General features: G+C 61.4%; 113 protein-coding genes, 1 tRNA gene, 2 pseudogenes and 1 riboswitch (2 of these 117 only partly in view). Of the genes and pseudogenes, 65 read left to right on the top strand and 51 right to left on the bottom strand.

The genetic code is table 11. From position 1 onward, the window contains the following. The 3 genes in view from HX811_RS14025 to HX811_RS14015 are tightly spaced (at most 12 nt apart) and all read right to left on the bottom strand, a layout consistent with a single transcriptional unit that may run on beyond the window. A protein-coding gene (locus HX811_RS14025; protein WP_003212032.1) for an ABC transporter ATP-binding protein crosses the window boundary here: on the bottom strand, positions 1-276 show its 5' end (the start). 489 nt of this gene lie to the left of the window's left edge; 276 of the gene's 765 nt are visible here — the first part of the coding sequence; its start codon is at positions 274-276; its stop codon lies beyond the left edge, outside the window. Beyond that, on the bottom strand, positions 273-1,088 hold the full coding sequence (locus HX811_RS14020) for an ABC transporter permease (protein WP_003212030.1): 816 nt from the start codon (positions 1,086-1,088) through the stop codon (positions 273-275). Before HX811_RS14020 ends, HX811_RS14025 begins: the two co-directional genes overlap by 4 nt. 12 nt (positions 1,089-1,100) lie before the next feature. Further along, positions 1,101-2,168, bottom strand: a complete 1,068-nt coding sequence (locus HX811_RS14015; RefSeq protein ID WP_008437831.1) for a putative urea ABC transporter substrate-binding protein — start codon at positions 2,166-2,168, stop codon at positions 1,101-1,103. Between the two features lie 61 nt (positions 2,169-2,229). After that, positions 2,230-2,330: riboswitch (guanidine-I (ykkC/yxkD leader) on the bottom strand. A 302-nt stretch (positions 2,331-2,632) separates the two neighbouring features. Between HX811_RS14015 and HX811_RS14010 the strand changes: the two genes are divergently transcribed. Together HX811_RS14010 and HX811_RS14005 are read left to right on the top strand one after the other, a co-directional pair. Continuing rightward, positions 2,633-3,001: a hypothetical protein gene (locus HX811_RS14010; protein ID WP_177035871.1), complete on the top strand. Its 369-nt coding sequence runs from the start codon at positions 2,633-2,635 to the stop codon at positions 2,999-3,001. Positions 3,002-3,161: 160 nt separating this feature from the next. After that, complete coding sequence (locus tag HX811_RS14005) at positions 3,162-3,611, top strand: DUF3757 domain-containing protein (protein ID WP_177046262.1); 450 nt, start codon at positions 3,162-3,164, stop codon at positions 3,609-3,611. Here HX811_RS14005 and HX811_RS14000 read toward each other — a convergent pair. Next, on the bottom strand, positions 3,605-4,717 hold the full coding sequence (locus HX811_RS14000) for an enoyl-CoA hydratase/isomerase family protein (protein ID WP_177028564.1): 1,113 nt from the start codon (positions 4,715-4,717) through the stop codon (positions 3,605-3,607). The two genes, HX811_RS14005 and HX811_RS14000, sit on opposite strands and share 7 nt — an antisense overlap. 135 nt (positions 4,718-4,852) lie before the next feature. On the opposite strand from HX811_RS14000, the gene ung reads away from it, so the two are divergent. Then, positions 4,853-5,545, top strand: coding sequence for a uracil-DNA glycosylase (gene ung / locus HX811_RS13995; protein ID WP_003212020.1), 693 nt, complete (start codon positions 4,853-4,855; stop codon positions 5,543-5,545). A gap of 68 nt (positions 5,546-5,613) precedes the next feature. Here the strand turns inward: ung and HX811_RS13990 are convergent, their stop codons facing one another. The 5 genes from HX811_RS13990 to HX811_RS13970 all read right to left on the bottom strand — a co-directional run bounded on the left by HX811_RS13990 (position 5,614) and on the right by HX811_RS13970 (position 11,044). Continuing rightward, positions 5,614-6,651 (bottom strand): AbrB family transcriptional regulator, encoded by a 1,038-nt coding sequence (locus tag HX811_RS13990; protein ID WP_003212018.1) that lies wholly within the window; start codon positions 6,649-6,651, stop codon positions 5,614-5,616. Further along, on the bottom strand, positions 6,644-8,158 hold the full coding sequence (locus tag HX811_RS13985) for a tripartite tricarboxylate transporter permease (RefSeq protein ID WP_003212016.1): 1,515 nt from the start codon (positions 8,156-8,158) through the stop codon (positions 6,644-6,646). The genes HX811_RS13990 and HX811_RS13985 overlap by 8 nt, the downstream gene beginning before the upstream one ends. A 1-nt stretch (position 8,159) precedes the next feature. After that, positions 8,160-8,618 (bottom strand): tripartite tricarboxylate transporter TctB family protein, encoded by a 459-nt coding sequence (locus tag HX811_RS13980; protein WP_008437838.1) that lies wholly within the window; start codon positions 8,616-8,618, stop codon positions 8,160-8,162. A gap of 130 nt (positions 8,619-8,748) precedes the next feature. Beyond that, the gene (locus tag HX811_RS13975; RefSeq protein ID WP_166742143.1) at positions 8,749-9,735 is read right to left on the bottom strand and encodes a tripartite tricarboxylate transporter substrate binding protein; all 987 of its coding nucleotides are present in this window, start codon (positions 9,733-9,735) and stop codon (positions 8,749-8,751) included. A gap of 28 nt (positions 9,736-9,763) precedes the next feature. After that, the gene (locus HX811_RS13970; RefSeq protein ID WP_177046260.1) at positions 9,764-11,044 is read right to left on the bottom strand and encodes an OprD family porin; all 1,281 of its coding nucleotides are present in this window, start codon (positions 11,042-11,044) and stop codon (positions 9,764-9,766) included. A gap of 236 nt (positions 11,045-11,280) precedes the next feature. Between HX811_RS13970 and HX811_RS13965 the strand changes: the two genes are divergently transcribed. Continuing rightward, entirely contained in the window at positions 11,281-11,952 is a 672-nt protein-coding gene (locus HX811_RS13965; protein WP_003212008.1) for a response regulator, read from the top strand. Next, positions 11,945-13,330, top strand: coding sequence for a sensor histidine kinase (locus HX811_RS13960; protein ID WP_003212006.1), 1,386 nt, complete (start codon positions 11,945-11,947; stop codon positions 13,328-13,330). Before HX811_RS13965 ends, HX811_RS13960 begins: the two co-directional genes overlap by 8 nt. Here the strand turns inward: HX811_RS13960 and HX811_RS13955 are convergent, their stop codons facing one another. Then, positions 13,331-14,152: an HDOD domain-containing protein gene (locus HX811_RS13955; protein ID WP_177046258.1), complete on the bottom strand. Its 822-nt coding sequence runs from the start codon at positions 14,150-14,152 to the stop codon at positions 13,331-13,333. 36 nt (positions 14,153-14,188) lie between these two features. After that, positions 14,189-15,130: a folate-binding protein YgfZ gene (locus HX811_RS13950; protein WP_177046256.1), complete on the bottom strand. Its 942-nt coding sequence runs from the start codon at positions 15,128-15,130 to the stop codon at positions 14,189-14,191. 139 nt (positions 15,131-15,269) lie between these two features. Here HX811_RS13950 and HX811_RS13945 point away from each other — a divergent pair, with 139 nt between their 5' ends. Further along, on the top strand, positions 15,270-15,524 hold the full coding sequence (locus HX811_RS13945; protein WP_003212000.1) for a succinate dehydrogenase assembly factor 2: 255 nt from the start codon (positions 15,270-15,272) through the stop codon (positions 15,522-15,524). Further along, complete coding sequence (locus HX811_RS13940; RefSeq protein WP_177046254.1) at positions 15,508-15,960, top strand: protein YgfX; 453 nt, start codon at positions 15,508-15,510, stop codon at positions 15,958-15,960. The genes HX811_RS13945 and HX811_RS13940 overlap by 17 nt, the downstream gene beginning before the upstream one ends. On the opposite strand, the gene nadB is transcribed toward HX811_RS13940, so the two are convergent. Next, entirely contained in the window at positions 15,929-17,545 is a 1,617-nt protein-coding gene (nadB, locus tag HX811_RS13935) for an L-aspartate oxidase (RefSeq protein ID WP_003211997.1), read from the bottom strand. The genes HX811_RS13940 and nadB overlap by 32 nt on opposite strands. Positions 17,546-18,013: 468 nt before the next feature. Here nadB and rpoE point away from each other — a divergent pair, with 468 nt between their 5' ends. From rpoE to HX811_RS13915, 4 genes are all read left to right on the top strand, one after another. After that, entirely contained in the window at positions 18,014-18,595 is a 582-nt protein-coding gene (gene rpoE, locus HX811_RS13930; protein WP_003172477.1) for an RNA polymerase sigma factor RpoE, read from the top strand. A gap of 31 nt (positions 18,596-18,626) precedes the next feature. Continuing rightward, positions 18,627-19,214: a sigma-E factor negative regulatory protein gene (locus HX811_RS13925; RefSeq protein ID WP_003172479.1), complete on the top strand. Its 588-nt coding sequence runs from the start codon at positions 18,627-18,629 to the stop codon at positions 19,212-19,214. 16 nt (positions 19,215-19,230) lie between these two features. After that, a complete protein-coding gene (locus HX811_RS13920; RefSeq protein ID WP_003211995.1) occupies positions 19,231-20,187 on the top strand; it encodes a MucB/RseB C-terminal domain-containing protein in 957 nt (318 codons plus the stop codon). A gap of 244 nt (positions 20,188-20,431) precedes the next feature. Further along, complete coding sequence (locus tag HX811_RS13915) at positions 20,432-21,871, top strand: DegQ family serine endoprotease (protein WP_003211993.1); 1,440 nt, start codon at positions 20,432-20,434, stop codon at positions 21,869-21,871. 67 nt (positions 21,872-21,938) lie between these two features. On the opposite strand, the gene HX811_RS13910 is transcribed toward HX811_RS13915, so the two are convergent. Beyond that, positions 21,939-23,372: a M48 family metalloprotease gene (locus tag HX811_RS13910; RefSeq protein WP_087692605.1), complete on the bottom strand. Its 1,434-nt coding sequence runs from the start codon at positions 23,370-23,372 to the stop codon at positions 21,939-21,941. 95 nt (positions 23,373-23,467) lie between these two features. Here HX811_RS13910 and HX811_RS13905 point away from each other — a divergent pair, with 95 nt between their 5' ends. Together HX811_RS13905 and HX811_RS13900 are read left to right on the top strand one after the other, a co-directional pair. Next, on the top strand, positions 23,468-23,707 hold the full coding sequence (locus HX811_RS13905) for a sulfurtransferase TusA family protein (RefSeq protein ID WP_003211989.1): 240 nt from the start codon (positions 23,468-23,470) through the stop codon (positions 23,705-23,707). Between the two features lie 40 nt (positions 23,708-23,747). After that, on the top strand, positions 23,748-24,818 hold the full coding sequence (locus HX811_RS13900) for an AI-2E family transporter (protein WP_003211986.1): 1,071 nt from the start codon (positions 23,748-23,750) through the stop codon (positions 24,816-24,818). 132 nt (positions 24,819-24,950) lie between these two features. Here HX811_RS13900 and HX811_RS13895 read toward each other — a convergent pair whose 3' ends face one another. Then, positions 24,951-25,424, bottom strand: a complete 474-nt coding sequence (locus tag HX811_RS13895) for a peroxiredoxin (protein WP_003211984.1) — start codon at positions 25,422-25,424, stop codon at positions 24,951-24,953. Positions 25,425-25,434: 10 nt separating this feature from the next. Continuing rightward, the gene (locus HX811_RS13890) at positions 25,435-25,995 is read right to left on the bottom strand and encodes a glycine cleavage system protein R (protein ID WP_003172487.1); all 561 of its coding nucleotides are present in this window, start codon (positions 25,993-25,995) and stop codon (positions 25,435-25,437) included. Between the two features lie 261 nt (positions 25,996-26,256). Between HX811_RS13890 and dapA the strand changes: the two genes are divergently transcribed. The 5 genes from dapA to HX811_RS13865 all read left to right on the top strand — a co-directional run bounded on the left by dapA (position 26,257) and on the right by HX811_RS13865 (position 29,946). Continuing rightward, positions 26,257-27,135 (top strand): 4-hydroxy-tetrahydrodipicolinate synthase, encoded by an 879-nt coding sequence (gene dapA / locus HX811_RS13885; RefSeq protein ID WP_177046252.1) that lies wholly within the window; start codon positions 26,257-26,259, stop codon positions 27,133-27,135. Between the two features lie 17 nt (positions 27,136-27,152). Beyond that, on the top strand, positions 27,153-28,268 hold the full coding sequence (bamC, locus tag HX811_RS13880; protein ID WP_134325890.1) for an outer membrane protein assembly factor BamC: 1,116 nt from the start codon (positions 27,153-27,155) through the stop codon (positions 28,266-28,268). 4 nt (positions 28,269-28,272) lie between these two features. Beyond that, the gene (locus HX811_RS13875) at positions 28,273-29,031 is read left to right on the top strand and encodes an MBL fold metallo-hydrolase (protein ID WP_003211977.1); all 759 of its coding nucleotides are present in this window, start codon (positions 28,273-28,275) and stop codon (positions 29,029-29,031) included. Between the two features lie 28 nt (positions 29,032-29,059). Next, positions 29,060-29,773 carry a phosphoribosylaminoimidazolesuccinocarboxamide synthase gene (gene purC, locus HX811_RS13870; RefSeq protein WP_003211975.1) on the top strand — a complete coding sequence of 238 codons (714 nt, stop codon included), beginning with the start codon at positions 29,060-29,062 and terminating at the stop codon, positions 29,771-29,773. Positions 29,774-29,856: 83 nt separating this feature from the next. Beyond that, a tRNA-Ser gene (locus tag HX811_RS13865) sits at positions 29,857-29,946 on the top strand. A gap of 56 nt (positions 29,947-30,002) precedes the next feature. Here the strand turns inward: HX811_RS13865 and HX811_RS13860 are convergent. Then, positions 30,003-30,374 carry a type II toxin-antitoxin system HigA family antitoxin gene (locus HX811_RS13860; protein ID WP_063032619.1) on the bottom strand — a complete coding sequence of 124 codons (372 nt, stop codon included), beginning with the start codon at positions 30,372-30,374 and terminating at the stop codon, positions 30,003-30,005. A 3-nt stretch (positions 30,375-30,377) separates the two neighbouring features. After that, entirely contained in the window at positions 30,378-30,680 is a 303-nt protein-coding gene (locus HX811_RS13855; protein ID WP_177046250.1) for a type II toxin-antitoxin system HigB family toxin, read from the bottom strand. 229 nt (positions 30,681-30,909) lie between these two features. Here HX811_RS13855 and HX811_RS13850 point away from each other — a divergent pair, with 229 nt between their 5' ends. The 4 genes from HX811_RS13850 to HX811_RS13835 are packed head-to-tail and all read left to right on the top strand — an operon-like array spanning position 30,910 to position 33,383. Next, positions 30,910-31,467: a cytochrome b gene (locus HX811_RS13850; protein ID WP_177046248.1), complete on the top strand. Its 558-nt coding sequence runs from the start codon at positions 30,910-30,912 to the stop codon at positions 31,465-31,467. 43 nt (positions 31,468-31,510) lie between these two features. Next, the gene (locus HX811_RS13845) at positions 31,511-32,062 is read left to right on the top strand and encodes a tetratricopeptide repeat protein (RefSeq protein WP_003211945.1); all 552 of its coding nucleotides are present in this window, start codon (positions 31,511-31,513) and stop codon (positions 32,060-32,062) included. 59 nt (positions 32,063-32,121) lie between these two features. Continuing rightward, a complete protein-coding gene (locus tag HX811_RS13840; protein WP_003211943.1) occupies positions 32,122-32,619 on the top strand; it encodes an RNA polymerase sigma factor in 498 nt (165 codons plus the stop codon). Then, a complete protein-coding gene (locus tag HX811_RS13835; protein WP_177046246.1) occupies positions 32,616-33,383 on the top strand; it encodes an anti-sigma factor in 768 nt (255 codons plus the stop codon). The genes HX811_RS13840 and HX811_RS13835 overlap by 4 nt, the downstream gene beginning before the upstream one ends. Positions 33,384-33,385: 2 nt before the next feature. On the opposite strand, the gene HX811_RS13830 is transcribed toward HX811_RS13835, so the two are convergent. From HX811_RS13830 to HX811_RS13820, 3 genes are all read right to left on the bottom strand, one after another. Beyond that, positions 33,386-34,414, bottom strand: a complete 1,029-nt coding sequence (locus HX811_RS13830; RefSeq protein ID WP_177046244.1) for an AraC family transcriptional regulator — start codon at positions 34,412-34,414, stop codon at positions 33,386-33,388. Between the two features lie 26 nt (positions 34,415-34,440). After that, on the bottom strand, positions 34,441-35,262 hold the full coding sequence (locus HX811_RS13825) for an SDR family NAD(P)-dependent oxidoreductase (RefSeq protein ID WP_177046242.1): 822 nt from the start codon (positions 35,260-35,262) through the stop codon (positions 34,441-34,443). 112 nt (positions 35,263-35,374) lie between these two features. Next, entirely contained in the window at positions 35,375-36,316 is a 942-nt protein-coding gene (locus HX811_RS13820) for a LysR family transcriptional regulator (RefSeq protein ID WP_003211934.1), read from the bottom strand. 159 nt (positions 36,317-36,475) lie between these two features. Between HX811_RS13820 and HX811_RS13815 the strand changes: the two genes are divergently transcribed. From HX811_RS13815 to HX811_RS32230, 5 genes and pseudogenes are all read left to right on the top strand, one after another. After that, on the top strand, positions 36,476-37,786 hold the full coding sequence (locus HX811_RS13815) for an MFS transporter (RefSeq protein WP_177008917.1): 1,311 nt from the start codon (positions 36,476-36,478) through the stop codon (positions 37,784-37,786). Positions 37,787-37,808: 22 nt separating this feature from the next. Beyond that, on the top strand, positions 37,809-39,038 hold the full coding sequence (locus HX811_RS13810; protein WP_177046240.1) for a Zn-dependent hydrolase: 1,230 nt from the start codon (positions 37,809-37,811) through the stop codon (positions 39,036-39,038). A gap of 168 nt (positions 39,039-39,206) precedes the next feature. Next, positions 39,207-40,232, top strand: a complete 1,026-nt coding sequence (locus HX811_RS13805; RefSeq protein ID WP_177046238.1) for a histone deacetylase family protein — start codon at positions 39,207-39,209, stop codon at positions 40,230-40,232. 155 nt (positions 40,233-40,387) lie between these two features. Then, positions 40,388-41,179, top strand: a pseudogene (locus HX811_RS32235) (MCP four helix bundle domain-containing protein); the annotation flags it as partial. After that, on the top strand, positions 41,174-42,037 hold the full coding sequence (locus tag HX811_RS32230) for a methyl-accepting chemotaxis protein (protein ID WP_371132429.1): 864 nt from the start codon (positions 41,174-41,176) through the stop codon (positions 42,035-42,037). The pseudogene HX811_RS32235 and the gene HX811_RS32230, both read left to right, overlap by 6 nt. Here the strand turns inward: HX811_RS32230 and HX811_RS13795 are convergent. The 3 genes from HX811_RS13795 to HX811_RS13785 all read right to left on the bottom strand — a co-directional run bounded on the left by HX811_RS13795 (position 42,006) and on the right by HX811_RS13785 (position 43,583). Beyond that, the gene (locus tag HX811_RS13795) at positions 42,006-42,839 is read right to left on the bottom strand and encodes a hypothetical protein (protein ID WP_256344432.1); all 834 of its coding nucleotides are present in this window, start codon (positions 42,837-42,839) and stop codon (positions 42,006-42,008) included. The genes HX811_RS32230 and HX811_RS13795 overlap by 32 nt on opposite strands. Before the next feature lie 145 nt (positions 42,840-42,984). After that, positions 42,985-43,305 (bottom strand): type II toxin-antitoxin system RelE/ParE family toxin, encoded by a 321-nt coding sequence (locus HX811_RS13790; RefSeq protein WP_177046236.1) that lies wholly within the window; start codon positions 43,303-43,305, stop codon positions 42,985-42,987. Next, complete coding sequence (locus HX811_RS13785; protein ID WP_177046234.1) at positions 43,302-43,583, bottom strand: type II toxin-antitoxin system ParD family antitoxin; 282 nt, start codon at positions 43,581-43,583, stop codon at positions 43,302-43,304. Before HX811_RS13785 ends, HX811_RS13790 begins: the two co-directional genes overlap by 4 nt. Before the next feature lie 383 nt (positions 43,584-43,966). Here HX811_RS13785 and HX811_RS13780 point away from each other — a divergent pair, with 383 nt between their 5' ends. Next, complete coding sequence (locus HX811_RS13780; protein ID WP_177046233.1) at positions 43,967-44,869, top strand: LysR family transcriptional regulator; 903 nt, start codon at positions 43,967-43,969, stop codon at positions 44,867-44,869. Here the strand turns inward: HX811_RS13780 and HX811_RS13775 are convergent. Both HX811_RS13775 and HX811_RS13770 read right to left on the bottom strand, forming a co-directional pair. After that, entirely contained in the window at positions 44,861-45,619 is a 759-nt protein-coding gene (locus HX811_RS13775; RefSeq protein ID WP_177046232.1) for a substrate-binding domain-containing protein, read from the bottom strand. The genes HX811_RS13780 and HX811_RS13775 overlap by 9 nt on opposite strands. Before the next feature lie 12 nt (positions 45,620-45,631). Continuing rightward, the gene (locus HX811_RS13770; RefSeq protein ID WP_003211917.1) at positions 45,632-46,924 is read right to left on the bottom strand and encodes an MFS transporter; all 1,293 of its coding nucleotides are present in this window, start codon (positions 46,922-46,924) and stop codon (positions 45,632-45,634) included. 198 nt (positions 46,925-47,122) lie between these two features. Between HX811_RS13770 and HX811_RS13765 the strand changes: the two genes are divergently transcribed. Then, positions 47,123-47,269, top strand: coding sequence for a hypothetical protein (locus tag HX811_RS13765; protein ID WP_177046231.1), 147 nt, complete (start codon positions 47,123-47,125; stop codon positions 47,267-47,269). Between the two features lie 150 nt (positions 47,270-47,419). Here the strand turns inward: HX811_RS13765 and HX811_RS32005 are convergent. Beyond that, positions 47,420-47,615: pseudogene (locus HX811_RS32005) on the bottom strand (VOC family protein); the annotation flags it as partial. An 81-nt stretch (positions 47,616-47,696) separates the two neighbouring features. Here HX811_RS32005 and HX811_RS13760 point away from each other — a divergent pair. The 6 genes from HX811_RS13760 to HX811_RS13735 all read left to right on the top strand — a co-directional run bounded on the left by HX811_RS13760 (position 47,697) and on the right by HX811_RS13735 (position 53,956). After that, complete coding sequence (locus HX811_RS13760) at positions 47,697-48,419, top strand: GntR family transcriptional regulator (protein WP_003211913.1); 723 nt, start codon at positions 47,697-47,699, stop codon at positions 48,417-48,419. Then, on the top strand, positions 48,416-49,204 hold the full coding sequence (locus tag HX811_RS13755) for an SDR family oxidoreductase (protein WP_087692590.1): 789 nt from the start codon (positions 48,416-48,418) through the stop codon (positions 49,202-49,204). Before HX811_RS13760 ends, HX811_RS13755 begins: the two co-directional genes overlap by 4 nt. A gap of 82 nt (positions 49,205-49,286) precedes the next feature. Further along, entirely contained in the window at positions 49,287-50,219 is a 933-nt protein-coding gene (locus HX811_RS13750) for a 3-keto-5-aminohexanoate cleavage protein (RefSeq protein WP_087692589.1), read from the top strand. A gap of 69 nt (positions 50,220-50,288) precedes the next feature. Continuing rightward, on the top strand, positions 50,289-51,167 hold the full coding sequence (locus HX811_RS13745) for an SMP-30/gluconolactonase/LRE family protein (RefSeq protein ID WP_177046230.1): 879 nt from the start codon (positions 50,289-50,291) through the stop codon (positions 51,165-51,167). 75 nt (positions 51,168-51,242) lie between these two features. Continuing rightward, positions 51,243-52,565, top strand: a complete 1,323-nt coding sequence (locus tag HX811_RS13740; protein ID WP_003211904.1) for an MFS transporter — start codon at positions 51,243-51,245, stop codon at positions 52,563-52,565. A gap of 59 nt (positions 52,566-52,624) precedes the next feature. Continuing rightward, positions 52,625-53,956 (top strand): MFS transporter, encoded by a 1,332-nt coding sequence (locus HX811_RS13735; RefSeq protein WP_087692587.1) that lies wholly within the window; start codon positions 52,625-52,627, stop codon positions 53,954-53,956. Here HX811_RS13735 and HX811_RS13730 read toward each other — a convergent pair. Beyond that, entirely contained in the window at positions 53,911-54,087 is a 177-nt protein-coding gene (locus HX811_RS13730; protein ID WP_162835185.1) for a hypothetical protein, read from the bottom strand. The genes HX811_RS13735 and HX811_RS13730 overlap by 46 nt on opposite strands. A gap of 130 nt (positions 54,088-54,217) precedes the next feature. Between HX811_RS13730 and HX811_RS13725 the strand changes: the two genes are divergently transcribed. The 3 genes from HX811_RS13725 (at position 54,218) to HX811_RS13715 (ending at position 56,800) form a co-directional block, all read left to right on the top strand. After that, positions 54,218-55,153, top strand: coding sequence for a LysR substrate-binding domain-containing protein (locus HX811_RS13725; RefSeq protein WP_003211897.1), 936 nt, complete (start codon positions 54,218-54,220; stop codon positions 55,151-55,153). A 26-nt stretch (positions 55,154-55,179) separates the two neighbouring features. Continuing rightward, entirely contained in the window at positions 55,180-56,367 is a 1,188-nt protein-coding gene (locus tag HX811_RS13720; RefSeq protein WP_177046229.1) for a low temperature requirement protein A, read from the top strand. Positions 56,368-56,437: 70 nt separating this feature from the next. After that, positions 56,438-56,800: a 5-carboxymethyl-2-hydroxymuconate Delta-isomerase gene (locus tag HX811_RS13715; protein WP_102368307.1), complete on the top strand. Its 363-nt coding sequence runs from the start codon at positions 56,438-56,440 to the stop codon at positions 56,798-56,800. A gap of 128 nt (positions 56,801-56,928) precedes the next feature. Here the strand turns inward: HX811_RS13715 and HX811_RS13710 are convergent, their stop codons facing one another. From HX811_RS13710 to HX811_RS13695, 4 genes are all read right to left on the bottom strand, one after another. Continuing rightward, positions 56,929-57,864 carry a LysR family transcriptional regulator gene (locus HX811_RS13710; RefSeq protein WP_177046228.1) on the bottom strand — a complete coding sequence of 312 codons (936 nt, stop codon included), beginning with the start codon at positions 57,862-57,864 and terminating at the stop codon, positions 56,929-56,931. Between the two features lie 137 nt (positions 57,865-58,001). Next, positions 58,002-59,189, bottom strand: a complete 1,188-nt coding sequence (locus HX811_RS13705) for a cyanate transporter (protein ID WP_177046226.1) — start codon at positions 59,187-59,189, stop codon at positions 58,002-58,004. Positions 59,190-59,420: 231 nt separating this feature from the next. Next, entirely contained in the window at positions 59,421-60,863 is a 1,443-nt protein-coding gene (locus HX811_RS13700; RefSeq protein ID WP_177046224.1) for an aldehyde dehydrogenase family protein, read from the bottom strand. Next, entirely contained in the window at positions 60,860-62,485 is a 1,626-nt protein-coding gene (locus tag HX811_RS13695) for a 5-guanidino-2-oxopentanoate decarboxylase (RefSeq protein ID WP_102604248.1), read from the bottom strand. Before HX811_RS13695 ends, HX811_RS13700 begins: the two co-directional genes overlap by 4 nt. A gap of 111 nt (positions 62,486-62,596) precedes the next feature. Between HX811_RS13695 and HX811_RS13690 the strand changes: the two genes are divergently transcribed. Continuing rightward, a complete protein-coding gene (locus tag HX811_RS13690) occupies positions 62,597-63,475 on the top strand; it encodes a LysR substrate-binding domain-containing protein (protein WP_177046222.1) in 879 nt (292 codons plus the stop codon). 118 nt (positions 63,476-63,593) lie between these two features. Here the strand turns inward: HX811_RS13690 and HX811_RS13685 are convergent, their stop codons facing one another. After that, on the bottom strand, positions 63,594-64,208 hold the full coding sequence (locus HX811_RS13685) for an NAD(P)-dependent oxidoreductase (RefSeq protein WP_177046220.1): 615 nt from the start codon (positions 64,206-64,208) through the stop codon (positions 63,594-63,596). A 34-nt stretch (positions 64,209-64,242) separates the two neighbouring features. Continuing rightward, positions 64,243-65,115 (bottom strand): MBL fold metallo-hydrolase, encoded by an 873-nt coding sequence (locus HX811_RS13680; RefSeq protein ID WP_177046218.1) that lies wholly within the window; start codon positions 65,113-65,115, stop codon positions 64,243-64,245. Positions 65,116-65,219: 104 nt separating this feature from the next. On the opposite strand from HX811_RS13680, the gene HX811_RS13675 reads away from it, so the two are divergent. After that, positions 65,220-66,125: a LysR family transcriptional regulator gene (locus tag HX811_RS13675; RefSeq protein WP_003210653.1), complete on the top strand. Its 906-nt coding sequence runs from the start codon at positions 65,220-65,222 to the stop codon at positions 66,123-66,125. A gap of 100 nt (positions 66,126-66,225) precedes the next feature. Continuing rightward, positions 66,226-66,402, top strand: a complete 177-nt coding sequence (locus HX811_RS13670; protein ID WP_162835184.1) for a hypothetical protein — start codon at positions 66,226-66,228, stop codon at positions 66,400-66,402. On the opposite strand, the gene HX811_RS13665 is transcribed toward HX811_RS13670, so the two are convergent. Continuing rightward, positions 66,386-67,282, bottom strand: a complete 897-nt coding sequence (locus HX811_RS13665) for a helix-turn-helix domain-containing protein (RefSeq protein ID WP_003210655.1) — start codon at positions 67,280-67,282, stop codon at positions 66,386-66,388. The genes HX811_RS13670 and HX811_RS13665 overlap by 17 nt on opposite strands. 189 nt (positions 67,283-67,471) lie before the next feature. On the opposite strand from HX811_RS13665, the gene pobA reads away from it, so the two are divergent. Beyond that, complete coding sequence (gene pobA, locus HX811_RS13660) at positions 67,472-68,656, top strand: 4-hydroxybenzoate 3-monooxygenase (protein WP_177046293.1); 1,185 nt, start codon at positions 67,472-67,474, stop codon at positions 68,654-68,656. Between the two features lie 74 nt (positions 68,657-68,730). Next, the gene (locus HX811_RS13655; protein WP_177046216.1) at positions 68,731-70,242 is read left to right on the top strand and encodes an MDR family MFS transporter; all 1,512 of its coding nucleotides are present in this window, start codon (positions 68,731-68,733) and stop codon (positions 70,240-70,242) included. 144 nt (positions 70,243-70,386) lie between these two features. On the opposite strand, the gene HX811_RS13650 is transcribed toward HX811_RS13655, so the two are convergent. Genes HX811_RS13650 through HX811_RS13640 form a run of 3 tightly spaced genes read right to left on the bottom strand, consistent with a single transcriptional unit; the run spans position 70,387 to position 72,423 of the window. Next, complete coding sequence (locus HX811_RS13650) at positions 70,387-71,226, bottom strand: cache domain-containing protein (protein WP_032899696.1); 840 nt, start codon at positions 71,224-71,226, stop codon at positions 70,387-70,389. Between the two features lie 55 nt (positions 71,227-71,281). Beyond that, positions 71,282-71,752, bottom strand: a complete 471-nt coding sequence (gene cynS / locus HX811_RS13645) for a cyanase (protein WP_003210659.1) — start codon at positions 71,750-71,752, stop codon at positions 71,282-71,284. 29 nt (positions 71,753-71,781) lie between these two features. Next, complete coding sequence (locus HX811_RS13640; RefSeq protein WP_177046214.1) at positions 71,782-72,423, bottom strand: carbonic anhydrase; 642 nt, start codon at positions 72,421-72,423, stop codon at positions 71,782-71,784. A gap of 112 nt (positions 72,424-72,535) precedes the next feature. On the opposite strand from HX811_RS13640, the gene cynR reads away from it, so the two are divergent. Further along, on the top strand, positions 72,536-73,402 hold the full coding sequence (cynR, locus tag HX811_RS13635; protein ID WP_177046212.1) for a transcriptional regulator CynR: 867 nt from the start codon (positions 72,536-72,538) through the stop codon (positions 73,400-73,402). Here cynR and HX811_RS13630 read toward each other — a convergent pair. Further along, positions 73,377-74,153, bottom strand: a complete 777-nt coding sequence (locus tag HX811_RS13630; RefSeq protein ID WP_008437921.1) for a transporter substrate-binding domain-containing protein — start codon at positions 74,151-74,153, stop codon at positions 73,377-73,379. The genes cynR and HX811_RS13630 overlap by 26 nt on opposite strands. Positions 74,154-74,540: 387 nt before the next feature. On the opposite strand from HX811_RS13630, the gene HX811_RS13625 reads away from it, so the two are divergent. The 6 genes from HX811_RS13625 (at position 74,541) to HX811_RS13600 (ending at position 82,901) form a co-directional block, all read left to right on the top strand. Further along, positions 74,541-75,914 carry a glutamine synthetase family protein gene (locus HX811_RS13625; RefSeq protein WP_177046210.1) on the top strand — a complete coding sequence of 458 codons (1,374 nt, stop codon included), beginning with the start codon at positions 74,541-74,543 and terminating at the stop codon, positions 75,912-75,914. 145 nt (positions 75,915-76,059) lie between these two features. Continuing rightward, positions 76,060-76,710, top strand: a complete 651-nt coding sequence (locus HX811_RS13620; protein WP_003210665.1) for a class I SAM-dependent methyltransferase — start codon at positions 76,060-76,062, stop codon at positions 76,708-76,710. A 122-nt stretch (positions 76,711-76,832) separates the two neighbouring features. Then, positions 76,833-77,966, top strand: coding sequence for a ribonuclease D (gene rnd / locus HX811_RS13615; protein WP_003210666.1), 1,134 nt, complete (start codon positions 76,833-76,835; stop codon positions 77,964-77,966). Beyond that, complete coding sequence (locus HX811_RS13610) at positions 77,963-78,256, top strand: YcgL domain-containing protein (protein ID WP_003210667.1); 294 nt, start codon at positions 77,963-77,965, stop codon at positions 78,254-78,256. Before rnd ends, HX811_RS13610 begins: the two co-directional genes overlap by 4 nt. 116 nt (positions 78,257-78,372) lie before the next feature. Continuing rightward, positions 78,373-79,305 carry a D-2-hydroxyacid dehydrogenase gene (locus HX811_RS13605; RefSeq protein WP_177046208.1) on the top strand — a complete coding sequence of 311 codons (933 nt, stop codon included), beginning with the start codon at positions 78,373-78,375 and terminating at the stop codon, positions 79,303-79,305. Positions 79,306-79,514: 209 nt separating this feature from the next. Next, a complete protein-coding gene (locus HX811_RS13600; RefSeq protein ID WP_256344427.1) occupies positions 79,515-82,901 on the top strand; it encodes a hypothetical protein in 3,387 nt (1,128 codons plus the stop codon). Positions 82,902-82,981: 80 nt separating this feature from the next. Here HX811_RS13600 and HX811_RS13595 read toward each other — a convergent pair whose 3' ends face one another. Further along, positions 82,982-83,581 carry a nitroreductase family protein gene (locus tag HX811_RS13595; protein WP_008437924.1) on the bottom strand — a complete coding sequence of 200 codons (600 nt, stop codon included), beginning with the start codon at positions 83,579-83,581 and terminating at the stop codon, positions 82,982-82,984. A gap of 153 nt (positions 83,582-83,734) precedes the next feature. On the opposite strand from HX811_RS13595, the gene HX811_RS13590 reads away from it, so the two are divergent. Beyond that, positions 83,735-84,184, top strand: a complete 450-nt coding sequence (locus HX811_RS13590) for a YcgN family cysteine cluster protein (protein WP_003210671.1) — start codon at positions 83,735-83,737, stop codon at positions 84,182-84,184. A 12-nt stretch (positions 84,185-84,196) separates the two neighbouring features. Next, entirely contained in the window at positions 84,197-85,435 is a 1,239-nt protein-coding gene (locus HX811_RS13585) for a hypothetical protein (RefSeq protein WP_087692570.1), read from the top strand. A gap of 106 nt (positions 85,436-85,541) precedes the next feature. Here the strand turns inward: HX811_RS13585 and HX811_RS13580 are convergent, their stop codons facing one another. The 3 genes from HX811_RS13580 to HX811_RS13570 form a co-directional block, all read right to left on the bottom strand. Further along, entirely contained in the window at positions 85,542-85,892 is a 351-nt protein-coding gene (locus tag HX811_RS13580; protein WP_003210673.1) for a DUF2892 domain-containing protein, read from the bottom strand. Between the two features lie 69 nt (positions 85,893-85,961). Next, entirely contained in the window at positions 85,962-86,429 is a 468-nt protein-coding gene (locus tag HX811_RS13575; RefSeq protein ID WP_003210674.1) for an RNA methyltransferase, read from the bottom strand. A gap of 163 nt (positions 86,430-86,592) precedes the next feature. Beyond that, positions 86,593-86,967, bottom strand: coding sequence for a YajD family HNH nuclease (locus tag HX811_RS13570; protein WP_003210675.1), 375 nt, complete (start codon positions 86,965-86,967; stop codon positions 86,593-86,595). Between the two features lie 148 nt (positions 86,968-87,115). On the opposite strand from HX811_RS13570, the gene HX811_RS13565 reads away from it, so the two are divergent. Continuing rightward, positions 87,116-88,030, top strand: coding sequence for a ParB/Srx family N-terminal domain-containing protein (locus tag HX811_RS13565; RefSeq protein WP_177046204.1), 915 nt, complete (start codon positions 87,116-87,118; stop codon positions 88,028-88,030). A 50-nt stretch (positions 88,031-88,080) separates the two neighbouring features. Here HX811_RS13565 and HX811_RS13560 read toward each other — a convergent pair whose 3' ends face one another. After that, positions 88,081-88,767: a spermidine synthase gene (locus HX811_RS13560; protein WP_003210678.1), complete on the bottom strand. Its 687-nt coding sequence runs from the start codon at positions 88,765-88,767 to the stop codon at positions 88,081-88,083. 78 nt (positions 88,768-88,845) lie between these two features. Between HX811_RS13560 and HX811_RS13555 the strand changes: the two genes are divergently transcribed. After that, positions 88,846-89,133 carry a hypothetical protein gene (locus HX811_RS13555; protein WP_003210679.1) on the top strand — a complete coding sequence of 96 codons (288 nt, stop codon included), beginning with the start codon at positions 88,846-88,848 and terminating at the stop codon, positions 89,131-89,133. On the opposite strand, the gene HX811_RS13550 is transcribed toward HX811_RS13555, so the two are convergent. Both HX811_RS13550 and HX811_RS13545 read right to left on the bottom strand, forming a co-directional pair. Continuing rightward, positions 89,130-89,603 carry a cyclic nucleotide-binding domain-containing protein gene (locus HX811_RS13550; protein ID WP_003210680.1) on the bottom strand — a complete coding sequence of 158 codons (474 nt, stop codon included), beginning with the start codon at positions 89,601-89,603 and terminating at the stop codon, positions 89,130-89,132. The genes HX811_RS13555 and HX811_RS13550 overlap by 4 nt on opposite strands. Before the next feature lie 82 nt (positions 89,604-89,685). Then, positions 89,686-91,740: a S9 family peptidase gene (locus tag HX811_RS13545; RefSeq protein WP_177046203.1), complete on the bottom strand. Its 2,055-nt coding sequence runs from the start codon at positions 91,738-91,740 to the stop codon at positions 89,686-89,688. A 21-nt stretch (positions 91,741-91,761) separates the two neighbouring features. On the opposite strand from HX811_RS13545, the gene HX811_RS13540 reads away from it, so the two are divergent. From HX811_RS13540 to HX811_RS13530, 3 genes are read left to right on the top strand one after another with little or no spacing between them, the layout of a single operon-like run. Then, positions 91,762-92,310, top strand: coding sequence for a hypothetical protein (locus HX811_RS13540; RefSeq protein WP_003210682.1), 549 nt, complete (start codon positions 91,762-91,764; stop codon positions 92,308-92,310). Between the two features lie 30 nt (positions 92,311-92,340). Beyond that, positions 92,341-93,117, top strand: a complete 777-nt coding sequence (locus HX811_RS13535) for a class II glutamine amidotransferase (protein WP_003210683.1) — start codon at positions 92,341-92,343, stop codon at positions 93,115-93,117. 11 nt (positions 93,118-93,128) lie between these two features. After that, positions 93,129-93,671 carry a DUF2937 family protein gene (locus HX811_RS13530; RefSeq protein WP_003210684.1) on the top strand — a complete coding sequence of 181 codons (543 nt, stop codon included), beginning with the start codon at positions 93,129-93,131 and terminating at the stop codon, positions 93,669-93,671. 49 nt (positions 93,672-93,720) lie between these two features. Here the strand turns inward: HX811_RS13530 and HX811_RS13525 are convergent, their stop codons facing one another. Then, a complete protein-coding gene (locus HX811_RS13525; RefSeq protein WP_008437943.1) occupies positions 93,721-94,659 on the bottom strand; it encodes a LysR family transcriptional regulator in 939 nt (312 codons plus the stop codon). A gap of 176 nt (positions 94,660-94,835) precedes the next feature. On the opposite strand from HX811_RS13525, the gene HX811_RS13520 reads away from it, so the two are divergent. Genes HX811_RS13520 through HX811_RS13510 form a run of 3 tightly spaced genes read left to right on the top strand, consistent with a single transcriptional unit; the run spans position 94,836 to position 97,200 of the window. Beyond that, positions 94,836-95,579: a 5-oxoprolinase subunit PxpA gene (locus HX811_RS13520; RefSeq protein WP_087692567.1), complete on the top strand. Its 744-nt coding sequence runs from the start codon at positions 94,836-94,838 to the stop codon at positions 95,577-95,579. Further along, positions 95,576-96,280, top strand: a complete 705-nt coding sequence (pxpB, locus tag HX811_RS13515; protein ID WP_177046202.1) for a 5-oxoprolinase subunit PxpB — start codon at positions 95,576-95,578, stop codon at positions 96,278-96,280. Before HX811_RS13520 ends, pxpB begins: the two co-directional genes overlap by 4 nt. Further along, positions 96,277-97,200, top strand: coding sequence for a biotin-dependent carboxyltransferase family protein (locus HX811_RS13510; protein WP_177046201.1), 924 nt, complete (start codon positions 96,277-96,279; stop codon positions 97,198-97,200). Before pxpB ends, HX811_RS13510 begins: the two co-directional genes overlap by 4 nt. Positions 97,201-97,336: 136 nt before the next feature. Here the strand turns inward: HX811_RS13510 and HX811_RS13505 are convergent, their stop codons facing one another. From HX811_RS13505 to HX811_RS13495, 3 genes are all read right to left on the bottom strand, one after another. Next, the gene (locus tag HX811_RS13505) at positions 97,337-98,515 is read right to left on the bottom strand and encodes a VWA domain-containing protein (RefSeq protein WP_003210689.1); all 1,179 of its coding nucleotides are present in this window, start codon (positions 98,513-98,515) and stop codon (positions 97,337-97,339) included. Between the two features lie 11 nt (positions 98,516-98,526). Continuing rightward, positions 98,527-99,372: a MoxR family ATPase gene (locus HX811_RS13500; RefSeq protein ID WP_177046200.1), complete on the bottom strand. Its 846-nt coding sequence runs from the start codon at positions 99,370-99,372 to the stop codon at positions 98,527-98,529. 142 nt (positions 99,373-99,514) lie between these two features. After that, positions 99,515-100,591 carry a DUF748 domain-containing protein gene (locus tag HX811_RS13495; protein ID WP_008437961.1) on the bottom strand — a complete coding sequence of 359 codons (1,077 nt, stop codon included), beginning with the start codon at positions 100,589-100,591 and terminating at the stop codon, positions 99,515-99,517. A 123-nt stretch (positions 100,592-100,714) separates the two neighbouring features. Here HX811_RS13495 and cysK point away from each other — a divergent pair, with 123 nt between their 5' ends. From cysK to HX811_RS13480, 3 genes are all read left to right on the top strand, one after another. Beyond that, complete coding sequence (gene cysK, locus HX811_RS13490) at positions 100,715-101,689, top strand: cysteine synthase A (RefSeq protein ID WP_008437962.1); 975 nt, start codon at positions 100,715-100,717, stop codon at positions 101,687-101,689. A 186-nt stretch (positions 101,690-101,875) separates the two neighbouring features. Further along, positions 101,876-102,814 carry an aspartyl/asparaginyl beta-hydroxylase domain-containing protein gene (locus HX811_RS13485; RefSeq protein ID WP_177046199.1) on the top strand — a complete coding sequence of 313 codons (939 nt, stop codon included), beginning with the start codon at positions 101,876-101,878 and terminating at the stop codon, positions 102,812-102,814. Positions 102,815-103,230: 416 nt separating this feature from the next. Then, entirely contained in the window at positions 103,231-104,091 is an 861-nt protein-coding gene (locus tag HX811_RS13480) for a DMT family transporter (RefSeq protein ID WP_177046198.1), read from the top strand. Between the two features lie 31 nt (positions 104,092-104,122). On the opposite strand, the gene HX811_RS13475 is transcribed toward HX811_RS13480, so the two are convergent. Further along, on the bottom strand, positions 104,123-105,019 hold the full coding sequence (locus HX811_RS13475) for a DMT family transporter (RefSeq protein WP_003210695.1): 897 nt from the start codon (positions 105,017-105,019) through the stop codon (positions 104,123-104,125). Between the two features lie 72 nt (positions 105,020-105,091). After that, complete coding sequence (locus tag HX811_RS13470) at positions 105,092-106,702, bottom strand: methyl-accepting chemotaxis protein (protein ID WP_371132428.1); 1,611 nt, start codon at positions 106,700-106,702, stop codon at positions 105,092-105,094. Between the two features lie 426 nt (positions 106,703-107,128). Here HX811_RS13470 and aceK point away from each other — a divergent pair, with 426 nt between their 5' ends. Next, positions 107,129-108,850: a bifunctional isocitrate dehydrogenase kinase/phosphatase gene (aceK, locus tag HX811_RS13465; protein WP_008437985.1), complete on the top strand. Its 1,722-nt coding sequence runs from the start codon at positions 107,129-107,131 to the stop codon at positions 108,848-108,850. 70 nt (positions 108,851-108,920) lie between these two features. Further along, positions 108,921-112,565: the 5' portion of an ATP-dependent RNA helicase HrpA gene (hrpA, locus tag HX811_RS13460; RefSeq protein WP_177046195.1), read on the top strand. 267 nt of this gene lie beyond the right edge of the window; the window shows 3,645 of its 3,912 coding nt (coding positions 1-3,645); the start codon lies at positions 108,921-108,923; its stop codon lies beyond the right edge, outside the window.

Below are 112,565 nucleotides of genomic sequence, written 5' to 3'. Positions count from 1 at the left end.
GTCCAGCACCGTCAGATGCGGGAACACCGAGTAGCGCTGGAACACCACGCCACGGCTGGCATCGGGTTCGGCGGCGAGCGGTTTACCGTCCAGCAGGATCTCGCCATGGCTGGCGGTTTCCTGCCCCAGCAGCAGGCGCAGGAAGGTCGATTTGCCGCAACCGGAGGTGCCGACCAGGGTGCAGAATTCGCCTTCGGCCACGTGCAGGTTCAGGCGCTCCAATACCACCTGGTCGCCATAGCGCTGCCACACATTGTTGACGCTGATAAAACTCATGCCCGCGCTCCTTCGTACCAGGGGAACGCGCGCCGCGTCAGGGCCTTGAGGCCCCAGTCCATCAGCCAGGCCAGCAGGGTGATCCACACCACGTAGGGCAGGATCACGTCCATCGCCAGGTAGCGGCGCACCAGGAAGATCCGGTAACCCAAACCGTCGGTGGAGGCGATGGCTTCGGCTGCAATCAGGAACAGCCACGCCGAGCCGAGCATCAGGCGCAGGGAGATCAGCAAGCGTGGCAGCAATTGCGGCAGCACCACCCGCAGCATCAGGGTCCAGGTGGAGGCGCCGAGGGTCTGTGCCTTCACCAGCAACTCCACGGGAATTTCCCGTGCCCGCTGTTCCAGGTCCCGCGCCAGGGCCGGGGTGATACCGATCACGATCAGCATCACTTTCGACAATTCCCCCAGCCCGAACACGATGAACAGGATCGGCAGGATCGCCAGCGGCGGCACCATCGACAGCACCGTCAGCAAGGGGGACAACGGTGCGCCAAACAGCGGCAAGGTGCCGGCTGCAATGCCCAGGCACAGGCCGGCGAGGGCGCTGATGCCCAGGCCGATCGCCAGGCGGCGCAGGCTTGAGGCGCTGTCTTGCCACAGCACGTATTCACCGGTGCGAGTGTCGGCGCTGAAGGCCAGGCGTTTCACTGCGTCGCCCATTTGTGCGGCGCTGGGCAGCAGCTTGTCGTTGGGGTTGTCTGCCAGGCGCTCGGCCGAGCCCACGAAGTAGGCGAACAGCAGCAGGGCGAAGGGCAGCAGCACCAACAGCAGGCGACTGGAGCGTTCCGGGTGACGGTTGATCAGGCGCATGGCCGCGTCCTCTTACAGCGTGCCGTCGGCGGCCATCTGTACGTAGCTGGGGTCGAAATGCAGCTTGAGGTTGGCGGTGTCACCGCGGGTCACGCCATTGGCGAAGCTCATGCCCACGGCGTTGGTGTCCTTGGCACCTTCACCCAGCAGGCCGTGTTTAAACGAGAACTCGGCGACTTTGTCCATGGTGGCGGGCAACTGCGCGCTGGTGGCAAAGGCCAGGGCTTCCTTGGGCGTGGCGAACAGCTTGGTGGTGTCCAGTTGCGACTGGAAGCCCTTGAGGTCGGTGCCGGAGGCCTTGGCCATGTGTTCCAGGGCGTCGGTGCTGGCGGCGTTTTTCGCGTTCATCAGCGCCACCACTTCAAACCAGGCGCCGGTCAACGCTTTGCCCAGCTTGGGGTTGTCCTTGAGGGTCTGGGTGTTGACCACCATCATGTCCATGATTTCGCCGGGCACTTTGCTGGAGTCGAACACTTCGGTGACACCGGGCTTGGCCTTGATCTCCGAGAGCATCGGGTTCCAGGTGGTGACGGCCTTGACCTGGTCGGTGTTGAAGGCGGCGGCGATGTCGGCGTCGGAGGTGTTGACCACTTTCAGGTCTTTTTCGCTGAGGTTGGCCGACTCCAGGGCGCGGGCCAGCAGGTAGTGGGACACGGAGAGTTCCACCAGGTTGACGTTCATGCCCTTGAGGTCGGCGACGGTCTTGCCTTCACCTTTGATGACCACGCCATCGTTGCCATTGGAGAAGTCGCTGACCACCAGCGCGGTGCTGTCCACGCCGCCGGCGGCGGGAATGGTCAGGGCGTCCATGTTGGTCATGGTGCAGCCGTCGAACTGGCCGGCGGTGTACTGGTTGATGGATTCGACGTAGTCATTGAGCTGCACCATGTCGATTTTGATGCCGTACTTCTTGGCCCACTTGTCGAGGATGCCTTGGCTGCCGGCGTATTCCCACGGCATCCAGCCGGCATAGATCGTCCAGCACACGCTGAAATGGTCTTTGGGGGCGGCTTGGGCGGAAAAACTCACCACGGCGGCGAAGGCGGCGGCGAGCAGGGCGGGTAAACGTATCGAGGGCATGGATGCTTCTCCAGTTGATCAAGGGCGAGCAGGAGCAACGCGGCACCGTGAACGGTGGCTTGTCTCCCGGGCTTTTATCCCGCCGTGTAACCTCAACTGGAGGTCGCCGACTCTCGGACCAGCCACTCGCCTTAGCGAGCCGGAACCCTAGTCAGCCATTGCAAATTGTGGTGCCGCGAACCTGTGATGACTCCTGCACGGGAGAGGTAAAGCGAGAGTCGTGCCAAGTGGCACGGGTGCAGTAATGGCGCGGGTTGGCGCGAGGAGGAGGGCGAAACGTGCGGTGAATATGCGTCGTGGTGGTGCGGGGTTGCACTGCAATGAGGCGACCGGCAGATGTATCAATCTATGTCTAAATCGCACCAGATTCCGTTTTTGATGTCAGATATTTCGTCAGGCAGTGAAAGCTGTTTGCCGCCCCCCAGCGTCGCTGGGTGTGCTCTTCCGCGGTCCAGGAGGCCGCCATGTATCGTCGACTGCTTCTCATCGCTTTGCTCGGCTTGACCCTTTCTGCGTGCGCGCCTTATTACGGTGGCGGCCAGGCCTACTACGGTTCCGAGGTCTACACGGCGCCCGCGCCGGCGTATTACTACGGCGGCGGCCCGTATTACCATTACCGCCAGGGTTACTACCCGCCACCGCAGCGTTATTACCCGTCGCCGCGTTATTACCAGCCGGCGCCGCGCTATTATCCTGCGGGGCCGCGCGCGGGTTATCGGCCTTACCCAAACCAGGGTTGGGGCAACAGTCACTGGGGTAATGGTGGCGGACATGGCCAGGGTGGTGGTCAGGGTGGTGGTCAGGGTGGAGGCCGTGGCGGCGGTCATCGCTGATAGGAATAATTGGAAAAACGGCGCTCAGGCGCCGTTTTTGTTTACCGTTGGTCGGCACTGTCATATTTGACAGCTATCCTGTGGGTTACGCCTGTAGTTAATTGGGAGCAGTCGCCTGTTTGGCGTATCGCTTTCAGCATCGACTGATGGAACCCATGACATGAACGTCAGCCAGCTCTACCTGTTATTTTTTGCTTTTCTTGGCGTCAGTACGTTGGCAGCAGCGCAATCCTGTCCTTACCCGAGCGCTGTACGCTACGTTGACGGTCACTTTCAGGGAACTGACAGCGACTCGCCATGGGTAAGCCAGGCAATGAGCGGCGGGGAATTCGTGGAAACCTTTGTCGGCGCGCTTTTTACTCCTAGCGAGCAGGACGAGCGCAAGCATGGCTATCTGGAAAAGTGCATTTATAAAACCCTGAGGGGTAAGACAGTCACCCTGAGGTACGGCACGGCTCAAGCCGGGGGGGCGATGTCGCTGGCAGATACCACGCATTGGGTACCGGGCACCGATGCTTTCGGGCAACAGATTTTCCAGTGCGACGACCACCAACCCGATAATTGTGCCTTCACGTTCGAGGGCAAAAAAGCGCCGACGGGCGCTCAATAGTCAGACAGGTCCGCCAGCGGATGCCGCCCTTCCCAGACCTTGTGGAAGTGCGCCTGCACCACGGCCTCGGGGATCAAGTTGATGTCCGGCCAGTGCCAGTGTGGCTGCTGGTCCTTGTCGATCAACCGCGCCCGCACACCTTCGCTGAATTCCGGGTGACGGCAGCAGTTCAGGCTCAAGGTGTATTCCATCTGGAACACCTGGGCCAGGGACAGGTGCCGCGCTCGCTGGATCTGTTCCCACACCAGGTGCGCGGTCAGCGGGCAGCCTTCGTTCAGGGTCTTGCCTGCGCGGCGGAGCAGCGGGTCGGTGTGATCGCGTAACTGGCTCAAGGCTCGCCACGCACAGCGCACATCCCCCACGTCCAGCCACTCGTCGATCTGCCCACGGCGCGGCAGCCATTGGGCTTCGGGCAACTGGCCGGTGGCTTCCTGGGCCAGGGCCTTGAGCAGGCTGTTGAGCTGCATGTCGGTCTGTTCCTGCCAGTTCAGTTGCAGCAGGCCTTCAAGCAGTTCGTCTTGTTGTTCATCCAGCAGGAAACGGTCAGCCAGGCCCAGGTCCAGGGCGTCGCGGCCATTCATATGGGCGCCGGTCAGGCCGAGGAACAACCCCAACTTGCCGGGCAGGCGAGACAGGAACCAACTGGCGCCCACGTCCGGGTACAGGCCGATGCTGATTTCCGGCATGGCCAGGCGGCTGCTCGGAGTGACGATGCGCACGGCGGCGCTTTGCAGCAAGCCCATGCCACCGCCCAGCACATAGCCGTGGCCCCAGCAGATCAGCGGTTTGGGATAGGTGTGCAGGCGGTAGTCGAGGCGGTACTCCGCGGCGAAAAATTGCGCGGCCAGCGCCGGTACTTCGCCGGGATGTTCACGGCAGGCCTGGGCCAGGCTGCGGACTTCGCCACCGGCGCAAAAAGCCTTGGGGCCATTGCCGCGCAGCAGCACGCAGACGATTTGCGGGTCTTTGGCCCAAGCGTCCAGGCGTTCGCTCAGGGCCAGGATCATCGGCAACGACAAGGCATTGAGGGATTTTTCCGCGTCCAGGCTGGCGATGCCAACGCGGGCGCCGCCGGTGCCAATCAGCTCTTCGAAGTGCAGGTTCATCATGACCTCAATCGATAAAGTGAAGGTTCAGTATGATCGCTTCGCAGGAAAGTGCGGTATCTGCGTCAGATCAATTGACAAGCAAGGTCGGCTTTCCTAGGGTTCGCCTCATTCTTTTGACTAGACAGCGTAACCATGACCACCGACGACCGTATCAAACTCGAACCCAGCTGGAAACACGCCCTGCGTGACGAGTTCGACCAGCCGTACATGGCCCAGTTGCGGGAATTCCTGCGCCAGGAGCACGCGGCAGGCAAGGAGATCTACCCACCCGGCCCGATGATCTTCAACGCACTCAACTCAACGCCCCTGGACAAGGTCAAGGTGGTGATCCTCGGCCAGGACCCGTATCACGGCCCGGGCCAGGCCCACGGCTTGTGCTTCTCGGTGCAACCGGGCGTGCCGGCACCGCCGTCGCTGGTCAATATCTACAAAGAACTCAAGCGTGACCTGAACATCGACATTCCCAACCACGGCTACCTGCAAAGCTGGGCCGACCAGGGCGTGCTGATGATCAACACCACCATGACCGTGGAGCGCGCGAATGCCAACGCCCATGCGGGCAAGGGCTGGCAGTTCTTTACCGATCGGATTATTGAAGTGGTGAGCGAGCATCAGCCGCACCTGGTGTTCTTGCTGTGGGGCGCCCATGCGCAGGGCAAGCAGAAGCTGATCGACGCCACCAAGCACCTGGTGCTGACGTCGGTGCATCCGTCGCCGTTGTCGGCCTATAGAGGGTTTATTGGCTGCGGGCATTTCAGCCGCACCAACAAGTTTCTTGAGCAGAATGGCGAGACGCCGATCGAGTGGCGATTGCCGCCGGTTTGACATAGCTCCAATGTAGGAGCTGTCTCGCTAAAGCTCGACAGCTCCCACAATTGAACGTCTCTTGGGCTTCAGATTTTGTCTGGCTGCCGGTTCCAGTGCCGAAACAATGGCTCCGCCAGAAACAGCACAAACAACAAACGCATCACCTGCATCGCCGTCACCAACGGCACCGACAGTTGCAGGGTTTCCGCCGTCAGGCTCATTTCCGCAATTCCGCCTGGCATCATGCCCAGTGTCAGCGAACGCAGGTCCAGATGTGTGAGTGCGCTCAAGCCCACAGCCGCCAGCGTCGCAATCAACATGGTCAACGCCGTTCCGATCAACGTACGTCCCATGAACAACGGCGCGCGCCGGAAGAACTGCCGGTTGAAGTGGCAACCCAGGCCGCTGCCGATCAGCCACTGGCCGATCTGGCTGCCGCCGTCGGGCAGCCCGATGTGCAAGTCCCAGGTAATGCTGGCGGCGGCACTGACCAGCAGCGGCCCGAACAGCCAGGGGTTTGGCTGACGCAAGCGTTGCCAGCCCCAGGCCACCAGGGCGCCGACGGGAAACAGCAGCGCCAGCCAGGTCCAATCCACCGTCGCCGGATGAAACTGCGGGGCACCTTCCCCCAGCAAATACTTGAACGCCGCCGGCACACAGAGCACCACCACCAATACCCGCAAACTCTGGCCCGCCGCGACGCGGCTGAGCACTGCGCCGTTGCGTGCGCCGAGGTTGACCATCTCCCCCGACCCACCCGGCATGCTCGAGAAAAACGCTGTGGCACGGTCTTCACCGCTGCGGCGCATCAACCACACACCCACGATGCTGGAGAGGCTGGTGACCAGCGCGCCGAAGAAGATCAGGCCGAAGTGGCTCATCACCTGCTCGATCACCACCGGGGTGAAGTGCAGGCCGATGCCGATGCCCACCACCCATTGGCCGCATTTGCGGCCGCCGGGAATTTCCGCGAGCTGCCAGGGTGTCAGGCAGCGCACCAGGATGATCGCCAGCAACGAGCCGACCATGTACGGCAGTGGCCAGCCGATCTGGCTGGCGAGATACCCGCCCAGCAGACCGACCAGCGGTGTTGCCCACCAGTTTCTGAACGTGGCCTCAGACATCGGCCACGGCACGACGCTGCAGGGAACGCTTGCGCCAGATGCGCAGGAGCGGGAACAACAGCATCAAGGCCGTCAGTACCCACACGCCGAAGGTGATCGGGCTCGACCAGAGGATCTGCAATTCGCCGTTGGAAATCGACAGCGCACGACGCAGGTTCTGCTCCATCAACCCGCCGAGGATAAAGCCCAGCAGCACCGGCGAGAGCGGGAAATCCAGCTTGCGCAGGATGTAGCCGAAGATGCCGATGCCGACCATCAGGAACAGGTCGAAGGTGGTGGCGTGAACCGCGTACACACCGATCGCAGTGATGATGGCGATCACCGGCACCAGTGCCCAGTTCGGCACGGCAAGGATGCGGGTGAAGATGCGGATCATCGGGATGTTGAGGATCACCAGCATGATGTTGGCGATAAACAACGAGGCGATCAGGCCCCAGACGATGTCCGGTTGCTGTTGGAACAGCAGCGGGCCGGGGGTGATGTTGTACAGCGACAGGGCGCCGATCATCACCGCCGTGGTGCCCGAGCCGGGTACGCCGAGGGTCAGCATCGGCACCAGGGCGCCGCAGGCGGAAGCGCCGATCGCGGTTTCCGGAGCCGCCAGGCCGCGCATGTCGCCCTGGCCGAATTTACCGCTGGCACCGGCCAGGCGTTTTTCGGTCATGTAGGCCACGGCCGAGGCCAGTGTGGCACCCGCGCCCGGCAAGACACCCATGATGAAACCCAGCAGGCCGCAGCGAATATTCACGACGAATACCGCAGAAGCTTCCTTCAGGTTGAACATCATGCGTCCGGTGGCTTTCACGGCTTCCTGGCCACGGTGGGTTTTTTCCAGCAGCAACAGGATCTCGCTGATGGAGAACAGGCCCAATACAAGCACCACGAACTGGATGCCGTCGGTCAGGTGGATGTTATCGCCGGTGAATCGGTAAACGCCGCTGTTGGCATCGATACCCACTGCTGACAGAAACAGGCCGATCAAGGCCGCGACAAAGGTCTTCAGCGGCTTGTCACCGGCCATGCCGCCCAAGCAGACGATGGCAAACACCATCAGTACGAAATATTCCGCCGGGCCGAAGGCAATCGCCCATTTGGCCAGCAGCGGGGCGAACAGCACCATGCCGCAGGTGGCGATAAACGCACCGATGAACGAACTCCACGCCGACAGCGACAACGCCACGCCCGCCAGGCCTTTGCGAGCCATCGGGTAGCCGTCGAGGGTGGTCATCACGGTGGAAGCTTCACCCGGGATGTTCAACAGGATCGAGCTGATGCGCCCGCCGTATTCGCAGCCCAGGTACACGGCCGCCAACAGGATCAAGGCCGACTCAGGCGGCAGCCCCAGGGCAAATGCGATGGGGATCAACAGCGCTACGCCGTTGATCGGCCCAAGGCCCGGCAACAGGCCGACCACGGTGCCGATCAAGGTGCCGCACAGTGCGGTGATCAGGTTGTAAGGGGTCAGTGCAACGCCGAAGCCCTGGCCCAAATAGCTGAACGTATCCATATCAGTTCTCCAGAACTTCAAGCAGGCCGAGCGGCAGCGGTACATCCATGGCCTTGTCGAACAGCAGGTAAAGACCGATGCTCATCAAGGTCACGATCACCACGCTGGGCATCCAGCGGCCGCCATACAGGCGCGCCATCGGAATGCCGATCAGCATGCTGCTGAGGATGAAACCCAAGGGTTCGAAGGTGCCGGCAAACACCAGCAGCAACCCGACGCAGATGCCGATCTTGATCAGGGTCTGGCGGTCCAGCGCGGGCTCTTCTTCTGTGTGCTTGGTGGGCTGTGGACGAAACAGCATGTAGATCAGGCCCAGGCCCATCAGCCCGAGCATCAGCAGCGGGTAGGCCCGAGGCCCTACCGGCTCGTAGGAAAACGACGCCTGATATGGCCAGGCCATCAGTGCGAGGCCGGCACAGACCAGCAACATCACTGAGGCGAAAATGCGTTGTAAGAGCATGGGAAACTCCTTGGAGACTCTTGTAGGCGCGAGCTTGCTCACGAAGAACGCCAGGACGTCGCGTTTATACAGGCAGCACGCGTCATCGTTGAAGTTTTTCGCGAGCAAGCCCGCTCCCACAGAGGGGCGATTACTGGATCAGGCCGAACTCTTTGGCCAGCACTTTGTAGTCAGCCACCTGTTTCTTCACGTAGGTGTCCAGCTCCGGGCCGGTCATGGCGAACGGGAACAGCTCGCGCTGGTCACGCAGCTTGGCGAACTCTTCGGAAGCCAGCAGTTTGTCGAAGGCGTCTTTCCACCAGGCATAGTCTTCGTCGCTGACTTTTGGCCCGAGGTAGAAGCCACGCACCACCGGCCAGACGATGTCGTAGCCTTGTTCCTTGGCGGTCGGGATGTTCTTCATTTCCGGCTCGTCCAGGCGTTCGTCGGAGAACACCGCCAGCAGGCGCATGTCACCACTGAGGATGTGCGGCATGGAGTCGGAGATGTCGGTACTGCCTACCTGGATATGGCCGCCTAGCAGGGCGGTGGCGATCTCGCCGCCGCCTTCCAGTGCCACGTAGCGCAGGTCACGCGGGTTGATGCCGGCGGCCTTGGCGATCAGGGCGGTTTGCATCCAGTCCTGGCTGCCGACGGTGCCGCCGGAACCGATGACCACGCTGCCCGGATCTTTCTTCAGGGCCTTGACCAGATCGTCGAGGTTTTTGTAGGGCGAATCGTTTTTCACCGCGATGGCACCGTAGCTGGTGCCGACGGCCGCGAGCCAGCGCACGGCGCTTTCATCGAAGCGGCCAAATTTGCCCTGGGCCAGGTTCAACAGCGAGCCGCTGGACCACGCCACCAGCGTGCCGGCGTCGGCCGGACGCTGCGCCACGACGGCGTTGTAGGCCACCGCGCCCACGCCGCCGGGCATGTAGGTCACGCGCATCGGCTTGCTCAACAGTTTCTCGTTGACCAGCGCGCTCTGCGCCAGTTTGCAGGTCAGGTCGAAACCACCGCCAGGGGACGCCGGGGCGATGCACTCCGGGCGCTTGGGCTCGGCGGCCAGCAGTTGGCTGGCGAACAGCATGCAGCTGGCCGTCAGGGCAAATTTACGCAGTGAAAGGGTCATGTTCATCTCCATCATTGTTGTTATGAGGTTGCTGTTACCAGAGTGCGACGCTGTAGCTCACCAGCAGGCGCACTTCATCCGCATCACGGGCCGAATAGTTGGAACGGTAGGTGGCATTGCGCAGACGCACGGCCACGTCCTTGAACGTGCCGCTTTGCACCACGTAGCGGATCTCACTGTTGCGTTCCCACTCCTTGCCGGTCTCGCCGTTCTTGAGCTTGATGTTGTCACCCGACAGGTAACGGCTCATGAAACTCAGGCCGGGAATCCCCAGCTTGGCGAAGTCGTAGTCGTAGCGAGCCTGCCAGGAGCGTTCTTCGGCGCCGGCAAAGTCGTTGATCTGCACGAAGTTGACAAGGTAAGGATCGCTACCGTCCACGTAGGGAAAGGCGCTGTCGCCGGACATGTGCTGGTAACCGGCGCTGAGCTTATGGCCATTGAGGGCATAGCTGAAGAGGCCGTTGAGGGAGGTGTTGTCGATCTTGCCGCCGCGCGCCGCGCCGGTGTCGTCACTGACGGCCAGGCGCAGGTCGGCGCCGAAGGTGCCGGGGCCCATCGGGCGCGAGGCCACGAGGCCGAGGAAATGCTGGCGGTACACGTCGTCGAGTTGGGCGAAGTGGTAGCTGCCGGTGATCTTGTCGGCGAACTTGTAGTCCACGCCGCCGAAGTCGAAATGCTTGCCGGTGGCGCCGCTGAGGAAGCGGCTGTTCTTGTTGTTGAGGCCGATGTCTTCGTAGTTGGTGTCGTCGCGGTCCTTGGCCTTGTTCAGGCGGCCGCCGGTGAACACCAGGTTCTTGAATTCCCTGGAACTGAGCAGGCCGCCGTCAAACGTCTGCGGCAGGATGCGCCCGTCGTTGGGCTTGAGGATCGGCAATTCGGGGATCAGCGCGCCGATCTTCAGCTCGGTGGCGGAGATCTTCACTTTGCCGGTCAGGCCGAGTTTGGAATATTCGTTGGCGGCGCGGCCGTCGTCGTGGGTCGGCAACAGCCCGGTGCCGGTGCGGTCGGGGCTGGAGTCGAGCTTGACCCCGAGCATGCCCAGCGCATCCACGCCGAAGCCGACGGTACCGTCGGTATAGCCCGACTGCAGGTTGAGCATGAAGCCCTGGGCCCACTCGTCGCGCTTGGATTGTTGTGCGCTGGTGCCGTCGCGAAAGTCGCGGTTGAAGTACATGTTGCGGGTTTCGAGGGTGGCGGTGCTGTCCTCGAAAAAGGCGGCCTGGCCTGCGGGCGAAAAGCCGGCGAGGGCGGCGGCACTGGCAAGGGCGGTCTGGGTGATACGAGAAGAACGAGCAGGCGGCTGTGTGCGCAGCATCGTGGGTGTACTCCGTTATTGTTCTTATTTTGGCGAAAACGCTTCGAGGCGTTTTTCGGGCGCTATGGGTGAAATAGCTCGGCAGGCGAAACCCACCGTGGCTGGATGCTAAAGGGCGAAGCTTTCACTAACCTTTCAGTCGCCTTTCAATGTTTTCGGGCTTCACAGCGCAGGCCGCGCCTGTAAACTCCCCGGCAAAGCGTGGCGCCGACCACCCCCGAACGAGGTAAAAACCCATGCGTGTCCTTCTGGTCGAAGACCATTTGCAGCTAGCCGAAAGTGTCGCCCAGGCGCTCAAGAGCACGGGTTTGACCGTCGACGTGTTGCACGACGGAGTGGCGGCGGACCTGGCCTTGAGCAGCGAGGAATACGCGGTGGCGATTCTCGATGTGGGCCTGCCGCGCATGGACGGTTTTGAAGTATTGGCGCGCCTGCGGGCCCGTGGGAAAAATCTGCCGGTGTTGATGTTGACCGCACGCAGCGATGTGAAGGACCGCGTGCATGGCCTCAACCTGGGCGCGGATGACTACCTGGCCAAGCCGTTCGAACTGACGGAGCTGGAAGCCCGGGTCAAGGCGCTGCTGCGCCGTAGCGTGCTGGGCGGTGAGCGGCAACAGGCGTGTGGTGTGCTGATTTACGACCTGGACACGCGGCGCTTCACCCTGGGCGGCGAATTGCTGACGTTGACCTCCCGCGAGCAGGCGGTGCTTGAGGCGCTGATCGCGCGTCCTGGCCGGGTGATGAGCAAGGAGCAACTGGCCTCCCAGGTGTTTGGCCTGGATGAAGAGGCCAGCCCCGATGCCATCGAAATCTACGTGCACCGCCTGCGCAAGAAACTCGATGGCCAGCCTGTAGCCATCGTCACCTTCCGTGGCCTGGGGTACCTGCTGGAAGCCCGCGATGCATAAGCCCAGCAGCCTGCGCTGGCGCCTGCTGTGGAACCTGGCGCTGTTGCTGGTGGTGTTGATGATTGCCAGCGGCTTGAGCGCTTACTGGAATGGGCGCGAGGCGGCGGACACGGCTTACGACCGAACGCTGTTGGCCTCGGCGCGGACCATTGCGGCCGGCCTGTCCCACCGCGACGGTACCTTGAGTGCCGATGTGCCCTACGTCGCCCTGGATACGTTCGCCTACGACAGCGCCGGGCGGATCTACTACCAGGTCAACGATATTCACCAGAAGTTGATTTCCGGCTACGAAAACCTGCCGGGCCCGCCGCCGGGCACTCCACGCACCGATGACTATCCGGCGCTGGCGCGCTTTTATAACGCCAGGTATCAGGGCCAGAACGTGAGAGTGGTCAGCCTGCTCAAGGCAGTCTCCGAGCCGAACATGAACGGCATGGCGGAAATCCGCGTGGCCGAAACCGACGAGGCGCGGGTGGCGATGGCGCGCAGCCTGATGGCCGATACCTTGCTGCGCCTGGGGATGCTGGCCATCGGTGCATTGTTGTTGGTGTTCTTTGCCGTGAGTGCGGCGCTGCGGCCGTTGGAGCGCTTGCGCACGGCCGTGGAAGAGCGTCAGCCCGATGACCTGCGGCCATTGCCGCTGGTGGAGGTGCAGCATGAATTGGGCCCGCTGGTACATGCGCTCAACCATTTCACCGAACGCCTGCGCGGGCAGTTCGAGCGCCAGGCACAGTTTATTGCCGATGCCGCCCATGAGCTGCGCACTCCGTTGGCAGCGCTCAAGGCACGCTTGGAGCTTGGCCTGCGTGCCGAAGATCCGGCTACCTGGCGCACCACCCTGGAAACCGCAGCCCAGGGCACTGATCGCCTGACTCACCTGGCCAATCAATTGCTCTCGCTGGCGCGCATCGAAAACGGCGCCCGGGCGATTGCCGAAGGCGGGGCCCAGTTGCTGGACCTGAGCCAGTTGGCTCGCGAGCTGGGCATGGCCATGGCGCCGCTGGCCCATGCGCGTGGCGTGGCCCTGGCGCTGGAGGCGGATGAACCGGTGTGGCTGCGGGGCGAGCCCACCTTGTTGAACGAGTTGTTGAGCAACCTGGTGGACAACGCCCTGGCCCACACGCCCCCGGGCGGCAACGTGATCTTGCGGGTCACGGCGCCGGCGGTACTTGAGGTGGAAGATGACGGCCCGGGCATCCCGCTGGATGAGCGGGACCGAGTGTTCGAGCGCTTCTATCGGCGCAGCCAGCAGGGCTTGGGGGCGGGCTTGGGTTTGGCGATTGTTGGCGAGATCTGCCGGGCACATCTGGCGCAGATCAGCTTGCATGACGGAGAGTTGGCGGGTTTGAAAGTGCGGGTCAGTTTTATCGCGGGGTAATCAGTAGAACATCGACCGTGCTTCATCCAGCTCGGCGCGCAAGGTGTCGCTGTAGGGGTCGAGTCGCAGTTTCTTGATCGCAGGTACCGTCGATATCGGCACACTGGCCAGCGGGTGGTCAGTGCCGCGGTGGCAATACAACACGGCGACCTGCACCAGGTCGATATAGTCCAGGCGCTCGGAGTCGCGCTCAAGGTTCATGTACTGCGCCGGCAGGTTCACCAGCATTTCCGGGAAGTCCCAGCGCCGCAGCAGCTTGTCCCCCAACAACGGGTGGATGCTTTCAATCACGTGATTGAGGCTGACCGGATCGGACAGCAGTTCATAGTGATCTTCGGCGTAGGTCAGGATCGGTAGCACGCCAATCTGGTGCACCAGACCACCCAGCGCCGCCTGGTCAGGCTTCAACTGGCTGTGGTTGCGGCACAGCGCATAGCTCACGCCGGCCACTTCCAGACTGCGCCGCCAGACATCGCGCATCTTCTGTTCGACCACTTCGGAACGGGCGTGGAAGATCTGTTCCATCACCAGGCCGATCGCCAGGTTGCTGCTGTAATTGGTGCCCAGGCGGGTGATGGCGGTGTGCAGGTCGGTGACTTCCTGGGTCGCGCGCAACAGCGGGCTGTTGACCACTTTGATCAGCCGCGCCGACAAGGCGGTGTCGCGGCCGATCACTTTGCTCAGATGGCTGATGCTGATGTCCGGGTCTTCGGCGGCCTGACGAATGTTCAGGGCCACTTCCGGCAGCGTTGGCAGAACCAGGTCATCGTTATCGATGGCCACAACCAACGCCTGTTGGACTTTTTCCGCCAGCTTGTTCATTCAAGATCTCTAGGGTGTAGCAAAAAGGTACGACGATCAGCGCTGGATCTCGCGATCACGGTCCAGCTGGTAGGGCAGGTCGAGCAACTGAAGGCCCGGGCCTTCCAGCGTGCCTACATGCACATCGCCACTCTCTGCTGCTTCGGCTTGCAGCACCGCTAGAAGTTCAATCGCCTGATCGGCACGGGCGGCAAGCACCACCTCGCCGATGGCGCTGTTGTGATTCGGGGAAAACAGTGGGGTGCCGGGCTCAGGCAGCTCGCCGGCGTTCAGGCGCAGGCGATACAGGCGACGCTTGAGTTTGCCCAAATACTGCATGCGCGCGACGATTTCCTGGCCGGTGTAGCAGCCTTTCTTGAAGCTGACGCCGCCGACGGCTTGCAGGTTGAGCATCTGCGGGATGAACAGTTCGCGGGTCTGGGGCATGACCTGGCCGATACCGGCACGGATCTGGCCCAGCAGCCATTGGTTCAGTTCACCTTCGTTCAATTGTGCGGCGAGTTGGCTGTGCAGGGTTTGAGCTTGGGCGGCGGGGGCCCAGAGTTCGGCGCGGCCCGGCGATACGCGGATGGCGATCAAGTCGTCGCTGCGCACCACGCTGTCGGTCTCGGCGGGTAGTTGGAGGCCGAGGCCGGCCAGTACCTGATCGGCATCCGACACACCGAAACGCGCCCAGGCAGCGCTTTCGTCGGTGAGTTTGGATTTGGAGAACACGGCGTACTTTTTCAGGTCCGCCAGTTGTGGCTCCAGCAGTTCGGTGGCCATGGCCAGCAACACGCCATCGCCTTGCAGCAGGATGCGGAAGCTCGACTGCATGCGCCCTTTCTGGGTGCAGCGCGCGCCCAGGCTGGCCTGGGTGTCACTCAGGTAGTTGAGGTTGCAGGTCAGTTGTCCCTGGAGGAACTTGGCAGCGTCGGAACCGCGGACGGCGAGAACGCCTTCGTGGGACAGGGGGCAGAAAAAAGCAGAGTCAGCCATGGGTCATCGCAGGTTAAAAAGTCATGAGTGCATCATAGAGGGGCGCCCGGCAAATGGATAGTTTCCGTATGGCCGACCAAAGCCGACTGTTCCAGGCAGCTTCGGCCTGTATACTTGCGCTCTATTTGAGGAGCGCTCCATGGTCGAAGATGTAGAACTCAATCGCCTCTACTGGCACAGCCGCCGCGGCATGCTTGAACTGGACGTGTTGCTGGTACCGTTCGTCAGGGAGGTCTATCCGCACCTCAACGACGTCGACCGCGACTGCTACCGCAAGCTGCTGGAATGCGAGGATCAGGACATGTTCGGCTGGTTCATGGAACGCGCCGAATCGGAAGACCCGGAGCTGCAGCGCATGGTTCGGATGATTCTGGATCGTGTCCAGCCCAAGTAATACGTTCGAATGCCGCTGGCACGCCTCCGGGCAGTTGCTGGCGGCTTATCTTTTCGCCCAGGCGTTCGCACTGGGTGCGCTGTGGTTTCTCGATGTGTCCCGGTGGTTCGGAGCCTTTGGCGCCTTGTTGTGCCTGGCCCATGCCGGTTGGGTATTGCCGCGTCATATCCTGCTGACTCGCCGTTCGTCGATCCGTGGCCTGCGTCGCGACGAGGATGGCTGGCAGTTGTGGAGCGCCGCGCGTGGCTGGCACAGCGTGCAACTGCGCCCCGACAGCCTGGCGTTGCCGTTGATCGTGGTGCTGCGCTTTCGGGTGCAGGGTGACTGGCGGGTGCGTTCGATCTGCGTGCCACGGGATTCGCAGGCTACCGATGTGCATCGGCGCCTGCGGGTGCGCTTGAAGTTCAGCCGCCGTAGGTGGTTGGCACCAGAATAGTGTCGCGCGCTTCGGGCAGCATTTGCGGGTAGTCGAGGGTGTAATGCAATCCCCGGCTTTCCTTGCGCTCCATGGCCGAGCGGATCATCAGTTCCGCCACCTGGGCCAGGTTGCGCAGCTCGATCAGGTCGCGGCTGACTTTATAGTTGCTGTAGAACTCGTCGATCTCATCCAGCAACAGTCGAACCCGGTGCTGCGCCCGCGCCAGGCGCTTGTTGGTGCGCACGATGCCCACGTAGTCCCACATGAAGCGCCGCAGCTCGTCCCAGTTGTGGGCGATGATCACGTCTTCGTCCGAATCGGTCACCTGGCTGGCGTCCCAGCGGGGCAGGGCGGCCGGCACCGGGATGCGCGGCAGCTGTTCAAGGATGTCGGCGGCGGCGGAGCGGGCGTACACGAAACACTCCAGCAACGAATTGCTGGCCATGCGGTTGGCGCCGTGCAGGCCGGTGAAGCTGGTTTCGCCGATGGCGTACAGGCCGGGCACGTCGGTGCGGCCGTTCTGGTCGACCATCACGCCGCCGCAGGTGTAGTGCGCCGCCGGGACGACCGGGATCGGGCCCTTGGTGATGTCGATGTTGAACGCCAGGCAGCGCTCGTAGACCGTCGGGAAATGGGTCTTGATGAAGGCTTCGGGCTTGTGGCTGATGTCCAGGTAGACGCAGTCGATGCCCAGGCGCTTCATTTCATGGTCGATGGCCCGGGCGACGATATCCCGCGGGGCCAGTTCTGCTCGTGGGTCGAAGCGCTGCATGAAACGTTCGCCGTTGGGCAGCTTCAGGTGTGCGCCTTCGCCGCGCAGGGCTTCGGTGATCAGGAAGCTCTTGGCCTGCGGGTGATACAGGCAAGTGGGGTGGAACTGGTTGAATTCCAGGTTCGCCACTCGGCAGCCCGAACGCCAGGCCATGGCAATGCCGTCACCGCAGGCGCCGTCGGGGTTGCTGGTATAGAGGTAGACCTTCGCTGCGCCGCCCGAGGCGAGAATGGTGAAGCGCGCGCCGTAGGTGTCGACTTCGCCGCTGGCCCGGTTGAGCACGTAGGCGCCGAGGCAGCGTTCGCCCGGCAGGCCAAGGCGCTTTTCGGTGATCAGGTCGACGGCGACCCGCTGTTCCAGCAGTTCGATGTTGGGGCGTTGCCGGGCCTGGGCGAGCAGGGTCTTGAAGATCGCGGCGCCGGTGGCGTCGGCGGCATGGATGATGCGCCGATGGCTGTGGCCGCCTTCGCGGGTCAGGTGGAACTCGAAGCCGCCGTCGTCGGTGCCGGAATGTTCGTCGCGGGTGAAGGGCACGCCCTGGTCGATCAGCCACTGGATGGCTTCGCGGCTATGCTCGACGGTGAAGCGCACCGCCTCTTCATTGCACAGGCCGCCGCCGGCATTCAGGGTGTCTTCGACGTGGGATTGCACCGTGTCGGTGTCATCGAGCACCGCGGCGACACCGCCCTGGGCCCAGAACGTCGAGCCATTGGCGAGGTCGCCCTTGCTCAGTACGGCTATGCGCAGGTGGCCCGGCAGGGTCAGTGCAAGGCTCAAGCCCGCGGCGCCGCTGCCAATCACCAGGACATCGTGTTGAAACTGTTGGCTCATTTGAAGGATTCCGCAAAAAGCGATCCGTAGGGGGGCGCAAACAGGACGCCTGGATCGGCGAATCAAAGGGTGACACGGCCCACTAGTATATAGAGGGGGGGAGCGGCACAATAGCCGGGCATTCGTGGCATTGTGAGACTACGGGCAACGAACTGCACGGCTTTCATGAAACGGACAGCGATTGGGATGGGAACTTTTTGCATAGGCCCCGACTCAATAGCAGGATGCCCGAAAGCTGGGAACACGCTGGATTTGCTGAGCCGCGTCTGTGTCAGGCGCGTCAGGAAACTGGCGACAGATTATTCGCGCAGCCGGCATTGCCCGCGCTGCGTTTTTCGTGTGTGCCAAATCAGTGCGCGCCGGAAACTTGCTTGGAGGGGGAGAACTTTTGCGAAAAGTCCGAGTCTATGTTTGCAAGCCTGATCGATTAGTTATGCAAGCCTCCTTCAAGTACAACGAGGAGTGTTCATGCTAACCCAGGAAGAGGATCAGCAGCTGGTCGAGCGCGTTCAACGCGGCGACAAGCGGGCATTTGATCTGCTAGTGCTGAAATACCAGCACAAAATTCTCGGGTTGATCGTGCGGTTTGTGCACGACACCCATGAAGCGCAGGACGTTGCACAGGAAGCCTTTATCAAGGCGTACCGTGCACTCGGTAATTTCCGCGGTGACAGTGCGTTTTACACGTGGCTGTATCGCATCGCCATTAACACGGCGAAGAACTATCTGGTTTCTCGCGGTCGCCGCCCGCCGGATAGTGATGTTAGTTCGGAAGATGCTGAATTTTATGATGGTGATCACGGCCTCAAGGATCTCGAGTCGCCGGAGCGTGCATTGCTGCGCGACGAGATCGAAGGAACCGTCCATCGCACTATTCAACAACTGCCAGAAGATTTGCGTACGGCGTTAACTTTACGTGAATTCGATGGTCTGAGTTACGAAGACATTGCGAGCGTCATGCAATGTCCGGTGGGTACCGTACGCTCCCGGATCTTCCGGGCTCGGGAAGCCATCGATAAAGCCCTGCAGCCGTTGTTGCAGGAAAACTGAGACAGCGGCGACAGCCAAGAGAGGAACCGCCATGAGTCGTGATGCCCTGCAGGAATCGCTGTCCGCAGTGATGGATAACGAAGCGGATGAACTGGAACTTCGTCGAGTGCTTAATGCGTTTGATGATGCCGAAACCCGTGATACCTGGTCTCGTTACCAAGTCGCTCGGGCGGTGATGCACAAGGATCTTCTAATCCCTCGTCTGGATATTGCTGCGGCCGTTTCTGCTGCACTGGCTGATGAAGCCGTTCCGGCAAAAGCTGCTCGCGGTCCTTGGCGTAGCCTGGGCCGTCTGGCAGTCGCTGCTTCGGTGACCGTCGCTGTATTGGCAGGTGTTCGCCTGTACAACCAGGACGAAATCGCCGGTGCCGAACTGGCCCAACAGACCCAGCAACCGGTCATGGCCGGCCCGCAGGTCAAGGGTCCAGCCGTACTGGCCGGCTACAAGGAAAGCTCCGATACCACCGGGCCTATGGCCAACGGTGTACTTCAAGGGCAATCCGGCTGGCAGGATCAGCGTCTTCCAGGCTACCTGCGCCAACACGCACAGGAATCGGCCTTGAAAGGCACTGAAAGCGCTCTGCCTTACGCTCGCGCTGCAAGCCTGGAAAACCGCTAGTCCGCCAAGGAGCTTTATGCGCGCCATACCGCTCCTTGCGCTTTTGCTCAGTGGCTGGTTTGCAGTCCCCGCCCATGCCGATGAAGCCCAAGACTGGCTGACGCGTCTTGGGCGGGCGGAGCAGCAGCAAAGCTTTCAGGGCACCTTCATCTACGAGCGTAACGGTAGTTTTTCTACCCATGACATCTGGCATCGTGTCCAGAATGGTCAGGTCCGTGAGCGGCTTTTGCAGCTCGATGGTTCTGCCCAGGAAGTTCTGCGCGTCGATGGCCGTACCCAATGCGTGAGCGGCACGCTGGTTGCCGGGCTTGGGGGCTCCCCCAATACCTCTGCGCGTACCCTTGATCCGCAAAAACTCAAAGCGTTCTACGATCTTGCCGTCATCGGCAAATCGCGCGTGGCCGGTCGGAATGCGGTGATCGTCTCCGTGACCCCCCGCGATCAATACCGTTATGGTTTTGAGCTGCATCTGGATCGTGAAACTGCGCTGCCATTGAAGTCATTGTTGCTTAACGACCAGGGCCAGTTGCTGGAGCGTTTCCAGTTCACCCAGCTCAATACATCGGTGCCTGACGATCGTGATTTGCAGCCCAGTGGCGAATGCACGCCGGTGGCGGTGACCAACGCCAAGGCCCCGGAGGTCGAGATCCCTCAGGATTGGCGCCTCGACTGGTTGCCGCCAGGCTTTCAGCTGGTCAACAGCAGTGCCCATAAAGACTCCCACACCAAGGTAACCGTCAGCAGTCTGATGTATGACGATGGTCTGGCGCGTTTTTCGGTATTCCTGGAGCCGCTTAACGGTGCGACCGTAAACGAAACCCGCACCCAGTTGGGCCCGACAGTCGCCGTTTCACGGCGGTTGAATACCCTGGAAGGCGAGGTGATGGTGACCGTCGTCGGCGAGATTCCGATTGGCACCGCCGAGCGAATTGCGCTGTCACTACGCAGTGGCACCGTGCCCGCCAAGCCTTGAGTTGTTAATCCTATGTTCATCCTGATATTTCAATGTTGCGCAGGAGATAGTCGATGCCTGCCTCTGCCGAGAGCATGAAATGTCTGGATCATTTTTTTCACTTGCTAATATCCCCTATGTTTTTTATAGGTCAGGGCTTAACGGCCCTGGCCTTGTTTTGTTCGCGGAACAAAAATGTCGGTCGCAGTTTTTCGGCGTTTATTGAACCCTGTCGCTCAACCCTGCTCGTCGTAACGGGAGCTGTATGTCGATACCACGTTTGAAGTCTTACCTATCCATAGTCGCCACGGTGCTGGTGCTGGGTCAGGCCGTTACCGCGCAAGCGGCCGAGCTGCCTGACTTCACCCAGCTGGTGGAGCAGGCGTCGCCTGCCGTGGTGAACATCAGTACTACGCAGAAGCTGCCGGATCGTAAGGTCTCCAACCAGCAGATGCCCGACCTGGAAGGCCTGCCGCCGATGCTGCGGGAGTTCTTCGAACGCGGCATGCCCCAGCCGCGCACGCCGCGTGGCGGTGGTGGCGGCCAGCGTGAGGCCCAGTCCCTGGGCTCGGGCTTCATCATCTCGCCTGACGGCTACATCCTCACCAACAACCACGTGATTGCCGACGCCGACGAGATCCTGGTGCGCCTGGCGGACCGCAGTGAGCTGAAAGCCAAGCTGGTGGGCACCGACCCACGTTCCGACGTGGCCCTGCTGAAAATCGAAGGCAAGGACCTGCCGGTGCTGAAACTGGGCAAATCCCAGGACCTGAAAGCCGGCCAATGGGTCGTCGCCATCGGTTCGCCGTTTGGTTTTGACCATACTGTGACCCAGGGTATCGTCAGTGCCATCGGTCGCAGCCTGCCGAACGAAAACTACGTGCCGTTCATCCAGACCGACGTGCCGATCAACCCGGGCAACTCCGGCGGTCCGTTGTTCAACCTGGCGGGTGAAGTCGTTGGCATCAACTCGCAGATCTACACCCGCTCCGGTGGTTTCATGGGCGTTTCGTTCGCGATTCCGATCGATGTGGCCATGGACGTTTCGAACCAGCTGAAAACCGGTGGCAAAGTCAGCCGCGGCTGGCTGGGCGTGGTGATCCAGGAAGTGAACAAGGACCTGGCTGAATCCTTCGGTCTCGACAAGCCGGCCGGTGCCCTGGTCGCGCAGATCCAGGACGATGGCCCTGCTGCCAAAGGTGGCCTGCAAGTCGGTGACGTGATCCTGAGCATGAACGGCCAGCCGATCGTCATGTCTGCGGACTTGCCACACCTGGTGGGCGCGCTCAAGGCCGGCAGCAAGGCCAAGCTGGAAGTGATTCGTGACGGCAAGCGCCAGAACGTCGAACTGACCGTCGGTGCGATCCCGGAAGAAGGCGCGGCGCTGGATGCGCTGGGCAACAGCAAGCCGGGTGCAGAGCGCAGCAGCAATCGCCTGGGCATTGCTGTAGTCGAGTTGACCGACGAGCAGAAAAAGAGCTTCGACCTCAAGAGCGGTGTAGTGATCAAGGAAGTCCAGGACGGTCCTGCCTCCCTGATCGGCCTGCAACCAGGTGATGTCATCACCCACCTGAACAACCAGGCTATCAACTCCACCAAAGAGTTCACCGACATCGCCAAGGCGCTGCCGAAGAACCGTTCGGTGTCGATGCGCGTCCTGCGTCAGGGGCGTGCCAGCTTCATTACCTTCAAACTGGCCGAGTAATCCGCTAGTCCAATAAAAAGCCCCGCTCTCGATGTTCGAGAGCGGGGCTTTTTTGTGGCTGAAAGGTTTAGCCCATCATGTCTTTGATCATGCGTTCCTGGTCGATCAGTTCACGCTGGCGTGCGTCGATACGTGACGAAAGCGGGAAGTTGCTGCCGGCGCGACGCTTGGCGAAATCCAATTGCTGGATGGCCTGCTTGAAATCTCCCACCAGCGCGAAGTACTCGGCCCGGGCCTGATGCAGGCCGATGATATTGCCCGACAAGCCACGGGTTTCCGCAACCTGGTACCAGACGTCCGGATCGTCCGGGCGAGACTTCAACAATCCTTCCAGGGCTTTTTCCGCGTCAGCGTTGCGGTTCTGCTTGAGCAGCAGATCCACACGAACCTGGTTCAGCGGATAGTTGCCTGGATATTGCGTCAACATTCGGTCCGTACGCTGCTGGGCATCCGGCAGGCGATTGTTGGTCATGTCCAGCTCGATCTGCGCCAGGTTGTAGGTGATGTCGTTGGGCGCCTTGGCCAGCAGCGGCTTGAGGTTTTCCCGGGCCAGGTTGAACTGGGCGCCCTTGATCTGAGCGATGGCGAGGCCATAACGCGCGATATCGTTCTTCGGATTTTCATCCAGCTGGGCCTGGAAACGTTTGGCGGCCAGCCCCGGGGTGTCTTCGTAATACAGTTGCACTCGAGCACGGATCAGTTGATAGCGCAGGCTGTCCTCAATGCCACCCAGCTTGGCTTGCTCCGCACGGTTGCGGGTGTCGGCGATCCGCGATTCGGTTACCGGGTGAGTCAGCAGGAATTCAGGCGGCTTGGCATCGAAACGGTACTGGCGCATCAAGCGCTCGAACATGGTTGGCATGGACCGTGGGTCGTAGCCGGCTTTCTCCAGGTTGAGAATGCCGATGCGGTCAGCCTCTTGCTCGTTTTGCCGGGAAAAGCGCCGTTGCTCCTGGATCGCGGCGGCCTGGCTGCCGGCGATCGCGGCAATGCCCGCATCGCCTGCGCCAGCGGCGGCAGCGATGATGCCGCCGAGCAGCGCAGCCATCATCGGGATCTGCATGCGCTGCTGTGCTTCCACGCCTCGTGCGAAGTGACGTTGGGACAAGTGAGCCAGTTCGTGGGCCAGTACCGAGGCATATTCGCCTTCGGTCTGGGCGTTGAGGAACAGGCCGCCGTTGACCCCGACGATACCGCCCGGTGCGGCAAAGGCGTTCAACTGCGGGCTGTTGATCAGAATGAATTCCAGGCGCCGGTCATTGACCTGGCTGGTTTCCACCAGCTTATAAACGCTGGATTCGACGTAATCCTTGAGCTGCGGGTCGTTGAGTTGCGAGACCTGGCCACGCAGGTAGGCCAGCCATGCCCGACCCAGATCGTATTCCTGTTTTGGCGAGACAATGGCAGAACTGGCGTCGCCAAGTGACGGCAGGTCGTCGGCGAAGCCTGGAGAGGCAAGCAGGCAAGCCAGCGTCAGCAGGGTAGGGCGCAAAAAAGTCATGCACAAAGCCTTTCGACAAAGAGCTTACTGTAGCCGGACACTGAGCTTCGGACCAGATATTCTAAGCGCCCTCGACGCCCACCCGGAGTTAGACCATGACCGACGCTGTAGCCTTCGATGCCGAACTGGATGCCAGTGGCCTTAACTGCCCGCTGCCGTTGCTCAAGGCCAAGCTGGAGCTCAATCGGCTGGCCAGCGGCGCAGTGCTCAAGGTGATCGCCACGGACGCTGGCTCCCAGCGGGACTTTCGTACGTTTGCCAAGCTGGCCGGCCACACCCTGCTGCATGAAGAAGACGAAGCGGGCGTCTATCGTTACTGGTTGCGCAAGGCCTGAATCGCTTGAATATGCTGTCCTTATCGCCTGAGGTTTATTGATGTTCAAAGTGTTACGTGACTGGATTCAGCGCTACTTCTCCGACGAAGAAGCCGTGGTGCTGGCCGTCCTGCTGTTTCTTGCCTTTACGGCCGTGCTCACTTTGGGCGGCATGCTGGCGCCGGTACTGGCGGGGATGGTGCTGGCGTACCTGATGCAAGGCCTGGTCTCCATCCTGGAGCGTCTGCGCTTGCCGGGTGGGGCAGCGGTGGGCCTGGTGTTTGCCTTGTTCATGGGGCTGTTGCTGGTATTTATCGTGATCGTGGTGCCTTTGCTGTGGCACCAGTTGATCACCTTGTTCAACGAGCTACCGGGCATGCTCGCCAAGTGGCAGTCATTGCTGCTGCTGTTGCCTGAGCGCTATCCGCATTTGGTGTCGGACGAGCAGGTCCTGCAGGCCATTGAAGTGGCTCGCGGCGAAATCGGAAAGTTCGGACAATGGGCGCTGACCTTTTCCCTTTCGAGCTTGCCGCTGCTGGTCAACATCATGATCTACCTGGTACTGGTGCCGATCCTGGTGTTTTTCTTCCTCAAGGACCGCGAGATGATCGGTCGCTGGGTGCGTGGCTATCTGCCCCGTGAGCGTGCGCTGATTACCCGGGTCGCCGAGGAAATGAACCGGCAGATTGCCAACTACATCCGCGGCAAGGTTATCGAGATCTTTATCTGCGGTGGCGTCACTTACATCGGTTTTGTCGCGCTGGGGCTTAACTACGCTGCCCTGTTGGCGCTGCTGGTGGGTGTTTCAGTGGTGGTGCCATACGTTGGCGCGGTGGTGGTGACGGTGCCGGTGATGTTGATCGCGCTGTTCCAGTGGGGCTGGAGTGATCAGTTCATCTACCTGATGGCGGTGTACGGCATCATCCAGGTGCTGGACGGCAACGTGCTGGTGCCGCTGCTGTTCTCCGAGGCGGTGAACCTGCATCCGGTGGCGATCATCTGTGCGGTGTTGTTGTTTGGCGGATTGTGGGGCTTCTGGGGGGTGTTCTTTGCGATTCCCCTGGCGACGCTGTTCAAGGCGGTGCTGGATGCCTGGCCTCGGCAGGAGCCGGTGGTGGCGCCGTTACTCTGATATTTGTGGTGCCGGTGCAGGCCTCATCGCGGGCAAGCCCGGCTCCCACATTGACTGAGTTGTCCTGTCGAACAATGATCACAGGTGGGAGCTGGCTTGCCTGCGATAGCTATTTCAAAGCCAGCAGGTGATTCAAGCCTGGTTCAGCGCCTGCGCCGCTTCGAGCACTGCATCCACATGGCCCGGCACTTTCACACCGCGCCATTCCTGGCGCAGTACGCCATTCTTGTCGATCAGGAAGGTGCTGCGATCAACACCCAGGTATTCCTTGCCATACAGCTTCTTCAGCTTGATCACATCAAACAGCTGGCAAACCGCTTCGTCCTTGTCGCTGATCAGCTCAAAGGGGAATTCCTGCTTGGCCTTGAAGTTCTCGTGGGACTTCACGCTGTCCCGGGACACGCCAAACACCTCGGTGTTGGCCGCCTTGAACGCGGCATGCTGGTCACGGAAGCCCTGGCCTTCAGTGGTGCAGCCCGGGGTGCTGTCTTTCGGGTAGAAGTAGATCACCACTTGCTTGCCCTTGAGCCCGGCGAGGCTGAAGGTTTGCCCGCTGGTGGCCTGGGCTTCGAAGTCGGCTACCGGTTGGTCGATCACTACAGACATGAAGACTTCCTTACATAGGGTTCTGTGGGCGCCAAGGCTCGATCAGTGCGTCGAGGTTCAGGGCATCGGCGAAATCCAGGAATTGGTCGCGCAGCCAACTGATCTGTACGCCGGCCGGCAAGGTCACGGTAAAGGTGGCGTTGAGCATGGTGCCGCCGGTCTGCGGAGCCTGATAGGTGTCGCAGGTCAGGTTTTCCAGCTCGACGTTGTGGTCGATAAAGAACTGGCACAGCTCGTTGACGATGTCCGAGCGGTAGGCCGAACTGACATAGGCCACGTAGGGCAGGGCCTGTGGACGGTTTTCCAGGGCGGCGCTGCGCACCACGTTGACCGTGAAGTCATGTTTCTTCGCCAAACCCGGTAACCCGGTTTCAAGGCGGGCCAGGGCATCCCAGGTCCCGGAAATCTGCAGGACCAGCGCACTGCACTCGCCATGGCGGGTCAGGCGGGAGGTCACGACGGCGCAGCGGTTTTCATGGCTGGCGCGGCACAGGACGTTAGTCAGCTCCATGGGGTTGGCGCCAAGGGCACTGATGACAAGGAATTGTTCGCGGACTGTGGGGGTGGACATGCAGCCTTCCTAAAGCGATGAGCGGTCGATACGATGCAAGCGGTATCAATCAAAGGATGAAGGGTAGCGAAAACCATCGCCAAGGGCTAGGAGGTGGCGTTTTCATTACGTAATCAGCTTCATCAAACCCCGCTTTGGCAGAATGATGGCGCTGCCGCGAACTAAGTTGATCCAGAACGCATCCTCAGGCGGTACTTCGCTTGTACAAGCATCTTGGCGCCAGTACCATTACCGCTCTCTTTTTCCGGCAGGAGCGGTTGCATGATTGCGGGCAGTATGGTGGCACTGGTCACACCCATGGATGCACAAGGTAATCTCGACTGGGACAGCCTGGGCAAACTGGTGGACTTCCACCTGCAAGAGGGCACCAACGCCATCGTGGCGGTCGGCACCACAGGTGAATCGGCCACACTGGATGTGGAAGAACACATCGAAGTGATCGAGTTCGTGGTCAAGCGCGTTGCAGGGCGCATTGCTGTCATCGCCGGCACGGGCGCCAATTCGACCCGCGAAGCGATCGAATTGACCCGCAACGCCAAGAAAGCCGGCGCCGATGCCTGCCTGCTGGTGACGCCGTACTACAACAAGCCGACCCAGGAAGGCCTGTACCTGCACTTCCGCGCCGTTGCCGAAGCGGTCGATATCCCGCAGATCCTCTACAACGTACCCGGTCGCACCGCCTGCGACATGAAGGCCGAGACCGTGATCCGCCTGTCCACCGTACCGAACATCATCGGTATCAAGGAAGCCACCGGTGACCTGCAGCGCGCCAAGGACATCCTGGCCGGCGTCAGCAGCGACTTCCTGGTGTATTCCGGTGACGACGCCACGGCGGTCGAGCTGATCCTGCTGGGCGGCAAAGGCAACATCTCGGTGACTGCCAACGTTGCACCGCGCGCCATGAGCGAGCTGTGTGCCGCGGCCATCGCCGGTGATGCGGTCAAGGCCCGGGCGATCCACGAACAACTGGCACCGCTCAACAAAACCCTGTTTATCGAATCCAACCCTATCCCCGTGAAATGGGCGCTGCATGAGATGGGCCTGATGCCGGACGGTATCCGTCTGCCGCTCACCTGGCTCAGCGAAGCCTGTCACGAACCGCTGCGACAGGCCCTGCGCCAGTCCGGCGTCCTGGTTTAATTGAGGAAGCACTACGCATGAAGCGATTGGCCGGACTTTCCGCACTTGCCTTGATTATCTCCAGCACCAGTGGCTGCGGTTGGATCTGGGGCCCGGAAGGCTACTTCCGCGACCGCGGTAGCGATTACCTGGAAGCCCAACAAACCGCCCCGATGAAATTGCCGTCGGACGTCAATGTCGCCAAGCGCCTTGACCCGTTGCTGCCGATTCCGCGCAACGTGGCCGACGACACCTTCAAGGGTGAATACGAAGTGCCGCGTCCACAGCCGCTGTCGGCCGTGGCCGATGCCAGCGACTACAGCCTGCAGAAGAGCGGCGACACCCGTTGGGTCATGGCCCAACGCCCACCTGCCGAAGTCTGGCCGGTGGCGGTGCAGTTCTTCCAGGACAACGGTTTCCGCATTGACGAACAACGCCCGCAGACCGGTGAGTTCACCACCGCGTGGCAGCACACCAGCGAACTGTCGGCATCCATGGCCAAGCGCCTGCAGGCCGGTGGCGTAGCCAATGACAGCGAAGCCCGCATCCGCGTGCGTATCGAGCCAGGCGTGCAACGCAACACCAGTGAGGTCTACGTAGTCAGCGCCGAGCGTCCTGCCGGCAGCACCGCCAACGTCGACTTCACCCCACGTTCGGTCAACACCGGCGTGGACGCTGCCCTGGTCGACGAAATGCTCGCCAGCATGAGCCGTATTTCCGAGAAGGGCGGTTCCGTCTCCCTGCTCGCCGCCGGTAGCTTTGACACACCTAGCCGCGTCAGCCTCAGCGAAGACGGCAGCGGCAACGTGGTGCTCAACCTGGGTGAAGACCTGGACCGCGCCTGGTCGAGTGTCGGCCGCGCGCTGGAGCACGGCGAATGGCGCGTTGAAGACATCAACCGCAGCCTGGGCCTGTACTACATCAACCTGGCCGAAAAAGCCGAGAAGAAAGACGACGAGCCAGGTTTCTTCAGCAAGTTGTTCGGCAGCAAGCCGACCAAGGAAGAGATCGAGACCCGCGCCGAGCGTTACCAGGTTCGTTTGAGCAAGGTAGGCGAAAGCGTGCAAGTCACCGTCGAGAAGAACATCAACACCGTGGCGCCGGCAGAAGTGGCACGCAAAGTGTTGGGCGTGATTCAGGACAACCTGGGCTGATCCGATGCGTTTTGCCGTTCTCGGCAGCGGTAGCCAAGGGAACGGCACGCTTGTAGCCCATGACGACACGTACGTCCTGGTGGATTGTGGTTTCTCACTGCGGGAAACCGAGCGGCGCCTGCTGCGCCTGGGGGTTCACCCCGCGCAGCTGAGCGCGATTCTGGTGACCCACGAACATGCCGACCACGTGCATGGCGTGGGTTTGCTGTCTCGGCGCTACAATCTTCCGGTGTACCTGAGTCGCGGCACCTTGCGCGGGATGCGCAAACCGATTGAACCCGCAGGTTTGCTGGCCGGTGGCGAACAATTGCAGATCGGTGCCTTGAGCATCGATGTGATTGAAGTGGCCCACGATGCCCAGGAACCGACGCAATACGTATTCAGTGACGGTGAGCGGCGCTTCGGCCTGCTCACTGACCTGGGTTCGTACTGCGCCAAGGTGCTGGACGGTTACCGGGACCTCGACGCATTGATGATCGAGTCCAACCACTGCCGTGACCTGCTTGCGCGTGGCCACTACCCGGCCTTTCTCAAGCAGCGGGTCGGCGGGCAGTTTGGACATTTGAACAACCACCAGGCGGCGTACCTGGTGTATGAGTTGGGCTGGCAAGACCTGCAACACCTGGTCCTGGCCCACCTGAGCAGCAAGAACAACCTGCCGCAGCTGGCCCGGCAATGTTTTGTCGACACCCTAGGGTGCGACCCGGACTGGCTGCAACTGGCCGATCAAGATTCAGGGCTCGACTGGCGACACATCGCCTAGCCCACCTACTTAGCAAGCGGAGCCCATCATGGAAAAACGTGAAGAACTCTACCGCGGCAAAGCCAAATCGGTTTACAAGACCGACGACGCCAACCGCTTGATCCTGCTGTTTCGCAACGACACCTCGGCGTTCGACGGCAAGCGCATCGAACAGCTCGACCGCAAAGGCATGGTGAACAACAAGTTCAACGCCTTCATCATGCAGAAGCTCGAAGCGGCCGGCATTCCGACCCAATTCGACAAACTGCTGGGCGACAACGAATGCCTGGTGAAAAAACTCGACATGATTCCGGTCGAGTGCGTCGTGCGTAACTACGCGGCCGGCAGCCTGGTGAAGCGTTTGGGCGTGGAAGAGGGCCTCAAACTCAATCCTTACACCTTCGAACTGTTCCTGAAAGACGACGCCAAGGGCGACCCGTTCATCAACGAATCCCACGTCGTGGCATTCGGTTGGGGCACCGCTGAACAACTGGCGCGCATGAAAGAACTGTCGCTGAAGGTCAACGACGTCCTGAGCAAACTGTTCGACGACGCCGGCCTGCTGCTGGTGGACTTCAAACTGGAATTCGGTGTGTTCCACGACGGCTCCATCGTCCTGGGCGACGAATTCAGCCCGGACGGCTGCCGCCTGTGGGACAAAGACACCCGCAAGAAGATGGATAAAGACCGCTTCCGCCAGGGCCTCGGTGACGTTATCGAAGCCTACGAAGAAGTCGCCAACCGTCTCGGCGTACCGCTGTAATCGACGCAAGCATCTGATAGCACGGAAAAAAATCGCTTTGGCGCTTTGCTTCCAGGAAACAGGCTGTTATGATGCGCGCCGTTGGAGAGATGCCAGAGTGGCCGAATGGGACGGATTCGAAATCCGTTGTACCTTCACCGGTACCTAGGGTTCGAATCCCTATCTCTCCGCCATTACATAGAAAAAGCCCCGTAGTTGAATAAACTACGGGGCTTTTTCGTTTCTGGTCTCAAGCAATCTTTACCGGTTTTATCAGGCTTTCTGCCGGAATTCCAAACATCTGATGCAGCTTCCAAATCATCGGCAGCGTAAGCGCCCGCTTTCCGTTCAAGACCTCATAAACCCGATTCTGTCGGCCAATAGCAGGTACCAGGTCAGCCGCCGATAGCCCCGACTGCTCCATTCTGAAACGAATGGCATCCACCGGGTTGGGCAAATCCACCGGGAAGTGCTTCGCTTCGTACACTTCAATGAGTGTAATCATCACATCCAGATAGTCGCCTTCAGGCGTCCCGGGTTCCGGCTCGTTGTCGAACAATGGCGATACAGCCTTCAGCGCGTCCCGGTAGTCTTGCTCGGTGTGGATAGGGCGAATATTCATGGCTTACTCCATTTCAACAGTATCGGCATCAATGACGTCGTATTGCTTATGCGTACCGACGAATTTGATATACAGGGCGCCGTAGCGATAAGCCACGGCGACCACGAGCCGATAGTCGTTACCTCTGATGTTGAACACGACCCTGCGGCTTTTGAGAACGCTGGCGTGACGAAACTGAGCCTTGATATCAGCTGGAGTCTTCCAGTCTGCTTTTTTGACCTCATCAATCCAGGCAAGGAATGATTGCTCTGCATCCGGGTGTCTTAGCCAAAAGGTCTTTAGGTGGCTGACAGCTACGATTCTCATTAAAGATCCTAGTCCCGTGGTGGGACTTTTTCAAGTGCGGTTCATCCGATGGGTGATAAGCCGTTAGTCTGATAAAACGCGAAGTGGCAGGCGAGGAATTTGGTTTCTGGGTGTTTTCCTACCAGCCTCAAAAGCGTTTTATCCGGTGGTACTCACATAAACTTTCACTCACGACCGAATAACTCCCTCCACTGCGGTGTTCACCACACAGACCACCCAGGAAGCGCCCATGAACATCCCCGCCGACCGCTACGACCGCCTGACCCGCACCTTCCACTGGCTGACCGCCGCCCTGGTGATCTTCATGTTCGCCAGCGCCCACGTCTGGGAAAACCTGGAAAAAGGCACGCCACTGCGCAAGGGCCTGCAATCGGTCCATATCTCCCTGGGCATCGCCATGGCGGTGCTGATCGCTGCACGTATCCTCTGGCGTGTGTTCGGCGGCAATCACCCAAAGGCCGACAATCACCCTGCGCTTAACGTGGCCGCCAAAATCGCCCACGGCTGTCTATACCTGTTGTTACTGACGCAGGTGACCCTGGGCTTCCTGTTCCGCTGGGCCCAGGGCGAGCCCTTCAACTTTTTCGGACTGTTCCCGGTGCCAGCGCCTTTTGTGGTCGATCACGAATTGCGAGGCACCCTGGGTGGCCTGCACAACAATGTCGCCTGGGCGATCATCGTACTCGCCGGGCTGCATGCCTGCGCCGCGCTGTGGCATCACTACATCCATCGCGACAGCACGTTGCGCCGCATGCTGCCGGCCCCTCGTGGCGATCTTCCCTACTGAGTTTGCTGCTGTACTTTCCCTATCGTTACGGAGCATGAATGCCATGAAGAATCGTCCCGAGCACGCCGTTGGTTACCGCACCGCTTTGTTCTTCGGCGCCTGTATGGCCGCCGCGCTATTGGCCGGCCAGGCCCATGCCTCCGGTGACGAATCGGCGCCGCCCAAGCCCAACTGCCCCAAAGGCCAGGTCTGGGATACCAAGACTGGCAAGTGCGTGCTGCAAACCAGCAAGGCCACGTCGGACGCCGACCGCACCGACTACGCCTACCGCCTGGCCAAGGACGGGCGTTACGAAGAAGCCCTGTCACTGCTCGACACCCTGCACAACCCGAACACCGCCAAGGCCCTGAACTACCGCGGCTACGCCACCCGCAAACTGGGGCGCACCGATGAAGGCATCAGCTACTACCTGAAGTCCGTGGCACTGGACCCCAACTACGCACAAGTCCGTGAATACCTGGGGGAGGCCTACGTCATCAAGGGCCGTGTGGACCTGGCCCAGGAGCAACTGGTGAAGATCAAGGCGTTGTGCAGCACCACCTGCGAAGAGTACGAAGACCTGGCTGAAGCCATCGCCGCCGCGCCTCAGGCTTGAAGCTGTGAGCGAACAGTCGGGAGATTGCCATCACCACAGACGCTGAGTTGCGCCGAGAGTTGAGCCAGCTGTTGCCACGTTTATGGCGATACGGGCTGGTGCTGTCGCGACAAAAGCATGTGGCTGATGACCTGGTGCAAGCCACCTGCGTGCGGGCGTTGGAGCGTGCAGGCCAGTTCGTGGCTGGTACGCGGCTGGACCGCTGGTTGCTGACGATCATGCATTCGATCTGGCTTAACGAATTGCGCGCCCAGCGAGTACGGCAAGGGCAGGGGTTTGTCGACGCCGAGCAGGCGTTGTCGTTCGATGGTGAAGCCCTGGCTCAGGACCAGGTCCTGGCCGCGCAGGTGATCAAGCGCGTCAATGCATTACCCGAAGCGCAGCGGGAGACTGTTTTTCTGGCCTACGTCGAAGGCCTCTCATACAAGGAAATTGCCGAAGTCCTGCATATTCCCGTAGGAACGGTGATGAGCCGGTTGGCCGCTGCACGCATGAAGCTGGCTGAAACTGCGCACTCAAGCGGCTTGTTGGATAAATCGAGCGGAGAACGACGATGACTCAAAATACACCACCGTCGGATGAACTGCTGGTGGCTTACCTGGACGGTGAGTTAGACCCTCAGCAGCGTCAGGTTATCGATAACCTGCAGGGGATCGATCCTGCCGTGACGGCCCGCTTGGAGCTGCTCAAGCGCGGCCACTTGCCGTTCAAATCAGCCTTCGATTCGGTTCTCGATCAAGCCCCTGCCGAGCGTTTGCAGGTGATGCTCGATGCGTTGCCGCCGGCACAAACACCCACCCTGAGTCGACGCAAATTTCTCGCGGTAGCAGCAAGCTTTGCGGTGGCCGGTGTGGTCGCTGATCGATTGTTCATGACCTGGCCACGGCCTGAGCCCGGTTCGGGCTGGCGTGCCTCGGTTGCCGAATACATGGCGCTGTATACGCCCCAGACCCTGGAAAACCTCAGCGCCGATCCCGACTCGCTCATCGCCCAACTGAGTTCGGTCGGGACCCAGCTCGGCCTGCCGTTGAACCCGGGTGCAGTACACCTGCCTGGCGCCGAATTTCGCCGCGCACAAATCCTCGATTATGACGGCGTACTGATCGGCCAACTGACCTACCTCGACGCGCGCCACGGCCCGCTGGCGCTGTGCATTACGGCGGCGAAAAAAGGTGCGGTGGCCATGGCCACCGAACAGCGCCGGGGCATGAACGTGGTGTTTTGGTCCAGCCCGTCCCATGCGTTCATGTTGATTGGCAGAAACCCGTTCGAGGATTTGCAGATCATGGCGCGCAGTGCCGAGAAGGCTTTGTCGGCATAGCTTCAAGGAGACGATAAGGGCGTCTGCAACGCCCGCCACCGAGCCGGCGTCGTCCCCTCCCAGGAACGAAACGCACGATAAAACGAGTTGGTATCCTCATAGCCCACCAGGCACGCGATCTCGTCTATCTCAATTGACGGCTCGGTGAGCAGATGCCGCACCACTTCCTGGCGGGTTTCCAGCATCAGTTGCCTGAAACTGGTGCCGGCCTCGGTAATACGCCGTTGCAACGTGCGTTCGCTCATGCCCAGCTCCCGCGCTACCTCGACCATCTCGGGTCGGCCACTGGCCAGGAAGCGCTTGAGGGTGATCTTGACCTGATGGCTGATGCTGGCCGGTGTCGAGGCCTCGGCAAGCGCTGCCACCAGGCCCGGGTTCAGCATTTCGAGCATTTGCGGGTTGTACCCCGGAAAAGGTCGGTCCAGATCGGCGGCGTCCAGTATCAGCGCGTTGCGCCCGGCACCAAAACGCACGGAGCAACCGAAAAACTCGGCCAGTGCACGGCTGCCATCGTCCGGGCGAACCAGTTCGACCTGCAGGGGAGTGATCTGCGTCCGTGCTCCCCGTCGCCCCAATTCAACAAACGTCGCAAACGCCGCATCCACCAGCAGCGCAGGCGGTAATTCTGGCGTGTGCAACCAGTCGATGGTCACCGTACAGGTACGGCCATCCTCGCAAACCTGCAGGCGCTCGGGTGTGCACAATTGCTTGAAGCGGGCGAGGCGGTGCAGGCCATCGCGATAATCCCGGGCGATAAAAGCGGCAAAGCTGGAGGGTGGAAGCGCGGTGATATCCAGCCGCGTCACCAGTAATATCCCGACAGCCGGATCAGGATTAAGTGTGCGCACCGCCTCCCACAAGCGAAAGAATTCCAGCGTCGTCACCTGTCGCCGGTCTCGCCGCTCGCGGATATGCAGGGTCATGGGCAAGCGTGCCTGACGCAACACCACCGACGGCTCCAGCCCGACGCTCTGCAGCGCCAGCCAGAACACATCCGGTATGTTGAAACGGGGTTGGGTCACGTCAGGCATGCGGCACCTTTTTCAAAAGCGTGAGATTAATCCGAGGCTGACACGCTGAGGTCATGCCACTTCTTATCCGACTCGGCCAAGTCTGCCGCTGCCCGGGCGGCGTATTGCACGGCATCGCTGCCGATCAGCAAGCGTAGCGGGGCGTCTTTGTTCAGTGCCAGCTCCAGCACGATTTCGGCAACCCGGTCCGGACCCGTCGGCAGGATGCCGGGGGAGTTGAGCAATTCAACCAGGGCGCCGACCGTTTGTTGGTAGGGCTCACTGATGGCCGGAATCGTCATGGAACTGCCTGACCAGTCTGTGCGCATGCCGCCCGGCTCCAGCACGGTCACCTGGATGCCCAGTGGCGTGACTTCCTGTGCCAGTACTGTGGAAAATCCACCGACTGCCCATTTCGCACTCTGATACGCGGCCAGGCCGGCCATGCCGATGCGGCCACCCAACGACGATACCTGGAAGATATGCCCACGGCCCTGGGCGCGCAGTACCGGCACCACCGCCTTGCTCACGTGCACCACACCATAGAAGTTGGTGTCGATCTGCGCGGAAAAATCCTCCAGCGTCACATCTTCCACCGAAGCCAGATCACCGTAGCCGGCGTTATTGACCACCACATCCAGGCGACCAAAATGTTTCACCGCGGCATCCACCGCTTCCAGCACCTGCTGGTTATTGGTCACGTCCAGCGCGACCGGATAAATCGCCTCGCCGTACTCGGCCACCAGGTCATCCAACTGCTTGGGATTGCGCGCGGTGGCAACCACACGATCACCGGCGCGCAGGGCGGCGACGGTAATCGAGCGGCCAAGGCCGCGGGAACTGCCGGTGATAAACCATATCCTGGACATTCGAACACCTCTTCGTTTGAGACTGCGGGAGTAACCTGTGAACGAATGATGGTCGACCGGCCTCTCTCATACACTAGCAAGAGGCCGCCAAGTGACTTGCATATCACGCCATTTATTCTGCGGCCAACCGTGCCGACAGGCTTTCGATAAACACCGTCTCCGCCCGGCTCATCTTCTGCTCACGGTTCCACAGCAGGTGGATATCCACGTCGGTAATCCCTTCGTCTGGCGGCAAGCGCCAGAGCAACCCATGCTTCACATCCTCGGCCACCACATGAATCGGCAGGCAGCCCAGGCCAAACCCGGCAATCACCAGGCGCCGCACTTCCTCCAGGCTGGAGGACGACGCCACGATGCGCCCGCTGAAGCCCTGCTGGTCGCGAAAGATCGTCAACGGCGAGAGCATTCCGCCGATCTGGTCGCTGGTGAAACTCACGAAGTTCTCCGACTGCAAATCTCCCTCCGCCAGCCCGGTGCGTCCGAACAACGGGTGATGCCGCCCGCAAAAAAATGCATAACGCTGACGCAGGAACAGATGCTGCTCCAGCCGTGGTTGCGGCCGGCGATTGAGGCTCAGGCCCAGCGTCGCGGTTTTCTCCAGCAGGGCGGCGACGATGTCAGAGCTGCGCATCACCTCAACGTCCAGGTCGACCCGGGGATGCTGGCGATGGAAGTCCGCCAGGAAGTCATCAAAGGTGTCCGAACTGATCCGGCTGATCATCAGCAACCGCACTTTGCCAAGCACCTCGTCGCCAGGCTTTTGCAGGGCGTTGCTCATCTGCGAGACCTGGCCATACATCTCGCCGGCGATCGCGAAAATCTGCTCGCCGGCTTCGGTCAGCACGAAGCGCGGGCCGCGCCGGGCGATCAACTGGCAGTCGAGCTGTTCTTCCAGGCGCTTGAGCGCCTGGCTGATGGCCGGCTGGGTGAGGTGCAGGCGGGCGGCGGCGCGACTGATGCTTAACTCCTGGCCGATCACCCTGAAGGTGCGCAACAGGTTCCAGTCCAGGCGGTCATTGAGCAGCGGATGAACATCGCGGCGGTTTTCAGGCATGTCGACAGCTCGATAATAAGCAGGATTTATAATCGGAATAATAAATAGAAAATTGACTAATCATAGGGCCGAGACGAAAAATCACCCTCAACCAGCGCCATCAGAGCGCGTGCGCCAGTCCTTTCTCCTGCCAAAAAAATAACCAAAGGAGCCAGCCCCATGAAGCCTTCCGCTTCGCCGCAGCCGCGCCGTGCCGCGGCCGCCGCTTTCATCGGCACCATGATCGAGTGGTACGACTTTTACATTTACGCCACCGCCGCCGCGCTGGTGTTCGGTCAATTGTTCTTCCCTTCCGACGACAAACTGTTCAGCACCATGGCCGCGTTCGGCACCTTTGCCGTGGGCTTTTTCGCCCGGCCATTGGGCGGGATAGTGTTTGGGCATATCGGTGACCGTATCGGTCGCAAGAAATCCCTGGTGATCACCTTGGTGATGATGGGCGTGGTCACCGTATGTATCGGCCTGTTGCCGACCTACGCGCAGATCGGCGTCGCGGCGCCGGTGTTGCTGGTGCTGCTGCGCATCGTGCAGGGCATTGCGGTTGGCGGCGAGTGGGGCGGGGCGGTGCTGATGGCCGGCGAACATGCACCCAAAGGCCGTCGCAATTTCTTTGCCTCCTTTGCACAGTTGGGCAGCCCGGCGGGTTTGATCCTGTCGTTGCTGGCCTTCAGTGCGGTAACCCGTTTGCCGGAGGCCGACCTGCTCAGTTGGGGCTGGCGCGTGCCGTTCCTGGCCAGTGCCTTGTTGTTGATCGTCGGTCTGGCAATCCGCCTGGGCGTCAACGAATCGCCTGAGTTCCTGGAAGACAAAGCCAAGGCAGAAAAGGCCCGGGCCATCACCCAGGATCAGGCCCCGGTGATCGAAGTGCTGAAAACGGCCTGGCGCCCGCTGCTGCTGTGCATCGGTGCCAACACCCTGGGGATTGCCGGGGTGTATTTCACCAACACCTTCATGATTGCCTACACCACCCAGCAACTTAACCTGCCGCGCTCGTTGATTCTGGAATGCCTGTTTGTCGTGGCCATCATCCAGTTCTGTGTCCAGCCGCTGGCGGCCTGGGTGGCGGAGAAGGTCGGTGCCACACGCTTTCTGTGTGCGATGAGCGTGCTTGCGATGGCCTCGCCTTATCCGATGTTCGTGCTTGTCAGCAGCGGCCAGGCGCCATTGATCATCCTCGGCATCGCCCTGGCCGTGGTGTGCATGGCCTCGTTTTATGCGGTGATCGCCGGCTTCGTCAGCGGCTTGTTCGAAACCCGCGTGCGCTACACCGCCATCTCCTTGGCCTACCAAGTGTGCGGCGCGCTTGCCGGTGGCCTCACGCCATTGATCGGGACCTGGCTGGCCCATGAATACCAGGGCCAGTGGTGGCCGATGGCTGTGTTCTACAGCGCGATCGCGGCGGTTTCGCTGGTGTGCGTACTTGCGTTGTCCCGGCGTCACGCCACCGCCCACCGTCTTGAAATGGCTTGAAGCGTTTGATTGGAGAATGTGTATGTTGAAGATTAATGGCGAGCGCCTGTGGGCCAGCCTGATGGCCATGGCCGAAATCGGCGCCACGGCCCGCGGTGGCAGTTGCCGCCTGGCGTTGAGCGCCGAAGACCAGGCCGGCCGCGCACTGTTCAGCCGCTGGTGTGAAGATGCCGGGCTGACCCTGAGCGTCGACGCCATCGGCAACCTGTTCGCCCGCCGCGCCGGCACGGACAATGAAGCGGCCCCGGTAATGATGGGCAGCCACCTCGACACCCAGCCGGAAGGCGGGCGCTTTGATGGCGTCTATGGTGTGCTGGCCGGACTGGAAGTGATCCGCAGCCTCGACGACCACGGCATCAAGACCCGCAAACCACTGGAAATCGCGGTATGGACCAACGAGGAGGGCGCCCGGTTTACCCCGGCCATGCTCGGCTCGGCGGTGTTCACTGGCACCTTGGCGTTGGATAACGCGCTGGCCACCCGGGATGTCGCCGGTGTCAGCGTGGCGGATGCGTTGCGCAGCACCGGCTACAACGGCGAGCGCCCCTTGGGTGGCGCGGTGGATGCGTATTTTGAAGCGCACATCGAGCAAGGTCCTATTCTGGAAGACAACGCCAAGAGCATTGGCGTGGTCACCGGTGGGCAGGCGATTCGCTGGCTCGACGTGCGCGTGGAAGGCATGGCCGCCCACGCCGGGACCACGCCGATGCCACTGCGCAAGGACGCCTTGTACGGCGCCGCGCAGATGATCCAGTCACTGGAAAACCTGGCGGCTGATTTTGCGCCTGAGGGCCTCACGACCGTGGGTGAATTGAGCATCGCCAAGTCGTCGCGCAACACCATTCCCGGCTTGCTGAGTTTTACCGTCGACCTGCGCCATCACCGCGACGCCGACATCGAGGCCATGGAGCAACAGGTGCGTACCCGCTTGCAGGACATCGCCGCCCAACGTGGTCTGAGCGTCACCGTCAGCCCGCACTGGATCAGCCCGGCGACACCGTTTAATGCCGAGTGTGTCGCCTGTGTGCAGTCCGCCGTGGATGCGTTGGGCTATGCCCAGCAATCCATCGTCAGCGGTGCTGGCCATGACGCCATCCACCTGGCGCGGTTCTGCCCGACGGCGATGGTCTTTATCCCGTGTGTGGGCGGCTTGAGTCATAACGAAGCCGAAGATGTGCTGCCCGAGGATGTTCGCCAGGGCACCGATGTATTGCTCAATGCCGTGTTGAAACGTGCCGGCCAGGCTAATTAACGAAACATTTCTGCAAGGTTGAACACGATCAAAATGTAGGAGCTGGCTTGCCTGCGATAGCGGTGGTTCAGGCAACAAATTTGTATCTGAGCCACCGCAATCGCAGGCAAGCCAGCTCCTACAGGTCCGGTGTTCAACCGCAGATGTGTGCCCATCAGGAGAAATCCCATGCGTACTTATTTCCACCCCGAACAACTCTTGCACCATCCTCGCAGCTACTACTCCCGTGGCCAGATGCGTACCCCGCAGGAAGTCCCGGAGCGCGCCCGCAATCTGCTGCTGGCCGCGCAAAACCTGGGCTTCGACATCCAGCAACCCCACGACCAGGGCCTTGATCCACTGCTGGCTGTGCACGGTGCGGCCTACCTGGCCTTCCTCCAGGAAGCCCACCAGCGCTGGAAAGAAATCCCCGAAGACTGGGGCGACGAAGTCATGTCCAACATCTTCGTGCGCGAGCCCAACGCCCTGCGCGGCATCCTTGCCCAGGCGGCGCGCTACCTCGCCGACGGCAGTTGCCCGATTGGCGAACTCACCTGGCGCTCGGCCTATTGGTCCGCCCAAAGCGCCGTCGCTGCCGCCCGGGACATCCTCGACGGCGCACCCGCGGCCTACGCGCTGTGCCGCCCGCCAGGCCACCACGCGCGTTTTGATGCAGCCGGTGGGTTCTGCTATATCAACAACGCGGCGGTTGCGGCGCAGGCGTTGCGCGCGGGCTTCGAGCGCGTCGCCGTACTCGACACCGACATGCACCATGGGCAAGGCATCCAGGAGATTTTCTACGAGCGTGATGACGTGCTGTACGTGTCGATTCACGGCGACCCGACCAACTTCTATCCGGGTGTTGCAGGCTTTGCTGAAGAGCGCGGCGCTGCTGCGGGTGAAGGCTTCAACCTCAACCTGCCGATGGCGCATGGCGCGAGTGAGGCGGTGTTTTTCCAAAAGCTGGACCTGGCATTGAAGGCAGTGAAGGACTTCTCGGCGGACGTGCTGGTGTTGTCGCTGGGGTTCGATATCTACGAGCTGGATCCGCAAAGCAAAGTGGCGGTGACGCGGGAAGGATTTGCGCGGCTGGGGGAGTGCATTCGTGGATTGGGGGTGCCGTGTGTGATCGTGCAGGAGGGCGGGTATCACCTGGAAACGCTGGACAGTAATGCTCAGGCGTTTTTTGCAAGTGCGCAGGCGTGGTCGATGTAACCCGCTGAATAAAGCGCCCCGGACTGCCTTGGAAATACATTCAAGGCGCGTCCGCCCCGTGGGCCTTTTACGTCGATAATTTATATCTCTTAACTTCTGGTCGACACCCCTAAAGTCCCGCCCTGACTGGCCGAAACTCTGTCATACGATGTCGTATGCCCATAATGAGAACAATCGCCATGTCGCTCCGCAGCCTGTCCATCGCCCGCCGTGCGGGTCTCGGTTTTGCCTTGATTGCCTTGCTCGTGGCGCTGTTGGGGTTCTTTGCGCTCTCGAACATGGCAAGCATCCGCGAAAGCGCCGTGCAGGTTGAAAGTGGCCTGGTGCCGAAGATGCGCCTGGTCTCGGACATTCGCGAAATCATGCTGCGTATCCGCACCATTTCCCTACGCATGGCCCTTGATCCCAATCCCGCGAGCCTCTCGCAATACCGTAGCCAGATGGACACCCGCAGCCAGGATCTGACGAAGAAACTGGCCGACCTGAATGCGGTGATTGATACCCCCGAGGTACGCAATCTTTATGATCAGTTCCAGGTCTCCCTGCGTCAGTATCAGCAAGGTCTCACTCAGTCATTCATCCTTGCCGACAAGCAGCAGACCGCCGAGCTGAACAAGTTGCTGCTGGTGGACATGAAGACCGTGGTCGACGGTTCCGGCAATCAGCTCAATGCCCTGGCCGACTATTACAACGCCCAGATAAACCTGCAGGGCCAGACGGCCGAGTTGCAGTACAGCCGCTCGCGCACGATGGTCTTCGGCTTCGTGCTGCTGGCGGCGTTGAGCACCGTGGCCCTGGCCTGGTTGCTGACGCGCAGCATCGTTGGTCCGCTGAGCCACGCGGTGCGCGCCGCAGAAAACGTCGCCCAAGGCGACCTGACGCAAACCGTTGAAGTGACCGGCGATGACGAAGTGACGCGCCTGCTGGTGGCGTTGCAGACCATGCAAGGCAGCCTGCGCAGTACCTTGCAGCTGATTCGCAAGTCGGCCGGGCAGATGGCCGCATCGGCCACCGACCTCAACGGCATCACCGACCAGAGCAGCCGCAGCCTGCAAAAGCAGACCGCTGAAATCGAGCAAGCCGCCACCGCGGTCAACGAGATGACTTCGGCCGCCGATGAGGTGGCACGTAATGCAGTCTCCACTTCCGAATCCACCCGGCTCTCCAATGAAACGGCCCGCGATGGCCAGCAGCGCGTCGGCGAGACGGTCAGCGCGATTCAGGCGTTGAGTACCAACATCGGTGAAACCTCGAGCCTGGTGCAAAACCTCGCCGATCAATCGCGGGACATCGGCAAGGTGCTCGATGTGATTCGCTCCATCGCCGAGCAGACCAACCTGTTGGCCCTGAACGCCGCCATCGAGGCGGCGCGTGCCGGTGAGTCCGGGCGTGGCTTTGCCGTGGTGGCCGACGAAGTGCGTGCGCTGGCCCATCGCACCCAGCAATCGACCCTGGAAATCGACCAGATGGTCACCGCTATGCGCAGTGGCTCCAGCGAGGCACTGACCTCAATGCAATCGAGCACCCAGCGGGCCAGCGAAACCTTGATCCTGGCCGAAGGCGCCGGTGGAGCCTTGAGCCAGATCACCGACTCCATCGACCAGATTCACCAGCGCAACCTGGTCATCGCCAGCGCCGCCGAGGAGCAGGCGCAAGTGGCCAAGGAAGTGGATCGCAACATCGTCAACATTCGTGACCTGTCTGCGCAATCATCCTCCGGAGCGGGGCAGATCAACGGGTCGAGCCAAGAGCTGGCGCGCTTGGCCGTGTCGCTCAATGAGGCGGTGGCGCGGTTTCAGCTGTAACGGGGTCTACTCGTGCCACGGATGGCACCAGTTCCAGGATACGGTCACGGCCACCTTCGGCCACGAGGTACGTTCCCTTCGTCGTACGCACAATCGACTGTGGCGCCTTCAGGAAAGACAGGATCGTCTGCTGACGTCCTTGCTTGTCGATCAGCAACAAACGCGCGCGGTGGGTGGAATCCTCGTTGATCCATAACCCGCGTTCATCGCACATCAGGAAGGTGGGTTTGTTCAATTGGCTCAGTACCACTGGATCGCTACCGTCCTCGGTTAATTCGCGGACCACACCCTTCTTCTTTTCCGTGTAGAGCATGCGCCCATCGGTACAGCGAACGATCGACTCGCCTTCGCTGAGTTGGTCACGCACGACGCTCAAGGTCTTGTCGCTCCAGCGATAGCGCAGGATCCGGGCAGCTACCTTGCGGTCTTCGATGGCGTAGAGGAACTCGCCGTCGTCCCACAGCCCTTGCACGCTGTCTCCCTTGAACAGCTCGGTGACGACACCGTCCTTGAGGAAGCTGACAGGCGCTCCATCCACTTCCTGGCTGAACACCCAGCCGCCCTGAGTGGCAACCATCCCATCGGGCTTGGATAGATTGCCTACCACCAGTTCGCGTTTTCCGTCGGGCAAGATGCGCACGATACTGCCAAGCCCATCGCTCAATTCCTGGCTCACCATCAGTGAGCCGTCGAGCATGGGCATCAGTGATGCGGCCTTTGCTACGTCGCGGTGGATGACTTGAACATGCCAGTCATTGGCGGCGCTGACCGGGTAGAAGCTTTGCCAGGCGAAGAAGCCCAAAGCCGCAAGGCAGAGTGACCCCACAAGCCACAATCCCGGTTGAAACGCGCGGTAGAGAGGTGCGGGGCAGAAAGTCCTTTTTATTGTTTTATCCATTGATTGAGTTACCGGTAGCTATTCGTGAATAGAACGATTGGAACTGAAGTTAATCGTTGTCCTCGTCCTGCAAGAGCGCTGCGTAACCTCGCCCGCCGTAGAACACCCCTAGAATCGATACCGTTTCAGTGTCGGCATCTACTGTAAAAGCGATGATGGTGGTGTGCCGATAGTGAGTGGTACGCAGAGTGGGTAACAAGTCTTCACGGCTGATGCCACGCAGTGGAAACAGGGACAGGTTTTCGCAGTAAGTGATAATGGCATCTACATAGCGCGCAGCGACGACGGGTGAGCCGGCCTGGCTGATGTAGTCTTCTAGTTCTTCGAGTTGCGTTACTGCCTTGGGTGAAAAAGCTACCGTGTAGGTCACGACTTACGGTTGCCTTTCTGTTGGCGTTTGGCTGCCATGTGTTCGCGGACCTGGGCGGCAGACAGCGCACTGTCTGGATCGGCCTTGAGGGCGACGGCTGCCGGAATCACTTGATCTCGAAGCCAGTTTTCCATTGCGCGGTCACGTGCCAGCAAGATTCGCAGCCCGTCGCGTATGACTTCACTTTCACTGGCATATTCGCCATTGCTCACTTTGGCTTTGACGAGTGCGGCCATCTCAATCGGCAAGGTGATGCTCATTTGCTGGGTTGAGCGCATGGTAGCGTCCGCTTTTGTTGGGTAGGATTTAATCCTACTCAACGATGGGCGTGTTGCAAGCGGTAACTGACCAGTGTGAGTCGCTGGTGTCTCCTGAGCGGACCAGCGTGCTGCCTGTTTCGTGCAAATACTGATGGGGTGATCCATCGTCAAAGACTTTTCCATAGTGGGCCTAAAGAGTGAGAACGGGATTTGAGGCTGTCAGTATTGACGCTTTTCGGAAGCTCCGTTTCTCGCCCACGTAAATTCTCGTCTGATATGTATGACCGCATATTTTTTGTAGGGGCTATGGCTGATCCCGAGTATCTGGGCCGCCCCAATAGCATCCCGCCAGCCCCCATACGATAATACCCGCCACATCTGCTCAACCAATGGCTGCCCCCGTGATCATCAACTTCGACCTCAACGACCTCCAAGCCTTCCGCGCCGTCGTAGACAAGGGCAGTTTCCGTGCGGCGGCCGAAGCCATCCGTATCTCCCAGCCGGCCCTCAGCCGGCGTATCGAGAAGCTCGAATCCGCCCTCGACGTCAAACTCTTCGAACGCACCACGCGCCGGGTCAGCCTGACCATGGTCGGCCGCGCGTTCCTGCCGCAAGTCGAGCGCATGCTCGATGACCTGGACATCGCCCTGATGGGCATCAGCAACGTCGCCTCGACCCGTATGGGCAATGTCACCATCGCCTGTGTGCCGTCCACCGCGTACTACTTCATGCCCCACGTGATCTCCGAATTCCACAAGCTCTATCCGAAGATTCGCTTGCGGGTCTTGGACGCCAGTGCGGGCGAGGTGTGTGCGGCGGTGGAAAGTGGCGAGGCGGATTTCGGCGTGAGTTTCAGCGGCAGCCTGGCAGACGGGGTGGAGTTCGAGCTGCTGTTGCAGGAGCGTTATGTACTGGCCTGTCGCCGGGAGCATCCGCTGGCGGACCGCGCCAGTGTGACGTGGGCCGAGGCGTACGAGCACGACTACATCACCGTGGACAAGACCTCAGGCAACCGCTTCCTGCTGGACCAGGCCCTGCGCGGCGTGCGGGTGAAGAAGCCAAGCATCTGCGAAACTCATCACGTGACGACCATGATCGGGCTGGTGGAGGCGGGGCTTGGGGTGGCGATGGTGCCGTCGATTGCGATGCCGGGCGGCGAACATCCGATTCTGACGAGCGTGCCGCTGGTGGAGCCGGAGGTGGTGCGCAATGTGGGGTTGATCAAGCGCCGCGGGCGTACGTTGACGCCGGCGGCACTGGAACTGGAGCGGTTGACGCGGGAGATGCCGTTCCGGTCAATGTGAGACCGAATCCAGCCCGGTGGATTGCACCACCGGTTGCGCCTGGGGCGAGGCGAGGAATTGCAGAAGCTTTTTCGCCTGCTCGGGGTGTTCGGCGTTCACCGGAATGCCGGCGGCAAAACGGGTGACGGACTGCACGTCTTCAGGGATTTTTCCGACGTAGGTCACGCCTGGAATCGGCAGCAGTTCGGACACCTGCTGCAAGCCCACTTCGTAGTCACCCTTGGCCACCTGGGAGGCCACCGGGATGCGTTCGATCATGGTGCCCTTGGACGGCATGCCGAGCTTCTTGAACAGTTCCTTTTCGACGTAGACGCCGCTGGCGCTGTCCGAGTACGCGACGGATTTGGCGTTGGTCAGTACCGTCTTCAGTTCGGCATCGGTGGCAATCGAGGGCTTGGCCGCGCCTTCCTTGACCACCAGGCCGATGCGCGAGTCCGCCAGTTCAACCCGGGACGCTTTGTCGACCTTGCCTTGCTTGATCAGCTCGTCCAGGGCGTAGCCGACCATGATCACCACGTCGGCGTGTTCGCCACGGGCCAGGCGGTTGGGAATCGCTTCCGGCGCCTTGCCCATCGACGGGCCGAGGATGGTGTCGAGGGTGTCGCCGCTCTGGGTGGCGTATTGCGCACCCAGCACCTTGTAGGCAGCGGTGAAGCCGCCGGAGGTCATGACTTTCAGCTCTTCGGCGTGGGCGACCATCGCCAGGGAACCGATCGCCAGTACCGCCAGTGTTTTCAGCATGGGGTTCATCAGTGCGACTCCTCAGGCAACTTGCAGACGGGCGCTGGCGCGGCGATACAGCGCGAACGTCGCGCACAGGGCGCACAGCGCGGCGAACATCAGCCAGTAGGCGGGCGATGCCTTGTCGCCCGTCTCGTGGATGAACCAGGTGGAAATCGCCGGGGTAAAACCGCCGAAGATCGCGGTCGCCAGGCTATAGGCCAGGGAGAAGCCCGCCACACGCACTTCCACCGGCATGATCTCGGTCAGGGCCGGGATCATGGCACCGTTGTACATGCCGTAGAGGAAGGAGAACCACAGCAGGGTTTCCAGCATGTGCGCGAAGCTTGGCGCATTGACCACGTAGGAAAGTGCCGGGTAAGCGGTCAGCACGGTCAAAGCAGTCATGGCGATCAGCACCGGCTTGCGGCCAAAACGGTCACTGAGGGTGCCACCGATGGGCAGCCAGATGAAGTTCGACACGGCCACCAGCAAGGTCACCAGCAGGGCGTCGGCGGTGGTCAGGTTGAGTACGGTTTTGCCGAAGGTGGGTGCGTACACGGTGATCAGGTAGAAGGCCGTGGTGGTCATCGCCACCATCATCATGCCGCCGATCACGATGGTCCAGTTCTTCACCAGGGTGGCCAGCACTTCGCGCATGGTCGGGCGATGCTTGCGGTTGGCGAACTCTTCGGTTTCCTGCAGGTTGCGGCGCAGGACGAAGATGAACGGGATGATCACGCAGCCGATGGCGAACGGAATGCGCCAGCCCCAATCGGCAACCACGGCTGGTTCCATCCACTGGTTCAGGCCATAACCCAGGGCGGCCGCGACCACGATGGAGATCTGCTGGCTACCCGATTGCCAGCTGGTATAGAAACCCTTGCGGCCCGGGGTGGCCATTTCGGCCAGGTACACCGACACGCCGCCCAGTTCGGCACCGGCCGAGAAACCTTGCAACAGCCGGCCCATCAGCACCAGCAGCGGTGCCCACAAACCAATGGTGTGATAGCCGGGCACCAGCACGATCAGCAGGGTGCCACTGGCCATGATCGCCAGGGTCACGATCAAACCTTTGCGACGGCCCACATCATCGATGTACGCGCCGAGAATGATAGCCCCCAGCGGACGCATCAAAAAGCCCGCGCCGAACACGGCGAAGGTCATCATTAATGACGCAAATTCATTAGCGGCAGGGAAGAAGGCGGCGGCGATATAGGTGGCATAGAAACCGAACAGAAAGAAGTCGAACTGTTCGAGAAAGTTGCCGGAGGTGACGCGAAAGACCGCGCCGACTTTGGAGCGGGCAGAGTCAGGCCGTGAAGGGTTTTGCATTTTCTTGTGTCTCCAGCGTTCTTTTTAAAGTGCTTGTTTCGCTTAAGACCGCGGATAGTGGCTGACACATTTGGAAATGATAAGTGAGTTGTTTACATGTATTGATGCGCCGTGGTTATCAATTGCCGGATGCACACAAAACCGCTCCCTCATCTATGCTTGCCCAGTGTGTCCAATTCTTACGGATGGGAGGTGGGTATGAGCAACGAACAGAATCAGCGCGAAGAGTTGGAGCAGGAGCGGGCGAGGAAGCTTCGCGAGGAAGAAAAGCCGCAGACCTGGAAGCATCCGGACGATGGCACCGAGCTGTCCGAGCGTGACCAGGAGCGCCCGCTCAAGCCCTGATGCAGGCATTTCATTGTGGCGAGAGAGCTTGCTGTGGCGAGGGAGCTTGCTCCCGCTGGGTTGCGCAGCGGCCCCAAGATTTTTGGGAGCGCTTCGCACTGGAGCGCCAGCCCGGTCCAGCGGGAGCAAGCTCCCTCGCCACATTACGATTCACTGAATCGGCGTACACAACTCCCCCAGCGTGCCATCCGGACACCGCACATAAGAAACAAGCTTTGCGCCTCCACATGCCGCCCTTGAAATTTATCTCGCCCAACTCATGCGCTGCGAAGCAGAGGGTGGTGTCGCCGGTACCCCGCTCGCCATAGGTCGCCGATTTATGCAGGAAACGGCGCCTGAAGCCATACCGTCAACGGGAAACTATTTGACATATTTGATTTGTGATCACATATTGGAGCCATAAGAACGACAACACAGGTTTTGACTCATGACAGATGGCCCGCTTCTCCTTCCCACCTTGCGCCAGGTGTCCCGCGATACTTTGCAAGACCAGGTCTATCGCCAGATCCGCGAAGCCTTGATGAGTGGTCGTTTCCAGCCCGGCCAGAAACTCACCATCCGCGGCCTCGCCGAAGCCCTCGGCTCCAGCCCCATGCCGGTGCGCGAAGCCCTCCAGCGCCTCAGCGCCGAAAACGCCTTTGAAGTCACTGAAACCTCCCGTCTGCGGGTACGCATGATGACGGTCGAACGCCTGCGGGAAATCCGCGATGCGCGGGTCGCCCTGGAAGGTTTGCTGGCAGAAAAGGCCGTGTTGCTCCTGGAAAAAGCCGACCTCGACGAAATCTCCGACCTCTGCCAACAGATGCAACAGGCCGCCGACGAAGTCGACGTTTCCCGCTACCTGTGGACCAACTTCGCCTTTCACCGTCGGATCTATGCCGTCGCCCAGGCCGAATTGACCATGGCCGCCGTGGAAAACTTCTGGCTGCACATGGGCCCGTGTTTTGCCCTGGTCGCCCCCGATAAAGCTCACTTGCAACGCTCGATGGAGGCGCATACGCGCATCGTCGAAGCCCTGGCCGCCCGCGATGGCGCCGGTGCCCGCGCGGCCGTGACCGATGACATCATGCAGGCCGCCGATTCCCTGGCGCGCCTGCTCGTCAAGAACGACCGTTCGCGGTCGTCTGTTTCAGGAGGTAAACGTGCATGAGTGTCCTACAGCGGCTGCAGCCTTATCCTGGGTTACGTGTGTTGATTTCCGGCGGGGCTGCCGGCATCGGTGAAGTGTTGGCGGCGGCCTATCTGGAGGCGGGTGCCAAGGTGCATGTGTGTGATGTCAGCGAAGCGGCCCTGGCGGCGTTTCGCGACAAGTACCCGGGCACTGTCGCCACCCGTGCCGACGTGAGCGATGCCGCGCAGATCGAGGCGGTGTTCCAGGTGCAGCGCGAGCAATTCGGCGGGCTGGATGTACTGGTCAACAACGCCGGGATTGCCGGGCCCACCGGCGGCATCGACGCCATCAGCGATGCCGAGTGGCAAGCCACGATCAATATCAACCTGACGGCGCAATACCGCTTTGCCCACCACGCGGTGCCGATGCTCAAGGAGTCGTCCCACGGCCATCTGCTGCATATCGCCTCGGTCGCCGGGCGCCTCGGCTACGCCTGGCGCACGCCATATGCGGCGACCAAATGGGCCATCGTCGGCCTGATGAAATCCCTGGCCTCGGAGCTGGGTGAAAGCGACATCCGCGTCAACGCCTTGCTGCCCGGCATCGTTGAAGGCCCGCGCATGGACGGCGTGATCCGCGCCCGTGCCGAACAGGTCGGTGTGCCGGAAGCCGAGATGCGCCAGGAATACCTGAACAAGATCTCCCTCAAGCGCATGGTCACCGCCGAAGACGTCGCGGCCATGGCCTTGTTTCTCTGCTCGCCTGCCGCCCGCAATGTCACCGGCCAGGCGATCAGTGTCGACGGTAACGTCGAGTACCTGTAGGCCGCGTCAGCGTTAAGCCAGGGAAGAACACACAAGTTACACCCGGGATTTTTTTCATAAGAATAAAAGTCGGAGAATCCTCATGTCCAAAAATCGTCCTGTGATCATCACCTGCGCCGTCACTGGTGCCATCCATACGCCGTCGATGTCGCCGCATTTGCCGATCACCGCGCAGGAAATTGCCGACGCCGCCATCGGTGCCGCCGAAGCCGGCGCCGCCATTGTCCACCTGCATGCCCGTGATCCCATCGATGGCCGTCCCAGCCAGGACCCCGCGCTGTTCGCCGAATTCCTGCCGCAGATCAAGGCCGCCAGCGACGTGGTGATCAACATCACCACCGGCGGCGCACCGACCATGGGCGTCGAAGAGCGCCTGCAACCGGTGATGCAGTTCAAGCCGGAACTGGCCTCGCTGAACATGGGCTCGATGAACTTCGGCCTGTACGAAATGCTCAACCGCTTTACCGAGTTCAAGCATGACTGGGAGCGTCCGTACCTGGAAGAAAGCGACGACCGGATCTTTCGCAATACCTTCCGCGACATTACCCACATCCTCAATTCCTGCGCCGAGAACCGCACCCGTTTTGAAATCGAGTGCTACGACATCGGCCACCTGTACACCGCCGCCCATTTCCTGGAGCGCGGCCTGCTGAAACCACCGTTGTTTATCCAGTCGGTATTCGGTTTGCGCGGCGGCATCGGCGGGCACCCGGAAGACCTGGCCCATATGCGCCGCACCGCCGACCGCCTGTTTGGCGACGACTACGTGTGGTCGATCCTCGGCGCCGGCCGTGGGCAAATTCCGCTGGCCACCATGGGCCTGTCCATGGGCAGCAACGCCCGGGTCGGCCTGGAGGATTCGCTGTGGGATGGCCCGGGCAAACTGGCCGCGTCCAACGCCGACCAGGTACGGCGCATTCGCACAGTGATCGAAGCCCTCGGCCATCAGGTCGCCACGCCGGATGAAGCGCGGGAAATCCTCGGGCTCAAGGGGCGCGACCAGGTCAATTTCTAAGTGACAAACCGGCCGCGTCACGGCGCGGCCATGCCCATCCCGCACAACAACAAAAAAGGGGATAACACCATGCGTATCGAAGTGCTTGTGGACGTGAAGACCACCCTGGGCGAAGGCCCGGTGTGGGACGTCGAACAACAACGGTTGTACTGGATCGACAGCGCCGACGGCCGGATCCTGCGCTGCACCGAGGATGGCCGCGAACTGCGCGCCTGGGATGTGGGCCAGAAAATCGGCTCCATGGCCCTGCGCCATAGCGGCGAGCAAGCCATCGTCGCCCTGCAAAACGGTGTGCACCTCCTCGACCTCAACAGCGGCGAACTGGCCCTGGTGGTCGACCCGGAACCCGCACTGCCCAACAACCGCCTCAACGACGGCAAGGTTGACCGCCAGGGGCGCTTTGTCTTCGGCTCCATGGACACCCTCGAAGACAGCGCCAGCGCCAAACTCTACCGCCTCGACGCGGACCTGAGCCTGCACACCCTGGACGAAGGCATCATCGTGTCCAACGGCCCGTGCTGGAGCCCGGCGGGCGATACGTTTTACTTTTGCGACACCTGGTCCGGCGAGATCTGGGCCTATGACTACGACCCAGCCAGCGGCGCGGTGAGCAATCGACGCACCTTCGCCAAGGTCGATACCAGCGGCGGTGGCGCTGCCGACGGCTGCACCGTGGATGCCGAAGGCTGCCTGTGGCAGGCGCTGGTCTACGCCGGAAAACTGGTGCGCTACACACCCGACGGCGAGGTCGACCGGATCATCCAGATGCCGGTGAAAAAGGTCACCAGCCTGACCTTTGGCGGGCCGAACCTGGACACCCTGTTTGTCACCTCCATGGCCAAGCCACCGTTGCCGCGTTTCCCGGCCGACGGTCAGCAGCGCGGGGCGCTTTTTGCGATCACCGGGCTGGGCGTGCAAGGAATAGCCGAGCGACGGTTCGCCAGCTAGCGCGTTTTTTTCAACAAGGCACTTTCCTTTCGCAACCTTGTGTCAGTGCGCGCCCTCGCGCGCCTGGAGAAACCCATGGCAACCTTGAAAAAAGCCTCGCTGCGCAGTATTCACCGGCACTCCTGGGTGTCGCTGCTGGTGTGCTGGATGATCTGGATCCTCAACGCCTACGACCGTGAGATCGTGCTGCGCCTGGGGCCGACCATCTCCAAGCATTTCGATTTGTCGGCCGACCAGTGGGGCACCATGGCCACGGTGATCATGCTGGCCCTGGCCCTGCTGGATATTCCCGGCTCGATGTGGAGTGACCGCTACGGCGGTGGCTGGAAACGTGCGCGGTTCCAGGTGCCGCTGGTGCTGGGCTACACGGCTATTTCGTTCCTCTCCGGGTTCAAGGCCCTGAGCGGCAACCTCGCGACCTTTATCGCGCTGCGGGTCGGCGTCAACCTCGGCGCAGGCTGGGGCGAGCCGGTGGGCGTGAGCAACACCGCCGAATGGTGGCCGGTGGAGCGTCGTGGTTTTGCCCTTGGCGCGCACCACACCGGTTACCCGATCGGCGCCATGCTCAGTGGCATCGTCGCCAGCTTTGTCATCAGCACCTTCGGTGAAGACAACTGGCGCTACGTGTTCTTCTTCGCGTTCGTGGTGGCGTTGCCGCTGATGATTTTCTGGGCGCGCTATTCCACCGCCGAACGCATCACCGCGCTGTACGTCGACATCGCCGCCAAGGGCATGACCCCGCCGGACAACGCACCGGCCAGCCAAGTGAAGGGCCACGCCTGGCGCACGTTTATCGCCACGTTGCGCAACCGCAATATCGCCCTGACGGCGGGTAATACGATGCTGACCCAAGTCGTGTACATGGGCGTCAACATCGTGCTGCCGGCCTACCTGTACAACATTGCCGGGTTGTCCCTGGCCGAGTCGGCGGGGATGAGCGTGGTGTTCACCTTGACCGGGATTCTCGGGCAACTGGTGTGGCCGTCGCTGTCGGACATCATTGGCCGGCGCGTCACCCTGATCATCTGCGGGGTGTGGATGGCCGCCAGTGTCGGTGCGTTCTACTTCGCCAACACCCTGACCCTGATCATCGTCGTGCAACTGCTGTTCGGCCTGGTGGCCAACGCGGTGTGGCCGATCTACTACGCGGTGGCCTGCGACTCGGCCGAGCCGTCGGCGACCTCCACCGCCAACGGCATCATCACCACCGCGATGTTTATCGGTGGCGGCCTGGCGCCGGTGCTGATGGGCAGCCTGATTGCCATGGGCGGCGGCTGGACCACCTTGCACGGCTACACGGTGTGCTTCTTCGTGATGGCCGGCTGTGCCCTGGGCGGGGCGCTGCTGCAACTGTTTTCCCATCGCCCGCCGGCGCTGGTTGCGCAACTCGAACCCTAGAACAACACCGATGCGTCCCCCAGCCGTTGCGCTGGCGGGGCGCCAAGAGGAATTGCCCGATGAAGACTGCCAACACCGCCCGTGAACCACGGGAGTTGAACAAACTGATGTTCGTCAAGCTGATGCCCTTGCTGATCATCGCCTACGTGCTGAGCTTCCTGGACCGCACCAACATCGCCCTGGCCAAGCACCACCTGGACGTTGACCTGGGGATTTCAGCAGCGGCCTATGGCCTGGGCGCCGGGCTGTTTTTCCTGACCTATGCGCTGTCGGAAATCCCCAGCAACCTGATCATGCACAAGGTCGGCGCGCGGTTCTGGATCGCCCGGATCATGGTGACCTGGGGCCTGATTTCGGCGGCCATGGCGTTCGTCCAGGGTGAGACCTCGTTCTATATCCTGCGCCTGCTGCTGGGCATTGCCGAAGCCGGCCTGTTTCCCGGGGTGATGCTGTACCTCACCTACTGGTTCAACCGCGAGCAACGGGCGCGGGCTACCGGGTATTTCCTGCTCGGCGTGTGTTTTGCCAACATCATCGGTGGCCCGGTGGGCGCGGCGTTGATGCGCATGGACGGGCTGCTCGGCTGGCACGGCTGGCAGTGGATGTTCCTGCTCGAAGGGCTGCCGGCAGTCGCGTTTGCCTGGGTGGTGTGGTGCAAGTTGCCGGACCGTCCGAGCAAGGCGCCATGGCTCTCGGCCGCAGAGGCGCGCGGGATTGAGCAGCGCATCGCGATGGAGACCGAAGAGGGCGCAGGCGAGGGCGGGCATTCCCTGAAGAACTGGCTGACACCGCAGATCCTGCTGGCGATCTTTGTGTATTTTTGCCATCAGATCACCATCTACACCGTGATCTTTTTCCTGCCGAGCATCATCAGCAAATACGGTGAATTGAGCACCATGAGCGTCGGCTTGCTGACCTCATTGCCGTGGATTGCCGCAGCGGCCGGCGCTGTGTTGCTGCCGCGCTTTGCGACCACGCCCACCCGTGCCCGGCGGCTGTTGATTACCGGTTTGCTGACCATGGCGTTGGGGCTGGGGATTGCCTCGGTGTCGGGGCCGGTGTTCAGCCTGCTGGGCTTTTGTGTGTCGGCGGTGATGTTCTTTGTGGTGCAGTCGATCATCTTTCTCTACCCGGCCTCGCGCCTCAAGGGCGTGGCGCTGGCGGGCGGGCTGGGCTTCGTCAATGCCTGCGGATTGCTCGGCGGGTTTGTCGGGCCGTCGGTGATGGGCGCGATCGAGATGAGCACCGGCAATGCCACGAATGGCTTGAAAGTGATTGCCGTGGTGCTGGTGGTGGCCGCGTTGGCCGCCTTGCGTTTGCGTCAGGGGCAGGAGCAGGAGCCCGGTCACACCAGCAACGAGGTAGGAAACCCCGAAGCCAGCACCAGGTAAGCCACGACTGCCGCCAGGCACAAACCGACAAATACCCGTAACAGTGTCCTGGCGGTGGGATGAGCGATGAATTTGATGGCCCAGAGCAAAATCCCGGCAACCAGGACGCTCAAGGCAGAAATGACCAGCACGATGGTGTTCTCGCAAGCCTTGGAAGCTGCTTTATAGTCCCAAAGGCCCGTGTTGAACAGTGTGCGCATAGACGCAGGGCCCCGGGTGTTTCTAAACTGCGACTTATCCAGGGCAGTGGGGCGGTCGCCGATGAATCGCAATGAATTACGCAAGGCCGACATCAATTTGATGGTGGTCTTTGAAACCTTGATGCTCGAACGCAACGTGACCCGGGTGGCGGAGAAGCTGTTTCTCGGGCAACCCACCATCAGTTCGGCCCTCAACCGCCTGCGTACGTTGTTCAATGACCCGCTGTTCATTCGTGTCGGCCATCGGATGGAACCTACCGCGCGGGCCGAGGAAATCATCAAGCACCTGTCGCCGGCCCTCGACTCCTTGTCGTCGGCCCTGAGCCTGACCCACGATTTCGACCCGTCCATCAGCACCATGACCTTTCGCATCGGCCTGTCCGATGACGTCGAGTTCGGCCTGCTGCCGCCGCTGCTGCGCGCCTTGCGCCAGGAAGCGCCGCAGGTGGTGTTCGTGGTGCAGCATGTGGATTACTGGCGCATCCCGGACCTGCTGGGTTCCGGGGATATCACCGTCGGCATCACCCAGACCCGCGGCCTGCCGGCCAATGCCAAGCGCAAATTATTGCGGCATATCCGCCCGTGCCTGCTGCGGGCGGACGCCTCGGACAAACCCCTGACCCTCGACGAATATTGCGCACGGCCCCATGTGCTGGTGTCCCACACCGCCAACGTGTCCGGGTTTGCCGATGAGTGGCTGGCGGAAATCGGTCGCAAGCGCCACGTGGTGCTCTCGGTGCCGCAATACAGCGCATTGCCGGCGCTGCTCGCCGGCACCGACATGATCGCCAGCCTGCCGGATTACACCGCCCAGGCCATGGCCGCCGGGGGCAATCTGTTCTGTGAACCGTTCCCGTTCGAAACCCCGACCCTGGACTTGTCGATGGTCTGGCTCAGCCACGTTGACACCGATCCGGCGGAGCGCTGGATGCGTTCGCGGCTGGAGGCGTTCATGAGCGAGCGGGACATGCTGCCGGTGGTCGCACCCAAATCTTGAGATAAAACCTTCAGGGAGATCCAGGCATGGCCCTATCCCGTTCCTTGCTGCGTGGGCGCGGCAGTCATGACAGCGGCAAGGTTGGCATGGTCGAGCTGTTTTTCGACCTGGTGTTCGTGTTTGCCGTGACCCAGTTGTCCCATTCGCTGCTCGCCCACTTGTCCATCGGCGGTGCCGTGCAGGTGGCGTTGATGATGGTCGCGGTGTGGTGGGTGTGGATCTTCACTTCGTGGGTCACCAATTGGCTGGACCCGGAAAAAATCCCGATCCGCATCGGCCTGTTCGGTTTGATGGTGGCGGGCCTGTTGCTGTCCTCGTCGATCCCCAAGGCGTTTACCGATCGCGGGCTGTTGTTCGCCGGCGCCTATGTGTTCATGCAGGTAGGACGCACGCTGTTTGCGTTGTGGGCGGTGCGCGGCGAGTCGCTGAACATGACCCGCAATTTCCAGCGGATCCTGGCGTGGATGCTGTTTTCCGGGGTGTTCTGGATCACCGGTGCGCTGCTCGAAGGCGAGCAGCGCCTGGCCTTCTGGGCCCTGGCGCTGTTGATCGAGTTGATTTCCCCGTCGGTGTATTTCTGGGTGCCCGGGCTTGGGCCCTCGACGCTTGCGGACTGGAATGTGGAAGGCAACCACATGGCCGAACGCTGCGGCCTGTTTGTGATCATCGCCTTGGGTGAGTCGTTGCTGGTGACCGGCGCGACCTTCGCCGAGCTGCCCTGGAGCGTGGGCGGGCTGGCGGCATTCCTGGTGGCAGTGGTGGGCAGCATCGCCCTGTGGTGGATCTATTTCGACAGCGGCGCCGAGCGCGCCCACCATCGCATTGCCAGCTCTGCCGACCCGGGCCGTCAGGCGCGGATCGCCTACACCTACCTGCATGTATTGATCGTCGCCGGGATTATCGTCAGCGCCGTGGCCGACGAACTGGTGCTGGTGCATCCGGGGCATGCCAGCCAGGCGGGCGTGGTGGCGATCATCGCCGGCCCGTGGTTGTTTTTGCTGGGCAGTGCGCTGTTCAAGTGGGTGATGAGCGACCGGCCGTTGCCACCGTTTTCGCACCTGAGCGGCTTGCTGATGTTGCTGGTATTGCTGCCGCTGGGATTGCAGCAGGTGTTTTCGGCGTTGGTACTGGGGGCGTTGACGTCGGCGGTGTTGGTGATCGTGGCGATCTGGGAAAATCGCTCGCTGCACAGCCTGACCGAAGTTTCACACTGAAAGCGGTCTGATTCCGCCCGGCCCCGTGCTATATGTATGACTCTTTTCCTACAACAAGCTCGGAGCCTTCATGCCGCATCTGCATCTGGAATACACCGCCAACCTCACAGAGCTGGCCGTTGAGAAAACCTTGTTGCGGCTCAACAACGTGCTGATGGCGTCCGGGCAGTTCGGTTCCGAGTTCGATATCAAAAGCCGCGCGCTGAAGGTGGAGACATTCCAGGTTGGCACGTCCATCAGCCCGCGCGCTTTTATCGCGGTGAAGCTGTCGCTGCTCAGCGGGCGTTCACCGCAGGTCAAGAAGCAATTGTCGGAAAGCCTGTTGGCGGCGCTGCAGGACCTCGGCGATTGGCCTGCAGACCTGCAGGTGCAGCTCAGTGTCTTGCTGGTCGATATGGATCGCGAGTCCTACAGTAAAGTCACCATCGGCTGACGGGCAATACTCTGAGGCGAGAGAGCTTGCTCCCGCTGGACCGGGCTGGCGCTCCAGTGCGAAGCGCTCCCAAAATTCTTGGGGCCGCTACGCAGCCCAGCGGGAGCAAGCTCCCTCGCCACAGGGGGTCATAGTAACCCCTGATCCGCACACACCTTCACCACCTGCTCCCTGAACCACGTGTTGGCGCTGTCCTGCGCGCTGTGTTCATTCCACTGCATATCCAGGGTAAACCCCGGCAAACCGTTCGGCGCTTCGCAATGCCCTAACACGGTCGTGTCTGCCAGCAGCTTCAGCACTCGACGGGGCAAGGTGACGATAAAGTCAGTGCCGGTGATCATCTTCAGCGCCGCGCTGTAGCTGTTGGCGCGGGCGATCACCTGGCGCTTGTGGGACTGGCGCGCCAGCCAGCCGTCGATCATGTTGGTGTCGGAACTCCAGGGCGTGGGGAACACATGGCGCCGGGCGACGAAGGATTGCAGGCTGAACGCCGGTTCCCGGGGCGCCGAGTGTTTGTCGAACACGCACACCAGGTCGTCCTCCAGCAGCATCTGGGTCTTGATGTCCTTGTGCTCGCGATGAAAGTGCGGCCCGAAGCAAATCACCAGGTCCAGACGCCCGTCGCGCAAGGCGTCGGCCGGGACCTCGGTTTCGAGCTTCTGCACGTTGACGATCACCGGCAGGTCGGCGCGGTCGAAGTTTTTCAGCAGGCGCGGCAGGATCAACTGTTCGAAGTATTCTGGGGCGCAGACGTTGAAGGTCACAGCCTTCTGGGTGGGGTCGAACGTTTGGCTGCCGGCATGGCACAGGTTGATGCTTTCGAGGATTTTCTGCACATGCCCGTACATGGTGGCGGCTTTGTACGTAGGACGCATGCCCGCCCGGGTGTTGATAAACAACTCGTCTTCGAAGCTGGTGCGCAGCTTCTTCAGGCTGTAGCTCACGGTGGACTGGCTGACGAACAGGGTTTCGGAAACCTCGGTGACGCTGCTTTGGTCGTAAACAGCGACAAACACCATCAGGTCCTGCATATCGAGCTTTCTAAGCAAGTTGCTGTTTAGCATCCGTTCCGTCCGCAAGCGCTTTGTACCGAACTCGGTACAAGACAATACAAAATGTTAACGGAACGCTCGTACCAATAGAAAGCTCTGTCGGACCTTTCTCTGTTTGAGGTGGGACAAATAATGTTTACAACACGACCTCAGCGAATATGCCGCGCGTAATGCCGGGGATCGAAGCGCAGTACGATCAGCAGCATCACCACCACCACGGCCGTCAGTGACCACCAGGCCCACTCGAAGCTGCCCAGCTGGTCGCGGATCATCCCGGCAATCAGCGGCGACAAACCAGCGATCAGGTAGCCGATGCCCTGCACAAAGGCCGTCAGGCCACCGGCACGGCGCGGGTTGTCGAGGTGGTCGAGGGACAGGATCAGGCTCATCGGAAACAAGCCGCCAATCCCCAGGCCGAGCAAACACGGCCACAGCAGGCTCAGGTATTGCGGGCTCAGGATCAGCCCGCAGAAGCCGGCGATGATCAGCACCAGCAGCACCGCGACCACACCCCGCTTGTCCCTCCGGCGGTTGGCGATGGCCGGGGTGATCAGGCCGGAGACCACTTCCATGGCCGTCAAAAAGCCCAGCAACAGGCCGGCGTTCTGTTCACTCCAGCCTTGTTCCACGTAGTACGGCGCCAGCCAGGCCAGCACGCAGGTGTAGGACGCGGTACCGAGGCCGAAGAAAATCGCCAGCAACCAGGCCCGGCGATTGCCGAAGAATGACGCCTGCGGGCCTGCGCCGGCTTGCGGCAGCGGCGGCAGCATCGAGCGTTGGGCGTACCAGAACACCAGCGCCAATACCGCGAGAACCGCCCAGATGGCCAGGCCGATGCGCCAGCTGCCGGTTTGCACCTGGATAAACGGCGAGAACGAAGCGGCGAGGGCCGCGCCGCCCATGATCGCGGTGACGTACAGGCCCATGAACAGGGAAACGTTGTCGCTGAAGCGCGACTTGATCAAGGCGGGCATCAACGCCTGGATCATCGCGATGCCTACGCCGGCGGCGATGGCGCTGAGGATCAGCTCAACCGCCGAGTCCAGGAACAACCGGGAGACGGTGGCCAGGCCGATCACCACCAGCGACAGCACAATGCTGCGATGCTCGCCGCACCGCTTGGCCACGGCCATGCCAAAAAACATCGCCAGGCCCATGGCCATGACTGGCAGCATGGTCAGCAGGGAGGCCGTGCTGAAACTCAGGGCCACATCGGCGCGAATCGACGACAACAACGGGCCGACGGCGGCCATCGACGGGCGCAGGTTGAGGGCGACCAGCACAACGCTGATCATCAGCCAAACGGCGGTGGCGGGTTTTGCGCGGACGTTTTCCATGGGCAGGCCTTGAACTGACAAGGGCAGTATTAGGCCGGGCGTGGGGGAGGGCGGCAAATGAGAAAGTCGTTGGCGCTATTGAAAAAATGCATCTGCTGACACGGCACAAATCAACAGGTAGGAGCTGGCTTGCCTGCGATAGCGGTGGCTCAGGCAACACATCTGTGTCTGATAGACCGCAATCGCAGGCAAGCCAGCTCCCACAGGGAACAGTGGTGCTCTTGAGTGTTTCTACACCGCCCGAATCACATGCTTGATCTCCTGAAACGCCTGCAACCCCCAAGGCCCCAGTTCGCGGCCAATACTGCTCTGCTTGTAACCACCCCACGCCGTTTGCGGGAAGATCACCTGCGGCGCGTTGATCCACACCAAACCCACCTGCAAAGCATTGGCCACTCGCTCAGCCGCTTCCACGTTGCTGCTCAGCACGCTCGCGACCAGGCCAAACTCACTGTCATTGGCCAGCGCCACCGCCTCGGCCTCATTGGCAAAACTGCGCACGCACAGCACCGGGCCGAAGATCTCCTCGTTCCACAACGCGCTGTCCAACGGCACTTCAGTGAAGACCGTCGGGCGAATGAAATACCCATGAGGCAAATCCGCCGGGCGCCCGCCGCCACACAGCAGCTTCGCGCCGGCTTGCAGGCCACGTTCGATATGCCCCAGCACCCGCTGGTACTGCGCACGGTTGACCAATGCACCCATTTCCACGTCACCGGCAAACGGGTCCGCCACGCGAATGCTCTCGGCCCTGGCCTGCAAGCGGGTGAGAAACTCGTCCGCCAGTTCGTCGGCCACCAACACCCGGCTGGTGGCGGAGCACATCTGCCCGGCGTTGAAGAAACCACCGCCGCAGGCCAGTTCCACGGCCAGGTCGAGGTCGGCGTCCGCCAGCACCAGCAACGCGGATTTGCCGCCCAGTTCCAGGCTCACACCCTTGACCGTTTCGGCGGCGCGCTGCATCACCTGCACGCCCACGGCATTGCTGCCGGTGAAGGAGATTTTCGCGATCCGTGGGTCAGCCGCCATCGGCGCGCCCACCGCCAGGCCTGTGCCGCAGACCAGGTTGAACACACCGGCAGGCAAGCCCACCGAGGCGATGATCCTGGCCAGTTCCAGCTCTGCCAGCGGCGTCACTTCCGAAGGCTTGAGCACCACGCAGCAACCGGCCGCCAGCGCCGGGGCGAGTTTCCAGGCGGTGGTCACCATCGGGAAATTCCACGGCACGATCAGGCCCACCACGCCGCAGGGTTCACGGCGTACGCGGGCGCTGAAGTCCTCGGTGGGCAGCGCCACCGGACGGTCCTGGGTGGCGTCCATTTCGTCGGCCAGGTTCGCGTAATAGGCAAAGGTGGCGATCACGTCATCCACATCGATGCCGGCTTCAAACAGCGGCTTGCCGTTGTTGCTCGATTGCAGTTGCATCAGGTGTTCACGCTCTGCGCTGACACCCTCGGCGATCTTGCGCAACAGCGCGGCGCGGTCGCGGCCGGTGCTTTTCGACCAGTCCGGGAAGGCCGCGCTGGCGGCGCCGATGGCCTCAGTCACCGCGCCTGCATCACCCACGCTCACTTGGGCCAGGGTGGCCTCGGTGGCCGGGTTGATCACGTCCAGCACGTCATGGCCGGCACGCCACGCGCCATTGATAAACAACCCATTCAATACCGCGCTCATACCGCCACCTCCTTCATCCAAAGGCCCTGGTCGATTTCAATCAGCGTCGGGCCCTGGCGATCAGTCGCGGCACGCAAGGCGCTGCGTAATTCCTCAACACCCTGGATGCGCTGGGCAGCAGCGCCGAGGGCCTTGGCCACTCCGATAAAGTCCGGGGTGTAGATGTCCACGCCCACCGGTTCGATGGCGCGGTTGACCATGTATTTCTTGATCTCCTCATAGCCCTGGTTATTCCACAGCAGCACGATCACCGGCGTGCGCGCTTCCACGGCGCTGGCCAGTTCCGGCAGGGTGAATTGCAGGCCGCCGTCGCCGATCAGGCACACCACCGGCGCACCGTTGCCGCGCCCCAGCCACGCACCGATGGCCGCCGGCAAGGCGTAGCCGAGGGTGCCGTAGCCGGTGGAGGAGTTGAACCAGCGGCGCGGCTGGTCGAGGTTCAGGGTCAGGTTGCCGGTGTACACCGGTTGCGTGGAGTCGCCCACCAGTACGGCGTCGGGCAGTTCGTCCAGGACGGTGTTGAGGAACAGGGTTTGCGCGCGGGTGGCGGCGTCCCAGGTGGGTTCCAGTTCGCTCCACAGGCGGGCGACGCGGTGGGCGCCCCAGTTGCTGTCCCGGGCGGCCAGGGGTTTGTTGCCCAGCTCGGCAAGCAGTGCCTGCGCAGCGATTTGCGCGTCGGCTACCAGCGCGACTTGCGGCGGGTAATTGCGCACGGTCTGGTCGGAGTCGATGTCGATGCGCAGCAGGGCGCCGGGAATGTCGAAGCCGCCGGCGAAGGTCACGTCGTAGTCGGTTTCCGCCAGCTCGGTGCCGATCGCCAGCACCACGTCTGCCTCGGCCACCAGGGCGCGGGTGGCGACCAGGGTTTGGGTCGAGCCGATCAGCAGCGGGTGGTTGGCGGCCAGCATGCCCTTGGCGTTGATGGTCAGCGCCACCGGCGCGCCGAGGGCTTCGGCCAGTTGCGTCAACTCGGGCGCTGCGTCGATGGCGCCACCACCGGCGAGAATCAGCGGGCGTTTTGCCGCCGCCAGCAACTGGCTCATCTGCTTGACCGCCGACGGCGCAGCGCCAGCGCGGGAAACGCTGACGGGTTCGCTGCCGAGCAACGCGTCGGCGTTTTCCACCAGCACGTCCAGCGGGATTTCGATGTGCACCGGGCGCGGTCGTCCGGCCTGGAACAGCGCAAATGCCCGGGCCAGTACACCGGGCAATTCGGCTGCCGACATCAAGGTATGGGAGAACGCCGCCACGCCCGCGATCATCGCGTTCTGGTTCGGCAGTTCGTGCAGCTTGCCGCGCCCGCCGCCCAGCTGGCTGCGGGACTGCACGCTGGAGATCACCAGCATCGGGATCGAGTCGGCGTAGGCCTGGCCCATGGCGGTGGTGATGTTGGTCATGCCGGGGCCGGTGATGATGAAGCACACGCCGGGCTTGCCGCTGGTGCGCGCATAGCCGTCGGCCATGAAGCCGGCGCCCTGTTCGTGGCGCGGGGTGACGTGGCGGATGCTCGAGCGCGCCAGGCCCCGGTAGAGTTCCACGGTGTGCACGCCGGGGATGCCAAACACCTGGTCCACGCCGTAGCCTTCCAGCAGGTTGACCAATACTTCGCCGCAGGTCGCCATTGTCGTCGCTCTTATTGTTGATAAAGGCCCGTATTGGAACGGCTGGCCCGTAGCGGCAACAATCGATAAAAAGTCATACTAGCCATGTCCTCACGTCATGGCTGCGCCCTTATGAAACGTCTTCCGCCGCTGCCGGCCCTGCACACCTTTTGGGTCACGGCCCAGTGCTGCAACTTCACCCGAGCCGCCGAGCAATTGCACATCACCCAAGGCGCGGTGAGCCGGCAGATCGCCGGGCTGGAAAGTCATCTGGGCTATGCGCTGTTCCAGCGCCAGGCCCGTGGCTTGAGCCTCACCGAAGAGGGCCGCGAATGGTCACTGCGGGCGCAGCAGGTGTTCGGCCTGATCGGCGAGGCGGTGGAGCAGATCGGCGCCCGCCGCGAGACCTTGCAGCTCAAGGCCTCCACCTGCGTGATGCGCTGGCTGTTGCCGCGCCTGATGCAGTGGCAGCAGGAACGCCCGGATGTGCCGGTGGAGTTGACCACCACCGTGGCCTACACCGTCGACTTTCGCCGCGAGCAGTTCGATGCCGCGGTGATCTACGCGCCGATTGCCGAGCAGTCGGCCCAGGCCCGGCATCTGTTCGATGAGCGCCTGACACCGGTGTGCGCACCGGCCTTGCTCGGTGGCTTGCACACGCCCGCCGATTTGCAGCAACAGGTGTTGTTGCACCCTACGCGGGATGAGCGCGATTGGGCGTTGTGGTTGAAAGCGGCGAATACACGCTTGAGCAATCTGGCCCAGGGGCATCATTTTGAAACCCTGGACCTGGCGATGACGGTGGCGTCCCAAGGCTCGGGCGTGGCAATTGGTGACAGCGCGCTGATTGGCGAGGATCTCAAGGCGGGGCGGTTGGCGACGCCGTTTGAACTACGGGTGCCGACGGGGATGGGGTATTACCTGGTGTACCCGCCGGGCACTCAGCCCTCGGCGGGGTTGGAGCAGCTTATGGACTGGCTGGTGAGCCAGGCACAGTCGCCGTCACAATGAAGATCAAAATGTGGGAGCGGGCTTGCTCGCGAAGGCGCCGGGTCAGCCAATACATCTGTTGACTGACACACCGCATTCGCGAGCAAGCCCGCTCCCACATTTTTAGTGCGCGTCAGCCTTAGTAGCCGACGGTAAACCGCTGGCGCGAATGCTTCGGTGTTTCCACTTCATCAATCAGCGCAATCGCAAAGTCGGCAAAGCTGATCCAGCTGCGGCCTTCACTGCTCACCAGCAATTCATCCTGGCCCAGGCGGAATGTGCCGGTGCGCGCGGTCTCGACGAACTCCGCCGAAGGCGACAGGAAGGTCCAGTCCAGGTCTTTTTCCTGGCGCAGGGTATCGAGGAAAACACTGCCGGCGCTGGCTTCGGCTTTGTATTCCTCGGGGAAGCCCGGGCTGTCGATCACCCGGCTGCCGCCCGGCAACAACAGCGAACCGGCACCGCCGACCACCAGCAGGCGCTTCACGCCGGCTTTTTTCACCGGGTTGATCACCGTTTCCGGCGGCAGGGTGGCGAAGTGCGCCGCACTGATCACCACGTCGTTGCCGCGGATGGCCTGTTCCAGCGCCTGGGCATCCAGCGCATCGACTTGCTTGGCGGTGACGCCAGGGCGCGCCCCGATCTTGTCGGTATTACGTGCGATGGCCGTGACGGTGTGCCCGCGACGCAGCGCTTCTTCCAGCAGTTGGCTACCGGCACGACCGGTGGCACCAATGATTGCGATCTTGCTCATGACGTTCTCCAGTACGGTTAAGGGTTGAATCGACTCACCACTGCATTTCGCCCTTGGCGACTTTGGCGCCCAGTTCCAGGGTGCTCTCGTCACCCAGGTTCGGGTAACGCTTTTGCATCGCCGCAATCAGGGCGGCGGAGTCCTTGGCCTTGGCGGTTTCTTCGTCAAAGGCCTTGATGTAGTCGGCGGTGAACGCCACGGATTTGAGCGACGGCGTGCCCAGGTAGTGACCCGGAATCACCGTGCGCGGTTTCAAGTCCTGGATACGTTGCAGGGTGGCCAGCCAATCGGTGTGGGACTTCGCGGTCTGCGTATCGGCCATCCACACATGAATGTTTTCCGCGACGACTACACCACCGACCACCGCCTTGATCGACGGGATCCACACAAAGGTGCGGTCCGGTTGTGCGCCGTCGAGGCCGATCACCTCCAACTGCTTGCCTTCGAGGGTCAGGCTGTGGCCCTCAAGCACCTGGGGAATGACGGCTTTGCCAGGCTTGTCCGCGCCCAGTTTCGGGCCCCAGAACGCCAGTTTGTGTTCAACGGTGGCCTTGATATGGTCCACCACCGGCTGCGGTGCCACGACTTTGGCCTGGGGGAAGGCGGCGGTCAGGGTATCGAGGCCGAAGTAGTAGTCCGGGTCGCCGTGGCTGATGTAGATGGTAGTCAGGCGCTTGCCGCTGGCGCGGATTTTTTGCACCAGTTGCTCGGCCTGGGTCTTGCCGAATTGGGCGTCCACCAGGATCGCATCTTTGTCGCCGCTGACCAGTACCGAGGTGACCGGCATCATCGCGGTTTCGCCCGGGTTGTAGGCGTCCAGGATCAGGTCGGCCGCCATGGCGTGCGCGGCGAAGGCCAGGGAGGCGGCGGCCAGGGCCACGCGCTTGAGCGGGGAGAATCCAAACATGTGCAGCTCCAGTCATCGGTAAGGTGTGGACAGAGCTTAGTTGCACCAAACGCTACAAAAAATGCGATGCTTGGACATAGTTTGTTTCTAAAAGCGGGCAAATCATGGATCGTCTTCAAGCAATGCGGGTGTTTGTCGCGGTGGTGGACCTGGGCAGCCAGTCGGCGGCAGCCGACCATCTGGACCTGTCGCGCCCGGTGGTGTCGCGCTACCTGGCGGAGCTGGAAGACTGGGTCGGCGCGCGCCTGATGCACCGCACCACCCGCAAGCTCAGCCTGACCGCCGCCGGCAGCGAAACCCTGCCCCGTTGCCGGCAGATGCTGGAGTTGTGCAGCGACATGCAGGCCGCCGTCAGCGAACCCGACGAAGCGCCTCGCGGCCTGCTGCGCCTGAGTGTCAGCACCTCGTTCGGCCAGGCACAGCTGGCCGATGCCATGGCCGAATACGTCAAGCGCTACCCGCTGGTCAACATCGATATGCAGATGCTTGATCGCACGGTGAACCTGGTGGATGAGCGCATCGACCTGGCGATCCGCACCAGCTTCGAACTGGACCCCAACCTGATCGCCCGCCGACTCACGCTGTGCCGCTCGGTGATCTGCGCATCGCCCGCTTACCTGCTGGAGCATCCGCAACCGCGGCAGGTACAGGACCTGGCCCGGCACAATTGCCTGACCCACTCCTACTTCGGCAAAAGCCTGTGGCACTTCATGGAAAACGGCGAGCCGGTGTCGGTGCCGGTGCAGGGCAATATCAGCGCCAACGAGGCCAGTACCTTATTGCGGGTGACGCTGGCGGGGGCAGGGGTGTCGCGGTTGCCGAGTTATCAGGCGGGCGACTACATCCGCAGTGGCGAGTTGATTCGCTTGTTGCCCGAGGCCGAGCCGCAGCAGATGAACATCTACGCGGTGTACGCCTCGCGCAAGCATATGCCGGCGGCGCTGCGCAGCCTGCTGGACTTCCTGGTATTGAGGTTTCCGGAAGAGCCGGTGTGGGACGTCGGTCTCTAAGCCGACATAAACAGGTTGAATGTCGCCCGATAATGGCGACTTGCCCCAGCTGACCTATGCTTATCAAAGCACCTTCTTGATCGGATCAGAGGTCAGCATCATGTCGATCAAAACAAGAAAGTACCTGATGATTTTCACCCTGTGCGCCGCCGCCACCGCGCTCTATGGCACTGCCGCCTACCGCGTCGAACAGACCCGCATGCAGCCGGGGTTCGCCTCCAGCTGCAATCACGGTCAATGCGTTGGCCACATGGCTGCCTTCAGTTCGCTTCGCTAGCGTCCTGGTCGGCTTTCAACTGCTCCCGAAACGCCTTCGGGGAGAACCCGACGCGTCGGCGAAACAGCCGTGAGAAGTTGGTCGGGTCGGAAAAGCCCAACACCTCCGACATTTCATTGATGGTCATGCTGGTGTAGGTCAGCAGGCGCTTGGCTTCCAGCAACTGGCGGTCGTGCATGATCTGCAACGCAGGCTGCCCGCCCAACTCCCGACACGTACCGTTCAGGTGTGAGACCGAGATCCCGAGCTTGTGGGCCAGGTCTTCGATTTTTGGGTGCTCGCGATAATGTTGCTCTACCAGCTGGGTGAACCGGCGGAAGTATTCGCGGCCCCGCGGTGCCCGTGGATGCCGGCGCTGGATGGCCTGGCGGCTGATCCACACCAGCAGTACGCTGACCAGGGCGTGCATCATCATGTCCCGCGCCGGTTGGTCGCTGGCGTATTCCTCCTGCAGGCGCGCAAACAGGCTGTTGAGGTAGTCACTGTCGTTACCGGCAGGGTAGCTGCCCAAGGCGTTCAGGCCATCCAGCGCGGCCCCCAGTTGCCCCTGCAAATGCGCCATCAGCGGCGCGGCCAGGGTGACCACAAACCCCTCGACGTCTTCGGAAAAGCGAAAGCCATGCACGCATAACGGCGGCAGCACCTGCAGCGTCGATTCATTCAGGGTGCTGCGCTGCCCCTCGATCTCCAGTTGTGCCTGGCCTTTGTGCACGTAAAGCAACTGGCACAGGTCCGCATGCCGGTGGGGCTGGATTTCCCACTGGTACTCACGGCTGCGCCGGGAGATGGTTTCACAGTGCAACAAATCCGGGGTCGGCCATTGCTGGCTCTCACCGTAGAGTTTGAACACTGGAATCGCGGCACTGGCAGTTTTGGTCATGGCTTCATCCGATACTTCGGGAGAGTTGTGCGGTAATCGCCCCAATTGGCGAAAAGCGCAGCTTTGGGCTCAGTTTTCACCTTCTTATGCCGGGCACTCAAGTGAAAAATGCCAGCAACACCTTCAATGACAACTCTTTCACCGGATACGTTCGGATGAAGCTTGCGGGCCATAAAAATAATGAAAACGCTGAAAACCCAAGTCGCCATCATCGGCGCCGGTCCCTCGGGGCTGCTGCTCGGTCAACTGTTGCACAACGCCGGGATCGAAACCCTGATTCTTGAGCGCCAGACGCCGGATTACGTGCAAGGGCGCATCCGTGCCGGGGTGCTGGAACAAGGCATGGTCGACCTGCTGCGCCAGGCCGGCGTGAGTGCGCGGATGGATGCCGAAGGCCTGGTGCATGAGGGCTTTGAGCTGGCGCTGAATGGGCAACTGACCCATATCGACCTCAAGACGCTGACCGGCGGCAAGACGGTGATGATCTACGGGCAAACCGAAGTCACCCGCGACCTGATGGCCGCGCGCCAGGCCAGCGGCGCGACAACGTTGTATGAAGCCGGCAACGTGCAGCCCCATGATCTGAAGAGCCCGGAGCCGTGGCTGAGCTTCGAACATAAAGGCGAGCAGTACCGGCTGGACTGCGACTACATCGCTGGCTGCGATGGTTTTCACGGTGTGGCGCGCCAGTCGATTCCCACCGAGGCATTGAAAGTCTTTGAACGGGTCTATCCGTTTGGCTGGCTGGGCATCCTCGCCGACACCCCGCCGATCCACGATGAACTGGTGTACGCCAAGCACGAACGCGGTTTTGCCCTGTGCAGCATGCGTTCACCGACCCGCAGCCGTTATTACCTGCAGGTGCCGGCGGATGAGTCGGTGGACGACTGGTCCGATGCACGCTTTTGGGATGAACTGAAAACCCGCTTGCCCAGCTCACTCACCGAACAACTGGTGACCGGCCCGTCCATCGAAAAGAGCATCGCGCCACTGCGCAGTTTTGTGGTGGAGCCGATGCAGTACGGCCGCCTGTTCCTGCTGGGCGACGCCGCCCACATCGTGCCGCCCACCGGCGCCAAGGGCCTGAACTTGGCGGCCAGCGATGTCAGCACCTTGTTCAATATCCTGCTCAAGGTGTACCGCGAGGGCCGAGTGGAATTGCTGGAGAAGTACTCGCAGATTTGCCTGCGGCGGATCTGGAAGGCCGAACGGTTTTCCTGGTGGATGACCTCGATGTTGCATCAGTTTCCTGAGGCAGACGGCTTCAGCCAGCGCATTGCACAGAGCGAATTGGAGTATTTCGTGGACTCAGAGGCGGGGCGTAAAACCATTGCAGAAAATTACGTCGGACTTCCTTACGAGGCTATCGAATAGTCAGCTATCTAGTACACTGACGAGCATTCCCGTGGGCCTCCTTTTCCCGCGGGCCCTTGCTCGCAGGTTCTGCCGTGACCAACCTCAATCAGCCCGCCACACCCGCCGTGCGCAGTGTCCTTGTCGCCTTGATGATGGCGATCTTTCTCGGGGCCCTGGACCAGACCATCGTCGCCGTTTCCATGCCGGCGATTTCCGCGCAGTTCCATGATGTAAACCTGCTGGCCTGGGTGATCTCCGGCTACATGGTGGCGATGACCGTGGCGGTGCCGATCTACGGCAAGCTCGGCGACCTGTACGGGCGCCGGCCGATGATGCTGATCGGCATGGGCCTGTTCACCCTTGCTTCGCTGTTCTGCGGCATGGCCCAGAGCATGGAGCAGTTGGTGCTGGCGCGGATCCTCCAGGGCATCGGTGCCGGCGGGATGATTTCGGTCAGCCAGGCGATTATCGGCGACATCATTCCGCCCCGTGAGCGCGGGCGCTACCAGGGTTTCTTCAGCAGCATGTACGCGGTGGCGAGCGTGGCCGGCCCGGTGTTGGGCGGCTACATGACCGAGTACCTGTCGTGGCGCTGGGTGTTCCTGATCAACCTGCCGCTGGGCGCGGGCGCCTGGTGGGTGGCCCATCGCACGCTGGTGGGGCTGCCGGTGCCGCAACGCAAGCCGGTGATCGACTACCTCGGCACTTTGCTGATGATCGTCGGTTTGACGGCGCTGTTACTGGGTATCACCGAAATCGGCCAGGGCCATCATTGGCGCGACGATGAAGTGCTGGGGCTGTTGCTCTGTGCCGTGGTGGCGTTGACGGTATTTGTGTGGCACGAGCGTCGGGCGCGGGAGCCCTTGTTGCCGATGCACCTGTTTGCCAACCGCAGCGCGGTGTTGTGCTGGTGCACGATTTTCTTTACCAGTTTCCAGGCGATTTCCCTGACGGTGCTGATGCCGCTGCGCTACCAGACCGTCACCGGTTCCGGTGCCGACAGTGCCGCCTTGCATTTGCTGCCGCTGGCGATGGGTTTGCCGATGGGGGCGTATTTTGCCGGGCGCATGACCTCGGTGACCGGGCGTTATAAACCGATGATCCTGATTGGCGCCTTCCTGAGCCCGATCGCGATTTTCGGCATGGCGTTGAGTGCGCCTCAGGCGGTGGCGGTCACCAGTCTGTTTATGTTGTTGTGCGGGATTGCCGCCGGGATGCAGTTTCCGACTTCCCTGGTGGGTACGCAGAACTCGGTGGAGCAGCGGGATATCGGGGTGGCTACCAGCACCACCAACCTGTTCCGTTCCCTGGGTGGTGCAGTTGGAGTGGCATGCATGTCGGCGCTGTTGCTGGCGTTGTTGCAGGACTCCAGTTTTGCGCACCTGGCCAGTGGGGCGCTGGTCGCGGAAGGGAGTTCGGGGAATGTGCTGCTGGATGGCTTGAATGCGGCGCCTGGGCCGGCGCAGGATGCCTTGCGGGGGGAGTTGTTGATTACCTTCAGGCATTTGCTGATGGTCAGTGCCGGGGTGTCGTTGTTGGGGTTGGCGGCGGCGATTGCCATGCCTAATCGCGTGTTGCGGGGTCGGGAAGACAAGGCCAAATAGTTGGAACAATGAAGATTAAATGTGGGAGCGGGCTTGCTCGCGAATGCGGTCTGTCAGCTGATAAATAGGTTGGCTGATACACCGCATTCGCGAGCAAGCCCGCTCCCACATTCGATTGCGTTCCAGCATTTAAATAGCTGACCTTCACGGGCTGTAATACCCCACAGCCACCATGAAATGTCCGGTTTTGCGCAAATACGCATGCTTGTTCTCAACCTTTCCGGTCACCGGATTTTTCCAGCGGTACTTGTATTCCCCCTGATCCTGCTCGGCCATGACCGCCAGGATCGGCTCACCCACCGGCTTCCCGTCGGGATCCTTGATCTTGCTGAAATCCGTATTCACCAACCGCGGAGTCGTGCCATGGGCCACGTAGCGCTGGGTGTCGAGGTCAACCACAAACACATACAAATCGTCCTGTAGAAAACCACCCTGCATGGCGTTGATCGCCTTGAGCGTCCCGGCCGGGTCTTTCTCCAGCGCCTTGACGGCTTTGTTTCGCAGCGCTCTGGCATGTTCCGGCGTCGCCCGCGGCAGGTAGTAGCCAACGGCCAAAATCCGCTGCCCGACGCGCTGGTAATACACATGCTTGCGTTCCACCTTGCCGTCATTCCAGTTCTGCCACCGGTAATCGGCCTGCTGGATGCCACTGCCCTCAGGCACCGCCAACGCCTCCTTGAACGACTTGTTCAGATCCGGCCCCAGTACCTCGGAAACATTGCGTCCGATCAACGCAGAAGAGGGCCCGCCACTCGCCAGCAGCACGCCCTTGGTATTGACCACGAACACATAACGGTCCTGATCGACGAATTCACCCTGGCGGCTGAACGCCGCAAAAGCCTTGTCACCATTCGTCTGGTAATACGCCAAGGCCTTTTCCAGCAAGGCCTTGGCGGCTTGGGCATCCGCCTCCTCAGCGGTGGCGGCGTGCACCTGGCCAACACATAACAGCAGCAGCCAGGTGGCTCGGAGCATTGCCTTCATTACCCGTCCCTCGTTCTTGTTGGTGTGCCAAGAGCGTAGACGGTTTGCCGGCAAATCAGAACGGTTTGGTCGGCAGGTATTTGCCATCCAGGGTGATCACCGCGCGGGAGCCGCCGTCCGGGTCTTCGACCTTCTTGATGTCCAGCTTGAAGTTGATCGCGCTGATGATGCCGTCGCCAAATTGTTCGTGCACCAGGGCCTTGAGGGTCGAACCGTAGACCTGCAGCATTTCATAGAAACGGTACATGGTCGGGTCCGTCGGCACGCCGCCCGGGAAGCTGCCGCGCAGGGGCACGGTTTGCAGCAGGCGGCTGGCGTCCTGGTCGAGGCCAAGCTTGTCGCAGACCACATCGGCAGCGTCCTTGGGCAGCGGATGCTGGCCGAGCAGGGCTGCGGTGACGAACGCCAGGCTCAGGCCGGTGCCGTCGGTGAGGTCCTGCCATGACAGGTTCTTGCGCGCCTTGATGTCGATGACGGTGTCGGCCAGGGCCAGGCGTGGGGATTGGGCGAATTGGGATTGCAACATGGTGATGTCCTCTTGGGTTTGAATAAGGTTCAGGCGGCGTGGGCACGGGTGGCCGGGTGGTCGAGCAGCGACACGAAGCGCCCGCTGCGGCCATCCAGGGCGTCGATGGCGCCGCTTTCGATGTCGTAGACCCAGCCGTGCAGGCTCAGCCGGCCTTGTTCCAGCGCCAGGGCCACGGAAGGGTGGGTCTTGAGGTTGGCCAGTTGGGCGACCACGTTTTCCCGTACCAGCGAGTTCAGCCGGTCGGCATCCGATGCGTGAGCGCGGGCGGCATTGATCACCTTGGCCGACTCGGCGTGGCGCAGCCAGTTGGCCACGGCGGGTAAGTGGTCGAGGCATTTGCAGGTGGAGATCGCGGTCATGGCACCGCAGTCGGAGTGGCCGCAGATCACGATGTCGCTGACGCCGAGAACGGCCACTGCGTATTCGACGGTGGCCGACACGCCGCCAGGCTCCGGCCCGTAGGACGGGACGATGTTGCCGGCGTTACGGATCACAAACAGGTCTCCGGGTTCCTGCTGGGTCAGCAGTTCCGGGACTACGCGGCTGTCGGAACAAGACACGAACAACGTGCCGGGGTTTTGCGTGGTAGCCAGGTGTTTGAACAGGTCGCTGCGTTGGGTGAAGGCTTCACCCTGGAACTTGCGAAAGCCGTCGATGAGATCTTGCATGGTGGTTCTCCTTGCGTCGCTGATGGGGCAAGGATGGAAGTTTTCAGCTATAGCGTCCAAGACCGGCTTATTATGGTTTCTATAAGTCATGCCTATAGTTGGAGCGCCTTCCATGTTGCTGCGTCATATCCGCTACCTGCTGGCCGTTGCCGAGCACCGTAATTTCACCCGGGCGGCGGAGGCGCTGCATGTGTCGCAGCCGACCTTGTCGCAGCAGATCCGGCAACTGGAAGACACTCTCGGTGCGCCACTGCTGGACCGTTCCGGCAGAAGCGTCAGCCTGACCGATGCAGGCGAGGCCTATGTGTGGTTTGCGCGCCTGGCCTTGCAGGATCTGCAGGCCGGCACCCGCGCCATGCATGACGTGCAGGACCTGAGCCGTGGCAGCTTGCGCCTGGCGATGACGCCGACATTTACCGCCTACCTGATCGGGCCGCTGCTGGCGCGATTTAACGGGCTGTATCCGGGGATTACAGTGAGTGTCGAGGAGCTGACCCAGGACCGCATGGAGGCGGCACTGACGGAGGATTTGCTGGATATCGGCATCGGTTTTACCGGCGAGCATTTGCCGGATATCGAGTGTGAAGGGGTGTTTGTCGAGGCGTTGAGCGTAGTGGTGAGCGCCGGTCATCCCGGCATTGATCGACAGTCGTGGCTCCAGCAGCCGTTGGTGCTGCTGAATGCCGGCTTCGCCACGCGTCGCTATATCGATGAGTATTTTCGCAGCCAGGCGGTGAAACCGCTGATCACCATGGAGGCCAATTCCATCAGCGCGATTATCGAAATCGTACGAAATACGCAGTTGGCGACCATCCTGCCCAGCGCGATTGCCCAGGTGCAGCCGGGGTTGCAGGCGGTGCCGCTAAGCCCGCCGTTGCCGCAACGCACGGCGGCGTTGCTCAGCCGCAAGGGAGGCTATCGCAGTGCGGCGTGCAGGGCGTTTGTCGAGCTGGTCAGGGCGCAGCCAGCCACTGATTGATGATGCCGTCATACACGCCGGTCACCGTGCTCAAGTGCAGCCACTGGTCCACATAACTCTTCCATGCGACATCATCGCGGGGCAGCAGGAACGCTTTCTCGCTGTACTGCATGTACCGCTCGGGATTCACCGCGCACAGTCCCGGCTTGAGCTTCTGCTGATACCGCGCCTCGCTGGCGTCGGTGATCATCACGTCCGCCTTGTTCGCCAGCAGTTCCTCGAAAATCGTCACGTTATCCGGGAACAGCGTCAGTTGTGCCTTGCCCAAATGCGCCCGCGCAAATACTTCATTGGTGCCGCCCGCAGGCTCGATCACCCGTACCTGCGGCTGGTTGATCTGCTCCACCGTCTGATAGCGCTGCACATCGGCGCAACGCACCAGCGGGATCTTGCCGTCGACGCCCAATGGTTGGCTGAAAAACGCCTTTTTCTGCCGCTCCAGGGACACTGAAATACCACCTACCGCAATATCACAGCGCTGGGCCAGGAAGTCCGGCATCAGGGTTTTCCAGGTGGTCGGCACCCACTTCACCTGCACCCCAAGGCTCTTGGCCAGGGACTGGGCCATCGAAATGTCGATGCCTTCGTAGCTGCCGTCCGGGCGTAAATAGCTGTAGGGCTTGTAGTCGCCGGTGGTACAGACGCTCATTTCGCCGCGCTGGAGCACTTCATCCAGGCGCGACGCAGGGCTGTCGGCCAGGGCCTGGGCAGACAGGCCGGCCAGCAGGGAAAGGGTCAGCAATGCTTTCATGCGGTCGGGTCCTTGGGCATGGGCAGGGCCGCCATTATTTGCAAATGTTTAGCCACGGCACAACCAAACTCCATCAAGACTGGATTTAACGGCTTAACCTCGCGTGTGAGGCTGCCCGGCATCTCTTTACTGTGAATCCCGCATGGACGGTTCCCCCGACACACACCCTGAGACATCGCCAGGCGCCACCGCGTCCAGCCGTCCGGATGGTCGTCGAGTCACCGCTGATGCCCTCCCTTCCGAACTCGCCTTCTGGGCGCTCTGGCACTGCCGCCACGCACGCCCACCGGACACCTTTCTCCGACGTTGATTTGCCCGAATGGATGCCCCGCGCATCTGCCCGGCAGCGCCCGCGCGCCTGCCTGACGCGAACGTATGAGAATGCCCATGAGCACGCCCTTTGCCACCCTGCACGAAGCCCAGTCCTTTCTTGAGCAGAACCCGGATATCGAGATGTTCGAGCTGTTCATCCTCGACAACAACGGTGTGCCTCGCGGCAAACTGTTGCACCGCGATGAACTGCTGGCGGTCTATGAAAGTGGCCGGCCGCTGCCGAGTACCATCCTCGGCCTGACCATCAATGGCGACGACGTGGAGAACTCCGGGCTGGTCTGGGAAGTCGGTGATATCGACTGCCGCGCTTACCCGGTCAGCGGCAGTTTGCAGCGCATGCCGTGGCGCCTGATCCCGACGGCAGCAGTGCAAGTCAGCATGCACCCCACCGAAGGCATGCCCGCTACCGTGGCCGATCCCCGGCACCTGCTGGCCAGGGTGATTGACGACCTCAAGGCCGACGGCTATTACCCGGTGATGGCGGCGGAGCTGGAGTTCTATTTGCTCGACCAGAAACCCGACAGCAACGGCCGCCCGCAACCGGCGCGGGATGTCGACGGCGGGCGCCCGCGCTCGACCCAGGTCTACGGCCTGCGGGAGCTGGAGCAGATCGAACCGTTCCTCGCCGACCTCTACAGCGCCTGCAAACTCCAGGGTATCCCGGCGCGCACGGCGATTTCCGAATACGCCCCGGGCCAGGTGGAAATCACCCTGGAGCATCGCAGCGATGCCCTGCAAGCCATGGACGAGGCGGTGCGTTACAAGCGCCTGGTCAAGGGCGTAGCCCACAAGCACGGGATGACCGCGTGTTTCATGGCCAAGCCGTTCGACGATCTGGCCGGCACCGGCATGCACATGCACGTCAGCCTGGCGGACCGCGACGGCAATAACCTGTTTGCCAGCGAAGCGCCCGACGGCACGCCGCTGTTGCGCCACGCGGTGGGCGGCATGCTCAGCACCTTGCTCGACTCGTTGCTGATGTTCTGCCCGAACGCCAACTCCTATCGACGCTTCCAGACCAACAGCTACGCGCCGCTGGCCGCGACCTGGGGCGTGGACAACCGCACCGTCACACTGCGGGTGCCCGGCGGGCCGGCGTTTTCCCGGCATATCGAACACCGTATCTGCGGCGCCGACGCCAACCCGTACCTCGCGGCGGCCGCGATTCTGGCCGGTATCCACCGGGGCATCTGCGAACAGCGCGACCCCGGCGCGCCGGTGGAGGGCAACGGTTATGCCCAGGCCAAGGAGTTGCTGCCCACCGATTGGCTGACCACCTTGCGTGCGCTTGAAGGCTCGGTTTGGGCGCGGGAGGCGTTCGGCGGCGAATTCCTCGGCGTGTACCTGGCGGTCAAGCGGGCCGAATACCGTCAGTTCATGGGCGAGGTGGGCGAGCAGGATTGGCGCTGGTATCTGCACCAGGCCTGAAGATGAAGGCGTTGATCACAGACAGTTAACAGACAGGCAGCGGGCTGGATACTGGTTCTGCATTAACGGCGAACAATCCTTCGACCTTTTTTTCACGAGACGGTGGTTAAGCTACGAATGTCTGATCCATTAACAGAGTCGTGTGATGCCGTCGCAACCGCCGTCTTCCATCGAGATTGAATTTGCCGAACGCGCTGGCCAGCAGCATGCCCTGGTCTGCGCCGACACGCGCCCGCCGGGGCTGTTGCGGCGCCTGGGGTTGTGGCGCGATGAGCAATTGGTGCGCCGTGCGCTGAAGATCGCCGGCGAGCCAGGGCTGATCCTCGACCTGGCGTGCGGCTCCGGGCGCTTTTGGCCGGTGCTGGCCGAGCACAGCAACCGGGTGATCCTGGCGTCGGACAATTCCCAGGACATGCTCGACCACGCCCGTACCCACCACGCGCCGGGCTTGCTCAAGCGGATCAAGACCTTCCAGGGCTCGGCATTTTCCATCGGCCTTTCGGCCAACGCGGTGGACTGCATTTTTTGCCTGGAGTTGTTTCGCCATGTGCCAACGGCAGAAGGGCGCCTGGCCCTGCTCGGTGAGTTTCATCGGGTAAGCCGCGACACGGTAATTGTTTCGGTCAACAGCGACAGCGGCTACCGGGCGTTGCAGCCTGGCCCGGCGGCAGTTGCCAGCCACCGGGCGCAAGTGGAGGCGGAGTTTCGCCTGGCGGGTTTCAAGGTCCTCGGTCAACAGGAGTTCATGCCCGGCTCAGCCATGTGGCGGGTGTATGTCCTGCGTAAGAGAGGATAAGTACCGACTGTCGGACTATTCTTCAGCTCCTATAAGAGTTTTCATGGCGGATGCTGTACTGCGAATGCTCGCAACTCCCTTTCGCGATATATACTGCGCGCCATTCTTCAAGGGAGAGCCGTGTGGCCATCGATATTCACTGGATCTGCGACAACGATAGCCTCGGCCAGCACTGCGCCGAATGGCAGCAGTTGCCATTCGTCGCCCTCGACACCGAATTCATGCGGGTCGACACTTTTTATCCCATTGCCGGGCTGATCCAGATCGGTGATGGCGTGCGCGCTTACCTGATCGACCCCCTGACCATCGACAACTGGCAACCCCTGGCCGCCTTGCTGGAGAACCCGGCGGTGATCAAGGTGGTACACGCTTGCAGCGAAGACCTGGAAGTGTTGCTGCGCCTGACCGGCAGCCTGCCGGTGCCGTTGTTCGACACGCAACTGGCGGCGGCCTACCTGAACCTCGGTTTCTCCATGGGCTATTCGCGGTTGGTGCAAGCCGTCCTCGATATCGAGTTGCCCAAGGGCGAGACCCGCTCCGACTGGTTGCAGCGGCCATTGTCCGAGACGCAAATCAGCTACGCCGCCGAAGACGCGGTGCACCTGGCAGAAGTCTACACACGCCTGCGCCCGAAGCTTTCCGACGACAAATACGCCTGGGTCCTGGAAGACGGTGCCGAACTGGTGGCCAACCTGCGCCGCGAAGTGGACCCGTACGAGGTTTACCGTGACGCCAAGCTCGCCTGGAAACTCTCCCGTGCCCAGCTCGCCGTATTGCGCGAACTGTGCGCCTGGCGCGAACAGCAAGCCCGTGCCCGTGACCTGCCGCGCAACCGGATCATCCGTGAGCACTCGTTATGGCCCCTGGCCAAATCCCAGCCGGATAACCTCGCCGCGCTGGGCAAGATCGAAGACATGCACCCGCGCACCGTGCGCCAGGACGGCGAGTTCCTGCTGGGCCTGATCAAGCGCGCCGGCAGCGTGCCCATGGACCAGTGGCCACCGGCGGTTGCCGAGCCATTGCCGGTGGACGCCGCCACGCTGATCAAGCAACTGCGCGCCCTGGGCCAGGCCGAGGCCGAACGCCTGGACATGGCGCCGGAACTGATGCTGCGCAAGAAAACCCTTGAAGCCCTGGTCAAGAGCGGCTACCCCGAGGGGCCTTACCAATTGCCAGATTCGCTGCGTGGCTGGCGCCGCGAACTGATGGGCCAGGCGCTGCTGGACAGCCTGGCCACTGCCGGAGAACAGCCTTGAAACGTATCTGCTCCATCTATCGCAGCCTCAAACGAAACGAGATGTACCTCTACGTGCTGAAAAGCGATGCACTGGAGCGCGTGCCGGAAAGTCTGCTGGCCGCCTTCGGCAAGCCGCACCACGCCTTCGACCTGGTGCTGAGCCCGGAGCGCAAGCTGTCCCGCGAGGACATCACCGTGGTTCTGGAGAACCTCGAGAAGCAGGGTTACCACCTGCAAATGCCGCCGGCCGAGGACGAGTACATCGAACACTTGCCCGAAGAGCTGCTGCGACGCAATGACCCGATGTGATCGGTCAGTGCCCCGTCCGGGGCACATCATCTATGGAATTCAATTTTTGGCGGCGGCCGCACGGTACAGTGAACTGGACCGGCGGCCGCCTGCAGTGTTTTTGAAAGGTTTGAACCATGCGCGTTCTGATTGCTGAACACGATCACCCGCTGTACGCCCGGCTGCTGCGCGAAGCGGCGCCGGACCTTGAGGTCATGACCAGCGGCGACTCCGCCGAATTGTCGCGCCTGGCGGCCGATTGCCCGGTGTGGCTGGGCCAGCCGGATCTTCTGGCCACCTTGCTGCGCCAGGGGCACCAGCCACAATGGCTGCAATCCACCTGGGCCGGCATCACGCCGCTGCTGGCCGACGGCCTGCCGCGGGATTACCGCCTGACCCGCGCCGTGGGCATTTTTGGCCAGGTGATGGCCGAATACGTGCTGACTTACATGCTTGGCCATGAGCGTGAAGTGCTGGCGCGGCTGGTCAGCCAGGTCGAGCGCAAGTGGGATAACCGCATGGGCCAGAGCCTGGCGGGGCGCAAAGTGCTGATCGTCGGTACCGGTGATATCGGCCGCAGCGTTGCGCAATTCCTGCAGCCGTTTGGCGTTGAGCTGTACGGCATTGCCAGTGAGGCCCGTGAGCAGGCGCCGTTTGTCGAAGTTGCCGGGCTCGACGCGTTGCCGCGCCTGGTGAGTGAGGTGGACTACGTGGTCAACCTGCTGCCCAACACGCCGAACACCCACGATTTGTACAATGCGGCGCTGTTCAAGCAGTTCAAACCGACCGGGTTGTTCATCAACGTCGGGCGCGGTGTGGCGGTGGTCGATGCGGACCTGGTGGAAGCGTTGAAGGAAGGCCATCTGGCCGGCGCGGTGATCGACGTTTGCCGTCAGGAACCATTGCCCCAGCGCCATCCGTTCTGGACTGCCTGGGGGTTGCTGCTGACCGGGCACAGCTCGGCGCCGACTTCGCCGGGGATGATGGTACGGTTGTTTGTCGAGAATTTGCGCGCGTACCAGGCGCAGGAAGCATTGCGCGGTGAAGTGAGTTTCGAGCGCGGTTACTGACAGCGCAACGGCCCGGCAACGCATGTTGCCGGGCGCTTACAAATTTCTGCAAACACTAATCAGATGTTCGTTTCGCAGGCCGTATGTGAGGCTCGTATCCCTCTCCAGATGGGTACATTCTCATGTTGAATGCTGGCACTGTGTCTCTCCCTCCACGGGTAACTTCGCAACTTTCCCTGCTTTCTACCGAGCCGGCGGCGCTCCCTCTATTGCCCTCTGCTCTGGGTGCTACGGCCGATCGCAATACGCAGGCCCTCGCCCCAGTCCCCCGGCAATCCGGTCTCACCGCGGCGTTGGGCGACCGCGAGAATCTGCGGACACTGGGCCAGAAGCTCAACGAAATCGCCAGCCGTCTTGGCGTGAATGCCAGCCCTCAAGCGGTGCTGGCCGCGCTGCAAACGACACCGATGCAAATACACCCCGACTCGTCCTACCCGACCCAGGCGGGTAAAGCGGCGACGGTAGAGACCTTTCTCGGAAGTATCGGCTTGGGGTTGCCCACCAATCATTTTCAGCTGACCGGTCATGCCCATGCGGTGAGTGACAGGGCACTGGAGCATCCGCTCGGCAATTTTGGCGGCGGGTTGTCCTGGCCTGTTCCCATGAGCGCCGCTGAACAGCGCAGGGTACTGGCGGCGGCTACCGACCATGGCAGCCAGAACCCCAATGCACCGCACATCGGCGCAAGCGTGGGTGTACTGGAATATCTGAACGCGAACCAGCCGTTGTCGGGCGAGGCATTGGCTGATCCTGCCAAGGCACTCGAAACCCTCGTCGGCTCCGCCCGCGGGCAGGCACTGGGGCAAGCCATACAGGACCAGCTTGGGGGCGCCGCCTCCGAGACCAGCGTGAACGAGTACGCACTGAGTGCGATCCATCTGCTGCTTGACCCGGAGTCCATCACGGCGCCGCACCGTAACCGCGTGGCGGGTTTCGACCTCGCCCAACAAGCCCATTGGGGCAAGCCGGCTTCGACAGTGCTCGAGCGCCTGAGCACTTACCTGCACGAAAATCACAAGACCAGTCCCGAGATGGCCAAGGCCGGCGCCTATTTGTTACTGGCACGAAAGGCCCCCGAGTTTTTGATCAAGGACATCCCCGACCGCGTGACCTACGGCAGCCCTGCCTGGGTAAGCCTCGCGGTCGCAGCGGCGGCCATAGAGGCGCAGTTCCCCGGAAAGGTGGCGCACATGACCTTTGCCCAAGTCATGTCCAGCGCGGAAAACGCGATCCTGACGAATCGAGCCGCCGCCGAACATGCACAAAAGGCGGCATTGGTGGACTGGGCCGTGGTCAACGGGATCGTCACATGCCAGCCAGATGATCGTTACAGCGACGATGAGATAGACCGTGCAAGGACGGCATTCAACGCACAACTGAAGTCGACGCTTGCGGCTACCGGTTTGTTGGAAGCCGAGATTCCAAGCCGTAAAGACATTGCGTTGGCCCATTTGAAGGAGCGGTTTGGCGAACACGTACCTTTTGAAGAGAAACGACTGAAGGTCGTTGACTCGAAACAACCGTCAGCCCAACCACTTTATGATCCGAACCGGGCGCCCGGCGGGCTTTTCTCGTTGTTGGACATCGCCATGAGCGGACTTGGCCAATACCCATGGGAAACCAGGGACCCGAGCATTGCCGAGGCAATCAAAGGCAAGAGCCTGGATTTCAGCGTGAACAAAATCTTCAACGAAGAATTTGAACAAGCAATCACTTCTCGCCAGCAAGGGGTTCGCAGCGTCATCAAGCACCTTGTCGCAACACTGCCCTTGGTTGACCGGGAAAACCTGGAGTTTGCAAAGCTCGAGTTTTTTCAGAAAAACACTTATGAACTGGGCCTCGACTTCACCTCTAAAAAACGGCAGGGCGCGGAAAACAAACTGTGGGTCAAGGCCACCGGAAGGAATGGCAACACTGTTTATGAAATTGATTTGAACGCAGGTGCAATCAAGTCGGTGCCGGCATCGGAGTTAACAACAAAACGCGAGCGGCAGGCCAACAAGGAGTTCAAGACGGAGCCCTTCAAGCCCAAGACCGTGAGCGAGGCTGCCCTTGGCCAAAAGAGCCAGGACGGCTTGTCAACGCCGCCCCCCAGTTTTTCCAGTGCGCGAACCCAGCACATTGCCGATGCCTTTGTTGAGCATCTTGATCTCGACAGTGATGACATAAAAACCTATGCCCGGGGGGTCACCTCGTTCGATAAACAAATGGCAACCGAGTGGAACGTCACCCACTTTTTTCTTGACCTGATTCCGCTCAGGTCAGCCATCGTGAATTTTTCCAGGGGCAATCACCTGGAAGGGGCCAGTGACCTGGCGCTGGATGTCTTTGGTTTTGTCACGGCGGGCGCGGGTGTGGCGGCGAAAGTCACGAAGGCGGGGGCCAAGGTCGCGAGCGCCGCCGCCAAGGCCATTCAAGTGGCAAAAGTCATCGGTGTGGCTGCCATTCAAGCATTCAACCCATTGGATGGCTTCAGCGAACTGGTCGCGGGCGGTGCCCGGTTGCTGGGCAAAGGCGCCAACTTTGTACGCGCCACGGGTGCAGAGGTGGTCAACAAGCTCAGGGGCGCGAGCGGCAGCTATGACCTGTTGAAGGCTGCCAGTAAACACTATGACGCAGCAGCGACGGGGACCTTCAAGGTCGCCGGGCAAAGCGTTGATGGAGGCGCGGTACTCCAGAACGGTCGATGGTATGCGTTTGATGTGGACAGGATGCGGCCTTACGGCAGCCCTCTTGAAGGCTTCATCGCAAAAACGAGTGCGATGGATGGGGCGATCATTACCACGCCTGCCGAGCCGGGCAGCGCCCTGAACAACCGGTTGCTTGGCGACTACAGCGTGGCCGAATCGAAAATAGCCGGGCTTGCGCGCAACAGTCAGGGGATCTATGTGGCGGCGGACGGTCACTTGTCCCACATCCGCCATACCGATACTGCCGGCAACACTGCGGTCTACGAAGTGCGGCAAGTGACTCGCACCGCCGACGGTGCCGTACAGGCGCAGATTTATCACAACAACCGGCAAACGCCGCTGCTGGTGCAGCACCTTCAGGGGGACCAATGGCAGCGCCTGGGGGCACGCGGCGGTAACCGGCCTTCTGTGGCATCAGACCTGGGGCCGGAAATTGGCGGGGGCGGTGAGGGGACGATCTACGACAGTCTCGACGGGAAAAGCGTCTATAAGGACTATGGCCCTTCATCCATGACTTCTGCCGACGACTTTGTCGATAACGAGACCCTGTGCCTGAACAGCTATTACGGTGACGGCTTTGCAACCACGATATTTGAAAATGGTCGCCGTTATTTGAAAATGGGCAAGCTGGACGGGGTGGATGTTAATACCCTGGCAAGGGGAAGTTTGCCCCCAGAGGCCAGGCTTTTACTGGATGACGCATTTCGGCGCATGGAACAGAAAAATCTTTACCACAACGATCTGCAGTTAAGTAATTTCCTGTATTCAGCGAGGGATAATAAAATCTATCCAGTGGACTTGAACGCAAACGGTCTTGAAGACATGACACCGTTTCTCGTCAGTATGTACAAGCGTGATCGAGACGAGCTGCGCAGGGCCTATTACGCGCTGATCGCCAAGGCGTAGCTGCACTTGTGGCGGGTGTACCCTGCTGTGATCGCAGCAGCAGGGTTTTGACGTGACCGTCAACGACTGCCAGAGCGTGTTCAGTCCTGGTGGTTGAAGTCGCCTTCGGACACCAGCTCGTTCAATGGACGACGCGGGCTCGGGGTTTCCCGGGCTTGCAGGTAGTCGGCCAGGGTCGATTTGTCGCCGAGCTTGCCAATCGCCACCGCAGCGTGCAGGGCGTAACCTTCAGGAATCTTCAGTTCCTTGCGGGTCAGTTCCTGGTCGAAACCGGCCATGCCGTGGGTGTGCCAGCCGCTGAGGCTGGCTTGCAGCGCCAGGTGGCCCCAGGCCGAGCCGGTGTCAAAGGTGTGCCACAGGGCCGGGGTTTCTTCGGTGGCACCAGGCACGGCAAAAGTCGTCTTCGACGCGACGATCACCAGGGCCGAGGCATGCTGCGCCCAGCCACGGTTGAATTCGTTCAGCAGGCCCAGGAAACGTTCCCAGTTCGGCGTGTCGCGGCGCGCATAGAGAAAACGCCATGGCTGCGAGTTGTAGGCCGAAGGTGACCAGCGCGCGGCTTCGAAGAAGCTCAACAGGGTGTCCACCGGGATGCTTTCGCCGGTGAAGGCGCGCGGCGACCAGCGGTCGGTGAATTGTGGGTGGATCGGATAGTCGGCGACGCGTGGGTTGCTGCTCATTGGGCTGATCCTGATGAAAAACCGGGGTTCAAAACTACTTCGCCGCCGGGTGGCTGACAAGTCTTGTTCTACCGACAGTCGTAAGCGCTTGGCCCCGGGGGCCATGGGCACTAGACTGGCGGCCTTTTAACATACCGATATTGATGTAGAGCCATGGCCGCCAAAGTCGAACCTTTCTGGATCCGCAAAACCCTCGAACAACTCGACCAGGATGAGTGGGAGTCGTTGTGCGACGGCTGCGGCCTGTGCTGCCTGCAAAAGCTCGAGGATGAAGACGACAACAGCGTCTACTACACGCGCATCGCCTGCAAACTGCTGGACCTGAAAACCTGCCAGTGCACCGATTACCCCAACCGTCGCGCCTCGGTGCCCGATTGCATCCAGCTCACTCCGGGCCAGGCCGACCAGTTCAAATGGCTACCGCCCACCTGCGGTTACCGGCTGGTCAGCGAGCGCAAGGACTTGCCGCTGTGGCACCACCTGGTCTGCGGCGATCGCGACGCTGTGCACCAGGAACGCATTTCCCAGTCCGGGCGCATGCTCAGCGAAGGCAGCGTGCCCGAGGATGACTGGGAGGATTACCTGATTTTTCGTGCAGGCTGAGAAGGAGTGTGTATGACGGTTGGAGCCAGGCTGGCGGCGAGCCTGCTGTTGTTGGTATTAAGTGCGCCGGCGTGGGCGGCGAAGAAAGTTGACCTGGACTATCACGTCAAGCTGTTGCCCCAAAGTGATCAGGCAGAAGTGCGCCTGAGCCTGTCCCAGGGCTCGGCGGTGCGCAGCCTCAACTTCGACCTGGGCCGCGACGGCGACTACAGCGACTTCAAGGCCGATGGCCAGTGGCAAGTGTTGCCGGGCAATACCCCGGGTGACAGCCGCGGCCTGTGGCAACCGAGTGCCGACAAGGCCAGCCTGACCTACCGTGTACGCCTCACCCACGCCCGCAAGAAAGGCGTCTATGAAGCGCGGATGACCCCGAGTTGGGCGCTGTTTCGCGGCGAGGACCTGGTGCCCACTGCACGTCTGGATCAACAGGACGGCATTGAACTGGTGTCGCGCCTGGTGTTTGAACTGCCTGCCGGCTGGAAAAGCGTCGAGACGTCCTGGCCGCGCATCGGCAAGAACAAATTCCGCATCGATAACGTTTCCCGCCTGTTTGACCGGCCCACCGGCTGGATGCTCGCGGGTACGCTGGGCAGTCGCAGGATGCGCCTGGGGGAAACCGAAATCACCGTGGCGTCGCCCAAAGGGCAAGGCATGCATCGCATGGATGTGCTGACCTTGCTGACGTTTGTCTGGCCGCAAGTGCAAGCGGCATTCCCACGGCACCCGGCGAAATTGCTGGTGGTGGGCGCCAGTGACCCGATGCGCCGCGGTGCGTATTCGGCGCGGGACTCGATCTACCTCAACAGCCGTACGCCGTTGGTCAGCGAGAACGGCAGCAGCCCGTTGATCCGTGAAGTGGTGCAGGCTATCGGCCGCTTCAACGACCACCAGGGCAGCGATTGGATCAGCGAGGGCTTGGCGCAGTACTACGCCATTGAGCTGATGCGCCGCGCAGGGGGGATCAGCGACGATCGTTATGCCGCCCTGCAGGCCCGGCTGGCCAGCGAAGGCAAGGACGTGACCACTCTGCGGGTCGAGCACGCCAGTAGCGCGACCGTCTCACGAGCGGTGGTGTTGTTGCAGGAGCTGGACCGCGAGATTCGTGTGAAAACCCACAACAAGCGTTCGCTGGATGATTTGACCCAGGCGGTGATGCGCTTGAACAGCATCAGCACAAAGGAATTCGTGCAGCTGGGGGAGAGCATTATTGGCGAGTCGTCGGTAGTACTCGATACCAAACTGCTGCACTGAAACCAAGGTGGGAGCGGGCTTGCTCGCGAAAGCGGTGTATCAGAAACACAGTCAGTGACTGACACTCCGCTTTCGCGAGCAAGCCCGCTCCCACTTTTGATCGGGGTTAACCCACAGTTTTGCTGGCGTTTTCAGCCGCCACTTCAGCCTTGGTCTTGAGGTTTTTCAGTTCCTCACCGGCGCGTTCGATCTTGGTTCGCACGCTGTTCATTTCCTGGCGGCTGCGCTCCAGCAACTCTTTCGCCGAGCTATGCCCGCTGATCCCGCGTGCCAGCGCTACGCCGCCAATCGCTACCTGGATCAAACCGAAAAAGCCGCCACGGCGCAGGCCTTTGCCCATCATCACCACACCGCCAGCCAGGGAGCCGATGCGTTCCCAGCCCTGGACGTTTTGCGTGGGTTGGGGCTCGAACGGGGTGGACCGGATAACGGGTCGCAGGGTTTTGCTGTCGCTCATGATCTGTCTCCAACAAGGGCTGATTGATATGCAGCTGACTGCACACAGGCCGCGGATGTTCCCAAAAAATCAGTATTTGGGGCCCGAACGGGTGTTGTTGCCCTTGGCCAGACGGTCGTAAAGCACCACGTTGACGGTGGCGGCGAGGTTCATGCAACCGGTGGTCGGGATGTAGATCACGTCTTCACACCAGTCGCGAATCTCTTTGTCGAGGGAGCCGTCTTCCGGACCGAAGATATACAGCGCACGGTCCGGATGGGTGTATTCGGGGAGAGGGCGGGCGCCTTCCACCAGCTCGACGGCGACGGGGATGCAGCCCAGGGGCAGGATCTTTTTCAGGTCGTCGATACCGATCAGCGGAATGTCGTGGTGGACCTTCTTGGTGTCGGTAATAAAGTCCCGGGCCCGCTCATAGCGCTTGCCGGTGTAGAACACCGAGGCCACGCCGTAGCAGCCGGCGGCGCGCATCACCGAACCGACGTTTTCGGGGGATTTGGGGTTGTACAGACCGATGCAGCTGTAGCGTTTATTGCCCACGGGAGAGGGTGCCTTCGAGAAAAACCGCGATTATACGGCCTCGGGCTAATGCATTGCTTGGGCGATCGCTATCGCGGGCAAGCCCGGCTCCCACATTTGGAATGCGATCCCTTGTGGGAGCCGGGCTTGCCCGCGATGAGGCCGTCACATTCAGCGAAGATACTCAGTCGTCTTTCTTCATCAACCCGGCCAACGCCGCAAACGGGTTGTGCGTCGCCTTGGCGATCGTCGGGCTGCTGGTGGAGCCTTCGCCGAAATACTGCTGGTCGGTATAACGCGAGTGTTCGTTGTCGTGGCAATACAGGCACAGCAACTCCCAGTTGGAGCCGTCCTGGGGGTTGTCGTCATGGTTGTGGTTGCGGTGGTGCACGGTCAGTTCGCTCAGGCGCTTGCCGGCGAATTCACGGGCGCAGCGGCCACACACGTGGGGGTACATCTTCAGGGCTTTGTCGCGGTAGCCCATTTCCCGGTCGCGCTGGGCATCGGCGAGGATGCGATCCAGCTTGGCGGTGTGGGACGGCGGGTTGGTCGAGCTCATCATGGCTCCTGTCTTTTAGTGGATCACGGATAGCGTTGATTCTAGCTGCTTGCGGGCTAATAAACCTCCGGCTTTTTCAGGCGCAGTCATGCCGGTGAGGGGGATTGTTTGTAGTATCGACGAACTGAATTCATAAGGAGCGGTACTCATGCGGATGCATTCATGGTTGTGGGCGCTGCTGTTGTGCGCCGTCAGTGTTCAGGTCCAGGCGTTTTCCACGCCCCAGCCAGGCCAGGTGATCAATGTGGCGCTGGAGCAGCTCCACCCGACCCAGGCCGTCATCGGTTTTGATCAGATTCATTACAAGCTGGGGGTATTTGCCGAGTCGCCCAAAAAAGTGTTCGACGAATATTGTGAAACCAACGGCCAGGGCGGTGTCGACAAGGTGCCTGAAGATGCCGATCTGCATAAGCCGGGCAGCTTCACCTGCAAAGACCCGGTAGGCGCTCACCCGGCGGATATGAAAACCGTGGTGGTCGGTCCCGCTGGCCAGTTGTACCTCACCGACGGCCACCACTCGTTCAGTACCTTGTGGGAGCAGCCAGGTGCCGGCGCCAAACTTAAGATGTGGGTGCGGGTCACCGATAACTTCAGCGACAGTCCCGACCTGGCGACTTTCTGGAAACGCATGGAGCAGGGCCGCAAGGTCTGGTTCAAGGACGGCCAGGGCAAGACCATCACGCCTGAGCAAATTCCGGCACACCTGGGCTTCAAGGATCTGGGCGACGACATGTTCCGCAGCCTGGTTTACTTCTCCCGCAAGGCGTCCTACGGCAAGCCGACCTCTGGTGAGGTGGTGCCGGAATTCCTGGAGTTTTACTGGGGAGGATGGTTGCGCACGCAGATTGACCTCGGCGCGTTCAACCTGAACAAGCAAGGCGGGTATGAAAAGGCAATCGAGGCGGTAGCCAAGCGCATGGTCAGCCTGGCGCCCGAGGCACCGGTAGGGGACAGCGGCTTCAGCGCCCAGCAGTTGGGCGGTTTCACCACGCTTAATCGCAAAGAGCTAAACAGTACGTTTGAAAAGAAAGTGCCCTACGTTATCGACAGTAGAGGCAAGTAGTTGACGATTGGGCAGTGGCGGCCTCGTGCCGCCTCTGTCAGGCGTCTGTTTCAGCCCTTGAGTTTCTCGGCAATCCAGATGGTATGCCGCGTGCCCTTGTTGCCATGGGCAAACACTTGCACTTCCTCGGCCTTGAAGCCGGCCTTGCGCAGTTTGTCGCTGAACTGCTTGTCGGCGCTGGCCGACCACACCGCCAGCACGCCCTTGGGCCGTAGCGCCTTGGCGCAGGCGCTGAGGCCACCGGCGGAATACAGCCAGCTGTTGGCTTTTTGCGTCAGGCCTTCGGGGCCGTTGTCGACGTCCAGCATGATCGCGTCAAACCCCTGGGGCTCGGCCTGCAGCACCTTGGCCACGTCTTCCAGACGGATCACGGTGCGCGGGTCCAGCAGCGGGCGGCCGGACTTTTCCCCCAGAGGGCCACGATTCCACTCGACCACGCCGGGCACCAGCTCGGCAACCACCACTTCGGCAGTCTTGCCCAAATGCTTGAGCGCTGCCGCCAGGGTGAAGCCCATGCCCAGGCCGCCAATCAACACCCTGGAGCCGGGCCGACCGGCGACTTTGCGGCACGGAATCTCCGCCAGCGCATCCTCGGAACCGTGCATGCGCGTGTTCATCAACTGGCCACCGTCACCGCCCTGAATCTTGATGACAAAATCCTCACCGTATTCGAACAGGCACAAGGCACCGCCGTTGTCGGGGATCGGAGTGGTGTCCAGCAGAACGAAACGTTTCATGGAAATCTCATTGGGAAGGGCATTCTTGCGCGGTTGGGAGTAGCCTTACGACTTTACGGTCAGGCCATGGAGCCATCGATGAAGTGCAGCATTCTAACGGTCATTGTGTGGAGCGCGCTCGCCCTTGGCGGTGTGGCCCAGGCTCAGGAGTCGCAAACCGTGCCGATTACCCCCGCGCCCACGGCGGGTTCACCGGGTACTGCAACGCCCACGCCTTACCCGCAAGTCACGCCACCGGCGACACCAAAGGCGGCCGGCAGCGGTGAGCCATTGTTGGCGCCGATCGTGCTGCCCGCGCCGCCGAAGGACCAGACGATCCCCGGCTTGCAGCAAAACGACATCAAGCCTAAGACCCCAGGCGGCTAAAACTGCTGGGACAGCAATTGCCCGTCCGCCATGCGCAGGCGCCTGGACAGGGCGATAGCAATCGCACGAATGATCTTGGCCGCGATTTTCGGTGCATCGTTGAGCATCTTTTCCAGGGAATCCTTGCCCAGGTTCAACAGCACGCAATCGCTGGCCGCCACACAGCTGGCGGAGCGGCGCTCGCCGTCCAGCACAGCCATCTCGCCAAAGGTCCGTCCGCTGCGCAAGGTGGCGATAGTCAGGCGCTGGCCTGCATGGTTGGTCTTCTGCACCGCCACCTGGCCTGAGTGAATGATGCACATGAAGGTGCCCGCGTCGCCCTCGAGGAAAATCACCTCATCGCGGGCGATGCTGCTGATGTTGAAATAGCCCGCCGCTACGTGGAAGTCTTCCGGCAGCAACGGGTCGAACAGGCCGCAATCCATCAGCATGTCGCGGATTTCGTTATTGAGTAAGGTCGGTTCTGGCATGAGGCTTACAGTCTTTGTCCATAAATCGTGCAGGGCGCGCCCGGCGGTCAAGTGTTCAGACCGGCCCGCCAGGCGGAGTTCCTTAAATCAGCCCCAGCGCCTTGAAAACAAATGCATATTCGAGTGCTACGTCACGTAATCCCTGGTAACGACCACTCATGCCGCCGTGGCCAGCGCCCAGTTCGGTCTTGAGCAGCAACAGGTTGTCGTCGGTCCTGGTGTCGCGCAGCTTGGCCACCCACTTCGCCGCTTCCCAGTACTGCACGCGGCTGTCGTTGTAGCCGGCGATCACCAGCGTCGCCGGGTAGGCCTGGGCGCTGACGTTTTCGTACGGCGCGTAGGCCTTGATCCGCTCATACACCTCCGGCTCTTCAGGGTTACCCCATTCGTCGTATTCGGTGATGGTCAGCGGCAACTCGGGGTCGAGCATGGTGTTGAGCACATCGACGAACGGCACTTCGGCAATCGCCGCCTGGAACAGCTCCGGGCGTTGATTGAGCACTGCGCCGATCAACAGGCCACCGGCGCTGCCGCCGCTGATGGCCAGTTGCTTGGAGGTGGTCAGGCCCTGGGCGATCAAGTGTTCGGCGCACGCGATAAAGTCGCTGAAGGTGTTTTGCTTGTGCTCCTGCTTGCCGCCGCGATACCAGGCCTCACCCAGTTCGCCGCCGCCGCGTACATGGGCAATGGCGAAGGCCACGCCACGGTCCAGCAGGCTCAGGCGGGCGTGGGAGAACCACGGGTCGAGGCTGTGGCCGTAGGCGCCGTAGCCGTACAGATACAGGGGCGTCGGCTTACCCAACTGGTCGCGTCGGACGACAAGACTGATCGGCACCTGAGTGCCATCGGCCGACGTTGCCCACAGGCGTTGGCTGACGTAGTCGTCGGCGTTGAACACACCCAGCACCGGGGTTTCCTTGAGCACTTGTTGTGCGCCGCCGGCCAGTTCCAGCTGACGAACCTGGGCCGGGCGGTTCAGGGCCTCATAGCGCAGGCGGATCTTGTCGCTGGCAAATTCCAGGCTGTTTTGCACATAGAGGCTGTAGGCCGCGTCCGGTAACTCCACGCGATAAGCGGCTTGCCCCTGTGGGTGCCCTTCGATGATCGGCAGGCCGCCGATCCGCAGGCTCAGGGTCATGGCCCGGGCATTGAGGCTTACGCCATCGAGCATTACCGCGTCGTCGTGGGGGATCAGGTTCAGCCAGTCGTCCTGGGTCGGCACACTGCCGGTGTCGGCCGCCTGGAACAGCGCAAAGTTGATGCCGTCACGGTTGCTGCGGATAAACCAGGTCCACTGGTCGTCCAGCTTGCCGTGGTCGACGTCATATTCATGGCCTTCGACCCGTGGCGCCATGCAGGTAAACGCCTGCTGCGGCTTTTCGGCGTCCAGGGCCCAGATCTCGCTGGTGGTCTTGCTGCCCAGGGCCAGCAGCAACTGGCGCTCGGAACTTGAGCGGTAGCAATGCAGGAAGAAACGGCCGTCGGGCTCGTGGAACACTTCTTCGGCGGCAGTGCCGTCCAGGCGATAGCGGTACAGCTTGTGCGGGCGATGGGTGTCGTCCAGTTCGGTGAAGAACAGGGTCAGGCTGTCGTTGGCCCAGGTCATGCTGCCATCGCAGTCTTCAAACTCCAGTTCGCTGACCTTGCCGGTGGCCAATTCCTTCACGTAGAGGGTGTAGATCTCTTCGCCGCTGGTATCCAGGCTGTAGGCCAGGCGCTGGTGGTCCGGGCTGATGCTGAAGGCGCCGAGGGAGAAAAAGCCGCCATTGGCCAGTACGTTCGGATCCAGCAGCAGCTCTTCCGCGCTTTCGTCGACCTGTTGGCTGTCGTCCGCCGGGCGCGGGCAGCGGTAGTGGCGGGCGTATTCGTCGCCGGCGGTGGTGCGGGTGTAATACAGGTACGGGCCCCAGGGCGAGGGCAGGGACAGGTCGGTTTCGAGAATGCGGCCCTTGATCTCCTCGAACAGGGTCTCGCGCAGCGCCTGCTGGTCGGACAATTGTGCTTCTTGCCAGGCATTTTCCGCCTTGAGGTAATCGAGCACCTCGGCGCTGTCACGCGCTTGCAGCCAGGCATACGGGTCGGTGCCTGGGGCCTTGCGGGCGATCGGGGCGGCAGTGATGTGGGTCGATGGGGGCATGGATCACTCTCTGTCTGGCGGTTGGCCGACGGCATTGCAGCCTCGGCACTGAAAAGCCGTTATCATAGCGGCCTGTTTGCCTACCTTGCCATGGACACCATGACCGAGAACGACTATCTGATCGCTTGGGGCCTCTACGCCTTCGCAGCCCTGGGTTGCCTGTTGGTGTGGTTTGCCATGACCCGCTGGATGTGGCGCTGGCTGCGCGAGCCGCTGCGGTTGCTGGTGGCGGTGCTGCTGTTCAGCCCGACCATCGTCGACCCGGTGAAGACCCAGTTCGCCCCGGCCGTGGCCATCACCGCCCTGGACCTGGTGCTCAAGGTCGGCAACAACGCCTGGCGGGCGATTTCCGATCTGTTCATGTATTGCATGATCGCGTTCGGCGTGTACCTGGTGTTCGTGCTGATCCGCTGGCCCATCGAGCGTGCCGCCAGGGTTCGTCGTGAGCAGAAGGCCGCCGCTGCGGCAGCCGCTGCCGCCGAGCCGGAGGATGACGACGAACCCTTCGCCGATGAGCGTTACGGTCGCCCGGCACCTGTCAGCGGTATGCGGGTCGAACCGCGCCTTTAACGTTGTACGCCCTGTATCGAGAAGCCTGGCATGTGTGAATTATTGGGCATGAGTGCCAACGTACCGACCGATATCGTCTTCAGCTTCACCGGGCTGATGCAGCGCGGCGGACGTACCGGGCCCCACCGCGACGGTTGGGGCATCGCCTTCTACGAGGGCCGTGGCCTGCGGTTGTTCCAGGACCCGGCGGCCAGCAGCGAATCGGAAGTCGCGCTGCTGGTGCAGCGTTATCCCATCAAGAGTGAAGTGGTGATTGGCCATATCCGCCAGGCCAATGTGGGCAAGGTGTGCCTGTCCAATACCCATCCGTTCGTCCGTGAACTGTGGGGCCGCAACTGGTGCTTTGCGCATAACGGTCAACTGGCGGACTTCAACCCCCGCGCCACGTTCTACCGCCCGGTGGGCGATACCGACAGCGAAGCGGCGTTCTGCGATTTGCTCAACCGAGTCCGTGAAGCGTTCCCGGAACCGGTGGACATCGAACAGGTGCTGCCGGACCTGATCGCCGCCTGCAGCGAATACCGCAGCAAGGGCGTGTTCAACTGCCTGCTCAGCGACGGTGACTGGCTGTTCTGCTATTGCTCGACCAAACTGGCACAGATCACCCGGCGTGCGCCATTTGGCCCTGCACGGTTGAAAGATGTCGACGTGATCGTCGATTTTCAGGCCGAAACCACCCCCAATGACGTGGTGACGGTGATTGCCACTGAACCCCTGACCGAAAACGAGACCTGGACCCGCTACGAACCGGGCCAGTGGAGCCTGTGGCGACGCGGCGAATGTGTCAGCCAAGGTAAAACGGAATAAGGACGTCGAATATGTTGCTCAGCTATTTGCGACTGGTGTTGTTTGCCGTGGGTCTGTTGGTCGGTGTGCAGGTGCCGGGGTTTATCAGCGACTACGCCAAGCGCGTCGAAGCCCACTTGATCGAAGCCCAGACCGGCTTGCGCGGCTTCGATGCCACGGCGCAACAGTTCTTCAACGGTGACTTGCAGGCGCTGGTGGCCCATTACCGTGCCAGTGACGATCCGGTGTTTCGCAGCGATGCCAATAGCCTGGGCACCTTGCTCGACCGCCAGGTAGCGCTGGATAAGCAGTTCCAGGCGATGCAGGGCCCGTGGTACATCCGCGCGCTGCAAGTGGCGGTGGCCGCCGACCCGGCGATTCGCCAGGAAACCTGGAACGGCTACAGCTACATGCTGTTGCTGACCCCGGAAGCCATGGGCTGGGGCCTGGGCGGGGCGATGTTGTTGTCGTTCGGCATCGAGTGCCTGTTCCGCCTGATCGACTGGGTGGTGTTGGGCGGCAAGCGCCTGCGCCAGAGCCGACCAATTGAAGAGCGGGACCTCAAGGGGCTTTAAAGGCTGACGCGGTCAAATTGTGGGAGCGGGCTTGCCCGCTCCCACAGTTTTAAATCGGTTCCTTCAGTGGCATGGGTTTGCTCAACACCATCAAGTCCTCGCCCACCTTCTGCGCATACTGCTGCACCACGCTCTGGCACAGCGCCACAATCTCCTCCACCAACTCCACGCCCACTCGCCACGACACCACCACCTGCAGGTTCGGCGGCCGTTGTTCCATGGGCAGCATGGTCAATTCACCTCGTGCCAGCTCTTCACTGACCAATACGGGCGGGAACGCACCAATCCCGAACCCGTCCCGCAGCAGGCGGGTGATCGCTGACACCGAGTTCACACAGTTCATCCGTGGGGCGGATACGCCGTTAGCCTGCATCAGGCTGAGCACGTCCTGGTGCGGACAGGAGTTTTTCGAGTAGGTGATGATGCGCTCCTGGGCCAGTTCGGCGAGGGACGCGTAGTCGCGGTTGTAGATCGAGTGGCTGGCGACGATCCAGCCCATGGGGTGGCTGGCCAGTTCCAGGCTGCGCAAGGTTTCCTGGCGCAGCAGGTCGGTTTGCAGGATCAGGTCGAGAAAGCCTTTTTGCAACTGATCGCTGAGGTTCAGCGCGGTATCGGCGACCAACTCGATTTCTACCCGCGGAAAGTTGTCCGTCAGTTCTGCCACCAGCGCGCTCAGCCAGGTGTGGATCACCGTGTCCATCACTCCGATGCGGATACGCCCGACCTTGCTGCTGGTGGTTTCCAGGGACTGCTTGAGCCCTTGCATGGTCGCCATCATCTGCTCGGCATAATCGAGCACCTTCAAGCCTTCCGGCGTCAGGCTCACACCTCGGGAATCGCGCAGGAACAGCTTCACCCCCAACTCGCTTTCCAGCACGGCGATGCGGCTGGAGATCGAGGCCTGGGTAGTGAACAGCTTCTCTGCCGTGAGGCGAAAGCTCTTGAGCTTGGCCACCCAGACGAAGGTTTCGAGGAACTTCAGATTCATGGGATCAACTTTTCTTATGCATGGATTGTTTTTTATTAGTTGGACGCAGCGTGCCGCAACCGCCAAAAATCGAGCTGTCTCACGATAAGCGTCGTTGGGGCTCGGGACAACATCGTTGCGAGATCTTGGTAAAAGATCCCACACTACAAAAAAATAAAGCCTACAGGAGCCCTACCGTGAGCCGCCTGCTATTGAACTGCGACATCGGCGAAAGCTTTGGCAACTGGACCTTGGGTCTGGACGCCGAAGTCATGCCGTTCATTGATTGCGCCAACGTAGCCTGCGGTTTCCACGCCGGCGACCCGAGCATCATGCGCAAGACCGTCAGCCTGGCCTTCGAGCATGGCGTGCAGGTGGGCGCGCACCCGGCGTACCAGGACCTGCAGGGTTTCGGCCGCCGATCCATGGCCTACACCCCGCAGGAAATCCAGGACCTGTTGCACTACCAGGTCGGCGCCCTCGACGGTATTTGCCGGGCCCAGGGCGGACGGGTCAGCTACGTCAAACCCCATGGCGCGATGTACAACGACATGATGGCCAAGCCTGCGCAATTGCGAGCGGTGATCCAGGCCGTGGCGGCCTACGACGCCAGCCTGCCATTGATGCTGATGGCCACCCGCGACAACAGCGCCGCCCAGGCCCTGGGTGACGAATATGGCGTGACCCTGTGGTTCGAAGCCTTTGCCGATCGTGCCTACGACAGTGCCGGCCATCTGGTCTCCCGCCAGTTGCCGGGCGCGGTGCACCACGATCCGGAAAAGATCATCCAGCAGGCCTTGATCATCGCCCGGGGAGAACAGTTGGTCGCCAGTGATGGCAGTCCGTTGCACCTGCAAGCCAATACCTTGTGCGTGCATGGCGATAACGCCAGCTCAGTGGCTGCCGTGCAGCGCATCCGCGAGGCGTTGACCCCAGCATGAAGCCACGGATTGAAGTGGTGGCCATCGACTGCCTGATGGTGCGCCTGTTTGAGGTGATCGCCGAAGACAACATGCCCTGGATGCTCGCCGCCACCCGCCGTTTGCGCGAAGGTTTTGGCCCGGCGCTGGTGGACCTGGTGCCGTCCTACACGACCCTGATGGTGCATTACGACCTGCTGGCGCTGGACCCTGGCCAGGCACGGGCGTTGATCGACCAGGCGCTCAAGGAATTGCAGCCCGAACCCAAGGGCAGCGGGCGATGCCATGTGTTGCCGGTCTGGTATGACCTGAGTGTCGGCCCGGAGTTGGCGTTGCTGGCGCAGCGCAGTGGCCTGGCAGTGGAGGAGGTGATTCGCCGTCACAGCCAGCATGAGTACCAGGTATTCGCCTTGGGCTTCGCCCCGGGGTTTGCCTTTATGGGGCTGGTGGATGAACAGCTCGCGACACCGCGGCTCAACACCCCGCGCAAGCGGGTGGCGGCGGGCAGCGTGGGCATCGCCGAGCGGCAGACGGCGGCCTATCCGGTGGTATCGCCGGGTGGCTGGAACCTGATCGGCCGCACACCGGCCAAGTTGTTTGATCGCGAACGCGACGGCTACAGCCTGATGCAGCCGGGGGACACCGTGCGTTACGAAGCGGTTAGCCATAGCGAATTCATCAACCTGGGTGGCGATGACACACCGTTGGAGGCCCAGGCATGAGCCGCTTGTTGATCGAAGCCAGCACCCCGCTGTGCTTGCTGCAGGACGCTGGACGTTTTGGCGTAAGGCACTTAGGCGTGACCCAGGGCGGCGCGCTGGATTGGGTGTCGATGTCGTGGGCCAATTGGTTGCTGGGCAATGCCCTGGATGCCCCCGTGGTGGAAATCACCTTGGGTGGCTTCACCGTGCAAGCCGAGGATTACTGCCTGCTGGCATTGGCCGGGGCAGACCTGGGCGCTTATGTCGATGAGCGCGCGATCAGCCCGGGGCGCACCTTTATTCTGCAAAAAGGCCAGCGCTTGCGTTTTACCCAGCCTTTCAGCGGTGCGCGGGCTTACCTGGCAGCGCCGGGCGGGTTTGATGCGCCGCAGGTGCTGGGCAGCTGCGCCACGGTGGGACGTGAAGAACTGGGCGGGCTGGATGGCTTTGGCCGGTCACTGGCCGAGGGTGCGCAATTGACCTATTCGGGCGTGGGCGGTGCGATGCAGGTGTTGTCCGCCGGGCAATTGCCGAAGCTGGATTCCAAGGCGCCACTTGAGGTGATCCTCGGGGCGCAGATCGGCCAGTTCGGCGGGCAGAGTCTGTTTGATGTATTCAACAGCGAATGGACCCTCGACAGCCGCGCCGACCGCATGGGCATGCGCCTGCTGGGCACGCCGCTGGAATATCAGGGACCGTCGCTGATCTCGGAAGGCATCCCGCTGGGCGCGATCCAGGTGCCGCCGGACGGGCAGCCGATTGTGTTGCTCAATGACCGGCAGACCATTGGCGGTTATCCGCGACTGGGGGCGTTGACGCCATTGGCGCTGGCACGGCTGGCGCAGTGTTTGCCGGGGGAGAAGGTGAGGTTGGCGCCGGTCATGCAGGAGACGGCGCATCGGCAGCAGGTGGAGTATTTGCAGCACCTTGCCAGAAACTGAAGACCGCCGCAGGACAAAATGTGGGAGCGGGCTTGCTCGCGAAAGCGCAGTGTCAGTCTCCGAATATATTGGCTGATACACCGCCTTCGCGAGCAAGCCCGCTCCCACATTTGATGGTGGTTGTCTGGGAAACAGATTACTTCGACAAAAAGCGCATCCCTTCCTCAAGCCCACGCAACGTCAACGGAAACATCTGGTCCTCGATCAAGTCCCGGACTATCCCGGTGGACGCCGTATAGCCCCAGGTATCTTTCGGGTACGGATTAATCCAGATCAGCTTCTTGTACTTCTCCATGAACCGCTGCATCCACACATACCCGGGCTCTTCATTCCAGTGCTCGACGCTGCCGCCGGCCTGGGTGATTTCATACGGCGCCATGGCCGCATCGCCGATAAAGATCACTTTGTAGTCGGCGCCGTACTTGTGCAGCAAATCCTGGGTCGAGGTGCGTTCCGAGCCCCGGCGCATGTTGTTCTTCCACACCGATTCATAAATGAAGTTGTGGAAGTAGAAATACTCCAGGTGCTTGAACTCGGTCTTGCACGCCGAGAACAACTCTTCGCAAGTCTTCACATGGGCATCCATCGAGCCGCCGATGTCGAACAGCAGCAACAGCTTGATGGTGTTGCGCCGCTCCGGGCGCATCTGGATATTCAGCAGCCCGGCATCGCGGGCCGTATGGTCGATGGTGCCGTCAATGTCGAGCTCTTCCGCCGCACCCTGGCGTGCGAACTTGCGCAGGCGGCGCAGGGCGATCTTGATGTTGCGCGTGCCCAGTTCCACCGAATCATCGAGGTTCTTGTACTCGCGCTGGTCCCAGACCTTGACCGCCTTGCCCTGGCGCTTGCCGGCATCCCCCACGCGTATGCCTTCGGGGTTGAAGCCGCCGGAGCCGAAGGGGCTGGTACCGCCGGTGCCGATCCACTTGTTGCCGCCGGCGTGGCGTTCTTTCTGTTCTTCCAGACGTTTCTTGAATTCTTCGATCAGCTTGTCCAGCCCGCCGAGGGACTGGATCTGTGCGCGTTCCTCGTCGGTCAGCGAGCGTTCGAATTCCTTGCGCAGCCAGTCTTCGGGGATCAGTGCCTGCAGGTGATCGTCGAGTTTTTCCAGGCCGTTGAAGTAGGCGCCGAAGGCCCGGTCGAACTTGTCGAAATGCCGTTCGTCCTTCACCAGGATCGCCCGGGCCAGGTAGTAGAACTCGTCCATGTCGGCGAAGGTCACGCGCTGTTTCAGCGCGTTGATCAGGTCCAGCAGCTCACGCACCGACACGGGCACCTTGGCTGCACGCATTTCATTGAACAGGTTGAGCAGCATGGCAATCGCCCTTATCGGTTACCGCGACGGCTCATGAACGCCAGGCGTTCCAGCAACTGCACGTCCTGCTCGTTCTTCACCAGGGCACCGGCCAGGGGCGGGATGGCCTTGGTGGGGTCGCGCTCGCGCAGCACCGCTTCGCCGATGTTGTCGGCCATCAGCAGTTTCAGCCAGTCCACCAGTTCGGAGGTGGACGGTTTTTTCTTCAGGCCCGGTACTTTGCGCACGTCAAAGAATACGTCGAGGGCTTCGCTGACCAGGTCTTTCTTGATGTCCGGGTAGTGTACGTCGACGATCTTTTGCAGGGTGGTGCGGTCCGGGAAGGCGATGTAGTGGAAGAAGCAGCGGCGCAGGAACGCGTCCGGCAGCTCTTTTTCGTTGTTGGAGGTAATGATGATGATCGGGCGCTTCTTGGCCTTGATGGTCTCGTCGATTTCGTAGACGTAGAACTCCATCTTGTCGAGTTCTTGCAGCAGGTCGTTGGGGAACTCGATGTCGGCCTTGTCGATTTCGTCGATCAGCAGGATGACCCGCTCCTCGGACTCGAAGGCTTCCCAGAGCTTGCCCTTTTTCAGGTAGTTGCGTACGTCGTGCACCTTGTCCACGCCCAGCTGCGAGTCCCGCAGGCGGCTCACCGCGTCGTACTCGTACAGGCCCTGGTGCGCCTTGGTGGTGGACTTGATGTGCCAGGTGATCAGCTTGGCGTCAAAGGATTCGGCCAGTTGCTCGGCGAGCATGGTCTTGCCGGTGCCCGGTTCGCCCTTGACCAGCAGTGGCCGCTCCAAGGTGATGGCGGCGTTGACGGCCAGTTTCAGGTCATCGGTGGCAACGTAGGCCTGGGTGCCTTCGAACTTCATCTATCAATCCTCGAACGTGACGCCGAACGGTGCAGGACCGAAGCGGGCGAGTAATCAGCTTGGCCCGACTATACCGCGCAGCCCCGGCGACTGTGAACGCAGACGGGCTATTCAGTCTCTGAATGGGCAGTCACGTTGAAGATCAATCTGTCGAGGGCTTGGGTTGTTCATAGCGGGCGTTGAAGGCCTGGACAAAACCATTGCGCAAAATCTGCAAAAACGCCTGGAACGCGCTGATATCTTGCTGGTGCACGTTGCCGCTCAGCTCCACGCGGGTGGCGAACTGGTTTTTCTGCTGGTTCTTCAGCACGGTTTCGCTGACGCCAACCACCGCCTCCCAGATCGACCGAAAGATGCCCTTGTCCTTGTTCTCGACATCCTGCTGCCAGTTGAACACTTCGACATTGCGCAGCAAAGGCTTGATGTAGCCGGTCAACTGGCCTTTTTCGGCCTGGGCTTCAACCACCAGGTCGCCGTTGCCGGCATTGAAGTCGAACTTGCCGTAGGCCGAGGCGAAGTCATTCATGCGCTTGAGTTCGATATCCCGGGCCCGGAAGCGGAATTCGAAGTTTTCGAAATTGCTCAAGGGGTCGAACGTGGCGGTGGCTTCCAGCGGTGCCTGGCCCAGGAACAGCGCCTTGCCGTCGAAGCGCGCGTCGCGCTGGCCTTTGACATCCACCACGTTGGTCAGGTTGTAGAAGCTGGCGTTGACCTGGGTCGCGTACATATTGACCGGCGGTTTCGAACTGAAGTTATGGAACGCGATCTTGCCGTCGTTGATGCGTACCTCATTGAGGGTGATCGGCAACAGTTTGCTCAGTTGGGCCCGCCAGTCGGTGCCCTGACCGGTCTGGGACGCCTGCTTGTTGGTGCCGCCGTCGACGAAGTTCAGCTCCGGCTTGATGAACTGTGCCTCGGCCACCACTGCGTGGTCGTACCACAGCGAATGCCAGCTCACTGACAGGTCGATCACCGGCGCCTTGACGAACGGTACCGGCACCTTGCCGTCGACCTTGACGATCTGCAGGCCGTTGATCCGATAGGCGCCGCGCCACAGTGCGAGGTCGACATCGGTGACCTGGCCGCGGTAATCGCCCATGTCGGCGAGTTTGTCATTCAGGTAATTGCGCACCAGATAGGGCAGGGCGATATCCAGGACGACCAGCAGTACCACGACCCCGACGAGGGTCCAGAGCGGCCAACTGTAGCGACGTTTCATAGGAAAATTCTCCATCCGTGTAGGCGATTGACTGCTGGCGCCGCCGGACGTTCGCTTGACTGGACGCCTTGCAACACGAGGCATACCCTTGGGGCCTTCCTGAAATTGCCTTAAGGACCCGTCATGAGCCGCATTTTTGCAGACAACGCGCACTCCATCGGTAACACGCCCCTGGTTCAGATCAACCGTATCGCGCCGCGTGGCGTGACTATCCTGGCCAAGATCGAAGGGCGTAACCCGGGGTATTCGGTGAAGTGCCGGATTGGCGCAAACATGATCTGGGATGCCGAAGGCAGCGGCAAACTCAAGCCGGGCATGACTATTGTCGAGCCGACTTCCGGCAACACCGGGATCGGCCTGGCATTTGTTGCTGCCGCCCGTGGTTACAAGCTGTTGCTGACCATGCCCGCCTCCATGAGTATCGAGCGCCGCAAGGTGCTCAAGGCCCTCGGCGCCGAACTGGTGTTGACCGAGCCGGCCAAGGGCATGAAGGGCGCGATTGAAAAAGCCGGCGAAATCCTTGCCAGCGACCCGGCCAGGTACTTTATGCCGGCCCAGTTCGAAAACCCGGCCAACCCGGCGATCCACGAGAAAACCACCGGTCCGGAAATCTGGAATGACACTGATGGCGCGGTGGACGTGCTGGTAGCGGGCGTGGGCACTGGCGGCACCATCACCGGGGTGTCGCGCTATATCAAGAACATCCAGGGCAAGCCGATCCTGTCGGTGGCGGTGGAGCCGATCAGTTCGCCGGTGATTACCCAGGCGCTGGCCGGTGAAGAGATCAAGCCCAGCCCCCACAAGATCCAGGGTATCGGCGCCGGTTTTGTGCCGAAGAACCTCGACCTGTCGATGGTCGACCGGGTCGAACTGGTCAGCGACGAAGAATCCAAGGCCATGGCGTTGCGCCTGATGCAGGAGGAGGGGATTCTGTGTGGTATCTCCTGCGGCGCGGCGATGGCCGTGGCGGTGCGCCTGGCGCAGAAGCCGGAAATGCAGGGCAAGACCATCGTCGTGGTGCTGCCGGACTCCGGTGAACGCTACCTGTCGAGCATGCTGTTCGCCGATTTGTTCACCGATCAGGAAAACCAGGCTTGATTCAAATCAGCGCGATGGTGTGGCCCTTATGCATAATTGGCCCGTTATCGCGCACCGCTAGATGCTGATTGTTGGAGTGCGCGGGTTTTTCCCGAGGCCCGGAGTGTTTATCATGGCCGGCTGCTACGTCTGGTTTCCCCTTAACGGGAGGCTAATGGCCAGACGCCTATTTCCAGGAGTTGCTGCATGACCTTTTCTTTGGCCGCCAAACTGTCGGTGTTGCTGCTGTTTATCGGCAGCACGCTGTATGTGCATTTGCGTGGCAAGGCCCGTTTGCCGATGTTGCGTCAGTTCGTCAACCATTCAGCGCTGTTCGCCCCGTACAACGCCTTGATGTACATCTTCTCCGCCGTGCCGTCCAAGCCGTACCTGGACCGCAGCAAGTTCCCGGAGCTGGACGTGCTCAAGGACAACTGGGAAGTGATTCGCGAAGAGGCCATGCACCTGTTCGACGAGGGCTACATCCGCGCCGCGGAGAAGAACAACGACGCCGGTTTCGGCTCGTTCTTCAAGAAGGGCTGGAAGCGTTTCTACCTCAAGTGGTACGACAAACCGTTGCCGTCGGCTGAACTGCTGTGCCCGAGAACCGTGGCCCTGGTCAGCAGCATTCCCAACGTCAAGGGCGCGATGTTCGCCCTGTTGCCGGGTGGCAGCCACCTCAACCCGCATCGCGACCCGTTTGCCGGTTCCCTGCGTTATCACCTGGGGCTGTCCACGCCGAACTCCGACGACTGCCGTATTTTCGTCGACGGCCAGGTGTACGCCTGGCGCGACGGTGAAGATGTAATGTTCGACGAGACCTACGTGCACTGGGTGAAGAACGAAACCGAGCACACCCGGGTGATCCTGTTCTGCGACATCGAACGCCCGCTGAGCAACCGCCTGATGACCCGCATCAACCGTTGGGTCAGCGCGCAACTGGGGCGCGCCACCGCACCGCAGAACCTGGATGACGAACGCGTTGGCGGGATCAACCAGGCGTATGCCTGGAGCAAGCGCTTCAGCGACAGCTTCAGTGGCGTGGTCAAGCAGTGGAAGCGCAAGCATCCGAAGGCTTATCGCATCCTGCGGCCAGTGCTGGCGGTGGTGGTGCTGACGGCGCTGGGGTATTGGTTGTTTGGTTAAGACTTTTGCAGGCACGAAAAAACCGCTCCGATGAGCGGTTTTTTTATGCGCTGGATTTGTGCGGGCGAAGTTATTGCAAAGCATGTCCCCAGCTGGTTATAGTCGGCCGCAGGTGTTTCCAGACACCTTGTTCATCCCTTCATAAAAGATCAGCACATGCCAGCTTCCCTGCGCATAGCGGTAGTCGATTCAGCGGTCAACGCTGCGGTCGTGCCGTGCGGGAGCCAGCAGCCTGCGCAGATCAGTCACTACCCCCCACCTGTCAGTAGCACGCCGGTGTACGCAGTCGTATCACCGCCGGGTGTTGGCATTTCGGGCTGATCAGCTGATGGCTGTTCCCCTGTGCCCGCCTGAAAAAACCTACTGAATTTCAGCTGTTGCTGAGTTGGCTTTTTGCCTGATCACAGGTGGTATCCATGTCTGTTCTTTCGAAACAATCCGTGGCCGCGGCGGCCTCGACGAGCCTGTTTGTCTTGCTGTGGAGCAGCGGGGCGATTTTCTCCAAATGGGGCCTGGCCCACGCTTCACCCTTTGCGTTTCTGCTGATCCGTTTCGCCATCGCCCTGGCGGGGTTGGTGATACTGGTACCGATCCTCAAGCTGAAGTTGCCGCGTCCCGGCAGGCCGATGCTTTACGCGGCGGCTACCGGGCTGGTGCTGTTGGGGGCCTACCAGATTTTCTATCTGCTGGCCCTGGACCTCAAAGTCACGCCCGGCATGATGGCAACCATCATGGGCGTGCAGCCGATCCTGACCGTGGTGTTGATGGAGCGCCGGCGCTCCTGGAGCCGGATGTTCGGCCTCGCGCTGGGATTGGCGGGGTTGATCATGGTGGTGTACCAGGGCATCGGGATGTCCGGCATGTCCCTGGCAGGCATGCTTTTTGGCCTGTTGGCCCTGGCCAGCATGACCTTTGGTTCGATCATGCAGAAGCGCATCACCGATAACCCGTTGGGCACGCTGCCTGTGCAATACCTGGCCGGCTTGCTGTTGTGCTCGGTGTTTGTGCCGTTCCAGCCGTTCCACTTTGAACACAAGACCGGCTTTTTCGTGCCGGTGCTGTGGATGGGGCTGGTGGTGTCATTGCTGGCGACGCTGTTGCTGTACCGGCTGATTGCCCGGGGCAACCTGGTGAATGTCACCAGCTTGTTCTACCTGGTGCCCGCGGTGACGGCGGTGATGGACTACCTGATCTTCGGCAACAAGCTGGCAATGTTGAGCTTGCTGGGGATGGGCTTGATCATCGTCGGATTGGCTTTTGTGTTCCGTAAGAGCTGATAAAACCAACGCTGTAGGAGCCAAAAAGCTCCTACAGCTTGCGGGCCAATTTCCCCGGCCGAAGCACCAGCCACAACGCCCCCGCAATCAATAACCCGCCATACAGATGCGCCATGGACAACGGCTCATCCAGCAGCAACGCGCCCCACAACACCCCGAATGGCGGAATCATGAAGGTCACGGTCATCGACTTCACCGGGCCGATGGACGTCAGCAAGCGGAAGTACAGGATGTAGGCAAACGCCGTGCATACCAGCCCCAACCCCAGCAGCGACAACCACACAGGCCAGCCACCCCAGCTGACCGGTGGATGGCTGATGGCACTCCAGGCAAACAGTGGCAACAGGAACAGCGTGGCCCCGAGCATGCTGCCCAGGGCCGCCAGGCGACTGTCCAGCCCGCCCTGTTGATCGAGCCAGCGGCGTGCCAAAAAGCCGGCAAAGCCATAGCAGGTGGTCGCCAACAGGCATGCCAGCGCACCCATCAGCAATTCCATGTCGAAGGCCACCGGCCCGGCGCGGGTCAGGATGCCAACGCCGAACAGGCCCAGGCATACCCCGGCGATTTTCGACGGCGTGAGGCGCTCACTGAAAAACAACCCGCCAATCAGCACGCCCATCAGTGGCGTCGTGGCATTGAAGATCGCCGAGTAACCGGCCGGCAGCACTTGGGCCGCCACTGAATACATGGTTGCGGGAATGCCCGAGTTGATCACCCCGAGCAACAGGACCGTCTTGAACTTGCCCTGGAAATCCCAACTCACCCGCATCATGGCGAGGATCACCAGCAGGCCGGTGGCGGCAATCGACACCCGGAAAAACGCGGTAGGAAGGGTGCCGATTTCCGGCGCGATAATTCGCATGAACAAAAAACTCGCGCCCCAGATAGCGGCCAGCACCAACAGGTGCAGGGTGTCGACAGGTCTCACGGAGGAACTCCAGTTTGATAAGGGCGGAAGTGTTGCCCACCGACCTGTCTGACACAATCGCTAATACATGTTTTACAGCACGAAACGCGTCACCAAGCCATTGAGGTCCACCGCCAGCCGCGACAGTTCCTGGCTGGCCGCCGAGGTCTGGGTGGCACCGGCGGCGGTTTGCGTCGACAGGTCCCGGATGTTCACCAGGCTGCGGTCCACCTCACGGGCCACCAACGCTTGCTGCTCGGCGGCGCTGGCGATCACCAGGTTGCGCTGGCTGATCTGTGAGATTGCCGCCGTGATTTTCTCCAGTGCACTGCCGGCGCTGTTGGCCCGCTGCAAGGTCTGGCCGGCGTGTTCGGCGCTGCTGTTCAGGGCGCCGACGGTGTCCTGGGTACCTTGCTGGATACCGTTGATCATCTGCTCGATTTCTTCGGTGGAGTCCTGGGTGCGTTGTGCCAGGGAGCGCACTTCGTCAGCCACCACGGCAAAACCACGACCGGCCTCGCCCGCGCGTGCCGCCTCAATCGCTGCGTTGAGTGCCAGCAGGTTGGTTTGCCCGGCAATCCCGCGAATCACTTCAAGCACCTTGCTGATGTCCTGGGCCTGCGCCGCCAGGCCCTCGGCCTTGGTCGAGGCACCGAGGACTTCGTCCACCAGGTTCTGGATCGAGCTGATGGTTTCGCTGATCTGGTAGTGACCGTGCTTGCTGTCTTCGTCGGAGGCCTTGGAGGCTTCGGCGCTGGAAACCGCATTGCCCGCCACTTCATCGACTGCCGCGCTCATCTGCGTCACGGCGGTGGCAGCCTGTTCGATCTCGTCGTTCTGCGCTTGCAGGCCGCGGGTGCTCTGCTCCATTACCGAACTCATCTCTTCCGCCGCCGAGGCCAACTGCTGCGACGATTCGCTGATGCCACGGATGGTTTCCTGCAGGTTGGCCTGCATGGTGGCCAGCGCGGTGAGCAGTTGCGCCGGCTCATCCTTGCCCTCTACGACGATCGGCCGGCTCAGGTCGCCGGAGGCGATGGTGCGGGCCACTGTCAGTGCCTGGCCAATGGGCGCGGTGATGCTGCGGGTCAGCAGCCAGGCCAGCAACAAAGTGGCCAGCAGGGCGGTGATGATGATCAGGCCTACGATCCATTGGGCGCTGTAGTACATCTGCGCCGCCGATTCAGCGGCGGCCTGGACGCCTTTCTGGTTGAAGGTGATCAGGTCTTCCAGGCTCTTGTTGAGCACCAGGCCCTGGGGCGCGAGGCGGCTGTTGAGCAGGTCCATGGCCTGCTGCTGTTGATCCTGGTCCACCAGCTGAATCATCTGGCCCATGATGCTCATGTACGTCGATACGGTACTTTTCAGCTGGTTGAGCATCTCGGCGTCCTGCTCGTTGACCACCAGTGTTTCGTATTGCTTGAAGCTTTCCTGCAGGTCTGCCTGTTCCTTGCTGATCAGGCTCTTGCTGTTGTCGCGCACCCTGGATTCGTCGGTGGTCAACAGGCGCAGTGCTTCCAGGCGGATGCTGGCGATAAAGGCCGCGCTGTCGTGGACCGTCTCGATGCTCGGCATCCAGGAATCCTCAATCACGGTGGCGCTTTCCCGCAGCTTGGCCATTTGCCCCAAGCCAAACAGACCCACCACTATCAGCAAGCCGGCCAGTACCGCAAAGCTCAGACTGGCGCGCAGGCCGATCCCCATATTCCTCAATGACATCTCAATGCTCCTTTGGCGGTTAGAACCTGTTCCCGGATCGGTCTTCTGACCTTGTTAGGTGGGAGAGGGCGCGCTATATAGCAAAGTGCCACTAGCTAGGGTAGTCAGGGTTTCCCTTACGTTGGATCCAATGGTCGAGAAGCCACCAGTACCGGAGCAGTAGAGCAAAGACTCTTATTTACCCCGGCTCGCACAGGCAGGCCACGTCACACAAGGCCTGTAGATGAAACGTTTAATGCGGGGTGGGTGACGCGCGGGTTTTTTGTTGACCAGTTAGTCGAATTAAATAAAGAGTAAATAAATGTACGAAATGAACAATCTTGTACAAGTCTGAATGAAAAATGATCCTTCTCCTGTTCCCGCACACTGGCTAAGCTCAGCTCACTCCAAATGCCCGCAGAGGTTTCCCGAATGCCGCAGCCAACGCCCGCCCTCGACATTGCGCAGATGATCCTCGACGGCTTCGACGACTACCGCGAGCACTTCCGCCAGATCACCGACGGCGCCCGGGAGCGCTTTGAAAAGGCGCAGTGGCAGCAAGGGCAGGCGGCATCGGCTGCGCGCATCAATCTTTACGAAGAGAAGGTCAGCGAAGTCACGGCGCGGCTGCGGGCGGCTTTCGATGAAGCCGTGTTGCTCGACATTGCCGCCTGGCCGCTGGTGAAAAGTGCCTACATCAGCCTGATCGACCTGCGGTTTGACGATGAGCTGTCCGAGACCTGGTACAACTCGACGTTTTGCGGCCTGTTCAGCCATGACCTGATCAGCGATGGCTGCATGTTCATCCATACCACCCGGCCCAGCCTGCGCCGCGCCCGGGCGGCGCAAACCCGCACCTACAAGCCGGGCGGCAAGCTGGCGGGCATGCTGGAGCAGATTTTCGCCGACTACAGTTTCAGCGAACCCTACGCCGACTTGCCCGCCGACCTGCGCCGCCTGGAGGCGCAATTGCGCGAAAACCTGCCGGACTGGGTCTGCAAAGACCCGGACCTCAACGTCGAACTGTTTTCCTCGGTGCTGTACCGCAACAAAGGCGCGTACCTCGTAGGGCGCATCTACACCCGCGACGAACAGTGGCCGCTGGTGATCCCGCTGCTGCACCGCGAAGGGCGCGGCATCCAGATCGACGCGCTGATCACCGACGAGGCCGATGTGTCGATCATCTTCTCGTTCACCCGCTCCTATTTCATGGTGGACGTGCCGGTGCCGGCGGAGTTTATCGGCTTCCTCAAGCGCATCCTGCCGGGCAAGCACATCGCCGAGTTGTACACCTCCATCGGCTTCTACAAACACGGCAAATCCGAATTCTACCGGGCGCTGATCAACCACCTTGCCACCACCGATGACCAGTTCATCATGGCGCCGGGCGTGCGCGGCATGGTCATGAGCGTGTTTACCCTGCCGGGCTTCAACACCGTGTTCAAGATCATCAAGGACCGGTTTTCACCGTCGAAAAACGTCAACCGCGCCACCGTGATCGAGAAGTACCGGTTGGTGAAAAGTGTCGACCGGGTAGGGCGCATGGCCGACACCCAGGAGTTCGCCGACTTCCGTTTTCCGTTGAGCAAATTCGAGCCTGAATGCCTGGCCGAACTGCTGGAAGTCGCCGCCGGTACCGTCGAAGTCGAAGGCGATACGGTACTGATCCGCCACTGCTGGACCGAGCGGCGCATGACCCCGCTCAACCTCTACCTGGAAAACGCCAACGAAGCCCAGGTGCGCGAAGCCCTGGAAGACTACGGCCTGGCGATCAAGCAACTGGCGGCGGCGAATATTTTCCCGGGCGACATGCTGCTGAAGAATTTTGGCGTCACCCGCCACGGTCGCGTGGTGTTCTACGACTATGACGAAATCTGTTTCCTGACCGAGGCCAACTTCCGCCACATTCCGGCGCCGCGTACCCCGGAAGATGAAATGGCCTCCGAGCCCTGGTATTCCATCGGTCCGCTGGACGTGTTTCCCGAGGAGTTTCCGCCATTCCTGTTTGCTGATTCCGCCCAGCGCCGCCTGTTCGACGAACTGCACGGCGAGCTGTACAACGCCGACTACTGGAAAGGCCTGCAAGAGGCGATTCGCGCCGGCAAGGTAATCGATGTGTTTCCTTACCGGCGCAAGGGCCTGGACAATGAATGAGGGGAGCGCGCGGCGGCGCTTTTCTGCGACAATCCGCCCCCTGCCTACATAGACGACCTTTGCGTACCTGATGACTGACCAAGCGCCCGCTATCGACCAACTGCTGAAAAACCTCGATCACGCCATGCTCGCCGACCGCCACCGCCTGCGGCGGCAGCTGCTTGAGCTGCGCAAGAAACCCGATGAGGAAAAACTTGCGCAGTGGGTGACGCGGATGCAGGCCTCCTGCGCCCAGGTGACAGCGCGGCGCGCCAGCCTGCCGGTGATTCGCTATGACGACAGCCTGCCGATCGCCGCCAAGCGTGACGAGATCAAGGAAGCGTTGCTCAAGCATCAGGTGCTGATCATTGCCGGTGAGACCGGTTCGGGTAAAACCACCCAGTTGCCGAAAATCTGCCTGGAAATCGGCCGCGGCCAATACGGCCTGATCGGCCACACCCAGCCGCGGCGGATTGCGGCGCGTAGCGTAGCGAGCCGGGTCGCGGAAGAGTTGGCGACGCCGCTGGGTTCCCTGGTGGGTTATCAGGTGCGGTTTGAAGACCAGAGTGATTCCAACACCCTGATCAAGCTGATGACCGACGGTATCCTGCTGGCCGAAACCCAGAACGACCGCTACCTCGAACGCTACGACACGATCATCGTCGACGAAGCCCACGAACGCAGCCTGAACATCGACTTCCTGCTGGGTTATCTGAAAACCCTGCTGCCGCGTCGCCCGGACCTCAAGGTCATCATCACCTCGGCCACCATCGACCTGGAGCGCTTTTCCAAGCACTTCGACGATGCGCCGATTGTCGAGGTGTCGGGCCGCACCTTCCCGGTGGAGACCTGGTACCGCCCGCTGACCCTGGAGCAGGACGAGGAGGGCAACCGCGTCGAGGACGACCTGACCGTCGACCAGGCGATTCTCGCCACCCTCGATGAGATCGCCGCCTTCGAGCGCAGCGAGCGCAAGAGCCCCGGCGATGTGCTGGTGTTCCTGCCCGGCGAGCGCGAGATTCGCGATGCCGCCGACATGCTGCGCAAGGCCCAGCTCAAGCACACTGAAATCCTGCCGCTGTATGCGCGCCTGTCGCCGGCGGAGCAGCAGCGGATTTTCCAGTCGCACCCGGGCCGGCGTGTGGTGCTGGCGACCAACGTCGCGGAAACCTCGCTGACCGTGCCAGGCATTCGTTATGTGATCGACAGCGGCACCGCGCGCATCAGCCGCTACAGCTACCGGGCCAAGGTGCAGCGACTGCCGATCGAGGCGATTTCCCAGGCCAGTGCCAACCAGCGTAAAGGCCGGTGCGGGCGGGTCGAACCCGGTATCTGCGTGCGCTTGTACAGCGAAGAGGATTTTATCGGGCGCCCGGAATTTACCGATCCCGAGATTCTTCGCACAAACCTCGCGGCCGTAATCCTGCAGATGCTGCACCTGCGCCTGGGCGAGATCACCGATTTCCCGTTTATCGAGCCGCCGGACGGCAAGGCCATCAGCGACGGTTTCAACCTGCTGCAAGAGTTGTCCGCCGTTGACCGCAACAGCCAGCTGACACCGATGGGCCGCCAGTTGGCGCGTCTGCCGGTGGACCCACGCATGGGCCGCATGTTGCTGGAGGCAGCCAAGCTTGGCAGCCTGCAGGAAGTGCTGATCGTCGCCAGCGCCATGTCGATCCAGGACCCGCGCGAGCGTCCGCCGGAGCGCCAGCAAGCCGCCGACCAGGCTCACGCACAATGGAAGGACGCGGATTCGGACTTCGCCGGGTTGGTGAACCTGTGGCGTGGTTTTGAAGAGCAGCGCCAGGAATTGACCGCCAGCCCGCTGCGCAATTGGTGCCGCAAGAATTTCCTGAACTATCTGCGCCTGCGGGAATGGCGTGACTCCCACCGCCAATTGAGCCTGATCTGTCGCGACATGCAGTTGACCGTCAACAAAGAACCGGCGGACTTCCCCAAACTGCACAAGGCGGTGCTGTCCGGCCTGCTCAGCCAGATTGGCCAGAAGACCGAAGAGGGCGATTACCTCGGCGCGCGTCAGCGGCGTTTCTGGATTCACCCGTCGTCGGGTATTGGCAAGAAGCGTCCGCAATGGCTGATGACCGCCGAGCTGGTGGAAACCTCCAAGCTGTACGCGCGGATGGTGGCCAAGATCGACGCCGACTGGATCGAGCCGTTGGCCGGGCACCTGATCAAGAAAAACCACTTCGAACCCCATTGGGAAAAGAAGCGCGGCCAAGTGGTGGCGTTTGAGCAGATCACCCTGTTCGGGTTGATCATCGTCGGGCGCCGGCCGGTGCATTACGGGCCGATTGATCCGGTGACGTCTCGCGAGCTGTTTATCCGCGAAGGCCTGGTGCGCGGCGAGATCCAGTCCCGGGCCCGCTGCCTGACGGCCAACCAGCAATTGCTGGAGCAGCTTGACGAACTGGAAGCCAAGGCCCGCCGGCGCGATATCCTGGCGGACGAAGAAACCCTGTACGCCTTCTACGACGCGCGCCTGCCCGCCGAGATCCACCAGACTGCGACCTTCGACAGTTGGTACAAGGTCAACAGCCAGAAAGACCCGCAACTGTTGATCATGCGCGAAGAAGACGTACTGGCCCGCGAGGCCAGCGAAGTCACCGCTGCCCATTACCCCGACACCTTGCACCTGGGCGACCTGGCGCTGGCCTTGAGTTATCACTTCGAACCCAACCATCCACGGGACGGTGTGACCCTGCGCGTACCGGCGCCGTTGTTGCCGGCCTTGCCGCCCGAACGCCTGGAATGGCTGGTGCCGGGTGTGATCGAGGCCAAGTGCATTGCCCTGGTGCGCAACCTGCCCAAGGCCCTGCGCAAGAACTTCGTGCCGGTGCCGGATTTCGTCAAGGCGGCGTTGCAACGTATCGAGTTCGGCCAGGGCTCGTTGCCTCAGGCCTTGGGGCGCGAGCTGCTGCGCATGACCGGGGCACGGGTCAGCGATGAAGCCTGGGCCGAGGCTGCGCAGCAGGTGGAAAGCCACCTGAAGATGAACCTGGAAGTGGTCGACGGCCAGGGCAAGTTCCTCGGTGAAGGCCGCGACCTGGCCGAGTTGACCGCGCGTTTCGCCGAGGCCAGCCAAGCTGCGTTGGCGGTGCCGCAGACTGCGAAGAGCCAGCAGCCGGTGGAGGCCAAGGTGTTCGCGGCGGTGGCCGAGAAAACCCAGCAAAACATCGCCGGGCTGTCGATGACGGTGTATCCGGCCTTGGTCGAAGAAAACGGCACGGTCAAGGAAGGGCGTTTCTCTACCGCTGCCGAGGCTGAGTTCCAGCACCGTCGAGCCTTGCAGCGCCTGCTGCTGCAACAACTGGCCGAGCCGGCAAAGTTCCTGCGGGGCAAATTGCCGGGCCTGACCGAGTTGGGGTTGATGTACCGCGAACTGGGGCGTATCGAAGCCCTGGTGGAAGACATTCTGTTGGCCAGCCTCGACAGTTGCGTGCTGGAAGGCGAAGCCAGCCTGCCGCGGGACGGCGCCGGCCTGGCCGCCCTGGCCGAGCGCAAGCGTGGCAGTTGGACCGAGCACGCCGAGCGCCAGGCGCGCCTGACCCTCGAAATTTTGAAACTGTGGCATGGCCTGCAAAAACGCTTCAAGGGCAAGATTGACCTGGCCCAGGCGGTGGCGCTGAATGATATCAAGCAGCAACTGAGCAATCTGGTGTACCCCGGTTTCGTACGGGAAACCCCGGCGCAATGGTTTAAGGAACTGCCGCGCTTC

Origin of the sequence: Pseudomonas sp. F8002 (assembly GCF_013385495.1) — a bacterium.
GTDB lineage: Bacteria > Pseudomonadota > Gammaproteobacteria > Pseudomonadales > Pseudomonadaceae > Aquipseudomonas.
This window is presented reverse-complemented; position numbering and strand designations above follow the sequence as displayed.

Coding starts and splice junctions, on each gene's coding strand:
- HX811_RS14020 (WP_003212030.1), bottom strand. CDS start 1,088: ATGCGCCTGATCAACCGTCACCCGGAACGCTCCAGTCGCCTGCTGTTG.
- HX811_RS13485 (WP_177046199.1), top strand. CDS start 101,876: ATGACCTTTTCTTTGGCCGCCAAACTGTCGGTGTTGCTGCTGTTTATC.
- HX811_RS13850 (WP_177046248.1), top strand. CDS start 30,910: ATGAACATCCCCGCCGACCGCTACGACCGCCTGACCCGCACCTTCCAC.
- HX811_RS13630 (WP_008437921.1), bottom strand. CDS start 74,153: ATGAAAGCATTGCTGACCCTTTCCCTGCTGGCCGGCCTGTCTGCCCAG.
- HX811_RS13550 (WP_003210680.1), bottom strand. CDS start 89,603: ATGCCAGAACCGACCTTACTCAATAACGAAATCCGCGACATGCTGATG.
- HX811_RS13595 (WP_008437924.1), bottom strand. CDS start 83,581: ATGAGCAGCAACCCACGCGTCGCCGACTATCCGATCCACCCACAATTC.
- HX811_RS13785 (WP_177046234.1), bottom strand. CDS start 43,583: ATGCGCTCAACCCAGCAAATGAGCATCACCTTGCCGATTGAGATGGCC.
- HX811_RS13625 (WP_177046210.1), top strand. CDS start 74,541: ATGAGCACGCCCTTTGCCACCCTGCACGAAGCCCAGTCCTTTCTTGAG.
- HX811_RS13980 (WP_008437838.1), bottom strand. CDS start 8,618: ATGCTCTTACAACGCATTTTCGCCTCAGTGATGTTGCTGGTCTGTGCC.
- HX811_RS13925 (WP_003172479.1), top strand. CDS start 18,627: ATGAGTCGTGATGCCCTGCAGGAATCGCTGTCCGCAGTGATGGATAAC.
- HX811_RS13620 (WP_003210665.1), top strand. CDS start 76,060: ATGCCGTCGCAACCGCCGTCTTCCATCGAGATTGAATTTGCCGAACGC.
- rpoE (WP_003172477.1), top strand. CDS start 18,014: ATGCTAACCCAGGAAGAGGATCAGCAGCTGGTCGAGCGCGTTCAACGC.
- HX811_RS13745 (WP_177046230.1), top strand. CDS start 50,289: ATGCGTATCGAAGTGCTTGTGGACGTGAAGACCACCCTGGGCGAAGGC.
- cynS (WP_003210659.1), bottom strand. CDS start 71,752: ATGTTGCAATCCCAATTCGCCCAATCCCCACGCCTGGCCCTGGCCGAC.
- HX811_RS13805 (WP_177046238.1), top strand. CDS start 39,207: ATGCGTACTTATTTCCACCCCGAACAACTCTTGCACCATCCTCGCAGC.
- HX811_RS13510 (WP_177046201.1), top strand. CDS start 96,277: ATGAGCCGCTTGTTGATCGAAGCCAGCACCCCGCTGTGCTTGCTGCAG.
- HX811_RS13825 (WP_177046242.1), bottom strand. CDS start 35,262: ATGTCCAGGATATGGTTTATCACCGGCAGTTCCCGCGGCCTTGGCCGC.
- HX811_RS13875 (WP_003211977.1), top strand. CDS start 28,273: ATGCGTTTTGCCGTTCTCGGCAGCGGTAGCCAAGGGAACGGCACGCTT.
- HX811_RS14015 (WP_008437831.1), bottom strand. CDS start 2,168: ATGCCCTCGATACGTTTACCCGCCCTGCTCGCCGCCGCCTTCGCCGCC.
- HX811_RS13500 (WP_177046200.1), bottom strand. CDS start 99,372: ATGAAGTTCGAAGGCACCCAGGCCTACGTTGCCACCGATGACCTGAAA.
- HX811_RS13725 (WP_003211897.1), top strand. CDS start 54,218: ATGAATCGCAATGAATTACGCAAGGCCGACATCAATTTGATGGTGGTC.
- HX811_RS13480 (WP_177046198.1), top strand. CDS start 103,231: ATGTCTGTTCTTTCGAAACAATCCGTGGCCGCGGCGGCCTCGACGAGC.
- HX811_RS13890 (WP_003172487.1), bottom strand. CDS start 25,995: ATGTCCACCCCCACAGTCCGCGAACAATTCCTTGTCATCAGTGCCCTT.
- HX811_RS13985 (WP_003212016.1), bottom strand. CDS start 8,158: ATGGATACGTTCAGCTATTTGGGCCAGGGCTTCGGCGTTGCACTGACC.
- HX811_RS14000 (WP_177028564.1), bottom strand. CDS start 4,717: ATGAACCTGCACTTCGAAGAGCTGATTGGCACCGGCGGCGCCCGCGTT.
- HX811_RS13970 (WP_177046260.1), bottom strand. CDS start 11,044: ATGCTGCGCACACAGCCGCCTGCTCGTTCTTCTCGTATCACCCAGACC.
- HX811_RS13915 (WP_003211993.1), top strand. CDS start 20,432: ATGTCGATACCACGTTTGAAGTCTTACCTATCCATAGTCGCCACGGTG.
- HX811_RS13860 (WP_063032619.1), bottom strand. CDS start 30,374: ATGAATATTCGCCCTATCCACACCGAGCAAGACTACCGGGACGCGCTG.
- nadB (WP_003211997.1), bottom strand. CDS start 17,545: ATGAGCCAACAGTTTCAACACGATGTCCTGGTGATTGGCAGCGGCGCC.
- HX811_RS13845 (WP_003211945.1), top strand. CDS start 31,511: ATGAAGAATCGTCCCGAGCACGCCGTTGGTTACCGCACCGCTTTGTTC.
- pxpB (WP_177046202.1), top strand. CDS start 95,576: ATGAAGCCACGGATTGAAGTGGTGGCCATCGACTGCCTGATGGTGCGC.
- aceK (WP_008437985.1), top strand. CDS start 107,129: ATGCCGCAGCCAACGCCCGCCCTCGACATTGCGCAGATGATCCTCGAC.
- ung (WP_003212020.1), top strand. CDS start 4,853: ATGACCACCGACGACCGTATCAAACTCGAACCCAGCTGGAAACACGCC.
- HX811_RS13545 (WP_177046203.1), bottom strand. CDS start 91,740: ATGCCCCCATCGACCCACATCACTGCCGCCCCGATCGCCCGCAAGGCC.
- HX811_RS13770 (WP_003211917.1), bottom strand. CDS start 46,924: ATGCAAAACCCTTCACGGCCTGACTCTGCCCGCTCCAAAGTCGGCGCG.
- HX811_RS13955 (WP_177046258.1), bottom strand. CDS start 14,152: ATGAACAAGCTGGCGGAAAAAGTCCAACAGGCGTTGGTTGTGGCCATC.
- HX811_RS13535 (WP_003210683.1), top strand. CDS start 92,341: ATGTGTGAATTATTGGGCATGAGTGCCAACGTACCGACCGATATCGTC.
- HX811_RS13585 (WP_087692570.1), top strand. CDS start 84,197: ATGACGGTTGGAGCCAGGCTGGCGGCGAGCCTGCTGTTGTTGGTATTA.
- HX811_RS13835 (WP_177046246.1), top strand. CDS start 32,616: ATGACTCAAAATACACCACCGTCGGATGAACTGCTGGTGGCTTACCTG.
- HX811_RS13910 (WP_087692605.1), bottom strand. CDS start 23,372: ATGACTTTTTTGCGCCCTACCCTGCTGACGCTGGCTTGCCTGCTTGCC.
- HX811_RS13815 (WP_177008917.1), top strand. CDS start 36,476: ATGAAGCCTTCCGCTTCGCCGCAGCCGCGCCGTGCCGCGGCCGCCGCT.
- HX811_RS13565 (WP_177046204.1), top strand. CDS start 87,116: ATGCGGATGCATTCATGGTTGTGGGCGCTGCTGTTGTGCGCCGTCAGT.
- HX811_RS13650 (WP_032899696.1), bottom strand. CDS start 71,226: ATGAAGGCAATGCTCCGAGCCACCTGGCTGCTGCTGTTATGTGTTGGC.
- HX811_RS13975 (WP_166742143.1), bottom strand. CDS start 9,735: ATGAACATGACCCTTTCACTGCGTAAATTTGCCCTGACGGCCAGCTGC.
- HX811_RS13670 (WP_162835184.1), top strand. CDS start 66,226: ATGTCGATCAAAACAAGAAAGTACCTGATGATTTTCACCCTGTGCGCC.
- HX811_RS13760 (WP_003211913.1), top strand. CDS start 47,697: ATGACAGATGGCCCGCTTCTCCTTCCCACCTTGCGCCAGGTGTCCCGC.
- HX811_RS13765 (WP_177046231.1), top strand. CDS start 47,123: ATGAGCAACGAACAGAATCAGCGCGAAGAGTTGGAGCAGGAGCGGGCG.
- HX811_RS13665 (WP_003210655.1), bottom strand. CDS start 67,282: ATGACCAAAACTGCCAGTGCCGCGATTCCAGTGTTCAAACTCTACGGT.
- HX811_RS13775 (WP_177046232.1), bottom strand. CDS start 45,619: ATGAACCCCATGCTGAAAACACTGGCGGTACTGGCGATCGGTTCCCTG.
- HX811_RS13965 (WP_003212008.1), top strand. CDS start 11,281: ATGCGTGTCCTTCTGGTCGAAGACCATTTGCAGCTAGCCGAAAGTGTC.
- HX811_RS13705 (WP_177046226.1), bottom strand. CDS start 59,189: ATGGAAAACGTCCGCGCAAAACCCGCCACCGCCGTTTGGCTGATGATC.
- HX811_RS13570 (WP_003210675.1), bottom strand. CDS start 86,967: ATGAGCTCGACCAACCCGCCGTCCCACACCGCCAAGCTGGATCGCATC.
- HX811_RS13905 (WP_003211989.1), top strand. CDS start 23,468: ATGACCGACGCTGTAGCCTTCGATGCCGAACTGGATGCCAGTGGCCTT.
- HX811_RS13505 (WP_003210689.1), bottom strand. CDS start 98,515: ATGCTGCTCAACCTGTTCAATGAAATGCGTGCAGCCAAGGTGCCCGTG.
- HX811_RS13990 (WP_003212018.1), bottom strand. CDS start 6,651: ATGTCTGAGGCCACGTTCAGAAACTGGTGGGCAACACCGCTGGTCGGT.
- HX811_RS13715 (WP_102368307.1), top strand. CDS start 56,438: ATGCCGCATCTGCATCTGGAATACACCGCCAACCTCACAGAGCTGGCC.
- HX811_RS13640 (WP_177046214.1), bottom strand. CDS start 72,423: ATGCAAGATCTCATCGACGGCTTTCGCAAGTTCCAGGGTGAAGCCTTC.
- HX811_RS14005 (WP_177046262.1), top strand. CDS start 3,162: ATGAACGTCAGCCAGCTCTACCTGTTATTTTTTGCTTTTCTTGGCGTC.
- cynR (WP_177046212.1), top strand. CDS start 72,536: ATGTTGCTGCGTCATATCCGCTACCTGCTGGCCGTTGCCGAGCACCGT.
- bamC (WP_134325890.1), top strand. CDS start 27,153: ATGAAGCGATTGGCCGGACTTTCCGCACTTGCCTTGATTATCTCCAGC.
- HX811_RS13695 (WP_102604248.1), bottom strand. CDS start 62,485: ATGGCGACCTGCGGCGAAGTATTGGTCAACCTGCTGGAAGGCTACGGC.
- HX811_RS13830 (WP_177046244.1), bottom strand. CDS start 34,414: ATGCCTGACGTGACCCAACCCCGTTTCAACATACCGGATGTGTTCTGG.
- purC (WP_003211975.1), top strand. CDS start 29,060: ATGGAAAAACGTGAAGAACTCTACCGCGGCAAAGCCAAATCGGTTTAC.
- HX811_RS13700 (WP_177046224.1), bottom strand. CDS start 60,863: ATGAGCGCGGTATTGAATGGGTTGTTTATCAATGGCGCGTGGCGTGCC.
- HX811_RS13710 (WP_177046228.1), bottom strand. CDS start 57,864: ATGCTAAACAGCAACTTGCTTAGAAAGCTCGATATGCAGGACCTGATG.
- HX811_RS13945 (WP_003212000.1), top strand. CDS start 15,270: ATGGTCGAAGATGTAGAACTCAATCGCCTCTACTGGCACAGCCGCCGC.
- HX811_RS13675 (WP_003210653.1), top strand. CDS start 65,220: ATGGATCGTCTTCAAGCAATGCGGGTGTTTGTCGCGGTGGTGGACCTG.
- HX811_RS13820 (WP_003211934.1), bottom strand. CDS start 36,316: ATGCCTGAAAACCGCCGCGATGTTCATCCGCTGCTCAATGACCGCCTG.
- HX811_RS13740 (WP_003211904.1), top strand. CDS start 51,243: ATGGCAACCTTGAAAAAAGCCTCGCTGCGCAGTATTCACCGGCACTCC.
- HX811_RS13680 (WP_177046218.1), bottom strand. CDS start 65,115: ATGTTTGGATTCTCCCCGCTCAAGCGCGTGGCCCTGGCCGCCGCCTCC.
- HX811_RS13855 (WP_177046250.1), bottom strand. CDS start 30,680: ATGAGAATCGTAGCTGTCAGCCACCTAAAGACCTTTTGGCTAAGACAC.
- HX811_RS13560 (WP_003210678.1), bottom strand. CDS start 88,767: ATGAAACGTTTCGTTCTGCTGGACACCACTCCGATCCCCGACAACGGC.
- HX811_RS13950 (WP_177046256.1), bottom strand. CDS start 15,130: ATGGCTGACTCTGCTTTTTTCTGCCCCCTGTCCCACGAAGGCGTTCTC.
- HX811_RS13580 (WP_003210673.1), bottom strand. CDS start 85,892: ATGAGCGACAGCAAAACCCTGCGACCCGTTATCCGGTCCACCCCGTTC.
- HX811_RS13605 (WP_177046208.1), top strand. CDS start 78,373: ATGCGCGTTCTGATTGCTGAACACGATCACCCGCTGTACGCCCGGCTG.
- HX811_RS32230 (WP_371132429.1), top strand. CDS start 41,174: ATGCAAGGCAGCCTGCGCAGTACCTTGCAGCTGATTCGCAAGTCGGCC.
- HX811_RS13530 (WP_003210684.1), top strand. CDS start 93,129: ATGTTGCTCAGCTATTTGCGACTGGTGTTGTTTGCCGTGGGTCTGTTG.
- HX811_RS13470 (WP_371132428.1), bottom strand. CDS start 106,702: ATGGGGATCGGCCTGCGCGCCAGTCTGAGCTTTGCGGTACTGGCCGGC.
- HX811_RS13690 (WP_177046222.1), top strand. CDS start 62,597: ATGAAACGTCTTCCGCCGCTGCCGGCCCTGCACACCTTTTGGGTCACG.
- HX811_RS13590 (WP_003210671.1), top strand. CDS start 83,735: ATGGCCGCCAAAGTCGAACCTTTCTGGATCCGCAAAACCCTCGAACAA.
- HX811_RS13810 (WP_177046240.1), top strand. CDS start 37,809: ATGTTGAAGATTAATGGCGAGCGCCTGTGGGCCAGCCTGATGGCCATG.
- HX811_RS13960 (WP_003212006.1), top strand. CDS start 11,945: ATGCATAAGCCCAGCAGCCTGCGCTGGCGCCTGCTGTGGAACCTGGCG.
- HX811_RS13895 (WP_003211984.1), bottom strand. CDS start 25,424: ATGTCTGTAGTGATCGACCAACCGGTAGCCGACTTCGAAGCCCAGGCC.
- HX811_RS13525 (WP_008437943.1), bottom strand. CDS start 94,659: ATGAATCTGAAGTTCCTCGAAACCTTCGTCTGGGTGGCCAAGCTCAAG.
- HX811_RS13685 (WP_177046220.1), bottom strand. CDS start 64,208: ATGAGCAAGATCGCAATCATTGGTGCCACCGGTCGTGCCGGTAGCCAA.
- HX811_RS13495 (WP_008437961.1), bottom strand. CDS start 100,591: ATGAAACGTCGCTACAGTTGGCCGCTCTGGACCCTCGTCGGGGTCGTG.
- cysK (WP_008437962.1), top strand. CDS start 100,715: ATGAGCCGCATTTTTGCAGACAACGCGCACTCCATCGGTAACACGCCC.
- HX811_RS13900 (WP_003211986.1), top strand. CDS start 23,748: ATGTTCAAAGTGTTACGTGACTGGATTCAGCGCTACTTCTCCGACGAA.
- HX811_RS13920 (WP_003211995.1), top strand. CDS start 19,231: ATGCGCGCCATACCGCTCCTTGCGCTTTTGCTCAGTGGCTGGTTTGCA.
- dapA (WP_177046252.1), top strand. CDS start 26,257: ATGATTGCGGGCAGTATGGTGGCACTGGTCACACCCATGGATGCACAA.
- HX811_RS13720 (WP_177046229.1), top strand. CDS start 55,180: ATGGCCCTATCCCGTTCCTTGCTGCGTGGGCGCGGCAGTCATGACAGC.
- HX811_RS13555 (WP_003210679.1), top strand. CDS start 88,846: ATGAAGTGCAGCATTCTAACGGTCATTGTGTGGAGCGCGCTCGCCCTT.
- HX811_RS14010 (WP_177035871.1), top strand. CDS start 2,633: ATGTATCGTCGACTGCTTCTCATCGCTTTGCTCGGCTTGACCCTTTCT.
- HX811_RS13755 (WP_087692590.1), top strand. CDS start 48,416: ATGAGTGTCCTACAGCGGCTGCAGCCTTATCCTGGGTTACGTGTGTTG.
- HX811_RS13750 (WP_087692589.1), top strand. CDS start 49,287: ATGTCCAAAAATCGTCCTGTGATCATCACCTGCGCCGTCACTGGTGCC.
- HX811_RS13735 (WP_087692587.1), top strand. CDS start 52,625: ATGAAGACTGCCAACACCGCCCGTGAACCACGGGAGTTGAACAAACTG.